Origin of the sequence: Ohessyouella blattaphilus (assembly GCF_024721265.1) — a bacterium.
GTDB lineage: Bacteria > Bacillota > Clostridia > Lachnospirales > Lachnospiraceae > Aequitasia > Aequitasia blattaphilus_A.
This window is the reverse complement of the sequence record NZ_JAMXOC010000011.1, coordinates 1-96511: the sequence shown is the minus strand read 5'-3', so window position 1 is coordinate 96511 and position 96511 is coordinate 1. Positions and strand designations below refer to the sequence as shown.

83 protein-coding genes and 1 pseudogene are annotated in these 96511 nt (G+C 43.0%); 68 read left to right on the top strand and 16 right to left on the bottom strand.

The genetic code is table 11. The features are described 5' to 3' along the window. Positions 1–94: 94 nt before the first annotated feature. Positions 95–718 carry a helix-turn-helix domain-containing protein gene (locus NHH16_RS08725; RefSeq protein WP_262069212.1) on the bottom strand — a complete coding sequence of 208 codons (624 nt, stop codon included), beginning with the start codon at positions 716–718 and terminating at the stop codon, positions 95–97. 157 nt (positions 719–875) lie between these two features. On the opposite strand from NHH16_RS08725, the gene NHH16_RS08720 reads away from it, so the two are divergent. The 8 genes from NHH16_RS08720 to NHH16_RS08685 all read left to right on the top strand — a co-directional run bounded on the left by NHH16_RS08720 (position 876) and on the right by NHH16_RS08685 (position 6562). After that, entirely contained in the window at positions 876–1082 is a 207-nt protein-coding gene (locus NHH16_RS08720) for a DUF6462 family protein (RefSeq protein WP_262069211.1), read from the top strand. A gap of 1 nt (position 1083) precedes the next feature. Then, the gene (locus tag NHH16_RS08715; protein WP_262069210.1) at positions 1084–1458 is read left to right on the top strand and encodes a hypothetical protein; all 375 of its coding nucleotides are present in this window, start codon (positions 1084–1086) and stop codon (positions 1456–1458) included. Further along, positions 1448–2284: a hypothetical protein gene (locus tag NHH16_RS08710; RefSeq protein WP_262069209.1), complete on the top strand. Its 837-nt coding sequence runs from the start codon at positions 1448–1450 to the stop codon at positions 2282–2284. Before NHH16_RS08715 ends, NHH16_RS08710 begins: the two co-directional genes overlap by 11 nt. A gap of 108 nt (positions 2285–2392) precedes the next feature. Then, positions 2393–2770, top strand: a complete 378-nt coding sequence (locus NHH16_RS08705) for a sigma factor (RefSeq protein ID WP_262069208.1) — start codon at positions 2393–2395, stop codon at positions 2768–2770. 827 nt (positions 2771–3597) lie between these two features. Next, a complete protein-coding gene (locus NHH16_RS08700) occupies positions 3598–3897 on the top strand; it encodes a hypothetical protein (RefSeq protein ID WP_262069207.1) in 300 nt (99 codons plus the stop codon). 177 nt (positions 3898–4074) lie between these two features. After that, a complete protein-coding gene (locus NHH16_RS08695) occupies positions 4075–4938 on the top strand; it encodes a sigma-70 family RNA polymerase sigma factor (RefSeq protein WP_262069206.1) in 864 nt (287 codons plus the stop codon). Positions 4939–5687: 749 nt separating this feature from the next. Further along, entirely contained in the window at positions 5688–6203 is a 516-nt protein-coding gene (locus NHH16_RS08690) for a hypothetical protein (protein ID WP_262069205.1), read from the top strand. Continuing rightward, entirely contained in the window at positions 6203–6562 is a 360-nt protein-coding gene (locus NHH16_RS08685; RefSeq protein WP_262069204.1) for a hypothetical protein, read from the top strand. Before NHH16_RS08690 ends, NHH16_RS08685 begins: the two co-directional genes overlap by 1 nt. A 1158-nt stretch (positions 6563–7720) precedes the next feature. On the opposite strand, the gene NHH16_RS08680 is transcribed toward NHH16_RS08685, so the two are convergent. Then, positions 7721–7930, bottom strand: a complete 210-nt coding sequence (locus NHH16_RS08680) for a type II toxin -antitoxin system TacA 1-like antitoxin (protein ID WP_262069203.1) — start codon at positions 7928–7930, stop codon at positions 7721–7723. 361 nt (positions 7931–8291) lie between these two features. Between NHH16_RS08680 and NHH16_RS08675 the strand changes: the two genes are divergently transcribed. The 5 genes from NHH16_RS08675 to NHH16_RS08655 all read left to right on the top strand — a co-directional run bounded on the left by NHH16_RS08675 (position 8292) and on the right by NHH16_RS08655 (position 11143). Continuing rightward, positions 8292–8567 (top strand): hypothetical protein, encoded by a 276-nt coding sequence (locus tag NHH16_RS08675; protein ID WP_262069202.1) that lies wholly within the window; start codon positions 8292–8294, stop codon positions 8565–8567. Further along, positions 8564–8830 (top strand): hypothetical protein, encoded by a 267-nt coding sequence (locus NHH16_RS08670; RefSeq protein WP_262069201.1) that lies wholly within the window; start codon positions 8564–8566, stop codon positions 8828–8830. Before NHH16_RS08675 ends, NHH16_RS08670 begins: the two co-directional genes overlap by 4 nt. Beyond that, entirely contained in the window at positions 8817–9119 is a 303-nt protein-coding gene (locus tag NHH16_RS08665; RefSeq protein WP_262069200.1) for a hypothetical protein, read from the top strand. Before NHH16_RS08670 ends, NHH16_RS08665 begins: the two co-directional genes overlap by 14 nt. Before the next feature lie 168 nt (positions 9120–9287). Further along, entirely contained in the window at positions 9288–10412 is a 1125-nt protein-coding gene (locus NHH16_RS08660; RefSeq protein WP_262069199.1) for a tyrosine-type recombinase/integrase, read from the top strand. A gap of 170 nt (positions 10413–10582) precedes the next feature. Continuing rightward, positions 10583–11143, top strand: coding sequence for an ECF-type riboflavin transporter substrate-binding protein (locus NHH16_RS08655; protein WP_262069198.1), 561 nt, complete (start codon positions 10583–10585; stop codon positions 11141–11143). Between the two features lie 55 nt (positions 11144–11198). On the opposite strand, the gene NHH16_RS08650 is transcribed toward NHH16_RS08655, so the two are convergent. From NHH16_RS08650 to NHH16_RS08620, 7 genes are all read right to left on the bottom strand, one after another. Continuing rightward, complete coding sequence (locus NHH16_RS08650; RefSeq protein WP_262069197.1) at positions 11199–11945, bottom strand: SDR family NAD(P)-dependent oxidoreductase; 747 nt, start codon at positions 11943–11945, stop codon at positions 11199–11201. Positions 11946–11960: 15 nt separating this feature from the next. Then, positions 11961–13025 (bottom strand): 3-dehydroquinate synthase, encoded by a 1065-nt coding sequence (aroB, locus tag NHH16_RS08645; protein WP_262069196.1) that lies wholly within the window; start codon positions 13023–13025, stop codon positions 11961–11963. Positions 13026–13049: 24 nt separating this feature from the next. After that, entirely contained in the window at positions 13050–14063 is a 1014-nt protein-coding gene (gene aroF, locus NHH16_RS08640) for a 3-deoxy-7-phosphoheptulonate synthase (RefSeq protein WP_262069195.1), read from the bottom strand. Between the two features lie 79 nt (positions 14064–14142). Then, a complete protein-coding gene (locus NHH16_RS08635; RefSeq protein WP_262069194.1) occupies positions 14143–15537 on the bottom strand; it encodes a UDP-N-acetylmuramoyl-tripeptide--D-alanyl-D-alanine ligase in 1395 nt (464 codons plus the stop codon). A gap of 19 nt (positions 15538–15556) precedes the next feature. After that, a complete protein-coding gene (locus NHH16_RS08630) occupies positions 15557–16624 on the bottom strand; it encodes a D-alanine--D-alanine ligase family protein (protein ID WP_262069193.1) in 1068 nt (355 codons plus the stop codon). A gap of 13 nt (positions 16625–16637) precedes the next feature. Continuing rightward, complete coding sequence (locus NHH16_RS08625; RefSeq protein WP_262069192.1) at positions 16638–18080, bottom strand: nicotinate phosphoribosyltransferase; 1443 nt, start codon at positions 18078–18080, stop codon at positions 16638–16640. 21 nt (positions 18081–18101) lie between these two features. Beyond that, positions 18102–18836, bottom strand: coding sequence for a lysophospholipid acyltransferase family protein (locus tag NHH16_RS08620; protein ID WP_262069191.1), 735 nt, complete (start codon positions 18834–18836; stop codon positions 18102–18104). A gap of 137 nt (positions 18837–18973) precedes the next feature. Here NHH16_RS08620 and ispE point away from each other — a divergent pair, with 137 nt between their 5' ends. The 9 genes from ispE to NHH16_RS08575 all read left to right on the top strand — a co-directional run bounded on the left by ispE (position 18974) and on the right by NHH16_RS08575 (position 28595). Further along, positions 18974–19852 (top strand): 4-(cytidine 5'-diphospho)-2-C-methyl-D-erythritol kinase, encoded by an 879-nt coding sequence (gene ispE / locus NHH16_RS08615; protein ID WP_262069190.1) that lies wholly within the window; start codon positions 18974–18976, stop codon positions 19850–19852. Next, positions 19849–20526 (top strand): GntR family transcriptional regulator, encoded by a 678-nt coding sequence (locus tag NHH16_RS08610; protein WP_262069189.1) that lies wholly within the window; start codon positions 19849–19851, stop codon positions 20524–20526. Before ispE ends, NHH16_RS08610 begins: the two co-directional genes overlap by 4 nt. 8 nt (positions 20527–20534) lie before the next feature. Further along, entirely contained in the window at positions 20535–21704 is a 1170-nt protein-coding gene (locus NHH16_RS08605) for a cation diffusion facilitator family transporter (RefSeq protein WP_262069188.1), read from the top strand. A 12-nt stretch (positions 21705–21716) separates the two neighbouring features. Next, positions 21717–22430, top strand: a complete 714-nt coding sequence (locus NHH16_RS08600; RefSeq protein ID WP_262069187.1) for an acyl-[acyl-carrier-protein] thioesterase — start codon at positions 21717–21719, stop codon at positions 22428–22430. Further along, the gene (locus tag NHH16_RS08595; protein WP_262069186.1) at positions 22424–23251 is read left to right on the top strand and encodes a CvfB family protein; all 828 of its coding nucleotides are present in this window, start codon (positions 22424–22426) and stop codon (positions 23249–23251) included. The genes NHH16_RS08600 and NHH16_RS08595 overlap by 7 nt, the downstream gene beginning before the upstream one ends. A 51-nt stretch (positions 23252–23302) precedes the next feature. Continuing rightward, complete coding sequence (locus NHH16_RS08590; RefSeq protein WP_262069185.1) at positions 23303–23539, top strand: polya polymerase; 237 nt, start codon at positions 23303–23305, stop codon at positions 23537–23539. 116 nt (positions 23540–23655) lie between these two features. Continuing rightward, complete coding sequence (locus NHH16_RS08585) at positions 23656–27138, top strand: DNA polymerase III subunit alpha (RefSeq protein ID WP_262069184.1); 3483 nt, start codon at positions 23656–23658, stop codon at positions 27136–27138. Between the two features lie 54 nt (positions 27139–27192). Beyond that, positions 27193–28170: a 6-phosphofructokinase gene (gene pfkA / locus NHH16_RS08580; RefSeq protein WP_262069183.1), complete on the top strand. Its 978-nt coding sequence runs from the start codon at positions 27193–27195 to the stop codon at positions 28168–28170. Further along, positions 28170–28595, top strand: coding sequence for a YwiB family protein (locus NHH16_RS08575; RefSeq protein ID WP_262069182.1), 426 nt, complete (start codon positions 28170–28172; stop codon positions 28593–28595). Before pfkA ends, NHH16_RS08575 begins: the two co-directional genes overlap by 1 nt. A gap of 62 nt (positions 28596–28657) precedes the next feature. Here NHH16_RS08575 and NHH16_RS08570 read toward each other — a convergent pair whose 3' ends face one another. Beyond that, on the bottom strand, positions 28658–29341 hold the full coding sequence (locus NHH16_RS08570; RefSeq protein ID WP_262069181.1) for a D-lyxose/D-mannose family sugar isomerase: 684 nt from the start codon (positions 29339–29341) through the stop codon (positions 28658–28660). 114 nt (positions 29342–29455) lie between these two features. Between NHH16_RS08570 and NHH16_RS08565 the strand changes: the two genes are divergently transcribed. The 6 genes from NHH16_RS08565 to yicI all read left to right on the top strand — a co-directional run bounded on the left by NHH16_RS08565 (position 29456) and on the right by yicI (position 37156). Then, positions 29456–30424 (top strand): PfkB family carbohydrate kinase, encoded by a 969-nt coding sequence (locus NHH16_RS08565; protein WP_262069180.1) that lies wholly within the window; start codon positions 29456–29458, stop codon positions 30422–30424. A gap of 29 nt (positions 30425–30453) precedes the next feature. Continuing rightward, on the top strand, positions 30454–31479 hold the full coding sequence (locus NHH16_RS08560; protein ID WP_262069179.1) for a LacI family DNA-binding transcriptional regulator: 1026 nt from the start codon (positions 30454–30456) through the stop codon (positions 31477–31479). A gap of 221 nt (positions 31480–31700) precedes the next feature. After that, entirely contained in the window at positions 31701–32579 is an 879-nt protein-coding gene (locus NHH16_RS08555; protein ID WP_262069178.1) for a carbohydrate ABC transporter permease, read from the top strand. Next, on the top strand, positions 32579–33418 hold the full coding sequence (locus NHH16_RS08550; RefSeq protein ID WP_262069177.1) for a carbohydrate ABC transporter permease: 840 nt from the start codon (positions 32579–32581) through the stop codon (positions 33416–33418). The genes NHH16_RS08555 and NHH16_RS08550 overlap by 1 nt, the downstream gene beginning before the upstream one ends. Before the next feature lie 43 nt (positions 33419–33461). After that, positions 33462–34736, top strand: a complete 1275-nt coding sequence (locus NHH16_RS08545; RefSeq protein ID WP_262069176.1) for an ABC transporter substrate-binding protein — start codon at positions 33462–33464, stop codon at positions 34734–34736. 56 nt (positions 34737–34792) lie between these two features. Continuing rightward, a complete protein-coding gene (yicI, locus tag NHH16_RS08540; RefSeq protein ID WP_262069175.1) occupies positions 34793–37156 on the top strand; it encodes an alpha-xylosidase in 2364 nt (787 codons plus the stop codon). Here yicI and NHH16_RS08535 read toward each other — a convergent pair. Beyond that, positions 37134–37766, bottom strand: a complete 633-nt coding sequence (locus NHH16_RS08535) for a YesL family protein (RefSeq protein ID WP_262069174.1) — start codon at positions 37764–37766, stop codon at positions 37134–37136. The genes yicI and NHH16_RS08535 overlap by 23 nt on opposite strands. A 61-nt stretch (positions 37767–37827) precedes the next feature. Here NHH16_RS08535 and NHH16_RS08530 point away from each other — a divergent pair, with 61 nt between their 5' ends. The 4 genes from NHH16_RS08530 to NHH16_RS08515 all read left to right on the top strand — a co-directional run bounded on the left by NHH16_RS08530 (position 37828) and on the right by NHH16_RS08515 (position 48860). After that, positions 37828–39789, top strand: a complete 1962-nt coding sequence (locus NHH16_RS08530; protein ID WP_262069173.1) for a glycoside hydrolase family 127 protein — start codon at positions 37828–37830, stop codon at positions 39787–39789. After that, the gene (locus tag NHH16_RS08525; RefSeq protein ID WP_262069172.1) at positions 39790–41898 is read left to right on the top strand and encodes a glycoside hydrolase family 36 protein; all 2109 of its coding nucleotides are present in this window, start codon (positions 39790–39792) and stop codon (positions 41896–41898) included. Position 41899: 1 nt separating this feature from the next. Beyond that, positions 41900–42853 carry an aldo/keto reductase gene (locus NHH16_RS08520; protein ID WP_262069171.1) on the top strand — a complete coding sequence of 318 codons (954 nt, stop codon included), beginning with the start codon at positions 41900–41902 and terminating at the stop codon, positions 42851–42853. 163 nt (positions 42854–43016) lie between these two features. After that, complete coding sequence (locus NHH16_RS08515) at positions 43017–48860, top strand: InlB B-repeat-containing protein (protein ID WP_262069170.1); 5844 nt, start codon at positions 43017–43019, stop codon at positions 48858–48860. A 61-nt stretch (positions 48861–48921) separates the two neighbouring features. Here the strand turns inward: NHH16_RS08515 and NHH16_RS08510 are convergent, their stop codons facing one another. Next, complete coding sequence (locus tag NHH16_RS08510) at positions 48922–49359, bottom strand: hypothetical protein (protein ID WP_262069169.1); 438 nt, start codon at positions 49357–49359, stop codon at positions 48922–48924. Positions 49360–49530: 171 nt separating this feature from the next. On the opposite strand from NHH16_RS08510, the gene tig reads away from it, so the two are divergent. From tig to dnaB, 6 genes are all read left to right on the top strand, one after another. Beyond that, entirely contained in the window at positions 49531–50589 is a 1059-nt protein-coding gene (gene tig / locus NHH16_RS08505; protein ID WP_262069168.1) for a trigger factor, read from the top strand. Then, positions 50590–51507, top strand: coding sequence for a sugar phosphate nucleotidyltransferase (locus NHH16_RS08500; RefSeq protein WP_262069167.1), 918 nt, complete (start codon positions 50590–50592; stop codon positions 51505–51507). A 102-nt stretch (positions 51508–51609) separates the two neighbouring features. Then, on the top strand, positions 51610–52629 hold the full coding sequence (galE, locus tag NHH16_RS08495; RefSeq protein ID WP_262069166.1) for a UDP-glucose 4-epimerase GalE: 1020 nt from the start codon (positions 51610–51612) through the stop codon (positions 52627–52629). Between the two features lie 4 nt (positions 52630–52633). Next, positions 52634–54688 carry a DHH family phosphoesterase gene (locus tag NHH16_RS08490; RefSeq protein WP_262069165.1) on the top strand — a complete coding sequence of 685 codons (2055 nt, stop codon included), beginning with the start codon at positions 52634–52636 and terminating at the stop codon, positions 54686–54688. A gap of 20 nt (positions 54689–54708) precedes the next feature. Next, the gene (gene rplI, locus NHH16_RS08485; RefSeq protein ID WP_262069164.1) at positions 54709–55158 is read left to right on the top strand and encodes a 50S ribosomal protein L9; all 450 of its coding nucleotides are present in this window, start codon (positions 54709–54711) and stop codon (positions 55156–55158) included. A 10-nt stretch (positions 55159–55168) separates the two neighbouring features. Then, a complete protein-coding gene (gene dnaB / locus NHH16_RS08480; RefSeq protein WP_262069163.1) occupies positions 55169–56515 on the top strand; it encodes a replicative DNA helicase in 1347 nt (448 codons plus the stop codon). A 60-nt stretch (positions 56516–56575) separates the two neighbouring features. On the opposite strand, the gene NHH16_RS08475 is transcribed toward dnaB, so the two are convergent. Continuing rightward, positions 56576–56746, bottom strand: coding sequence for a DUF362 domain-containing protein (locus NHH16_RS08475; RefSeq protein WP_262069162.1), 171 nt, complete (start codon positions 56744–56746; stop codon positions 56576–56578). A 130-nt stretch (positions 56747–56876) separates the two neighbouring features. Here NHH16_RS08475 and NHH16_RS08470 point away from each other — a divergent pair, with 130 nt between their 5' ends. Further along, entirely contained in the window at positions 56877–58064 is a 1188-nt protein-coding gene (locus NHH16_RS08470; RefSeq protein ID WP_262069161.1) for a substrate-binding domain-containing protein, read from the top strand. 28 nt (positions 58065–58092) lie between these two features. On the opposite strand, the gene NHH16_RS08465 is transcribed toward NHH16_RS08470, so the two are convergent. Genes NHH16_RS08465 through NHH16_RS08455 form a run of 3 tightly spaced genes read right to left on the bottom strand, consistent with a single transcriptional unit; the run spans position 58093 to position 62643 of the window. Further along, complete coding sequence (locus NHH16_RS08465) at positions 58093–59517, bottom strand: HAMP domain-containing sensor histidine kinase (protein ID WP_262069160.1); 1425 nt, start codon at positions 59515–59517, stop codon at positions 58093–58095. A 15-nt stretch (positions 59518–59532) separates the two neighbouring features. Then, on the bottom strand, positions 59533–60240 hold the full coding sequence (locus NHH16_RS08460; protein ID WP_262069213.1) for a response regulator: 708 nt from the start codon (positions 60238–60240) through the stop codon (positions 59533–59535). 27 nt (positions 60241–60267) lie between these two features. Beyond that, the gene (locus NHH16_RS08455) at positions 60268–62643 is read right to left on the bottom strand and encodes an endonuclease MutS2 (protein WP_262069159.1); all 2376 of its coding nucleotides are present in this window, start codon (positions 62641–62643) and stop codon (positions 60268–60270) included. A gap of 119 nt (positions 62644–62762) precedes the next feature. Between NHH16_RS08455 and NHH16_RS08450 the strand changes: the two genes are divergently transcribed. The 29 genes and pseudogenes from NHH16_RS08450 to NHH16_RS08310 form a co-directional block, all read left to right on the top strand. After that, entirely contained in the window at positions 62763–64001 is a 1239-nt protein-coding gene (locus NHH16_RS08450; RefSeq protein ID WP_262069158.1) for a S1C family serine protease, read from the top strand. A 16-nt stretch (positions 64002–64017) separates the two neighbouring features. Beyond that, positions 64018–64962 (top strand): 3'-5' exoribonuclease YhaM family protein, encoded by a 945-nt coding sequence (locus NHH16_RS08445; protein ID WP_262069157.1) that lies wholly within the window; start codon positions 64018–64020, stop codon positions 64960–64962. A gap of 33 nt (positions 64963–64995) precedes the next feature. Next, positions 64996–66363: a 23S rRNA (uracil(1939)-C(5))-methyltransferase RlmD gene (gene rlmD, locus NHH16_RS08440; protein ID WP_262069156.1), complete on the top strand. Its 1368-nt coding sequence runs from the start codon at positions 64996–64998 to the stop codon at positions 66361–66363. A 234-nt stretch (positions 66364–66597) separates the two neighbouring features. Beyond that, positions 66598–66774, top strand: coding sequence for a hypothetical protein (locus NHH16_RS08435; RefSeq protein ID WP_262069155.1), 177 nt, complete (start codon positions 66598–66600; stop codon positions 66772–66774). Between the two features lie 12 nt (positions 66775–66786). Continuing rightward, positions 66787–67230 (top strand): DUF6075 family protein, encoded by a 444-nt coding sequence (locus tag NHH16_RS08430; RefSeq protein ID WP_262069154.1) that lies wholly within the window; start codon positions 66787–66789, stop codon positions 67228–67230. Then, on the top strand, positions 67231–68028 hold the full coding sequence (locus tag NHH16_RS08425; RefSeq protein ID WP_262069153.1) for a ParA family protein: 798 nt from the start codon (positions 67231–67233) through the stop codon (positions 68026–68028). It begins immediately after the preceding gene. Then, complete coding sequence (locus NHH16_RS08420) at positions 68006–68902, top strand: ParB/RepB/Spo0J family partition protein (protein ID WP_262069152.1); 897 nt, start codon at positions 68006–68008, stop codon at positions 68900–68902. The genes NHH16_RS08425 and NHH16_RS08420 overlap by 23 nt, the downstream gene beginning before the upstream one ends. Further along, on the top strand, positions 68886–69944 hold the full coding sequence (locus tag NHH16_RS15630) for a replication initiator protein A (protein WP_262069151.1): 1059 nt from the start codon (positions 68886–68888) through the stop codon (positions 69942–69944). The genes NHH16_RS08420 and NHH16_RS15630 overlap by 17 nt, the downstream gene beginning before the upstream one ends. A 118-nt stretch (positions 69945–70062) precedes the next feature. Next, a complete protein-coding gene (locus tag NHH16_RS08410) occupies positions 70063–70335 on the top strand; it encodes a hypothetical protein (RefSeq protein ID WP_262069150.1) in 273 nt (90 codons plus the stop codon). 1 nt (position 70336) lies between these two features. Further along, complete coding sequence (locus NHH16_RS08405) at positions 70337–70849, top strand: hypothetical protein (protein ID WP_262069149.1); 513 nt, start codon at positions 70337–70339, stop codon at positions 70847–70849. Further along, positions 70846–71592, top strand: a complete 747-nt coding sequence (srtB, locus tag NHH16_RS08400) for a class B sortase (protein WP_262069148.1) — start codon at positions 70846–70848, stop codon at positions 71590–71592. Before NHH16_RS08405 ends, srtB begins: the two co-directional genes overlap by 4 nt. A 154-nt stretch (positions 71593–71746) precedes the next feature. After that, a complete protein-coding gene (locus NHH16_RS08395; RefSeq protein WP_262069147.1) occupies positions 71747–74371 on the top strand; it encodes a SpaA isopeptide-forming pilin-related protein in 2625 nt (874 codons plus the stop codon). 23 nt (positions 74372–74394) lie between these two features. Further along, entirely contained in the window at positions 74395–74604 is a 210-nt protein-coding gene (locus tag NHH16_RS08390) for a hypothetical protein (RefSeq protein ID WP_262069146.1), read from the top strand. A 7-nt stretch (positions 74605–74611) separates the two neighbouring features. Beyond that, positions 74612–74947, top strand: a complete 336-nt coding sequence (locus tag NHH16_RS08385; RefSeq protein ID WP_262069145.1) for a hypothetical protein — start codon at positions 74612–74614, stop codon at positions 74945–74947. 12 nt (positions 74948–74959) lie between these two features. Continuing rightward, positions 74960–75778, top strand: coding sequence for a hypothetical protein (locus tag NHH16_RS08380; protein ID WP_262069144.1), 819 nt, complete (start codon positions 74960–74962; stop codon positions 75776–75778). A gap of 11 nt (positions 75779–75789) precedes the next feature. After that, a complete protein-coding gene (locus tag NHH16_RS08375) occupies positions 75790–76182 on the top strand; it encodes a PrgI family protein (protein WP_262069143.1) in 393 nt (130 codons plus the stop codon). Then, positions 76182–78599: a VirB4-like conjugal transfer ATPase, CD1110 family gene (locus NHH16_RS08370; RefSeq protein ID WP_262069142.1), complete on the top strand. Its 2418-nt coding sequence runs from the start codon at positions 76182–76184 to the stop codon at positions 78597–78599. Before NHH16_RS08375 ends, NHH16_RS08370 begins: the two co-directional genes overlap by 1 nt. Before the next feature lie 33 nt (positions 78600–78632). Beyond that, positions 78633–80249, top strand: coding sequence for a CHAP domain-containing protein (locus NHH16_RS08365; protein WP_262069141.1), 1617 nt, complete (start codon positions 78633–78635; stop codon positions 80247–80249). 621 nt (positions 80250–80870) lie between these two features. After that, positions 80871–83084, top strand: a complete 2214-nt coding sequence (locus NHH16_RS08360; RefSeq protein ID WP_262069140.1) for an AAA family ATPase — start codon at positions 80871–80873, stop codon at positions 83082–83084. Continuing rightward, positions 83077–84939, top strand: coding sequence for a UvrD-helicase domain-containing protein (locus NHH16_RS08355; protein ID WP_262069139.1), 1863 nt, complete (start codon positions 83077–83079; stop codon positions 84937–84939). The genes NHH16_RS08360 and NHH16_RS08355 overlap by 8 nt, the downstream gene beginning before the upstream one ends. A gap of 60 nt (positions 84940–84999) precedes the next feature. Further along, the gene (locus NHH16_RS08350; RefSeq protein ID WP_262069138.1) at positions 85000–85590 is read left to right on the top strand and encodes a hypothetical protein; all 591 of its coding nucleotides are present in this window, start codon (positions 85000–85002) and stop codon (positions 85588–85590) included. A gap of 663 nt (positions 85591–86253) precedes the next feature. Beyond that, positions 86254–87084, top strand: a pseudogene (locus NHH16_RS08345) (IS30 family transposase); the annotation flags it as partial. Between the two features lie 415 nt (positions 87085–87499). Next, positions 87500–87742, top strand: coding sequence for a helix-turn-helix domain-containing protein (locus NHH16_RS08340; protein ID WP_262069137.1), 243 nt, complete (start codon positions 87500–87502; stop codon positions 87740–87742). Next, on the top strand, positions 87729–90632 hold the full coding sequence (locus NHH16_RS08335; RefSeq protein WP_262069136.1) for a DNA methyltransferase: 2904 nt from the start codon (positions 87729–87731) through the stop codon (positions 90630–90632). The genes NHH16_RS08340 and NHH16_RS08335 overlap by 14 nt, the downstream gene beginning before the upstream one ends. Further along, complete coding sequence (locus tag NHH16_RS08330; protein ID WP_262069135.1) at positions 90632–92980, top strand: restriction endonuclease; 2349 nt, start codon at positions 90632–90634, stop codon at positions 92978–92980. The genes NHH16_RS08335 and NHH16_RS08330 overlap by 1 nt, the downstream gene beginning before the upstream one ends. 855 nt (positions 92981–93835) lie before the next feature. Beyond that, a complete protein-coding gene (locus NHH16_RS08325; protein ID WP_262069134.1) occupies positions 93836–94198 on the top strand; it encodes a hypothetical protein in 363 nt (120 codons plus the stop codon). Positions 94199–94247: 49 nt separating this feature from the next. Continuing rightward, positions 94248–94625 (top strand): hypothetical protein, encoded by a 378-nt coding sequence (locus NHH16_RS08320; RefSeq protein ID WP_262069133.1) that lies wholly within the window; start codon positions 94248–94250, stop codon positions 94623–94625. Continuing rightward, positions 94597–95958 carry a relaxase/mobilization nuclease domain-containing protein gene (locus NHH16_RS08315; RefSeq protein ID WP_262069132.1) on the top strand — a complete coding sequence of 454 codons (1362 nt, stop codon included), beginning with the start codon at positions 94597–94599 and terminating at the stop codon, positions 95956–95958. Before NHH16_RS08320 ends, NHH16_RS08315 begins: the two co-directional genes overlap by 29 nt. A 2-nt stretch (positions 95959–95960) precedes the next feature. Beyond that, positions 95961–96511, top strand: a 551-nt coding sequence (locus NHH16_RS08310; RefSeq protein WP_262069131.1) for a hypothetical protein, incomplete at its 3' end; no start/stop codon positions are given.

The window sequence follows — 96511 nt, the reverse complement described above, 5'->3', positions numbered from 1 at the left end:
GTACGTACGGTGCTGTGAGAGGACGGCGGTTAGTCACCGCCTCCTACTCGATATAGGTGTAGGTGTAAAAACCTCTAGAGAGAAGCAGAGAACTTCATCCCCTATAATTGTCTATATCTTCTAGTTCATTTATTTCTTGCCTCATTTGGCGTAATTCCTCATTGAGCTGAAATAAAAACACATTAGAAATAAAGTCATAATCTTCACTAAAAGTCATATCTAATTTATCGTCATATAAAAGAAGGTCTGAAATAGGGGAATTAGTTTCACCACTACTCCAGCTACCAAAATGAGAAAAGTGAAAAAACAAGTAGCTTGTCAAGTACTCTATAATCCAATTTTTGCCGCCGATAATAACATTAATTGTTTTTTTATATAGTTTATTATAATTGGCAACGGATATGTGGTCATCTTTTGATTTTCCATTGAGATGTTCTAAAAATTCTATTGAATAACTGTTCAAGCCGAGTTTATCCGAAATAGCTTTGTCTTCAATATCAGTGCTCTTTACGTCTGAGCGCCCTAACAAGTAATCAGTTGAAACGCCGTATACATCAGCAATAGAATTTAAAATATTTATATCCGGTCTTCTTTCTCCCGACTCATAATAACTCAACGAACCTCTTGATATTCCTATCTTTGAGGCTATTTCCTCTTGTTTTCTTTCGCCTCTTAATTCCCTTATTCTTGTACTAAAAATATCTGTTACATCTTTCATATTTTCCACGCCTCCGATTATTATTGTTACATTAGATAAAAAATGTAACAAATGGATTGAAATCACACTTTTGTTGCACTATGATTATATTGTAACAAACGAATACGCAACTTACAACAACCATTTAAACAAAGACAAACAAAAGGAGAAAAACAAAATGAATGAAAGAACAAAGGCGAGCGCAATTACAACAAATGCGAGATTAATGGACACGGACGAATTAAGAGCCTATACGAACTTAGGGCGTAATAACGCTATGAAGTTGGGCGAGGAAATCGGTGCAAAAATCAAGATTGGTAAGCGCGTACTGTGGGACAGAGAAAAGCTAGACCAATATTTTAATTCTTTGACGGGGGTGAAATAGCATGAGGGGTAAAAACAAATCTAACCGAGTACATATAAATGAGGGCGGCAACCTTACATTTGTTATTGAACCATTATTACCGTTGGGAAAAGAGAACGCTATTTCAACCAAGGCGTTAATGCAGGCGTTACAGTGTAGCGAAAGAGAGCTCCGGGCGATAGTATCAAGAGAACGTCAAAACGGTGCTATTATATGTTCTGCTGCCACTGGGGGCTATTTTAAGCCAAGTACAAGGAAAGAGCTAAAAGATTTTTGCGAAAACTTAGAAAGTCAAGCCATAACCATATTAAGAACTTTAAGAAGTGCAAGAAAAATCTTAAAGGAAACAGAAGGGCAATTATCAATATCTCGGGAGAGTGGTATTAATGGCGAATAAAAGAATGTTCAGTCGAGGTGTAGTTGATACTGATAATTTTATTGATATGCCACTAAGTGCGCAGGCTTTATATTTTCATCTTGGTCTAAGGGCTGATGATGATGGCCTTGTAGGAAGTCCTAAGAAGATACAAAGAATGATAGGCGCAAGTCGTGAAGATATTGAAGAGTTGGTAAGCAGGAACTTCATAATTGCCCTTGAGTCCGGGGTTGTTGTGATAACCCATTGGAGGATAAATAATAATAAAATCAAGGGGGATAGATATAAAGAAACCTTGTATCCGGAGGAAAAAGAAAGCCTTATTGAATGCGGTGGGAAATACGCTTTAAAAGATACTTTGGGAGATTGTAAGTCGAGTTATTCCAATTCGGAACCAAAATGTAACCAAGATGGAACCAATTCGGAACCTCAGAGTAGATTAGATAAGAATAGATTAGATAAGAGTAGAGAAAAAGAGAAAGTTGACTATCAGCAAATAGCTGATTTGTATAATGATACTTGCGTATCATTCCCACGTCTAACTAAATTATCTGATAATCGCAAGAGAGCGATAAAGGCAAGAATGAAATCATATACACTTGAAGATTTTAAAAGACTATTTGAAACCGCTGAGGCTAGTAGTTTCCTAAAAGGTCAAAACGACCGTAATTGGTCTGCAACTTTTGATTGGCTCATTACCGATAAAAACATGGTGAAAGTGCTTGATGGAAATTATCATGATAATATACCAAAGAAGTTAGGCAGAGGAGTGGCAAACACTCCGGCTAAAATGTTCCGGGAACGTGAATATAATATAGACGAATTAGAATCTCAATTAATCGAATAGAGAGGAGAATAAACAATAAAATGAGCCTGCTGCCATTGTAGACAAACAAGCCCATTTATTAACCCCTGCCAAAGGTTTATAAACCAAGTATATAAAGGAGTGGGGATATTGTCAAACGAAGAATTAGTTAGAGATATTCAAACAGGGCAGCAGTCGAGCGAGAAAATGCTTTTACTATGGCAGCAGTGCGAGAAATTCATAATCATGATAGCGAATAAGTACAAGAGAATAGCAGAGGTAGAGGACCTTACACAAGAGGGATATTTTGCATTATGCCAAGCGGTAGAAAAGTATGATGGAACTAAAGAGGCTACCTTCATTCACTATCTAGCTATTTGGTTAAAGCAGACTTATAGCCGTTATATCATGAACAACAGTCACAATATTCGAGTACCAGTACACGCTTATAGGCATATTGGAGTTGCGGCTTTTCAGCGTAACGGTATTAGCTCAACAGAGTATGCAGCGTTCAAGTCAATCGAATAACGAAAGCGGTCTTGATTGATGTTAATAAATGCTGACATTATTTATATATAAGGCAATCGTTGAAGTGGTCTATTACAAGAATAAATGATATTAATGGCGTAATGCTGAGGGAAATGAAACGGTGACAAATTGTCACCAACTGAAAAGCGCTCTAATGTTAGGAACTACTAAGGGTTTTCATGCCTTTTAACATCTCGATTAGAATATTAAAGTTAGAACTGATAAGGAGCAAGAAACGTATAGCAAATACGAATATGAATAGGCTAATGGCAGCAGTGTAGAAAGATAATGCCATGATGGTAAATTATCGGGAATAAAGTCCCCAAAAAACAAAAATGTATATATGATTTTGTTGACCTCAACAAAACGAACAGTTCTGCCGGCGGAACTAGAAAACGTTGAAAATTCTAAATGTAAAGACGATTTAATGAATGAGCTGGCAGCAGTCGAGTGAGAGAATGCGACGTCGCATAACTATAACAGGAATAAGTTGCTCAATGGTAAAGAAGTAATGAGCTGTTATTCCTCTAGGTGTTGTCAAAATAGAAACGGCTAGAGCTTCCCCAAAATGGCGGACACTCTAGCTAGTGAACTAGGTTAGTGCGTTAGGCTTATGCACACTAAAGCCAAAAATGGCAGCAGGCTACCTATACTCTTGACGTTCAACGCAAAATTGCGCTTAGTCCTTAAAAGTCGCCTTTCACTACCTTAGACACTCAGCCAAAGATTAGGCTTAGTCCCTTAACGGCATACCTTCCAAAACGGATGATATAAACCGTATAAAAGAATACCACGGCATTAATAAGCTGCTGGAAACAGGGGGGGGAGTGCCCCAGGTACCGGGCGCAATAGCGATTGCTTGCAATAACCTGCCTAGCTTTACAGACGATAAGGGCGGTCATATCTTTGAACGGCTTATAATCATGCCTTGTGAACACGTTATCCCAACAGATAAGCGAGATAGCTTCATACTTGATAAAATGCTCAAAGAGAAAAGCGCAATCCTTAATTGGTTTTTAGAGGGGCTAGAGCGGTTAAGGGGTAATGAGTACAAGCTGACTAAAGCTAGGGCTTGTGAAGAGGCAGGGAAAGCGTACATGGATACGCAAGTAAGAGCATTCTCTTGAACTGATAGAGCAAGAAGGGTTTACCCGGGAAGAGGCGATAGAGCTAATGAAGATTAATCAGCTAGAGCGCATAGCTAGTAGGCAATAAAATGAGCCTGCCGTCATTACTGACAAACAAGCCCATTTATTAACCCCTGCCAAAGGTTTATAAACCAAGTATATAAAGGAGTGGGGATATTGTCAAACGAAGAGTTAGTTAGAGATATTCAAGCCGGGGCGAGCGATAAAATGCTTTTGCTTTGGAAGCAATGCGAGAAGTTTATAATCATGATGGCAAATAAGTATAAGGGGTTAGCAGAAGTAGAAGATCTTACACAAGAGGGATATTTTGCATTATGCCAAGCGGTAGAAAAGTATGATGAAACTAAAGAGGCTACCTTTATTCACTATCTAGCTATTTGGTTAAAGCAGACTTATAGCCGTTATATCATGAATAACGGTCACAATATTAGAGTACCAGTACACGCTTATACATTAGCGCTTAAATATCAGAGTGAGGAAAAAGCCTTTAAAAGAGAATATGGGCGAGAGCCTAGCAATCATGAAATGGCTAAAGCCCTAGCGATTAGCGTTAAGCAGGTAATGCAACTAAAGAAAGATATGGTCGCACTTAGGCAGCAAAGCCTTGATGAAGTGATACCGGGGCTTGACGGTGGCATAACACTAGGGGACTCAATAGCAGATACTGGAGATGACATTGAACTAGCAACCCAAGAAAGAGATAGGCAACAATTAAGGGAAGAGGTTAGCGAGCTATTAGAGGTTCTACCTATTCAGCAACAGGACGTTATAAAGGCTAGATACATGAAAGGTAAAACACTAGCAGAAACAGGCGAACAGATAGGTGTAACGATTGAGCGTGTAAGAGTAGTGCAACAAAAGGCGCTTAATAGGCTGAGGCTAAAGAAGCATAGCGACAAGCTACGGCCGTACTATGATGACTACCTAGCGGCACACGCTTATAGACATATTGGAGTTGCAGCTTTTCAGCGTAACGGTATTAGCTCAACAGAGTATGCAGCGTTTAGGTTAATGGACTAGCGGCATTGATGTTGATAAATGTTGACATATATTACATATAGGGCAAAGGTTGAAAGAATAAGGCTTATTGGCGAATAAAGTGGCGTATCAATGTTAGGAATTGTTAAGGTGCAGGGAGCTTATAGCAAGTGCTAGTATAGACTTTTGGACAAAAACGTCTGAAAGTACTGGCGGACACTCTTCCACCATAGAACCTACGAAAACATACGGTTAAAAGACATATAGCCAAGTGTAGGGAATAAACCACAGGTTTCAAAAGCAATTAACCATTGGATATATCCACAGGTTTCACGGTCGAAAGTTCGACAGTAGGGGAGTGAACGAAACGGACGCCCCTAGCTAATGCACTAGGTTAGTGCGTTAGGCTTGTGCGGTTAAGTGAGTACAAGTAGGTTATGTAACTCGCTTTTCAGATTTGGAAAGCAAGAACCTAGAGCCTGCATACTCAAGCCAAAAACGGCAGCAGTCTATATATACCCTTGACGCTCAACGCAAATTGCGCTTAGCCCTCTAAGGTCGCATTTCACTACCTTAGACACTCAGCCAAAGATTAGGCTTAGTCCCTTAACGGCATACCTTCCAAAACGGATGATATAAACCGTATAAAAGAATACCGTCGCATATTACGACGTTAATGAGCTACTGGCAAGCACAGAAAGGAAAGACATGACACTAAGGATAAGAGATGAACCAACGGGGAATAAACCCGGTCGATATTACAAAATAAAATCAAAAAGGAGATACAAAAGATGAAATCATTTAAAGAAGTTACAACCGCTATTGCAGAAAGCCGCACCCAAAGGGCGCAAGAAATCAAGGAATGGCGTATCAAGTTGGAAGAGGCTAGGCAGGACATAGAAAAAGCTAATAGCCTACTAGAAGCAGGGGCAAATGGAAGCGTGGAAGATTACCAAAGGGCAAAGGATAAGCTAGGCGAAGCGAATACTTTAGAAGAGTTCTGTACAAAGCGCATAGCACATCTTGAAAGTGAGCCACTCATGGCAGAGGAGAAAGCCCAGGAAGCAAGCATTATTATTAAGGCATACCTAGAAGAGGAAAACCGCAAGCAGTACCAAGAGGCAGCTAAGTTAATGGAGAAACTTGAAGAAATTGCAAATGGTTCAAATGCTTTAGATACTGAGTGTAGCGAATTGATGAAAACTATCGGTTACGCTATGCCTAGGCTAGATTATGTTAGGGGCTTTTTCGCACAGGTAGCTGACACGCCAATGTATGACATCATCACGAAAAGAGGAGAAAGATAATGCAGGAAATGAAAAAGAACGAGTTTACGGAAATTGTAACAGATACTAAAGCGGTAAAAGAGCGCATAGCAGAGAAAGACGCTAAGGCCTCTGAGGAGTTTAAGGCAAGCATGGAAGCCGTATTGAATGGGGAGATTGAAAGCCAAGAGGAGATTAACGACCTATTCGCTAAGGCTATTCTTTCAGAGCGTGAAGAAAGAGAAGCTCAAAAAAATAAGGAACTTGATGAAGAATTGAAAAGACATGAAGCTGAGATTATAGCTAGGTACGAAGCGGAAGGATTAAAGAGCCAAGCCACTGAGCGTAAAGACGAGCGTTTAAAAAAATGGCTTGATAACATTCCCGGAATGAATGATTAATAATAAATATTTTTTAATGATTGCTGCATAGTGCAAGGGCTAATGAGAGGGGGGGGGTACCACCCTCCCCTCGCCTATATGCGAGCTTCACACCGTCACTATACATTTTTTCTCGCGCGAACTTTTTATACTGCCGCCGTGAGCGAGGAACACTTGAAATATAAAGCCGGTAGACGTTTGAAGTAGTGCGGCGATTAGCATTCTTAAACAACGTCTTTTCTTTTACTTAATTATGAGCATAAAGTGAACGATTGGAAACAAGCCGAGCGATTGTTTGAAACGCACGAAAGGTAAGTGATACCGCATAACGTGGTTGCGTGTTCGTTATTTAAAATTCTATGCATTACAGAACGGATATAGAAGAACTGTTAAGGTAAAAGAATTAAATCGCTTAAATCGCAAATAACGAGCTTGCAGAAGTATTCTTCATTATCTGAGCCCCTAAAAGGTGCTTTTCAACTATCCACAAATTGTAGACAGTTGAAAAGGAACTTCCCGACATTCATGACGGGAACATACTGATATATCTGACACCCTAAAGAGAATGTGCGGATAGGCTAAGGCGACACCGTGAAATCAATTCCAAGGTCTAAAGCTATACACAATAGGGAAAAGAGAAGTTAAAAAGCGCTTAGGGTTAAATGTTAGGGCAAGGGCTTTAAAGTAGTTTCTAGAGCGAATTAGAGGATTGATAATGAATTGTTATCCCTTTACCTAAAGGGTGCTCCCCCCCTCTGCCGAGAGAGCTTACAGGGTCGTTCTACTGGAGAGGGTGAGGTGTTTCCAACTCTACATTTTTTTTATAAAAGGGGGGGGGATAGAACGCCACACCTTATTACTGACAGGGAGCTAACAGGGTGCAAAACCTTGTAATTAGAGGGCTTGTAGTTTAACGTGATTACAAGTTGACACGCAACGGACACACAAAAACTGTGCAAAAAGCAACGTGATACGGGGAATGAACTGCCTTAGTAAGGCGGTAAAGTGACAGGGTAAATTAAGTGTAATTACAAAAAAATACCATCTACCCCAAGACGTTGATAGTCAATGGCAGCAGTTAGCAAGCAAACCGCAATTTGATTATTGTTAGATTATTGAGAACCTGCTCTCAGAGGGCATAGAAAAACCACCAACCGTAATATTGATTGGTGGTAATGCCTAACTATCTCTTTTCATGGTTTCGTCAATGGCACGGTTGATAAAAGCGGTAGTGCTTTCGCCTTGTGCTTGTGCGTGACTTTTAATTAATTCACGCTTTTCGGGGGTCATTCGCACTTTAACCTCAACAAATCGTTTCATGTATTTCTCATTTGCCATTTTTTGAGCTTCAGTAAAGCCTCTATACGTATTCTTTTCTTTGTTATCCATGTTTTAAGCTCCTTTTGTTGGTTTTACCCCTTTCTTTCTGAATGGGGGCGTAATGTATAAAGTGCCCACTTCACCTTACAATAAAAGTATATCACTAATCAATACATACGACCATATACAAAGTAGACAAATATACTCCCATATACAAAAGCAAATCTGTGGCTATTGTCAATAGATATATGCGACCATATACAGTATAATGTACTTAGATACAAAAGAACAAGGCAAAGCGAAGTGGCCGCAAGGCGTACCGAAGACTACTAAACATAATACCGGGATAGGATAAGGGAGATTGGGAAGGGCAAAGCCCTAGATATTTAAAGCCTACCGGAGCTAAAGCCACCAACGAAAGGGGTACATTATGGGCGAAAGAGCAATTCTTAACAGAGTAAAGAAGCTAAAGGAACTGGAAGCGCAGGCAAAGGCTATTGAGGCTGAAATGGAAGAGCTGAAAGCAGAGATTAAGCGAGATATGGAAGCCAAAGGCATAGAAGAGCAGCAAGCAGGCGATTTTGTTGTTAGGTTTAAAACTATTATTGGTAATCGGTTTGATAGCAAGACATTTAAAGCAGAGCATGAGAACTTGTATAGAGCGTACACTAAAGCCACAGAGAATAGGAGATTTTCAATCGCATGAGAAAAACAATAGAGTTAGATAGCTTATTGACTGATATTAAATCAAGCGTAAATAAGGCGAAGGCTGCACAGAATTATTTAATAGAGGACTATTTTGAAATTATAGACGAAAAATTACTTGCGTATTATCAAGACAAGGCAGGCAACCACAACGATATAGTAGCGGACTACTTAAGCAAAATATCAAAGGACATAGAGGAAGCGCAAAAGGTGCTAGAAACTGTTTTGAATAATGAAAGGAGTGCAGAGCATGGACGCTATTAGTCAAAAGCAAGCAGAAGCCGTACAAAAGGTATTGGAGCTTGTAATGAAAGTAAAGGCGAAAAAGATAGGAGGCTGCAACTTTATATTTAATAATTTAGACAATGTGATAGAGTTTCATTATTATCCATACCATTCTAAACCGCCAGTATATAGTAAAGGCGTTTCCCTAAATGATGTGTTATGGCTAACAAATATTCAAGTCCTCATAAAAGATGTTGAAGCAATTATTCGAAATTCCAAGTATAACAAGGAGCCAAGCCAGTGGAAAATATTAAACCCCATAAACTAGAGATAGAAAACGCTAAGTATTTAGACGGTACTTTCAGAAACACAAAACCCCTAAAGAGCGGCAACTCTAAAGGGGTAAAACAAATCTAACCCAATACACACAATGCAAGGGCTACAATGATTATACACTGTCTTGTAGCCCCTTTGCAAATGAAAGGAGTATATAAAAATGGCAGTTGATAAGAGAAATAGGAAACTCCCAAAAGGGATAAGGCAGCGATACGACGGCTTTGAAGGGCGGTTCATGTACAAGGGTGCAAGTTACTTAGTACACGGCGATACAATTACCGCCACCCAAAAGGAAATGACAGAACTTAAGTACAAGCTAGAGCATGGCATATTTGTAGAACAAAGAAAGGTTACTTTGGAAGCGTGGTTTGATACATGGATAAGGGAATACAAGGAAAATAGAGTGAAAGCGGGGACGATTAGAACTTATAAGGATTGCTTTTACATAATTAAAGACAGGATAGGCAAGCAATACCTAACCGACATTAGAGGGGAGCATATACAGAAAGTATATAATGACCTGCTTAAAGAGGGGTATTCCATCAGCACTATAAAGCTCGTATCAGCTCTTTTAAGCGGTCTTATAAAGCAGGCGTTAAGGAATGGTTTAATAGAGCGTAACCCGGTATTACTGGCAGAATTGCCAAGGGAAGTCGAGAAGAAAGAAAGGCGAGTAATGACAAAAGCAGAGCAAGAGCTTTTCATGAAGTATGCTAAAGACAGTTATTTGTATAACTTGTTTGCCTTGATGTTACGAACAGGGATAAGAGGCGGCGAAGCTAGAGGACTTAAATATTCGGATATTGATAAAAAGAAAAGAGTGCTGAAAATTCAAAGGACGTTAAAAGTTGCTGAAAAAGGAAGCAAGGAAAAGTATTGTGAGGACACACCAAAAACAAAGACATCACAAAGAGATATACCGCTAACTGGTGAAATATTGGAGATACTGGAAGCGCAAAGAAAGTTTTGGAACTTTAGGGTAGAGAAGATAGACCGCTATTTGTTTTGTACAGAAAAAGGAGAGGCTTTAAACGTTAGAAGAATGCAATCAGAAATAGACGTGATTATAAAACGAATGAGAGCGGATAAAATAGAGTTTGAAAGAATAACGCCCCACGTATTCCGCCATACATTCGCCACTAGAGCGATAGAAGCAGGAATGCAACCCCAGGTATTAAAGACGATACTAGGGCATAGTACGCTTGCTATGACAATGGACTTATATAGTCACGTACTCCCGGACACTAAAGCGAACGAGATGGAGAAAATAGCAGGGGCATTTTAGGAAAAGTCCAAAAAAAGTCCAAAACAGAACGAATAAAGACAAACTACAATAAATAGCTAAAGCCTTACAACCCTTGTAAAAAGGGGGTTGTAGGGCTTTGATAAACTTCTTTAAATTATGCCAAAGATAAGATATAATTAAGGAATAAGATTGAAGAGGAGGTATTGCTTATGAAGAAATTATTTGAGTTTAAGACAAGAACGATTGTGGCAACCGGATTAGGGGCAGCTTTATTTATGCTTTTATTTATGTATATTAAGATTCCTACCGGAATTCAGGAAACGGATATTAAGACAGCCTATGGAATTGGCGCTTTCTTTGCCGCCTTGTTTGGACCGATTGCCGGAGGACTAATTGGTTTTATCGGACACGCACTATCGGACGCGATTCTTTACGGTTCGCCGTGGTGGAGCTGGGTTATCGCTAGTGGAATTACTTGCTTTGGTGTTGGTTTTGTTTATCCCAAACTACGGATTGAAGAAGGCATCTTTGGAATGAGTGATATTATTCGCTTTAATGTGGTACAGATTATTTCTAATCTTGTGGCCTGGGTAGTTGTAGCGCCAGTATTAGATATTGTGATTTACGCAGAGCCGGCGAATCTAGTATTCTTACAGGGAGTGGTAGCTTTTATCTCTAACTCCATTTCGGCCGGTGTAATCGGTACGATTCTGCTGGTGATTTACAGTAAGACCAAATCACAAAAGGGTAGTTTATCAAAAGAGGACTAAATAAAATAAAAAAAGCTGTTACCAAGAAAACCATTGGTAGCAGCTTTTTTTGTCTTTATAAAGTGGTAAATAAGTCAAGGACTTGACCGGTCATTACCGGCGGGGCGTCGCAGAGGAGATAGACGCAGGCTCTGGCGACAGAATCGGCGCTTCCCATAGCTACACCGTCTTGACCGACGGAGTGGTTGTAGGCTCGCTGTCCTGGGGTATCGAGGATGCCTGGTGCCACCGCATTTACCCGAATGCCGTACTCCTGGGTCTGAATGGCAGCGGTTTTGGTCATGGTGACAATACCGCCCTTAGCCACAGCGTAACCGCCCATCTGGGAGGCAATGCGTCCCATCCGGGAGGAGATATTGACAATCTCGCCAGCCCTAGCTTTTATCATTTCCGGAATGACATGCTTCATGCACAGGAAGGGAATGTTTAGATTGGTTTTAAGAATTTGTTGCCACTGTTCCATCGGCCACTCCCACAATTTGATGGCTTGGGTATCTCTATCCTTGTAGATTTCCTGAGGATAACCTCCCGCGTTGTTGATGAGAATGTGGATGGCTTGTCGCTTTGCGAGCACGCAGGCTACCATTTCTGTCACTTCTTTTTCCTTCGTTAAGTCTGCACAGTAGTAGGCTCCTTGTCCGCCGGCAGCCTCAATTTGGGAGAGGGTTTCCTTTAGATCGGCTTCGGTTCGGGCGATGCTGTAGACGTAAGCACCCTCAGCGGCTAAGGCAAGGGCGATTTCCCGTCCGATACCTTTTCCAGCGCCGGTGACAATAGCGGTTTTATTTTCTAAACGTTTCATAGATTATTCCCTTCGTTAGATCGTTTTAATGGTATCAGAAATAAAAAAGTTTACATCAGTTGGATAAATATACGCTTCTCCGATGTCCTTTAACAGAATCAGGTTTAGGGCGTTATTTAGATTCTTCTTATCCAAACCGATGGTGGCAATTAGCTCTTCTAGGGGAAGACCACATTCATAAGGGAGGCCATAACGGAGGAGCACCTCTTTAATAGCTGCTGCGCTGCCTTTCGGGCTGAGGCCTTTCTCTTCAGCGAGACGGGTAATCTGGTACATCCCGATAGCGACAGCTTCGCCGTGGCTCTCTCTTTTGTAGTCGTAATATTGCTCGATTGCGTGGGCAAGGGTGTGCCCGAAGTTAAGGAGCATCCGTTCGCCCTTATCAAAGGGATCTTTTTCCACGATTTTTCGTTTGCAGTCCACACAGTTACCGATAATTTCTGTTTGCAGTCCCTTAAGGTCGTGAAAACCTTGATGGTTCCGAAGGGTCTCAAAGAGCTGAGGCTCGCGAATAAGCCCGTATTTAATCACCTCGCCCATGCCGTCACCCAAATACTTTTCTGGCAGGGTAAGGAGGGTGTCTGGATCAATTAAAACCAGCTTTGGCTGGTAGAAAGCACCTACTAAGTTCTTGCCCTCAGGGATGTCGATGGCTACTTTACCGCCTACAGAAGAATCCACTTGGGCTAGTAAGGAGGTGGGAATTTGGACAAAGGGTACTCCGCGTAAGTAACTAGAGGCCGCAAAGCCCACGAGATCGCCGATGACCCCACCGCCTAGGGCGATAATGAGATCGCTACGGGTCATTTTGGCCTTAGCGAGCTGGGCGTAAATACCGGGAAGGCTTTCAAAGCTTTTGGTGGGTTCGCCGCTTTTTAAAACCAGGTGATGACAGCGATAGCGCTCTTCTAAGCTGGCTAAAAGAGCGGGTCCGTAAAGAGGAAAGACGTTGTCATCGCTAATTAAGAAGATACGTTTGCCTGAAAAAATCTCTTCTATGTAAGGGGTTACCTTAGATAGAAGAGTGTTTTGAATTTGAATCGGATAGCTATCTTTTCCTAGTGCTACGTGTAGTTCCATAAAGACTCCTTTTCCTTCGCCGATTTACAGAGACTTGCCAGTGGCGCTAGCAATGGCGCGAATCTGGTCCACAAGCTCGGTAAATTTAGCGGGTTTAAGTGACTGAGCACCGTCGCAGAGGGCGTTCTCAGGGTCGTTATGGACCTCGATCATTAGACCGTCGCAGTCAGCGGCTACGGCCGCTTTCGCCATAGATTCTACTAACCACCAGCGACCGCCGGCATGGCTTGGATCGACGACTACTGGTAAGTGGGTCATCTTGCGTAGGACGGGAATCGCTTGTAAGTCTAGGGTATTGCGGGTGTACGTCTCGAAGGTACGGATACCCCGTTCACAGAGGATCACATTTTCATTGCCTGAGGCCATAATGTATTCAGCGCTCATTACCCATTCGTCATAGGTGGCGTTTAGTCCTCTTTTTAGGAGAATCGGCTTATCGATGTCTCCTAAGTGCTTTAATAAGTCGAAGTTCTGCATGTTTCTAGCACCGATTTGAATCAAATCCACGTGCTCGTTAAAGTCGTCTAAGTATTCAGCGGACATAAGCTCGCTGACAATAGGAAGTCCCACTTCTTTTTTTACTTCGGTCAAAATCTTTAAGCCGTCAAGTCCCATACCTTGGAAGGCGTACGGCGAGGTTCGCGGTTTGAAAGCGCCGCCGCGGAGCATGTTGGCGCCAGAAGCTTTGATTTCCTTGGCGATTGCTAGCACCTGCTCGGTGGATTCCACGGAGCAAGGACCAGCGATTAGCGCCAGATGGCCGGCTCCGACTTTCACTCCGTCCACATCGATAACGGTGGCCTCCGGATGGAAGGCTTTATTGGCCAGTTTATAAGGCTCTTGAACGTGCATAACCTTATCTACGGCTTCATCTACTTCAAAAAGCTTAGGGTCCAGTCTCGTGGTGTCGCCGATACAGCCGATAATCGACATTTCCGCACCTTCTACTAGATGGGTGGCTAAGCCTCTTTTTTCTACTTTACTGATGACCCGAGAAATATCTTCCTTGGTCGCTCTTGGTTTCATTACAATAATCATGATTGTTCCTCTTTATTCTTGTGTGCAATATCAAAATGTTTAACGACAATATTACTCTAATTGAGAATAGATGTCAACATTAGTATAAGTTTTTTAAAGCCTCGATAATCTGGGGTAAATCCATGCCGTGAGAGGCTTTAACGAGGACGTTGTCACCGATTTCGATATATTTTCTCATTTCGTTGATAAAGGTATCCTTATCGGGGAACCAGTGAACTTCCGTATGCTTATGCTTGCCTCTAGCAGCTTCCACTAAATGCTTCGATAAGGGACCGATGCCGTAGATCCGGTTGATGCCAAGAGAAGCCGCGTAAGCACCTACTTCGGCATGAAGTGCCGCTTCTTCCGGACCGAGCTCGCCCATGTCCCCTAAGACGGCGACTTTGCGACCGATGCCAAGGGCTAGCACATCGAGGGAGGCCTTCATGGACACCGGATTGGCGTTGTAGCAGTCATCTAAGATAATCAGATTACCGGTATCGATTAGATGGTTGCGACCGGCAAGGGCCACGAAGCTATTTACGCCTTCTGTTAGTTCTTTGGTACTAAGTCCTAGGGCTTGGCCGATGCCGCAAGCGACGATGGCGTTTTTTACCATATGGATACCGGGAGCCGGAACATGGACGTAAAAGGCGTTGCCATTTGGTAGGTGCATCAGGCACTTGCTACCTCTAAGGCCCAGGGATTCCACGTGGGTAGCGTAGAGGTCGTTGCCTTTTTCCAAGCCGTAGTAGCAAGGAGTGGTGCCGTGAACGGTAGCGATTTGTCTAAGGAGATCATCATCGCCGTTTAAGAAGATGCGTCCGGCTTCCTTGATATCTTCTAGCATAGAAGATTTTTCTTTAAGGATACCCTCTCTCGTTTTAAAGAACTCTAGATGAGCGATACCGATATTGGTAATTACACCGATATCAGGCCCTGCCACCTTTGAGAGTCGGCGCATTTCGCCAAAATGATTGACCCCTAGCTCCAGAACGGAGATCTGATCGCCTTCCTTTAAGGTAAAAATCGATAAGGGCAGGCCCCATTCATTATTAAAGTTCCCTAGGGTTTTGTGGACCTGGTACTTGGTGCTAAGGACAGCAGCCACCATCTCCTTGGTGCTGGTCTTGCCCACGCTGCCGGTAATGCCGATTACCTTTAAGTCGGTAAAAGAGTCCCGATAAGCGCTGGCGATATCTAGAAGGGCTTGTCCCGTATTTTTTACCAGGAGATAAGGAAAGTCGGTAGTTCCTAAGTCCTGGTGGGAGATCACTAGGAGTGCCCCGGCGCTGATGGCCTCGGGGATGAATTGGTGAGCATCCACGTTTTCGCCGTCAATGGCCACAAAGACCACGCCTGGCTTTACTTTACGGCTGTCGATTACAATATCGTCCACTTCCGTATTTAGAAAGTTGTCATTGATACGTTCGGTATTTCCCGAAAAAGTTCCCTCACAAGCCTTCATTATGGCATTTAAGGTAAAGTGTCTCATGTGTTTTTCCTCACTCTTTTTATTGATAGCGGAGCTTTAAAGATTCTTCGATAATCGCTTCGCAGAAGTCACCGTAGGCCATGCCAGCAGCAGAAGCGGCTAGCGGAATTAGACTGGCTGGGGTCATGCCTGGTAGAGCATTCATCTCGAAGCAGTAGATCTCGCCGTCACTTTCATCTACGATAAAATCGGCTCTTGCATAGACTTCCATGTGAAGTACTTCATAGGCAAGCTCGCAGGCCCGTTGTATTTTCTCACAAGTTGCCTGGTCAATAGAGACTGGTGGGCAGATTTCCTGAGCTCCGCCGGTTTGGTATTTATTGGCATAGTCGAAGCTTTCGTCCTTAGGAATGATTTCCACTAGGGGCAGGGCCTTGCCACCGAAGACCGCACTGGCGAACTCTCGGCCTTTAATATAGGGTTCAACAATGATTTCATCCTCTGGGTAATCGGTAAAGGACTGCTTAACCGCTGCCTCATACTCTTCCTTAGTGTGGCAGATATAGACGCCGATACTAGAACCGTTGTTGCAAGGCTTGACGACCAGCGGTAGGTAATAGCCCAGTTCTTCTAGAGGGGTATCCTTGGTTTCGTATTTTAAAGAGGTGCCTCTAGGGGTGGGGACACCGGACATCTTAAAGATCTGCTTGGCCACTAGCTTATCCATAGAAAGGGCGCAGCCAAGGGAGCCGGTGCCGGTGTAGCGTACGCCTAATAAATCAAAGGCGGCCTGAATCTTTCCATTTTCGCCCACAGAGCCGTGAAGGGCCATAAAGGTAATGTCCGCTAGAGAACACAAGTCGATGACATTTGGTCCAAAGTAAACTCGGCCGTCATCCACTCTTCTAGAAGCCACTTCCTTAAGATCGGGGATGGTAGTCTTGATGCCATCGCTGATTCCCAGTCCGCCGTCTGGCAGAGTGAATACCTCTGTTAACTTATCCTTGTCATACTCCAGACCGAGATACACATCTAAGAGAAAGGCATCGTGCCCTTTCTCGCGAAGGGCTTTACAGATAGAGGCTCCGGAGGTTAAGGAGACATCTCGTTCCAAACTTAATCCACCTGCTAATACAATAATTTTCATAACTTTCACGCTCCTAACCGAGTTTGTTTAATAACTCCTGCTTTACATCGTATAGTTTCTGAGAGAGATCCACAAATACCGGGTGGGGATAGAACAGACGCTTCGTTTCATCCCAAAGGGTATCCTTCTCCTGCTGACAGTAGGCGGCAATTTCTTTGACGGAAGGGGAGTGGTAGATGCAAGCGCCGTCTTTGAAAATCGGCGTCAAAAGCTCCCGGACTTCGTAGGTGCCACCTTTCATCAAGGTTTTTTTCCAAGTGTCAATGGGGTCGAAGAGGAGCAAGTCATCTTCGCTATTAAAGGTCTCATCGGCAAAGCTGATTAAGTCAGCCTTGATTTTACCGCTTTCTTTTTCGTAGATGCGATGGACGGTTTTGTCCCCAGGGTTCGTAATCTTCGCGCTGTTCTCCGAAATCTTTATCTTAGGGATAAAGTTTCCGCCCCCGTCGCTTACGGCTGCTAACTTATAGACGCCCCCGAAAGCGGGGCAGTCTTCGGAAGTGATTAAGTTGGTGCCCACTCCCCAGCTGTCTATTTTCGCTTGCTGCATTTTAAGGTCGTGAATTAAGTATTCATCTAAGTCATTAGAAGCGGTAATATAGGCTTCCTGAAGACCGGCACTGTCTAGCATCTTGCGGGCTTCCTTAGAAAGGTAAGCCAAGTCCCCGCTATCCAGGCGGATACCGAAGCGCTTAAGAGGCGTATCCGAAGCCTTAAACTCCTGGAAGACGCGAATGGCGTTAGGAACGCCAGACTTTAAGGTGTCATAGGTGTCCACAAGCAAGGTGCAGTTATCGGGATAAAGGCTAGCGTAGTGCTTAAAAGCCGTATACTCGTCTTCAAAAGTCATAATCCAGCTATGGGCGTGGGTGCCCATGACCGGAACGTCAAAGGCCTGGCCAGCCAGAACGTTAGAAGTACCCACACAGCCAGCAATCATCGCGGCTCTAGCACCAAAGATACCGGCATCGGGTCCTTGGGCCCGGCGCAGACCAAATTCCATCACCCCGCTACCGGCGGCGTAGACAATGCGAGAAGCTTTGGTGGCGATTAAGCTTTGGTGGTTAATAATATTAAGGATGGCCGTTTCCACTAGCTGGGCTTCTAGTATCGGGGCAATCACCTTTACTAGAGGCTCTTGAGGAAAGACCACCGTGCCCTCAGGGATGGCGTAAATGCTCCCGGAGAATTTAAAATCTCTTAGGTAAGCTAGGAAGGGCTCTTTAAAGATTCCTAAGCTACGCAGATATTCCACATCGGCCTCGTCGAAGTGAAGATTTTTCACATAGTCGATGACCTGTTCAAGGCCAGCACAGATGGCGTAGCCGCCTTTGCTGGGGTTAGAGCGGTAGAACATATCGAAGATAACCGTCTCGGTCTGCTGCTTCTCAAAATATCCTTGCATCATGGTTAATTCATATAGATCGGTTAATAAGGTAAGATTCCGTGTATTCATGTGTTGTGCCCTCCTGGGGGGTTAGACTAAGGCGTGGTTGCGATTGATGGTTTCCTGAATAACATTGCGGCAGTGCTCCGCGAGGCCCCGCTTTTCTTCTTTACTTAAGTCCTTAGGATAAATCGGCTCGCCGTATTCGATAATCACGTGGGTCTTCTTGATTCTCGGTAAGTGTTCTTCAAAGATGAAAGCGCTGTTATTAATCGCTACCGGAACGATGGGACAGCCGCTTTTCTCGGCAATTTTAAAAGAACCGGCGTGAAACTCCAGCATGGATAGTTCACTGCCACTATTTCTAGTACCCTCAGGAAAAATAAAAATAGAGATTCCCGATTTGATATATTCGATGGCTTGAAGAATCATTTTTAAGCCTTCTTTGGGATTGTCCCGGTCGAGAAAGAGACAATTTACCCGCTTCATCCAGTTCACTAAGAGAGGATACCGAAGCATTTCCTTCTTGGCTACGTAGCCAGTTAAGCTCTTCATCCGCTCATAGGTTAGAATAATGTCGAAATAACTGCGGTGATTACCAATATAAAGAACGGGTTCATCAGGAATCCGCTCTTCGCCGATGACCGTTAGCTCCACGCCAGAGAGGCGACGAATAACGCCAAAAGCCCACTGTACAAGGGAGAGGGAGCTGTGATCGGCAGTTTTCTTGGAAACTTTCGCTAGCAACCATTCGGCGATAAGAACCGGAATGGAAAGAACTAGAAAAAGAACGAGAAATATAACAACGATAATAAAACGTAACATTTTGTATCCTCCGTAGCTGAATTGTTGCTAAAACATTTCTTTACAGTATACAAGAGATTGATTTCTAACGCAATCTCACGTATAATAAGAGAACTGTATACAAAAAACAAAAGTCTGTACAATCGAGGAGACTACTGATGGAGAAGATAACCGTCCGCGTACCGGGAAAAATTAACTTAACCCTTGATATTCTGGGGCGTTTCGCTAATGGCTATCACGATTTGCAAATGGTGATGAGCTCGGTCTCTCTTTATGACGAGATTACCCTTGTTAAAAAAGAAGAAAAAAATATTTCTGTTACGGTGGATAAGAGGGACCTTCCTGTGGATGAACGGAATCTAGCGTACCGAGCAGCGGCCCTTTTAATGGAAGAATTTGCCCTTACCGGTGGGGTGGAGATCGCTATTAAAAAGCAGATTCCCATCGCCGCCGGCATGGCTGGTGGTAGCGCCGACGCCGCTGGCGTTCTAAAAGGGATGAACAGCCTCTTTGAGCTGGGTTTAGAACTTCCCGAATTGCAGAAGCGGGGATTAACCCTGGGTGCCGACGTTCCCTTTTGCCTACTGGGAGGGTGTGCCCTAGCAGAAGGTGTAGGTGAGCGACTAACGCCTCTAGAGCCCCTTCCTAGGGCCTATCTAGTTCTGGCAAAGCCAGACTTTGCGGTTTCCACCCCCTGGGCGTTTGCTCAGTGGGACAAAGAACCGACCAAAGAGCGCCCCGATTTGGCAGGCATGTTAGCGGGGATCAAAGAAGGCGATATCCGCCAGATTGCCGCCAAGCTTGGCAATGTCTTAGAAGGGGTTACTGGGAGAGAATACCCGGTTGTCTGGGCGATTAAAGAAAAAATGAAAGAATACGGTGCCCTAAATGCCCTGATGACGGGCAGTGGTCCGACGGTCTTCGGGATCTATACGGAATTAGAGCAGGCGAAGCGCGCGCATACGGTTATTAAAGAAAGCCGTATGGCAGGAGAAGTACATGTGGTGAAATTAGGAGAATGGGAGGAAGGAAGATGAGCACATCATTTGAAGCAAATATGAATGACTATTTACCTCTTAGGGATGTCGTTTTTAATACTCTTCGGCAAGCGATTTTAAAAGGCGAACTAAAGCCAGGTGAGCGCCTGATGGAGGTGAAGCTTGCCAATAAGTTAGGCGTTAGCCGGACACCGATTAGAGAGGCGATTCGGAAGCTCGAGCTAGAAGGCTTGGTGCGGATGATTCCCAGAAGAGGCGCTGAGGTAGCAGAGATTACGGAAAAATCCCTATTAGACGTGATGGAGGTGCGCAAGGCCTTAGAAGAGCTGTGTGTGGAGCTGGCCTGCGAACGAATGACGCCAGAGGAGATCGAAGAACTAAGGCAAGCGGCTAAGGATTTTAAACAGATTGTGATCAGCAAAGATATTACGAAGATTGCCGAAAAGGATGTTCAGTTTCACGATATCATCTACCAGTCAACGGAGAATAACAAGCTGATTAACCTGCTGAATAACCTCCGGGAGCAGATGTACCGGTACCGAGTAGAGTACTTAAAGAGCGATACCGTCTATCCCCAGTTAATAGCGGAGCATCAAGAGATTATCGATAACATTGAAAGTCGCAACGAAGAAGCGGCAAAGCGAATTATGGGTAGCCATATCGCCAACCAAATCGAAGCCGTTAGGCTAGCGATTCGTAAAAAACAGAAATAGGTGAAATTGTGACAGACTTTTTAGTGAAACATTTTGTAAAGGATTATCAGGCGACGGAGAAAGCCGGGGTTCGCCGCGATTATGGGATTTTGGCTAGTATAGTGGGGATTTTCTTAAACTTCCTGCTCTTTGGCGGCAAGCTCCTGATTGGGCTTTTAATCCACAGCGTTTCGATTATGGCGGATGCTTTTAATAATTTATCGGATGCGGCCTCAGCATTAATCGGTTTTGTGGGCATCAAGATTGCCAATAAGCCGGCAGATAAAGAGCATCCCTTTGGACACGGGCGAGCCGAGTACATTACCGCCCTGGTGGTGGCCTTTGTGATTATGCAGGTAGGCTTTGATTTCCTTAAGGATTCCTTGGCGGGGATTAAGGAGCCCGGGGAACTTAAATTTTCTCTAGTGGCGGTGATTTTCCTCGGTATCTCCATTTTGACGAAAATCTGGATCTTCTACTTTAACCGGAGTATCGGTAAGCGGATTCACTCTCAGGTGATGATGGCCACAGCCACCGACGCTCTCGGCGACGTCTTTGCCACCAGCGCTACGGCGCTAGCGGTGCTAGTGTACCGCTTCTGGGGCGTTAACATCGACGGCTACGTGGGGCTTCTGGTCTCCCTCTTTGTTCTCTGGGCCGGTCTTGGCATCGCCAGGGATTCGGTAGCGCCTCTTATTGGCGAGGGCAGCAGTGAGAAAGAGCAGCAGATGATGCAGGACTTTGTGGAAAGCTATGAGGGCGTCCTTGGTAGCCATGACCTGATTATTCATAACTACGGACCAGGCCGGAGTATGGGTTCTGTTCACGCAGAAGTTAGCCGGGCCATGACTATGGAAGCAGCCCACGAATTAGTAGACCGGATAGAAAAGGATGCGTATCTGCAGCTAGGTATTTATCTGGTGATTCATACCGATCCGGTGGCGGTAGGCGACGAGCAAAGTACTAGCCTAAAGGAAAAAGTAGGTGGGATTTTAAGGGAGCTAGATCCAGACGTAGAGATTCACGATTTTCGTCTGGTAAAGGATGAAAAAGGAGATAAGTTAATCTTTGAGCTGGATTTCCCTGTAGGCTATCCTGCCGATAAGGCTCAGGAGATTAAAGAAAACGTGAAAGCGCGGCTATTAGATAGCGGCGAGCGTTGTCGCATTAGTATCGATCGCAATTTTAGTAGAAGTTAGTTAGGAGAGAGTATGAAGTATTCATTTAAGGGAAGGGTTCGCTACTCGGAAGTAGCGGCGGATAATCGGTTATCCCTTCCAGGCATCGTCAATTACTTTCAGGATTGTAGTATTTTTCAGTCAGAGACCATTGGCCACGGGATCGAATTTTTGCAGAAGGAGAAGCGGGGCTGGGTGCTGTCCGCTTGGCAGATTGTGATTAACCAGCGCCCGACCTTAGCGGAAGCGGTAGAAGTATCCACCTGGGCGACGGGCTTTGATAAGCTTTATGGAACGAGAAATTTTGTCCTGGCAGGTGAGGAGAGGACCTTTGCTTATGCCAATTCCATCTGGGTGTATATGGATTTGGAAAAAGGTCGGCCGATAAAGGTAGAGCCAGAAGAGATGGCGGTCTATCAGGCGGAAGCACCTCTTACGATGGCGCTAGAGCCGCGAAAGATTAAGGTGCCGGAAGACGTAACATTTGTCAAAAGCTTCCCTGTTCGCCGGGACCAGATCGATACCAACAATCACGTGAATAATAGCCAGTATATTAGCATGGCCGCAGAGTGTCTAAGGGACCCGGACGATACCTGGCAGATTCGCGCAGAGTATAAGAAATCGGCAACCCTTAGCACCGAAATTCACTTGTATCAGGCAGAAGATCAGGAAAATGTCACTGTCGACTTAAGAGATGCCACCGGTAATAGCTTGGCTGTTGTGGAGTTTAGGAGAAGAGGATGTTAGCACAGAAAATAGGAACGTACGTAGAATTACCAGTAGTAAAAATTGTGGATTTTGGGTTTTATCTTGGAAGTGAAGAGGATAAGGTGCTGTTACCAAAGAAAGAAGGCAGTAACCTAAGTGAAGGAGAGGTAGTCAGCGTCTTCCTCTATAAAGACTCAGAGGACCGCTTGATTGCCACTACCCAGAAGCCCAAGCTACAAGTGGGCGAGTTAGCCCTCTTAGAAGTTAAGGAAGCTACGAAAATCGGCGCCTTTTTGGACTGGGGCTTACCAAAAGACTTGCTCCTTCCCTATAAGGAACAAACGGGTAAAGTGCAGGCCGGCGATCAAGCCTTAGTGGTGCTCTATGTGGATAAAACAGGGCGACTAGCGGCAACGATGAAGGTGTATGAATACCTAGAAAAAGACGCGCCTTACCAGAAGGACGACGAAGTCCAGGGAATCGTCTATGAAAAGAGCGATAACTTTGGGGCTTTCGTGGCGGTGGATTACCGGTATTCGGCCCGGATTGCTAGCGATAGCGGCGCAGGGGGTGTGGATGTAGGCGATGAGATAACGGCTCGGGTAGCCAGTGTCCAGCCAGACGGGAAACTTAATTTAAGCCTGCGGAAGAAGGCGTATTTGCAGATGGACGATGATTCCCAGATGATTATGGCGAGAATCGAGCTTCTTGGGGGAAGTTTACCGTTTACCGATAAGGCGCCAGCAGGGCGAATTAAGGAAGAGTTTGGTCTCAGTAAGAACGCCTTTAAGCGAGGGGTCGGTCGTCTTTTAAAAGAAGGAAAAATCAGGATTACAGAAACATCTATTGAAAAAATCTGAAAATTTATATATAATCATGAGTATAAGACAAAAAACAAGGAGGAATTACCAATGAAAGTTGAAAATATTACCAATATCGAAAAGTTTTTTGAAGTGGTTGATAGTTGTAAAGGAAAAGTAGAGCTGGTAACCGGAGAAGGGGACCGCTTAAACCTTAAGTCAAAATTATCTCAATACGTATCTATGGCCAATATCTTTTCTAACGGCGAGATCCCTGAACTTGAGATCATCGCTTACGAGAAAGAAGATATCGACAAATTAGTTAACTTTATGATGAATGGTGACTAATGAATAAGGAAAACCTATAAGGAAAAGACATTCTATGAGGGTGTCTTTTTTTTGTGGAAAAAAAATGGTATAATTAGAGGGTCGACCGTTTGGTTCATGAGAAAGTTGAGTGAGGTATGAGTTTTGCACATTTGCACGTCCATACAGAGTATAGTTTGTTGGACGGTTCTAATAAAATAAAAGAATGTATCAGCCGGGTTAAGGAGCTGGGAATGGATAGCGTCGCCATCACCGATCATGGGGTGATGTACGGCGTCATCGATTTTTATAAGGAAGCGCTAGCCCAAGGGATTCGCCCTATTCTCGGGTGTGAAATCTACGTTTCCCCAGGGTCTCGCTTTGAAAAAGAAGCCCTAGGAAATGGCGATGATCGGTATTATCACCTGGTGTTACTTGCGGAAAACCTGGTAGGCTATCATAACCTGATGAAGATTGTTTCCAAAGGCTTTACGGAAGGGTATTACTATAAGCCCCGAGTAGACCTAGAGGTGCTGGAGCGCTATAGCGAGGGGATTATCGCCCTTTCCGCCTGCTTAGCTGGCGAGGTTCAGCGCAATATCCTGCGGGGCATGTACGAGGAAGGCAAAGAGGCCGCTTATCGGTATCAGCGGATCTTCGGAGAAAACAATTTCTTTCTCGAGCTTCAGAATCACGGGATGCAGGAGCAGGAGTTAGTGGCCCAAGGCCTCGTTAAGATGTCAAAGGAAACGGGGATTCCCCTAGTTGCCACCAACGATGTTCACTATACGTATGCCGAGGATGTAAAGCCTCATGACATCTTGCTTTGTATTCAGACGGGAAAAAAACTGGCCGATGAAGATCGGATGCGCTACGAAGGGGGTCAGTATTATATTAAGTCGGAAGAAGAGATGAGAGCTCTCTTCCCTTACGCCCAGGAAGCCATCGATAATACGGCCAAAATTGCCGCTCGCTGTAACGTGGAGATTAAATTCGGTGAGACGAAGTTGCCGGAATACGATGTGCCGGAAGGCTATACCGCCACCACTTACCTACGAAAGCTCTGCGAAGAGGGCCTTATCCGCCGCTATCAGGAGCCGACGAAGGAGCAAAGAGAGCGCCTAGACACCGAACTTACTACCATCGAGCGGATGGGCTACGTAGACTACTTTTTAATTGTCTGGGACTTTATCAAATACGCCAAGGACCACGATATTATCGTGGGTCCCGGAAGAGGCTCGGCAGCAGGAAGTATCGTCTCCTACTGCTTAGATATTACCACGGTAGACCCTCTTAAATTCCAACTGCTCTTTGAGCGGTTCCTTAACCCCGAGCGAATCTCTATGCCGGATATTGATATTGACTTCTGCTTCGAGAGACGGCCAGAGGTGATTGAGTACGTGGTGGAAAAGTACGGCCACGACCGGGTGGTGCAGATTGCCACTTTTGGAACCATGGGGGCTAGAAGTGTTGTTAGAGACGTGGGCCGGGTGATGGATCTTCCTTACGCTATGGTGGATAAGATTGCCAAATTGATTCCTACAGAGCTGGGGATTACGCTAACGAAGGCGCTAAAGATGAACCCCGAGCTAGCGAAGCTAGAACGGGAAGACGAGCAGGCAAAAGAGCTAATTGAGATGTCTCTTCGCCTAGAAGGTCTGCCCAGGCACTCTTCGACCCACGCCGCTGGGGTGGTGATCTCTAAGCTGGCCGTCGATGAGTACGTGCCCTTATCTCTGGGAACAGACGGCGGGGTAACGACTCAGTTTACCATGACTACCTTAGAGGAGCTGGGTCTACTGAAAATGGACTTTTTAGGTCTGCGGACGCTGACGGTTATTCAAAACGCCGAAGCCCTAGCCAGCATCAGTGCCGGAAGGCAGATCGATATTAACGAAATCAGCTATGACGATAAAGAGGTGCTTGATTCCATCGGCACCGGGAAGACAGACGGTATCTTCCAGCTAGAAAGTGCCGGCATGAAAGGCTTTATGAAAGAGCTTAAGCCTCAGAGTCTAGAAGATATTATCGCCGGCATCTCTCTCTACCGTCCCGGACCCATGGATTTTATCCCTCAGTATATTAAGGGGAAGAATCATCCTGATGAGATATCCTACGACTGCCCAGAACTAGAGCCGATTCTAGAGCCTACCTATGGCTGTATCGTCTATCAGGAACAGGTTATGCAGATCGTGCGGGATTTAGCGGGATTTTCCATGGGACGTAGTGACTCCCTAAGAAGAGCTATGTCTAAGAAGAAGGCCGACGTGATGAATAAGGAGCGCCAAGCCTTTGTCTACGGCGATGAAGCCGAGAATGTACCTGGCTGCATTGCTAACGGGATTCCAGAAGCGGTGGCCAATAAGATTTATGATGATATGATTGACTTTGCCAAGTACGCCTTTAATAAGTCCCATGCGGCAGCGTACGCGGTGGTGGCTTATCAGACGGCCTGGTTAAAGTACTACTATCCTGTCGAATTTATGGCAGCGCTGATGACCTCGGTGATGGATAACGCCACCAAGGTCTCGGAGTATATCTACGCTTGTCGTCAGATGGGAATTGAGATTCTGCCGCCTGATATTAACAAAGGGTACGGTAAGTTCTCGGTGGATAACGGTAAGATTCGCTACGGTCTCGCTGCCATTCGCAGTATTGGCCGAAACGTTATCGAGAGCATCATCACCGAGCGAGAAGCCCGGGGAGAATTTAAGACGCTAAAGGACTTTATGGAGCGTCTCTCTGGCAAAGAGGTGAATAAACGGACGATTGAAAGCTTTATTAAATCCGGGGCCTTTGATAGCCTAGGGGGCAACCGGAAGCAGTTTATGATTATTTACGTCCAGATTCTCGAGCAGGTCAACCAGCAGCGCAAATACGCTATGACGGGGCAGATGTCTCTATTTGATATGGCAAGCGACGAGGATAAGCAGGAGTTTGACGTTAAGTTGCCAGAAGTGGCGGAGTACGAGGAAGATACGAAGCTCTCCTTTGAAAAAGAAATGCTCGGCGTCTACCTAAGTGGTCATCCTTTAGAAAAGGATATGAAGCGCTGGCAAAAAGGCGTCTCCAAGACGACCCTTGATTTTAAATACGACGAAGAGACAGAAAAGACTCGGGTAGTCGATGGCGCTAAGGAGATTGTCGGCGGCATCATTGCGGCGAAGACGATTAAATACACCCGGAACGACCAGATTATGGCATTTCTAACCTTAGAGGATCTCGCCGGCACCGTGGAAGTGGTGGTCTTCCCCAGAGACTATGAGAAGTATAAAGAGTATCTAGAGGAAGAGATGAAGGTCTTTATTAAGGGCCGAGTCTCCGAAGAGGATGAAAAGGATAGTAAGCTTATCTGTGAACAGATCATTCCTTTTGATGCCAAAGTAAAAGAACTGTGGTTACAATTTGCCGACAAGACCGAGTACTTATCCTTAAATCCTGAAGTGAGCAGTCTCCTGGCCTCGGCTAGAGGCCGAGTGGGTGTGGGTATTTTTCTGAAAAAAGAACGGGCCATGAAGAAGCTAAACGGAATGAGTGTGAATTTAACTCAGGACCTAGTAACCGACCTACAGAATCTCTTAGGAGAAGAGAATGTCAGAATACAAGAAAAAGCGATTGAAAACATGAGCCACATAGAGTAAGATAGATGAGAAAAAGAAGAGATTAAAGAAGAGAAGATGATGGAGGATGACAAAATGCCTAAGAAACCAATCAGAACAATCGGGGTTTTAACCAGTGGTGGAGATGCCCCGGGAATGAATGCAGCGATTCGTGCAGTTGTAAGAACAGCACTTGGAAAAGGCCTAAGGGTAAGAGGAATTAGAAGAGGATACCAAGGTCTTTTAGATGAAGAAATTATAGATTACTCAGCCCGGGACGTATCCGACATCGTCCAAAGAGGTGGGACGATTCTCCAGACAGCTCGTTGTGAAGAGATGCGCACCGAGGCCGGTCAGCAAAAAGCTGCGGCTATTTGTAAGAAATACGGGATTGATGGCTTAGTAGTCATCGGTGGTGATGGGTCCTTTATGGGTGCGCAGAAGCTATCTCACTTAGGCGTTAATACGGTAGGTATTCCGGGAACCATTGACCTTGATATCGCCTGTACCGATTATACCATCGGTTTTGATACGGCGGTTAATACAGCGATGGAAGCCATTGATAAGATTCGAGATACTTCCACTTCTCATCAGCGTTGCTCCGTTATCGAGGTAATGGGTCGGGATGCTGGCTATATTGCGCTCTGGTGCGGAGTTGCCAATGGTGCCGAGAGAATACTGATGCCAGAAGAGAAAGATTTTGACGAAAAAGCGATTATCGCTGATATCCACGCTTGTAAAGAGCGGGGCAAGAAGAACTATATCATCATCAATGCCGAAGGTATCGGTGATTCCATCAATATGGCTGAAAGAATTGAAAAAGCTACGGGCATGGAGACGAGAGCCACTATCCTCGGTCACATGCAACGGGGCGGAAGTCCTACCTGTAAAGACAGAATGTATGCCTCAATGATGGGTTCCATTGCGGTGGACTTATTAGTACAAGGCAAGACGAATCGGGTAGTCGGTTATCTAGAAGGCAAATACCAAGATTTTGATATCGATGAAGCGTTGGCGATGAAGAAGACGATTCCTGAATATCAATATGAAATTGCGAAGGAGCTAGCGCTATAGTGAAAAAACAAGTAATCCTTTCTATCTCCGGTCTCCATTTTGGCGAACTAGCCGGTGACGGTGAAGCGATTGAAGTCATTACTCCAGCGGAGTACTATTTTCGCCGGGATAAGCACTACATTCTCTTTGAGGAGTTCGCTCCCGGAACGAAAGAGGCCATTCACAGTAAACTAAAGCTATCACCAGATAAAATCGAGATTATCAAAGGCGGCCATTATAATACGCGCATCGTCTTCGAGCGGGAACGCATGAATATGAGCCATTATAATACTCCTTACGGTGACTTGATGATTGGGACGATGACGAAACAACTGAGTTTACAGGTCGAAGAGGAGGAGATTGAGGCAAAAGTCCTTTATTCCCTCGAGATTAACGATGAGTGGGCAGCAGATTGCAATGTAAATATTCACGTAAAAAATGCATAATAAGTAAAAAGATGGACTCCAGCCATATTTCGGCTAGAGTCCTTTTTTGACGCTTATTCACTTTATTTCGCCTTGGGATACTCGTTGCAGAGTAAGCGATAAGGCGCCTCGTCTTCTTCGATACTAGGGAAGCGCCCGACGGGTGGGTTGAAGCGGTTGTCGGTATTGTCATCGTTACACATAGAAACTTCGCCGATTAAGACATCACCAGTGCCTGGCTTTACATCAAAGTCGTGATACTGCCCCGGCCAAAGGGTAATGCTCTCACCTGGCTTTAGTTCGACAGCAGTGCCAGCAGGCACGTAGTAGGAACGGCCATCGGTATTTAAAAGAAAGTCATTCGTTTCGTCTAATTCTTCGTTCTCTAGAGAATTATAGACGTGAATAATCATCGTACCGCCGCCACGGTTGATAATGTCTTCAGACTTATTCCAGTGGAAGTGCATCGGTGAATGTTGTCCCTCTTTTAGCATCAATAGCTTCTCCGCGTACGTCTTCTTGTACTTAGGGTTCGTCTGGTTGCCGTTACGTAGCGTAATCAGCGCGAAGCCAACCTTGTCAAAGTCGCCAAGACCGTAATCGGTAATGTCCCAGCCTAGCATATTGTCTCTAATTTCGTCGTATTCAGACCCTTTTTCTTCCCATTCTTCGGGAGTCCAGTGGCAAAAAGGTGGCAAGTTAAAGCCGTTATCCTTCGTTAGTTTTTCTAGTTGGCGAATCGCCGCATTGATTTCTGATCGTTTCATAATTGTAAGCCCTCCAATATGTTTGTGCTGAATTATAACACTAAAATCTAGTCACGTAAATGAAATAGTGATATACTAACGTTGATTATGTAGATTTTGGAAGGAGAGTTAGTTATGAGTAAACAATTTGATGTAATTGCTTTAGGAGAATTATTGATAGATTTTGCCCCATACGGGGAGAGCGAGCAAGGAAACCCGGTCTTTGAATGTTGCCCAGGAGGTGCTCCTTGTAATGTTCTTTCCATGCTTACTAAGCTAGGAGAAAAGACAGCTTTTTACGGCAAGGTTGGCGAAGACCAATTTGGCCATATCCTTAGAAATACCGTAGACGGAATTGGGATTGATGTATCTCACTTATTAGTAGATAAACAGGTGAATACGACCTTAGCCTTTGTTCACCAGTTTCCTGATGGGGATCGTGACTTTTCTTTCTATCGTAACCCAGGAGCAGATATGATGCTAACGGCAGACGAAATCGACGAAGAATTTATCAAAAGTAGTAAAATCTTCCACTTCGGTACCTTGTCAATGACCCATGAAGGGGTCCGGGAAGCGACGAAGAAAGCCACCCTCTGCGCGAAAGAAGCTGGGTTACTAGTTTCTTTTGACCCTAATCTACGTGAGCCTTTATGGAATTCTCTAGAGGACGCGAAAGAACAGATTGCTTACGGGCTTAGCCAGTGCGATATTTTGAAAATTGCTGATAACGAACTGGTCTTTATGACCGGTATCGAGGATTATGATGAAGCGATGAAGGCTTTTAGAGCCCAGTATGATATCCCGCTAATCGTCCTTACTTTAGGTAAGAACGGGAGCCGGGCGTACTATCAAGATGAAGTGGTGACGGTGCCTGGCTTCTTACAGGAAAAGACGGTCGATACCACCGGTGCTGGCGATACCTTCTGCGGATGTATCCTTCACCATGTGCTAAAGTACGGCTTTGCTGGTCTAAATGCCGAGACGATGAAGGAAATGCTGACTTTTGCCAATGCTGCCGCTTCTTTAATTACGACCAAAAGAGGAGCTATTCGCTCGATGCCAGAAAGAGAAGAAGTTATGGCTCTTCGGGCTGAGAGACAATAAAGTAACAAATAAGATGGGGAGGCCTTTGGATGATTACGATAAAGGAGATTGCCGAACAAGCAGGGGTGACCGCAACCACCGTATCGAACGTGATTCACGGAAAGGTTCATAAGGTTTCACCGGCAAATGTGGAAAAAATTAAAGCGCTATTAGCGGAAAATAATTATATCCCGAGATTTGGTTTGAACGCGCTAGCGGGAAAGAGCTCAAAGCTAATCGGTGTCCTTGTGAGTACTCCAGAATTTTTAAAGGATACGGCATACGATAAACCCTTCTACGGTAAGATTATCGGTGGTTTAGAAAAGGTATTTCACGAGATGGGCTATTACATCATGGTCCTTTCTTCTAAGGATATTGAAGAGATTATTCGCATGGCTCTTGGCTGGAATGTGGATGGGATTATCGCGGTGACCGTTACCAAGAAGAACTGCCTGAAGATTGAAAAGGCCATTAATAAGCCGGTTGTTTGCATCGATATGGATATTAACGACATGCAGGAGATCGAAGGTAGTTACAATGTTACCTCTACCGATATAGCCTCCGGTGCTCAGGGAATTCAGCACTTTATTCAAAACGGTATCGAAGACCTTACCTATGTCCTTAATGTCAAAAGAGGAGCTGACTATCGGCGCTACCTAGGTGCTAACGAAGAGTTTAAGCGCCACTTCCCTGATAGAGGTGAGCTCCCAATCTTGCTTTTGGAGCGAGAGGATGCCCAAAGGGAGAAACAATACGACGAAATTATCGAAAAGAACGGGGGGCAGACAGGTCTCTTCTTTTCCACCGACTTAAATGCGGTGGAGGCGATGAGCTACTTTCTTCGCCGAGGAGTAAAGATTCCCGAGGAAATTTCTCTAATCGGCGTAGACGATGAGGTGTATGATCGATTCGTGATTCCTAATTTAACCAGCTTCCGAGTGGACGTAAATCAAAAAGTGCAGTTGGCAGCAGAAATGCTGATGGCACTATTAGACGGAAAAGAAGTACCAGAGCGCTTGCGCTACGTAGAGAGCGTTCTGATAGAGCGAGAGAGCGTTTCTAGGCGCAGGAAATAAGTTGTATATGCTAAGAATAAAGAATAGTATCTGCCTTAAAAAGGTAAGATGCTATTTTTTTGTCTCTTTAAAGGAGAGAATCGCCCCTCTTTTTGTAGGATATGAAGAAAACGGACAAATAAATTTGTTAAAAGCTTACAAAATTATAGGTTTTGTACAAAACCTTATTGACTTTCAGATAGCCTAGGGCTAGAATGAGGGTAATCTTAGGAGGAAGTGAAATGGGAAGAAAAAGGAAATACATGCTAGAAAACGTGCTTTACACTTTGCCAGCCCTCATTTTAGTGACGATGGTTATCTATATTCCCTTCGTCATGAGTGGCTACTATTCGCTAACAGAATGGAACGGCATTGCTAAAGAACCGGTCTTTATCGGACTTAAGAACTTTAAGACCCTCTTCGCGGGCAACACGGAATACATTAAGAGCCTTACCTTTACCGCGAAGTACACAGTGCTATTTATGGTTTTATCCAATGTACTAGCACTTGCCTTGGCAGTAGCCCTAGTGCAGAAAATCAGATTTGCGAACTTGATGCGGGGTATGTTCTTTATCCCTTACATCATGAGTATGACGATTGTCGGTTTCATTTGGAAATTCATCTTCTCTCAGGGATTTGAATCTCTCTTTGCGAAGACGGGATGGAAGTTCCTTGAATGGAGTTGGTTGGGCGAATCGAACTTAGCCTTCTTTGCAGTCGTCTTCGTCGGGGTATGGCAGTCTTTAGGATTTTATATCGTTCTTTATATTGCTGGCCTTCAGGCGGTGCCAAAGGATGTCTTAGAAGCAGCGACCGTTGACGGCGCCGGCTCGGTAACTAGATTCTTTAAGGTAGTGTTACCGCTACTAGGCCCTTCTATTACTACTTGTATTTTTATGTCGCTAACAAACGCCGTTAAGGTCTTTGATATTATCCTAGCGATGACCAAAGGCGGACCAGGCGGCTCTACCTATTCGGCTACCCTCGATATTTACCGGGAGGCTTTTCAGAACAATAACTACGGACTAGGATCCGCCAAGGCATTAGTTTTCTTTGTGATTGTCCTAGTGATTACCCAAGTGGTTCTGAAGATTATGCATAGTAGGGAGGTCGAGCTGTAATGACACTACAAAGAAAGAGACAAATCAAATTAGTATTATTAACCGTGTTGATTATGATTGTGGCGGTGATTTATTTCTATCCGGTGCTGCTGATGTTTATCAACTCGGTAAAACCCTTTGGAGAAGTGGTGCTAGATGTTATCAAGCTCCCTTCGAAGATTGAGTGGTCTAACTATAGTTACGTAATCGACAAGATGGAATACGGCCGCTTGTTCTTAAACAACCTGATGATTACCGCCATTGGTATTGTAGGGATTATCGTCTTCGCTTCCCTGGCCGCGTATATTTTGAATCGCCGGGAGAATCGCTACACGAAGATTGCCCACCTATTAATCACCACACCGATGCTGATTCCTTTCCAGACGATAATGATTACCCTATTAAAGGTTATGGGGGTTCTAAACCTTTCAGGAAGCCGGGTGGGTCTCGGTATTCAGTACTGGGGCTTCGGTATTCCGATGGCCGCTTTTATCTACAGCAACTTTATGTCTACCATTCCGAAGGAAATCGACGAAAGCGCCTTAATCGACGGGGCGAGTACCTTAAGAACGTTTCGCTCGATTATCTTTCCTTTACTTAAGTCCGTGACCTTTACGGTTATCGTCTTAGATGTTATGTGGATTTGGAATGACTTTTTATTACCACTTTTGATGGTAAACAGCTCGAACGAAACGAAAACCTTAGTTCTTTCAGCTTATACCTTCGTCGGTCAATTTAATACTCAGTGGCACTATGCGATGACCGCGATGGTGCTGGCGGTGCTACCGTCGATTGTTATCTTTATCTTCTTACAGAAGTATATTGTTGATGGTGTGGTAGCCGGAGCCGTAAAAGGATAGTAGTGTCATAAGACATTATTTAATACATGAGGAGGATTATATTATGAAAAAGAGAGTTTTAGCAGTCGTACTTTGTGTAGCAATGCTAGGCACCCTGGTTATGGGTTGTGGCAAAAAGGATGATGGTGGCGGGGACGCCAAAGGGGATAAAGAAATCTACATGTTTATCTCTCAACCAGAGTATGCCGATGCCATTGGTGAGTTACTAGAAGAGTACAAGAAAGTAGCACCAGATGTAACGATTAACTACGAGACCACCCAGAATGATTACCCGACTTTGTTAAGAGCAAAGTTAAATTCTGGAGACGTACCGGATATCTTCTCTTCCACAACGGGAAAAGAAATCGAAGTGTTTAAAGAGTATTCTCGGGATTTAAGTGATCAACCACTGATGGAAGCGATGGAACCATCGGTAGCAGACACCATGAAAGATGCAAACGGTGAGGGTACCTACGGTTTTGCCATTAAAGGCAACTACTTCGGCATGGTGTATAGTAAAGCCGCTTTTGAGAAAGCCGGTATTGAGAAGGCACCAGAGACAACTAGCGAATTAGAAGATGCTATTACGAAGTTAGAAGCAGTAGGAATTGCTCCTTTTGCCAGCGGTTTTGCTGAGTGGTGGGTGTTCAAACAAACCTTCTTAAGCTTTGTGGACGCTGCTGTTCCTGATTACGCAACCTTCGTTTCCGATATGGAAAAAGGAGAGGATTCTTTAGCTAATTACCCAGAGATTTACGACAACTGGTTTAACTTCGTTGACTTAGTAAAAGAGCACGGCGATGACAAACCACTAGAGTCTGATCTTAGTACGGAAATCGCTAGCTTGGCTTCTGGAAAAGCCGCGATGATTCTTGGACAAGGTCCATGGGTAGAGGTTGACTTATTAAAGATCGATCCCGATATGGAAATCGGCTTCACTGGTTATCCCGTATCTGATGACGCTGCTGATGCGAAGATTGTAGCGGGTTCTGACCAAGCCTTAAGAGTGAGCAATGAGTCAGATAATGAGGAAGCAGTTCTTGATTTTATCAACTGGTGGTACACCTCTGATTACGGCAAGAGTTGGTTCACCGATGTGGCTGGTGTAATTCCCCCAGTTGTAACGGACACACCATCAGAGCAACAGATTGTAAAACAAGGCGTAGAGCTTGTAGAAGCAAAAGGCGCAGGCGAGATGGGTACGATTTACTCTACCGATAGCTTCCACACAGCTTTTGGAGAAGCGATGCAAGCGTACGTAGGCGGTACTTCTAAAGACGATACAATTAAGGCCATTGAGCAAAAATGGATCGAAATCGACGGAAGTTCTTCTAATTAATTAAGACTAAGGGACTGCCTAGCAGTCCCTTTTATAAAATATAAGGAGCTAAAAACATGAAATTTACAGAAGGATATTGGGAGCAAAATGAGCGAGCCAATGCTATCTACGCAGTAGAAGCCTTGGTTGTTGAAGAAATACCCGGGGGCATGAAAGTGGTAGCACCCACGAAGAAATTAGCCAGTCGGTGGGCGGCTCTTGATACCCCCACCATCACTACCGAATTTACCTCCCAGAGAAAAGACGTGATTTCTGTGCGCAGCTATCACTACGAAGCCTATAAGCGCGGAGATATGCGCTTTGACTTAAACTGTGATCCCCAGGATGTAGAAGTGGAGATTACCGATAAATTCGCTGTGATGAAAGCTGGTCGCATGGTGGTCCGGGTCGACCGGGAAGAATTTACGATTACCTATGAAGCAGATGGCAAGAAGCTTACTAGCATTGGCTTTCGCAATCAAGGGTATATGCAGTATGACCGGCAGGTGGCTTCAAAGTTCCCAGGGGATGCGTATTTGCGAGCCGATTATAAGCCTTATATGGTGACCGAACTATCTCTGGCAGCAGGGGAGTGTGTCTACGGTATGGGCGAGCGCTTTACGGCCTTTGTGAAAAACGGCCAGGCGGTAGACATTTGGAACGAAGACGGGGGCACATCCTCTCAGATGGCCTATAAGAATATCCCGTTTTATATGACCAATAAGCACTACGGCGTGTATATCGACCATAGCGATAACGTCTCTTTAGAAGTGGCTAGCGAAAAGGTGGAAAACGTAGGGATCTCTGTTCCTGGAGAAGAGCTGCGCTATCATCTTATCTATAGCGATGACTTAAAAGGCGTCTTAGAGAACTACACAGACCTTACCGGTAAGCCAGCGCTGGTACCTTCTTGGTCCTTTGGCCTTTGGCTTTCCACGTCCTTTACTACCAATTACGATGAAGAGACCACTAGCTCCTTTATTCAAGGGATGAAAGACCGAGACATTCCTTTAGACGTATTCCACTTTGACTGTAACTGGTTAAAGACTTTCCACTGGTGTGATTTCGAATGGAACGAAGAGACCTTTCCTGATGTAAAGGGCATGCTCGCTCGCTATAAAGAGCGGGGTCTTAAGATTAGTGTCTGGATCAATCCATACGTGGCCCAGGGAACCAAGACCTTTAGAGAGGCGGTAGAAAATGGTTATCTGCTTATGCGCGCTGACGGAAAAGGGGTGTGGCAGACGGATACCTGGCAGCCGGGAATGGGTGTTGTAGATTTTACGAACCCAGGGGCAGTCACCTGGTTCCAAGGAAAGATTCAGTCTTTACTAGATGTAGGCGTGGATACGATTAAGACGGACTTTGGTGAGCGCATTCCTACAGAAGTGACATATTATAACGGGGCGAATCCAGAATCTATGCATAATTTCTATACCTTGCTATATAATAAAACCGTCTTTACCTACCTTGAAAAGCAATTAGGTAAGAATGAAGTGGTGTTGTTTGCCAGAAGTGCTACCGTGGGATCTCAGCAGTATCCAATCCACTGGGGCGGGGATAACTCAGCTTCTTACGCTTCCATGGCGGAGAGTTTACGAGGTGGCTTATCCCTAACGATGTCTGGCTTTGGTTACTGGAGTCACGATATCGGCGGCTTTGAGCTAACAGCCACACCGGATCTCTTTAAACGCTGGTTGCAGTTTGGTCTCCTTTCTACTCATAGCCGTTTGCACGGCTCAAAGAGCTACCGGGTACCTTGGCTATTTGACGAGGAAGCGGTGGATGTGTGCCGGGAGTTTACGAAACTTAAGCTTAGGCTAATGCCCTACGTCTTTAGTAAGGCAAAAGAAGCTCATATGACTGGGGTTCCGGTGATGCGTTCGATGATTTTGGAGTTTGAAAAGGATCCGGCGGTTACCTACCTAGATATGCAGTATATGCTAGGTGATAAGCTATTAGTAGCGCCGATTTTTAACGATGAAAGCCTGGGTAAGTATTACCTGCCAAAGGGTCGTTGGACTCACTTTTTAAGTGGTGAGGTAAGAGAGGGCGAGAAATGGTACGAAGAGACTTATGATTACTTCTCCCTACCGCTTTTTGCTAGAGAGAATTCACTGATTCCTTTTGGTGCCAGTGCCCAGTCGGCTCAGTACGACTATATGAAAGACGTGCAGATTCAGGTGTTTGCCCTTACCGAAGGGGAAGAGACGAACTGTCTAATAACCGATCAAAAGGGTCAGCAAAGCCTAGAAGTAAAGGCGTTAAAAGAATCAGGAAAGATTACCCTATCTCATGATGAAGAGTTAGAAGGCATTACGTATCTACTTAAAAATATCCATGAGGTAGAGTCTGTGGAAAATGGTGAAATAGAAAAAACTGCCTCCGGTCTAATCATTAAACCAAAGGCAGCAAGTATTACGATTCTTCTTCCGCGATAAACGGTTTGAAGATCTTAAATTCAAAAAGATATGAAGATATTAGTGCTGTTAAAGAACTTCCCAGGAGTAGCCAAATTAGGTGAAGATAGCTTACGTTCTTTGGCAGCATTAATAACGCAAAGGGGAGTCCGTAGGTGATGATTAGCACCAATAGGGCAAAAGGTAGCTTTGCCGCACTGATTAACAAGGCGTTTTTAATCGTGGCTTTTACTGTATTCTCAAACCTAGCGATGTAAGGAAAAACAAAGGTTAGCATATAGATTAAGAGAAAGATCAAAATATAGGCGCCTACTAGCAAGGGTGAGAGGTTCGTTAAGGACACGTTGATAATGCGGATGTCTAGCAGCAATAGTAAAAAGATTAAAAGGGACGGAACCCAGATAATGGTGGAGATCTTAAAGTTATCCTTAAAGGCTTTAAAGTAACTCCGTACTAAATATCCGTCAGCCTTTCTTGCCATTCTTAGGGTCACGGTGTATAAAGCCGTGGTCGCTGCACCAAAAGTAATGATTGGCAGGCAGGTAATTAAGTAAATAATGTTTAAAAGACATAAATCGGCCAATCGGCCTAAGAAATTAAAGATGGGGCTATCATAGTTGAAAATACTCAATTGTTCGGTACCTCGCTTTCAATTAGAGTACAGTATACATGAAATTTGTGGAGGTGTAAATATGGAAAAATACCGACTGATTGATAAGACAGAATGTACAATTAACGATTCGTTTTGGAACCGCTACACGGCTCTCGTAAGGGAAAGTGTGATTCCCTACCAATGGGAAATATTAAATGACAGAATTCCTGACTCAGAGCCTAGTCACAGTATTCGCAACTTTAAGATTGCCGCCGGCACCTTGACGGGAGAATTCTACGGCGAGGTCTTCCAAGATAGCGACGTCTATAAGTGGTTAGAGGCGGTCGGCAATGTCCTCTTGCTAGAGCGAAACCAGGATTTAGAGGCAAAGGCTGACGAGGTAATTTGCATTATCGAAGAAGCCCAAGAAGCAGATGGATATCTTAATACCTATTATTCGATTATGGAGCCGGATAAGAAATGGACCAATGTCCTGGAGTGTCATGAGCTCTACTGCGCCGGTCACTTTATCGAAGGGGCGATCAGCTATTTTCGCGCAACCGGTAAAGACCGCGTCCTTAAAATCGCTTTTCGCTTAGCGAATCACATCGAGACCGTCTTCGGTCCTGAGGAAGGAAAGCTGCACGGTTATCCGGGGCACCAAGAAATTGAGATTGCTCTTCTTCGCCTTTACGAGGTAACAGGTACGAAGCGCTATCTGGATTTGGCGAAATACTTTATCGACACCCGAGGCACCAATGACTTCTTTGAACAGGAGTTTGAAAAAAGAGACCGGATATGCTTCTGGAATAAAGCCAAAGAGCAATATCCGAACCGCCGCTACAACCAGTTCTCCTATAAGAACTACAACCAGTTTCACCTTCCCGTGCGCCAGCAAAAGGAAGCTACTGGTCATGCGGTACGGGCGGTCTACATGTACACAGCCATGGCAGATTTAGCAGCGAAGACAGAAGACAAGGAGCTTTTTGCGGCCTGCAAAGAGCTTTGGGAAAACATCGTCAGCAAACAGCTCTACATTACTGGTGGAATTGGCTCGACGCCCTCTGGAGAGGCCTTTACTCTAGGCTACGACTTGCCAAACGATACCAATTACTCAGAGACCTGCGCTTCCATTGGCCTAATGTTTTTTGCCCAAAAGATGCTGCTATCAGAAGCCAATCGCACGTACGCTGACGTGATTGAGCAGGCCCTATATAATACCGTCTTAGGTGGCATGAACGATCAAGGAAACCGCTTTTTCTACGTCAACCCTTTGGCGGTAGTACCGGAAAACTGTAAAGCCAGCACCGAGCGTAACCACGTCAAGCCTGTACGGCAAAAATGGTTCGCCTGCGCTTGTTGTCCGCCGAATATCGCCAGAACCCTTCCTAGCCTCTGGCAGTACGCTTATACCGCTGATAAGGATACAGTTTATAGCCATCTCTTTATGGGAAGTGAAGCGGAGATTAAGCTGGGCGAGGGCAGTCTGGAGATTAAGCAGGAGACCAATTACCCATGGTCTGGGAAAATTAAGTACCAAGTAAAGAGTAAAGGGAGAGACCGGGCTACTTTGGCAATCCGTATTCCCAGCTGGGCACCTGCCTATACAGTGAAGGTGGCAGGTCAAGAGGTATCAGCAGAAGTAGCTGATAACGGCTATGTGTATCTAAGTGAAGATTTTGCAAATGGTCTAGAAATCGAAGTAGAGCTTAAAATGACAGCCAGGATTTTAAAGAGCAACAAAAACGTACATTATAACTTAGGGAGGGTAGCCGTAACGAGAGGCCCAATTGTCTATTGTCTAGAAGAAGCAGATAATGGCAAATACTTGGATTTAATCGAATTTGACCCATCTGAACCCATCGAAGAAGTGCCTTCAAAGCACTGGTCAGGGGTTACCGAGCTTAAAGCCGCAGGCGTGCGGGAAGCAGCAGCCGAGGAAAGTGAACTATATCAGGACTATCAGGGACAAAAGGAAACTACGGAGATTCAGATGGTTCCTTACTTTCTGTGGAATAATCGAACGCCAGGGGAAATGCTTACTTGGATGCGGGTGAAATAAATGGAACGAATACAAATACAAGAGAATAATATCCAGATGGTGTTAGAGAAAACCCGGGAAAATAAGGTGAAGCTTCTTCATTTTTCGGTGCTCCCTTTTACCGAAGATACTATTCGTGATGATTATGAAAAAGCAGGATTTCGCTTGGTTGAACTAGCTCTCTCCGGTGTGGATCGCCCAGAGGAGCGCCACGGCTCTAAGTATACGGTTACCGGACCGGGCTACCGGATGACCTACGTCAGTCACACCGATACTCGCAACGAAAAGGGACGCTTGCTAGAAGTGGTTACAAGAGACGAAGAGACAGAAGTGTACGTGACTAGCTGTTTCCAGTTCTTCGACGGTATCCCCGTCGTTCGCGCCCACAGTATTGTTGAAAATAAGGGCCAGGAAACCCAAGGGTTAGAGTACGTTAGCTCCTTTAATCTGAACGGTCTTGGTAAAGAGGGGATTCTTCCCCGGGACGAAAAGCTTCGGGTAAGTGTGATGCACAATTCCTGGCACCGTGAGCTTCAGTGGAAGGAATACACCTTGCCAGAGCTCGGTCTAGAACAGTGCCAAATCCATCAGCCTACCAGGTCTTCAAAGGCGCTACAGGTAACGAATACCGGCAATTGGTCCACGAAGGAATATCTGCCGATGGGATGTGTAACCAACCGGGAGACGGGCACAAATTTATTCTGGCAGATTGAGCATAACGGCTCTTGGCACTGGGAAATCAGCGACCAAACCAATCATCTCTATCTTCAGCTTAGCGGACCGACCCAGAATCAGTCCCATTGGTACAAGGAGCTTAAGCCAGGGGAACGCTTTGAAAGTGTCCCGGTAGCCGTGGGCAGTGTGGCTGGGGAACTAGATGAAGTAGCCGCCGAACTGACAAAGTATCGCCGGCGAATCCGGCGGCAAAATGCGGACAATGAGCAACTGGCCGTTATCTTTAATGACTATATGAACTGTCTCTTCGCGGAGCCCACAACGGCCAAAGAATTGCCCCTAATCGATCAGGCGGCAGCGTGTGGGTGCGAGTATTACTGTATCGACGCCGGCTGGTATTCGGCGGGCTATTGGTGGGACGGCGTTGGCGAGTGGCTTCCCAGTAAGGAGCGCTTCCCAGGAGGCATCGAAGAGGTCATTGACTACATCCGCCAAAAAGGAATGGTTCCCGGCCTGTGGTTAGAGCTAGAGGTCATGGGGATTAAATGCAAGCTAGCCGGGGAACTACCAGATGAGTGCTTCTTTATCCGACACGGACGCCGGGTAAGCGACCGGAGTCGGTACCAATTAGATTTTCGTCACCCCCTTGCGATTAAGCACGCAACGGAAGTGGTTAAGCGCTTGATTAACACCTACGGTATCGGTTATATTAAGATGGATTACAATATTGAACCGGGTATCGGAACGGAAGTGGCAGCGGATAGTTACGGCGAAGGACTTTTGGAGCACGAAAGGGCGTATCTTCGCTGGCTAGACGAGATGTTTGCTATGTTCCCGGAACTGATTATCGAGAACTGCTCCAGTGGGGGCTTGCGTATGGATTACGCCATGCTTAGTCGCCACAGTATTCAGTCCACCAGCGACCAAGAAGACTTTCGCTTATACGCGACCATTGCCGCTAATTCTCCCTTAGGAGTGACCATGGAACAGGCAGCCGTGTGGTCCTATCCTCAAGTGGATAGTACGGAAGAAGAGACTGCCTTTAATATGGTCAATGCTATGCTTATGCGTATCCACCAAAGCGGACACCTAGCGAAGCTCTCAGAAGCTAACTATTCTTTAGTAAAAGAGGGCATCGCTTATTATAAAAGCATCCGTCAGGAGATTAAGGAAGCTCTTCCTTTCTGGCCGCTAGGGGTCTCAAGCTTTGCAGACGATCACGTCAGCGTAGGCCTTAAGTCTCAGGGGAAAACCTACGTGGCCCTGTGGCGCCGAGGTGGCCCAGAGGAAATCAAGCTACCTCTTAAGCATCTAAAAGGCCAAGAGGTGGAAGTGTGCTGTGCATACCCGAGTAACTTGCCTTGCACCTACCAGTGGAATGCTTTAACCGGCCTTCTTAGTGTAAAAATCCCGGCCGCTCCCGGGGCAAGGTTATTTGAGCTTAAGGAGAAATAACGTGAAGAAACAACCCTTTGGTACCACCAAGCTACAACTCAGTAATATCTGCTACGGCACTGGCAACTTCGGCGAAAAGCTAACGAAAGAACAGGCCTTTTATAACTTAGATATGTACCTAGATGCCGGGGGCAACTTTATCGATTCAGCCAATGTATATTGCCGCTGGGTCCCAGGCCTTACCAACTCGAGTGAACAGTATCTTGGAGAGTGGCTAAAGAGCAGAAACGCCTATGACAAAGTAGTCATCGCTACCAAGGGCGGTCACTACGACTTCGAAAGCCCAGAGATATCCCGAGTAAATCCCCGAGACGTTCGCAAAGACCTAGAGGAAAGCTTACAGACTCTCGGGCTTGAAAGAATCGCTCTCTACTGGCTTCACCGGGACGACCTAGAGACGCCTATAGAAGACATTATCGAGATGATGGAAGACTTCGTAAAAGAAGGGAAAATCCGCTACTACGGGGCTTCCAATTATACCAAGGCGCGGATGAATCAGGCTGTTAACTACGCGGAAGAAAAGGGCTTACAAGGCTTTTCGGCGGTATCGAATCAGTGGAGCGCGGTTAAAGTAAACCCTGGTGGCAACCTAAATAGCGACCCTACGTTAGTGATGATGGATGAGGACTATTACCAGTGGCACAAGGCTCACCAGATGCCTTTAGTACCCTACTCCGCCGGTGGACACGGGTACTTCCAAAAGCGTTTTCTAAAGGAAGCAATCTCCCCAGCGATGAAGAAGGCCTATGATAACGAGAGCAATGAGGAATTGTTAAGGAAGTTCTCTCTTCTAAGTCAGGAAACAGGAGTCAATGTCCACGCCGTATCACTGGCATGGCTCTTACAACAGCCCTTTCCCGTATTTCCTATAGCGGCTATCACCAAACCGACTCAGTTAGAGGATTTTTTGGTTGCTAGTGAATTCTCTTTCCCAGCAGACTTTAATAATATGTAAATATTTATAACTATTCAGGACAACGGTTGGTCCTGAATGGTTATATTTTTTTTATAAAAGGTTTATATTTGAGCTATTGTTAGTGAAGAACTTCTTATTGTATAATTTATGCAGAAAATGTGTAATGAGGGATAAGTGTCAAGAGAGAATGAGGAGGACATACATGCAACTTAATAAAGGAAAGAAAAATATATTAGGGAGGATTGTCGCCAGTTTGTTCCTGTTGCTGTTTGCGACGTTCTTTTTTTGCGTTGACGATACAAAGGCAGCCGAGGGGGATACGATAAAGATTAACTTAAGTAATGTCGCGAATTTGTCGTCTACAGCGGACTATTCGGTTACAACGACAAATAACGTAATCGAGTTACTGACAAAAGACGCTACCTACGAATTAACCGGTACGATGACCGGTCACGTTATCGTGAGAAAAGACTGTACGGTGATTCTTAATGGGGTGACGATTACAGCTGGGGATTATACCCAAGCTTCACCCTACAAAGCGAGTTTTCCAGTAGGGACGGCAGCGCTCTCCATTCAGGGAAATGCGACTTGTACGGTGCAGCTTAAGGGAAGCAACAACTTAACCGGTAAAAGTGGCTATTCAGGAACAAGCGTTTTAAAAAACTCTGCCGGTATTTACGTAGAGAATACGATTAATACGGTGGCAGTAGGCGGAGATGCTGTCGGTACCAGACGATTAGCTTCAATTATTATCGAAGATGGTGGAAGCGGTACGGGGAAGCTTACAGTAAAAGGAGGGACTCAGTCAGCAGCTATCGGCGGTAATGTTAACCGTGCGACCGGCAATATTACGGTAAACAGTGGTGTGATTGAGGCGATTGCCGGTTCTTGGTCTACGGGGTTAGGAGACGGAGATTCTGAGAAAAACACAGCCAATACGGATCTTGTGGCCTGGTCGTGTGCAGACATTGGTAAAGAAGACGGGAAACCAGATACTTGTCAAGCGGCTAAAATCGTTATTAACGATGGTAATCTTTGGCTTGAGGGGCAAAACGCGGCACCAGCTATTGGTACATCTGATGAATTAAGCGGCCAAAATGGAACTGGCGATGGTAGTGGGGTAAAGGATCGTATCTGGTACGGACAGTCGATTACGATTAACGGTGGAACCACCATATGTGTTGGTGGGAGCACCAGTTACACCTCTATTGGGGCTGGGTTATATACAATTCTTACACCAGGAAATATCACTATTAATCAAAATGAAGCGGGAACCACGAGACTAATTGCCATTTCAAGAGAGCAAGGCTATACCGTTAATAATTCGGGTATGACAGCTGATCAGGAACATCCAAATATTTCTGCAGAATCTACGGCAAATGTATTTTCTTTTAAATATACAGCGACAGGATTCACACCAGATAAATTTACCCTTACCAATATGCTAAAGGTTGGTGATAAAGGATATGAGTTATCTCAGTCAGCGGTTGATTTTGTCAATAATGAGTTCGACTTATTCGAGGTGTCTCATTCAGGTATGTATATTAAGGGGCTAGCTTTAGTATTGCCAGATGGTCATTACTCTATAAAGGTTGATGCAGATGATATTGCTGATGTGGAGCTTGAAGGCGGTGGAATGGTATACGGAGATGCCAGCGACCCTTCAAAAAAGATTTGTACGATTAACCTAAAGGTCGAAAAGGATGATGAACCTTGGAATAATTGTGATAAGACTTTTGTCCTTAGAACTAGCGAGAGTACTAGCACAAGCGGCACTGATATAACGACCTTTGCGGTTAAGAATGGAACGTATTATGTTCACGAAAAGGTAGACGGTAAGTATATATATACAGGAAAGAAGATTATCATTAGTGGTGCGTCGGCTTCAGTTACTCTTGACTATTACACCGTAACTTTCTGGGAAGAAAAGGAGCACTCGGTAGAAGCGGAGCCTTATGACAGCCAAATCGTCTTCGGCGGAAACAAAGCGACAATTCCTAGCTCTCCAACCAAGACAGGTTATACCTTTGCTGGTTGGAGTGAGGATTTAAGTGAGAAGTCGATAAGTGAGAAAACTGAGGTAAATGCTACTTGGACGGCAAATACATATTCGGTGCATTTTAATAAGAATACGCCCTCGGGAGGGACGGTAACGGGAACCACGGGAGATTCTAATAGCAAGCAAAGCTTCACTTATGATGAGGAACAAGAGGCGCTAGCAGAGAATGGTTTCACCTGTGAGGGGTACCTCTTTAAAGGTTGGTCGACAAAGAGTACTACAGGAGTTTATCCAGGATCGGGAGCGATCACCTGGGACTATACAGATAAAGAACAGGTTAAGAATTTGACGACAACGGCAAACGGCGTGGTTGAACTTTATGCGGTTTGGGAAAAGAACGCAGCTATCAACGGAAACGTAACGATTGAATACTCCTATATAGAAGAAGGGGGTGCTTCGGAGACAGTAAAAGATATTCCGGTAAGCTCTCGGGCTCAGACTACGGTTGTAGAATTGTGGCGAAATGTTGCTGGTGAAAATGGAACGACAAAAGTCGACGAGACAGAGATTACGTTTGCTATAGATACGACAGTAAAAGAGACGGTTGAAGGTAAAGAGTATCTGGTATCGGCGAAGGACTTTACGTTTACTGGTTACCCAGCCTCGGATGAGAATGGCAATGCCTATGAATACTTTGCTAAAACGGCTCTGGCGACCTACAATACGAAATATCCAGATGCGGAAAAGAAGCTAGAGTTACGCCTGACCTATAATCCGGCTTGCATCACGGTACCGCTGGAAATAAGTCTTGATGGTACTTTTGAAGGTGTGGAGAAACCTTGGCCACAAGAAGTCTATGTAAAGGTTGTATACCGAAATCATACAGAGACGGACTGGAAAGCAAAGCCAACAGCAGAAAAGGGCGATGTTATTATCCAACACGGCGGGGCGAAAGACGCACTTGACGGCTCTTACGTTGCTTGTACTTGGGATGCGACTGCCGAGGTATATAAAGGGGCTTATCCGGTCTGGTTATATAGCCTTGACGAGAAGCAAAATAAAATATTATATGATTACCATATGGTGGTGGTAGGCTATAAGCTAAGTGAGGCAGAGACAAAAGCAGTAGGAGACGCTGGTTTTGCTGTGGTTTACGATGATGCTACCGATGTTGCTACTGATACAACAAACTGGGTTTACTGTAGTGACTTAGGTGACAAAACGGTAAGTGGTATAATTCGCGCCACCCTTGGAATTAAAATCTACGATATTACCTATAATTTGAATGGTGATGAGACAAATCCTGTTACGAATGGGACGACGGAAAAGCCAGCACCGGGGGAATATACTTATGGAGTAGGTGTTGACGCTAACGATATGCCAGTGCCTAGTCGGCCTAATTATGATTTTGATGGTTGGTACGGTGTAGATGGCAATGGGGATATCGATCTTAACAATAAGATTGAGTCGATTGCGGCGGATCAGATTGATGAGGTAATCTTGAGTGCAAATTGGACGCCGAAAACGTATGCTATCGCTTATGAATTAAGAGAGGGTGCTTTTGCGGAAGGTGCCGATGAGCCTAAAACCTATGTTTACGGGGAAAGTACGCAGGATATACCAGAGCCGGCAAAGGCAAACTATACATTCATTGGCTGGTATCTGGCCGAAGACGTGGACGGCGTCTATGACGATACCCAAAAAGTAAGTAAAATCAGTGCGACACAGTCAGGAGACGTAACCTTATATGCTCGCTGGGAAGCAAATGCTTATGACATTATTTATAATCTTAATGGTAGTGCAGATAAGCCAGCGGCGTTTACTGATGATCCGGTGGATACCTATATCTATGGAGAAGGCTTAGCAGAGTTGCCGACACCAGAGCGAGAGGACTATATTTTTGAAGGCTGGTATAATGATTTAGGTGAAGGGGTTGATCCTTTTACCGAAGAGAATAAGGCGACCAGCATTGCTGGAGACCAAGCTGGTGAGATCAAGCTGATTGCTAATTGGAAACTGCAGGAATCAGATGTGGAGATTACTTTTAAGAAGGACGGAGAGACGTGGACAGAAGGCACGCCGGTGATTCAATTAAAGGATAAAGACGGCAATATTTATGATGGCTCGGGCAAGATGCCTAACGGTGAATACACCATTATTGTCGATGGCCGAGAGACGGAAGAGACGATTATCGTAGATTATAAAAAGCCGGAAGACAATAAGAAGGATTTGGCTTTCTACACACTCACCTTACATGCCGATACGGGGTGTGAAAATGTAACTGGCGGCGGTGTATACCTTGCAAATGAAAGAGTAGGAATTAAAGTAAATGATGTGGATGGCTATTGCTTTACCAAATGGACGGCCAACCCAGAGACATATACGATTGCCGCATTCAAACAGCTAGAGATAAGTATGCCAAATTATCCGCTAACGCTAACGGCTCATGCGGATAGATATGCTTCTCAGGTGCGTATTAACGTTAATCTAGATGGCAATCCTTGGAACGAAAAGCTTCAAGGGGTTACCTTGCTAAGAAATGAAGAAAACGGTAAAGAGTTTGTTAACTTAGATAATATTCCTAATGGCGAATATAAAATCTTAGTTGATGGCGAAGATACAAGACAGACGATTGTAGTCGATAATACGCAGGGTGTACTTCAGGAAGCGACTCTTGATTACTTTACTCTGACAATTCTAGGAAGTGACGGTATTGAATCAGCAGACGGAAGCGGCATTTATTTATCAGGTGAAGTGGCTTCAGTCATTACGAAGATTGAAGAGGATTATTGCTTTGACGGATGGGAGTCTGAGGGCGAAGCAGCCCCTCTGACTACCAAAAACGGTAAAATTGTTATGAATAGGTCCTTGACCTTGAAGCCAAAAGCCCATGCGCCAGCAGAGGACGAAGAGGGAAGCGGTAGTGCTACATTCTGCTGCTATACGGTTAACCACTATGTAATGGGTGAGGATGGAGCATACGCCAATGAGGCCAACTATTCAGAGATGCTTCACTGCGAGCCAAATAAGGAAATTCTCTGCACTACCTTAGTAGACGGAACTCTTGAGGACGAGGTAATCACTTACAGCCACGCTAGCGCGACCGGACCAGAGGGTTCAGCAGATAAGCTGGTTGCTGTCGATGGTGCCGCTATTAACCTATATTATGCTCGCTCAACTGAAAAGTATGCATTAACTCTTGTAACTGGTGATGGTGTTACAGCGGTGTCTGAAGAAGCAATGGGCAATTACGCCGCTGGCGAGACCATTAATATTAGCGCAGTTGTTCCCGAAGACTATATCTTTACCAAGTGGGCCCCTAACGTGACCGGCTATCAGGAGTATAATACTCGTGAAGCTACCATTACGATGCCGGCTAGCGACTTAACCTTAGAGGCACGGGGCATGCTTAGACGTACTTCCGTAGTTATCGGTGCGGATAAGGATGATACCCCTTGGGGAGATGCAGTTATCACCTTAGTGGACAACGACGGTAATATAATCGCTGAAGATCAATTTGATTCTGTACCAGACGGTGAGTATCATGTCTATGTGGATGGCAAAGATACGGGTGCTGTTATTGAGGTGGAATACGATAGTGGACTTTCTTTAGCAGAGCAGCTAGAATTCTATACCTTAAGCTTAGAACGGGGAACGGGAATTGGGAAAGTCGCAGGTGATGGTGTCTATATTGCGGGAATGGCCGTGTCGATTAGCGCGGAAGTAGAGACGGGCTACAGCTTTACAATGTGGAACGGATATAAGGATACAGCAATATCAACACATACAACTACTTTCCAAATGCCGGCCGAAAGCGTGACCTTAAAGGCGAACGCCGAAGCGGTAAAAGCAGATGGTGGGGCGACTGGCAGTGAGACACCAGGAAGCGGCACTCAGGCAGCACCAACAGGTGGAGCCGAAACGAGACAAACAGAAACCAAGACTGGTGATTCAAGTACACCGATTTTTTGGATCCTAATTCTTGTAGGTAGCCTCCTAGCGTGTGGCGCAGTAGTCATCTTTAAGAAGAAACAAAACAAAAAATAGCAGTAAAAAAAGGTACCTCAGCTGGAAATTCAGCTGAGGTACAAATTTTTTTACTTATTTACTATTTTTTAAAACGAGCGAAGAAGCCTTTCTTAGCAGGAGCTACTTCGGCAGCGCCTCTAAGGCCTTTCACGGCGGTGATGTAGATACCGCTTACGGTTGCCTTTACTTCTTTCTTAACCGGTAGGGTTTTAAAGACATCAGCGTCGCACATCAGGGTCATAATCTTTGGTCCCACTTTAGCTTTGACCACTGGCACCTTGGTTCGGCGTAGATACTTCGGTGAATTCTCTACCACGACGGCTGGGAAACCAGCATCTTTTAGGCGCATTTTGCCTTTGTCGATAATCAGCATGGAGACGGTCTGGGCGACAGCGTCCATCTGTTCTTTTTGTTCCGCTTGCTTCTTCTCAGCTCTTTTCCCTAAGAAATATAAGACAACTACTGCTATAACTAAAACAGCTAAGATAATTAACAATACTAAGGTAAATGTACTCACGATAATCCTCCCATTTCGTTTTTTCGCAACTCTCATTTTAGCATTCTTTCGGCGAACTATCAAGGAAAATGGCAGTTTGTTTTCATGAATTAACTGTGAAAACCCTTTAAATTAATCGGTGAATATGGTATAAGTAATGGATGTGAAAAACTAGAAGAGGTGGAAATTTAAATGATGAAGAAAAAAATTATAGCAACAATTTGTGCCAGTGCCCTCCTAATGGCGAGCATAACAGGCTGTGCTGGTAGTACCGGAATCGATACGGATGAGTTAAAGGTGACGAAATATAAAGGGGTTGAAGTAGACAAAATCGACGATGCCGCAGAAGTGACCGATGAGCAAGTCGAAGCCTATATTGATAATAAGCTAGAAGAAAAGAAGACCACGAAAGAGATTACCGACCGGGCAGTAGAAGACGGGGATACCGTAAAGATTGACTACGAAGGTAAGAAAGATGGAGTAGCTTTTGACGGTGGTACGGCAACTGACGCTGATCTAACGATTGGTTCAGGAACCTTTATCGATGGCTTTGAAGACAGTGTGATTGGCCACAAGATTGGCGAGACCTTTGACTGGAACGGAAAGTTCCCAGATGACTATGGCAATACCGAGCTAGCAGGGCAAGATGTGGTCTTTACTATCACTGTTAAGGGAATTACGGAAAGCGAAGTGCCTGAGCTCACCGATAAGTTAGCCAAAGAACTTTCTACGAAGAAAAGCAAAACCATTAAAGAATACAAAGAAGAAGTGAAGGAAATCCTTACTCAGCAAGCTCAGTGGACTTATGAGAACTCGCTAGCAAGCGCTGTTTGGGAAAAAATCTTAGAAAACTCTGAGGTGAAGAAATACGACCAGGAAGCGGTAGATAAATCTGTCGATGAGCAGATTGCGAGCCTCAAGTCCATGGCCGAGCAACAAGGAATGTCTATGGAAGACGTGGTGACTCAGTACGGCTTTGAGACGGAAGACGAACTGCGCAAGACGGTAGAAACCAACGTGAAAGACTCAGAGAAAAGCAACATGGTCCTAAAGGCCATTGCCGAGAAGGAAAAGCTTGAGCCTACAGGCGATAAGCTAGAGGAGTACTACCAGAAGATCGCCGATATGAATAACATCGGTACGATTGATGAGTTAAAAGAGTTAGCAGATGAGGATACTCTCAAAGAGATGTCTCTTCAATTAGCCGTTAACGATTGGTTAGCAAAAAATTGTGTACAGGTGGAAAAATAGATGAAGAAGCCAGTATTAGTAATTATGGCAGCCGGTATGGGGAGCCGTTTCGGCGGGTTAAAACAAATCGCTCCAGTGGACGCAGACGGCCATATCATTATGGACTTTTCCATTTACGACGCTTCTTGCGCGGGCTTTGAAGAAGTGATTTTTATCATTAAGGAAGAAAACGAGGCCCTCTTTAAAGAGGCTATCGGTAACCGGATAGCAAAAAAGATGAAGGTTCATTACTGCTACCAGCAGCTAGATCTTTTGCCGGCAGGATTTCAAGTGCCAGAAGGCAGAGAAAAGCCTTGGGGCACCGCCCACGCAGTTCTTTGTGCCAAGGAATATTTAAACGGTCCTTTTGTGGTCATTAACGCCGATGATTATTACGGACGGGAAGCTTTTGCGCTTACGTATGACTTCCTTATGAACCACGAAGATGACGAGAAATTCCAGTATGCCATGGTAGGTTATCGCTTAGAAAATACGGTAACCGAGCACGGCTACGTTAGCCGCGGCGTTTGTAGTACGGATAAGGATGGTAAGTTAGTAGATATCGTCGAGCGGACTCGCATCGAAAAGCAGGACTCACAGATAGCCTACACAGAGGACGAGGGCAAAACCTATACCCAGCTTCCGGGGGAAACCCCAGTATCTATGAATATGTGGGCCTTTACGAAAAGCTTCGTGGAAGCGATTGCCGCAGGCTTTCCTGGCTTTTTAGAAAAAGGACTGAAAGAAAATCCACTAAAATGCGAATACTATTTGCCAGGCGTAGTGGATGGTTTATTAAAGCAAGATAAAGCCGTTGTCAGTGTCTTGCCGACCAGGGATAAATGGTACGGCATCACCTATCAGGAGGATAAGGTCCAGGTAATGGCCGCTATCCAGAAGATGGAAGATGACGGATTATACAAGAAGGAGCTCTTTTAGAGCTTCTTTTTCGTCTTGAATATATTTGTCCATGGCTTAATATGATGGTATAATAGATAAGATGCGTAATCACAATGAAGATGAAAAGTAGGAGGTAATAGTATGGCAACAATTCTATTGGCTGGAGGAGCTGGTTACATCGGCAGTCACACGGCGCTTGAGCTACTAAATAAGGGATACGACGTAGTCGTTTATGATAATCTTTATAATTCTTCTGAAGAATCGTTAAAGAGAGTAGAAGAGTTAACGGGAAAAACCATTCGTTTTTACGAGGGCGATGTTCTGGATAAAGAGACGCTTAGCCAAGTGTTTGCGAAAGAAAAAATCGATTCGGTTATCCATTTCGCTGGACTTAAATCCGTAGGGGAATCCGTACAAAAGCCCCTTGCTTATTATCAGAATAACATTACGGGAACGATTATCTTACTAGAGGTTATGAAAGAATACGGTGTTAAGAGTATTGTCTTTAGCTCTTCGGCCACGGTTTACGGCAATCCTGATTCGGTGCCCATTACCGAAAGCTTTCCAAAGAAAGAGTGCACCAATCCTTACGGTTGGTCTAAGTCTATGATTGAGCAGATTCTGATGGATTTAAAGACCTCTGATGAGGAATGGGATATTATTATTCTTCGCTACTTTAATCCAGTGGGTGCTCACGAGAGCGGTCGTATCGGCGAGGATCCGAAAGGAATACCGAATAACCTAATGCCTTACGTAGCTCAAGTGGCGGTAGGCAAGCTAGAAAGAGTTGGGGTCTTTGGTGATGACTACGATACCCCAGACGGCACCGGCGTGCGGGATTATATTCACGTGGTCGACTTAGCAAAAGGCCATGTAAACGCCATTGAGAAAATAATCGGTCATCCCGGACTTAAGGTATACAACCTAGGAACCGGTATCGGCTACTCGGTGTTAGATATGATTCACGCCTTCTCAAAAGCTTGTGGCAAAGAGCTGCCATACCAGATTCTTCCTCGCAGAGCCGGCGATATCGCTATGTGCTATGCCGATCCAGCGCTAGCAAAAGCAGAGCTTGGCTGGGAAGCGACGAAGAATTTAGAGGACATGTGCGCCGATACGTGGCGCTGGCAATCACAGAATCCGAACGGATACGAGGGATAAAAAAATGAACAAGAGTAAGAAAAAACAAAACTTGCGGGTAAAAGGAAACTTGCGGCTGTTTTTAATACTGCCGGCTTTAATGAGTCTACTTTTAATCGCGGTTAACGTTTGGATCTACATCACGAATAAACGTGCAGGTCGGTTCCTACTCATCTTTGTAGTAATTTATATTTTAATGGTAACCTTTCTCTTTGCTTACAGTCGCGCCCAGATTATGCGGGACTTGGTAGACTTTGCCACCCAGTACGGGTTGGTGCAGAATACCTTAATCAAGGAGCTAGGGATTCCTTATGGCCTATTTATGGCCGATGGTCAAGCCTTATGGATGAATGACCTATTTAAAAAAGTGGTGGGCAGTAAGCTAAAAAGCCAGATGCCTATTAGCCGGTATATGCCTGAGTTAAACGCCAATATTTTTCCTCAAGAAGAGAACGTAATCGAAAAGATTGAGGTTCACTTTGGGGACCGGATTTATAATGCGGAGATTCGCCGCATTTCGGTGAAAGGCTTTGGGGAGAATGAGCGCCTGATTCATTTTTCCGAAAATGCGGAGCATTTAATCGCTATTCACCTTTACGATGTGACCGAATTATCTAGCTATATCAGGGCCAATGAAGATCAGCAGCTTGTGGCAGGACTTATCTATATCGATAATTACGACGAGCTTTTAGGAAGCGTAGAAGAAGTGCGCCAGTCTCTTTTAATGGCTCTCGTCGACCGGAAGATTAACCAGTATATGGCTAGTGCCGACGGTATCGTTAAGAAGATTGAATCTGATAAATACTTTGTAGTTATGAAGAAGAAGAAGAACTTTAAAGCCTTAGAGGAAGATAAGTTCTCCATTCTTGAAGAAGTCAAAGGGGTAAATGTAGGCAACAAGATTCCGGCTACCTTAAGCTTAGGCCTAGGATTATCCGGTAGCAACTACACCCAGAGCTATGATTACTCCCGAGTGGCCATTGACCTAGCCCTTGCTAGAGGCGGTGACCAAGCGGTTATTAAAGACAATAAGGGCATTACGTATTTTGGTGGAAAGCGGGAGCAGACTGCGAAAAACACCCGGGTAAAAGCCAGAGTTAAGGCCGAAGCCCTCAGAGAGTTTATTACGGTTAAGGACGATATCTTTATCATGGGTCACAAGATGACCGATGTGGATTCCTTTGGCGCAGCCATCGGTCTTTACCGAGCGGTAGCGGCGCTTGAGAAGACGGCTTACGTGGTGGTGGACGAAATTAGTGCCTCCTTGCGGCCGTTATTTGAGATTTTTGATAACAATCCGGACTATCCGAAGGATATGTTTATCACCCCTGAAGAAGCCATCGATATGGCAGATAGTAAGTCTTTAGTTATCGTAGTGGATACCAACCGGCCCCAGATGACCGAGTGTCCCGAGCTCTTACAGATATCAAAGACCATTGTGGTCCTCGATCATCACCGCCAGAGCAGCGATAATATCGACAATGCTCTGCTATCATATATCGAGCCTTACGCCTCTTCGGCGTGTGAGATGGTCTCGGAGATTCTTCAATATATTGTGGATAACATCAAGATTCCTAACGTAGAAGCCAGTGCGATGTACGCTGGAATTATGATCGATACCAACAACTTTACCAACCGTACCGGAGTACGTACCTTTGAGGCAGCGGCTTTCCTTCGCCGTAACGGCGCCGATATCACTCTGATTCGCAAGATGTTCCGAGATGATATGGGCTCTTACCGGGCAAAAGCGGAGATCGTCCGTAACGCCGAAGTATACCGGGATAAATTTGCCATTGCCACCGGTAGCAATCTCCAGGTGGAGAGCCCCACGATTATCGGGGCCCAGGCAGCCAATGAGCTTCTAGACATTAGCCAGATTAAGGCGTCTTTTGTCCTAACAGAGTACGCTGGTAAAATCTATGTTAGTGCCAGAGCCATTGATGAAGTGAATGTACAAGTGATTATGGAGCACCTAGACGGTGGCGGGCATATGAATGCTGCCGGCGCTCAGCTAACGGATATGACGTTAGCCCAAGGGGTGGCCAAAATCAAAGAATTAATCGATAAATTAATTAGTTAATAGTAACGGAGGAGTGCGAAATGAAGGTTATACTCACTGAAGACGTAAAATCCCTTGGTAAAAAAGGGGAGACCGTAGAAGTAAACGACGGTTACGCAAGAAATTTTTTATTAAAGACGAAAAAGGGGATCGAGGCCACTAGCAAGAATTTGAACGACTTAAAGCTTAAGAATGCCCATAACGAAAAGGTAGCTCAGGAGAACTTAGAGGCGGCCAAAGAACTGGCGAACGAGATTGAAGCCGGCCAGATTACGGTAGCCATAAAGACCGGTGAGGGTGGCAAGAGCTTTGGCTCCGTAGCTACGAAAACCATCGCCGATGAGACGAAAAGTCAGTTAGGCATTGAGATTGATAAGAAAAAGGTCCTCTTAAAAGAACCCTTAAAGACACTAGGAACCCACGAAGTCGGGGTGAAGGTACATAAAGACGTGACAGCAACCCTTAAAGTTGTGGTAGTAGAAGAAGTCTAGGAGCAAAATTATGGAAGAAAGTGTTATCAAACGTATAGCACCTCACAGCGTCGAAGCCGAACAAGCAGTCATCGGCTCGATGATTATGGATAAAGACGCCATCAGTGCGGCCATGGATATTATCGAAGGCGGCGAAGCTTTTTACCACCGGCCTTACGGCATTATCTATGATGCCATGGTAGAGCTTTATAACGAAGGCAAGCCGGTGGATCTGGTGACCTTAAAGGATCGTCTATTAGAAAAAGAACTACCAGAGGAGATTACGAGCCTTGAGTACATGAAGGACTTAGTCCTCAATGTGCCCACCTCGGCGAACGTGAAATACTACGCAAAAATCGTCTATGAAAAAGCTATGCTGAGAAAGCTGATTCGGACCAATGAAGAGATTATCGACAGCTGCTATGCCAATAAAGAGCCGTTAGAGGTTATCTTAGAGGATACCGAAAAGAGCGTCTTTAACCTTGTGCAGAAGCGCTCGGTGGCCGATTATCGCAGCATCGATACCATTACCATCGACGTCCTTAATAAAATCGAGGAAGCCTCTAAGAATACCGGCAGCATTACGGGAATTCCGACCGGCTTTACCGATCTTGATTACAAGCTAGCCGGCTTACAGCCCTCGGATTTGATTCTGATTGCGGCCCGTCCATCGATGGGAAAGACGGCTTTCGTTCTGAATATCGCCCAGCACGTGGCGCTTAGGAAGAAGGAAACGGTAGTCTTCTTTAGCTTGGAGATGGCGGATACCCAGCTGGTATCTCGTCTCTTATCCCTTGAGTCCCACGTGGATGCAGGAAAAATCAGAACTGGTAACCTTAGGGACAACGAATGGGCTCAGGTCATTGAAGGCGCTTCCAATATTGGAAAGTCAAGAATCATCGTCGATGAGACCCCTGGTATTTCCATTACCGAAATGCGCTCTAAGTGCCGTAAGTATAAGCTAGATAGCGACATTAAGCTGATTATCATTGACTACCTACAGCTCATGAGCGGTAGCAGTAAAGGCGGCGGTGAGAACCGTCAGCAGGAAATATCCGAAATCTCTCGGTCCCTAAAGAGTTTAGGCCGTGAGCTAGGAGTTCCGGTTATTGCCCTTTCCCAGCTTTCTAGGAAGGTAGAAGAACGACCGGATAAAAGACCGATGCTCTCGGATTTGCGTGAGTCGGGAGCCATTGAGCAGGATGCCGACGTGGTTATGTTTATTTACCGTGACGATTACTATAATAAAGAGAGTGAAAAGAAGAATCAGGCAGAAATTATTATCGCTAAGCAGCGTAACGGCCCCACCGGGACGGTTGATCTGGCTTGGCTACCAGAATACACGAAGTTTGCTAACTTAAGTAAAGTGGATAATTAGACAAATGAAAACCGCCTGTACTCAGTGTACAAGCGGTTTAACAATTACTATAAGTTTTAATTAGCCTTGAGAGATAGCTCCCACTGGACATTGTGCTGCGCAAGCGCCGCAATCGATACAAGTATCCGCATCAATGTTATATTGAGCATCTCCTTGAGAAATCGCGCTTACTGGACATTCGCTTTCGCAAGCGCCACAGCTTACACATTCTTCACTAATTACATATGCCATTTCAAACTTCCTCCTTTAATAAAATCCTCTTCAGGTTATTCCTATCATAATACAAAGAAATGCTGATAGCAAGAGGAATTATGTTCTAATTTACATGCAAAAAAGACTAGCAAACTAGTAGGAGTTATATATGAAAAACAGATTGATAAGTGGACTCTTAGTCCTAACGATGATAGCCGCCCTGCTAATGGGCTGTTCGAAAGAGCCCAAGAAGAGTCCCAGCAGTGAGGCTCCCGAGACGCCAGCTTACCAGGAGTTCTTAAATGCCATTAATCCCTTTGCCTACGGCAATGTAGACGACCTAAAGCTAGAAGCCGGTAGCTACATCTCCGTTATCGGTAGGGGCAGTGGTGGTGCCTTCTGGGATACTGTCAAAAAAGGAGCAGAGCAGGCCATTGCCGACATCAATGAGAAGAACGGCTTTACAGGAAAAGATAAGGTTAGAGTGGTCTATAGCGGGCCTTCGGTTACAGGAGATGTGGATCAGCAGATCAATATCTTCGATGAGGAGCTGGCTCGCTATCCCATCGCCATCGCCATTTCCGTTGCCGATGTCCATTCCTTTGAAGTGCAATTTGACTTAGCAGGGGAGAATAACGTGCCGCTAGTCACCTTTGACGCCGGTAGTGAATACCACAATATTCGCGCCAATGTGGGTATCGATAACGGCGCTGCCGCCAGTCAGGCAGCAGAAGCGATGGCTCCCGAGCTACCAGAAGCGCCTGTAAAGGAAGAAGCAGACCCGCCAGAGATAGAGCCAGAGGGTGAGGCAGAAGCAGAGACAGAGGACGAGACGACAGCCCCAGATGAGTCAGATAGCGATGCTGTGAAGGTTCTGATTATCTCCGGTAATACGGGAGCGAAGACGGATCTTGAAAGAGAAAAGGCTTTTAAAGCGAAGTTACAAGAGCTGCGCCCAGATGTAGAGTTTATCGATACTTTCCAAATGGCAGAAGGCAATCAAGAGCACCAAGATAAGCTTCAAGAACTATTAGAGAAAGAACAGCCAGCAGGCATCTTTATTACCGCCAATTACCTAAAGAGCCCAGTACTTAAAATCTATGAAGACCAGACCAAGTTCTCAGAATATCCGCTGATTATTGGTTTTGATGGGACGACGACCGAATTAAAGAACCTAGAAGAAGAGAAGCTCTTTGGCCTCATTTTGCAGAATCCCTTTGGCATGGGCTATGCCAGTGTGGTAGCAGCAGCGAGAGCTGGGCTTGATTTTCCGAATGAAGCCTTTGTGGATACGGGCTTTGCGCTAGTAACGGCAGCAGATGCAAAGAGTGCGAGTGGTTATATTTATGCAGATTAAAAAACCTGAGGGTAAATAATCCAAGTGATTATCTACCCTCAGGCTTTCTTTTTGATAGGGAGAAAGTGAACTCTGTCCCCACGCCCTCTGTACTTAAGACGGTGATATTTTCATTATGTGACTTTAAAGCGTCTCTGACGATAGAGAGCCCCAGTCCAGTACCTTTTTTATCTTTTCCTCTAGAGGTGTCCGACTTATAAAAGCGGTCCCAAATCTTACTCAGTTCTTTGGCTGGAATCCCCACGCCGTAATCCTTTACAGATACTCCTACCTTATCGCCTCTATCGGTGGTTTCAATGGTGATAAGGGAATCGACGTCGCTGAATTTAATGGCGTTGTCGATGAGATTATAGAGCACCTGCTCAATCATCTTCTTGTCAGCCCAGACCGACAAGGTCTTAGTGGCGAAGACTAAGTCGATGGAGATTTTCTTCTCCTTACAAAGCCCTTCAAATGACAGAGCAATCTGGCGAATGACTTCGTGAATGTCGAAGTCCTCGTAATTTAAAATCAGCCCTTTGTTGTCATACGTATTTAAGGTTAAGAGATCCTTTGCTAGATCCGTTAAGCGCTGGGTCTCATAGGAGATAACTTTAAAGTACTTATCGTACATTTCCTCGGGAATGGTGCCATCCATCATGGCATCTAAGTAGCCCTTAATCGAAGTAAGGGGCGAGCGAAAGTCATGAGAGACGTTGCCGATAAACTTCTTCTGGGCCTCTTCCATGTGCTTAAGCTCATTGGACATAGAGTTAAGAGAGGCGGAAAGGTAACCCATCTCATCCTCGGTGGTAACTGGGATAGTGTACTCCAGGTTCCCAGAAGCATATTGCTGTGCGGCTTCGGTGATCTTCCGCAGGGGTCTGTAGACAAAAAGGTTAAAAGTGATCAAGATGGCAAAGGATAGCAGGTAGATAATCAGCGCCACCAGATAGAAGATCAGCATCAGGTTATCTCGCAGAACATCGATATCCGCCAGGTGCTTATGAACCATTAGATACCCGTGGGTTATGTAAGAATCGCCCGCTACGGGAGCGATTACCGTAATTACTTCATTATCAAAAAACCCGTGGTAGTTACCGGTGAGATACCGTTTATTACCGATTTCCGCCGGATTAAAATTCGGTAGCGTACTAGGGGGAGAGGCATAGTCGCTTGGAGTTGAAGAAGCCACCATTGTGCCGGTGGTATCCACTAGCCAAACTGCGGCGTCTAGTTGCTTTTCCATGCCCCGCACAAGAATCATCTCCTCTCGGTCATTTTCCTCGGTTAGGAAAAATTCGGGAAAGACCTCAGAGGCCATTACGTTCGTCTCTTTATAGATAGTATCCGTATAATACCCGCGAATGCGCGCATCTAAAAGACCGTTACCCACGAGGGAAACGATAAAGATGCCAAAAAAGCCCACCACGATATAGGTAATTAGGAATTTTAGATAAAGAGTACTGCGCATGAATACCTCGCCTGCTTAAAGATTTGCTTCAAATTTGTAACCGATACCCCAGACAGTGCCTAGCTTCCAAGTATCGTGATCCTTAATTTTCTCCCGGAGACGCTTAATATGAACGTCAACCGTCCGGGTATCTCCGGCGTAATCGTATCCCCAGATCTGATTCAACAGCTGTTCTCTAGTAAATACCTGATTAGGACTAGAGGCCAGGAAGAAAAGAAGCTCTAGCTCTTTCGGCGGCATGTCTACAATCTGGCCGTCAGCCTCTACCGAATAGTTACTTAGGTTGATGACAAGGTCAGGATAGCGAACCACCTTTTGTCCGTCAGGATTCGTGTTTTCCGTAGTACCGGAATCTTTAAAGCGGCGGAGCACGGCTTTCACCCGCGCCACTAGCTCCTTCGTATCAAAGGGCTTAATCATATAGTCATCGGCGCCTAGTTCCAGACCTAAGACCTTATCAAAGACCTCCCCTTTAGCTGAGAGCATAATAATCGGGGTCTTAGAGTCCCGGCGAATCTCCCGACAGACCTCGTAACCGTCTTTACCTGGTAGCATTAAGTCTAGTAAAACTAGGTTAGGGTTATAGCTAGCAAAGACCTCTAGGGCCTCCTCGCCGGTTAGGGCAATCTTCGTTTCGTAAAATTCCTTATTTAGATAGAGCGCAATCAATTCCGCAATGTTTTCGTCATCATCGACGATTAAAATCTTTTCTTTATTCATCAGTCAATACTCCCCTTTCTAATCTAATGATTATTCCTTAAACTCGGCAACGGTAACGCCAGCGTCCCCTTCGCCGAACTCCCCGGCTCTAAAGGACTTAACGTATTTCTGTTTCTTTAGGTGATCGGCTACAGCCTTTCTTAGCGCTCCCGTGCCCTTACCATGGATAATGCGGACACTACTTAAGTGAGCCAGATAAGCATCATCTAGGTATTTATCGAGAGCCGCGATGGCTTCGTCCACCGTCTTCCCGATTAAGTTAATCTCTGGGCGAATCGATAAAGACTTGCCCATACCAGAGCCGATATTTCTACGCTGCTCCTTCTGCTTCTTCACATAAAGGGGCTCTTCATCGATAATCTCTAAGTCGCTAAGGGGTAGCCTGGACTTAATAATCCCCATCTGGACGGTAACGTTACCTTTCTTATCCGGTAGTTCGATCACATTGCCGGTTACATTGAGGCTTAACACCCGTACCTTTTCCCCGAGCTTTAAGTCGGTTGGCTTCAGCTCGCCGGCAGTCCTTGGGATGGGAGTGATGGCTGGGGCCCCGGTTTTTGCTAAGCGCTTCCGTACCTTTTCCCGGTCTCGTTCTAAGTCAGCAAGGGAGATATTTTCCCCGTACTTGCGTAGCTTCTTAATCAAGTCATCCGCTTCGGCCTTCGCATCGGAGAGCACCTTAGCCGCTTCTTCATTGGCCGCTTGCATGATTTTATCCCGTCTGGCATCTAGCTTGCTCTCTTTTTCCGCCAAGCGCTCTTTTTGCTTCTTTAGATCTAGGTTATGACGGTCAATCTCCATCTTCTTGGCTTCAATGTCCTTGCGGCGGCGGTCTAAGTCGCCGATTAAGTCTTCAAAGGATTCATCTTCCTCATCGATCTGCTCTTTGGCCGCGTCGATAATGTAATCCGGAAGCCCTAGCCTTTTGGCGATAGCAAAGGCGTTACTTTTGCCTGGCACCCCGATTAAGAGCCGGTAAGTGGGCCGCAAGGTATTTACGTCGAACTCGCAGCTAGCGTTCTCCACCCCTTTGGTGCTAAGAGCGTAGACCTTTAGCTCGCTATAGTGAGTAGTGGCAGCGGTGCGAATGCCTCTGGCGTGAAGATAATCCAGAATGGCAATGGCTAGAGCCGCGCCCTCAGTCGGGTCGGTGCCGGCGCCTAACTCGTCAAAAAGGACCAAAGAACGGTCATCAATCGTCTTCAGGAAAGAAACGATATTCGTCAAATGGGAAGAAAAGGTACTAAGGCTCTGCTCAATACTCTGTTCATCCCCGATGTCCGCTAAGACATCGCTAAAAAGGCTTAGCCTCGACCGGTCAAGGGCCGGTATATGTAAGCCGGCTTGGCCGATTAAGGAAAATAGGCCAATGGTCTTAAGAGTAACCGTCTTACCACCGGTATTGGGTCCGGTAATCACCAGGAGAGAAAAGGCGTCGCCTAAAGAGACCGTAATCGGAACCACGGTCTTCGGATCTAGGAGGGGATGGCGACCTTCCCGAATCTCGATAATCCCTTCGTCGTTATAAAGAGGCTTAGCAGCCTTCCAAAGATAGGCTAAGTTTCCCTTGGCAAAAATAAAATCAAGAGTCGCCAGCGTCTCATTATTTACCTTCATCTCTGGTAAAAACTCGCTACACTGGTTGCTTAAATCGGCGAGAATCACCTGAATCTCGTCCTTTTCTTTCGCTAGGAGCTCCCGCATATCGTTATTTAAATTCACCACTGCTAACGGTTCGATAAAAAGAGTCGAACCGGTGGCGCTTTGGTCGTGAATCATTCCCGGTACCTGGGCTTTATACTCAGCCTTTACCGGGAGACAGTACCGGTCCCCCCGCATAGTGACGATGGGGTCTTGGAGATAGGTCCGCAGACTCTTATTCACCATTTGGTTTAAAGTGGAGTGAATTCGGTCGTTAATCCGCTTCATCTGGGAGCGGATGTTCTTTAGATTAGGCGATGCTTCATCGCTGATTTCATCTTCTGCTAGAATACAGCGCTCAATCTCCGTCGCTAAGGGCGTTAGGGGCGAGAGGAGATCAAAATACGTGTCTAGTAGGTCCCCTGGTTCATCGCTTCGCTCCCTCCGGCCGTAAGACTTAGCCTGAGCCGCCGATTTTAGCATGTTTTTCAAATGGAGCAGCTCACCGCTGCCTAAGATGGCGCCCACTTCTAAGCGCTTTAAGAGGCCATTAATGGGCACAAGGCCGTAGAAAGAAAGGCGTCCCTTCTTTACAATGCGACTAAAGGCGCAAGCTGTCTCGTCCTGGGCCTTCTCCACTTCCTCTAAAGAAGGCAGAGGCATTAAGTTCTCACATAAGTCTCGCCCACCCTTAAAAGAGGCCTGTTCACTTAACAGACCGATAATTTTATCATATTCTAATTTGTTTAAACTTTTTTTATTCATCATTTTTCACCTATGAACATTCTACCGTATTTGCCTTCCAAAGAAAAGGCTTATTGAACATTGAAAAGCAATAAGTTATACTTTAAGGTGAGGGATTTGGAGAAGGGTGTCTTACTACCATGGAAGAAAAAAAGCACGAAGATTATCCATTCTTACAAGAAACAATTAAAGACGAAGTAAAAGATGCTAGGAAGACTGGCAGATTTGTACTAAGCTGGGTGCTTAGAGGCTTGATTCTAGGCAGCATCGCCAGCTTAGTTTTTGCTGTGTCAAAACCCTTAATCGATAAATACTATGGCGGCGACGCGAGGGAAATCAAGCTAGCGGAAGAGATTGAAGCCGAGCCAGGAGAAGATCCCGGGGCAGATACTAGCGAAGAAGCACCAGTGACCTCCGAAGAAGACATAACCCAGAAGAAGAATAAAATCGCCAACCAGACCTTCCAGTCCCTAGTGACCATCTATGGCATTAAGCCTGGTGAGAGCTGGTCCGTTGAGGCGGAGCAAAGGAATACGGTAAGCGGCGTGATTTTAGGCGAAAATAGCGAAGACATCTTAATCTTCGCTAGTGTTAGCGTCATGCGAAAGACCACCGATCTACGAGTCACTTTTGTGGACGGCAGTACTTATAAAGGCTTCTTAAAGATGCGAGACGGGGTTACCGAAATGGGTATCTTTACCGTCCGCAAAGACGATATGGAAGAGTCTACGAAAAGCGCCATTGCCATTGCCAAGCTCGGCAGCTCCAAGCAAACGAAGCGGGGCGAAGAGGTAATCTTAGCCGGCAATCCCTTTGGTTATTCGGAAGGGGTAGGCTTTGGGATTATCTCAGCGATCGGGGAGAGCACTGACCTTTATGATGGCACCTATAGCCTTTTACATACGGATATCCTGACGACGAAAGAAGGCACCGGGGTCATGGTAAATATGTCAGGCGAGATTATCGGCCTACTAGCCCCCCGCTTTTACCCAGAGAATACGAAGACCGAGGTAACTGGCTTTGGCATCACCGACATCAAAGGCCGAGCCGAAAAGCTCCTAAATATGCAAAACGTCCCTTATATTGGGATCGTCGGTGCCGTCACTACCGAAGAAATGGTAGCTGCAAAAGTACCGGAAGGCGTCTACGTAGGCCACGTAGGCATCGATTCACCGGCTATGCACGCCGGTATCCAAAAAGGGGATGTGCTGCAAAAAATCGGCAAGACCGAGATCAAAGAATTTGCCGATTATACAAACGCCCTACTAAAAGTAAAGCCCGGGAAAAACGTGGTGATTGAAGGGGCCCGCCTAGGCCAAGGGGGAGAATACGTCAGTATTGAATACACCGTTACCGTAGGTACGAAGGAAACTAAATAATAGAAATGAGGACTATATGAAATTTATTGGAACTATCAAAGAAGGGGATACCATCCGCGACATCTATTTTTGTAAAGGCAAGAGAAGTGCCGAGACCCGCAATGGGAAACCCTATGACAATCTAATCTTACAAGACAAAACCGGCACCATCGACGCCAAAATCTGGGATCCTAATTCAGCAGGGATCGCTGATTATGAAGAAAAGGATTACATCGACATCTTCGGCGAGGTGGTAAGCTTTAATAATAACCTTCAGCTAAATATTAAGCAGCTAAGAAAAGCTCACGAATCAGAATACGACCCAGCGGAGTACATGCCAACCACCGAGAAAAGCACCGAGGAAATGTACACTCAGCTAGTTGGCTATATTAATCAAGTAGAGAATAAATACTTTCGCGGCCTCTTAGACTACTACTTTGTAAACGACCAAGACTTTATCAAAACCTTTTGCAATCACTCCGCCGCCAAAATGGTCCATCACGGCTTTGCCGGCGGTCTCTTAGAGCATACCTTAAGCGTAACCAAGTTCTGCGAATACCTAGCCGATAATTATCCCTTATTACACCGGGATCTATTGCTAACAGCAGCGATCTTTCACGATATCGGCAAGACCAAAGAACTCTCAGCCTTTCCTGAAAATGACTACACCGATGCAGGCCAGCTCCTCGGGCACATCGTCATCGGCGTAGAGATGGTAGACGCCGGCATGCGAGCAATCCCCGGCTTCCCAGAAGTCCTGGGCTTAGAGCTCAAACACTGTATCGTCGCCCATCACGGGGAACTAGAATACGGCTCACCGAAAAAGCCTGCCCTTCCAGAAGCGGTGGCGCTTAACTACGCTGACGCCGCAGATGCCAAGATGCAGACCCTAACAGAAATCTTTAAAGACAAAACCGATACGAAGTGGCTAGGCTATAACCGCCTCTTTGAATCCAATCTTCGTCAAGCGACCGACGCTTAAAAAACTATAGTGATCAGACAGAACGGAAAAACCATGAAGAAGAATGATATTGTAGAAGTAGAAATAACAGATTGTGGAATAAACGGCGAAGGGATAGGGAAGCTTTTGGGCTTCCCCCTCTTTATTAAAGACGCCCTAATCGGCGATACGATTCAGGCGCGAATAACCAAAGTAAAGAAAAACTACGCCTTCGCCCGTCTCGAAAAAATCATCACTCCCGCGAAAGAGCGCATCACGCCTCCTTGTCCAGTGGCAGCTCCTTGCGGTGGGTGTCAAATCCAGGCCCTTTCCTATCCGGCTCAGCTCACCTTTAAAGAAAAGAAAGTAAAAGACGTCCTTATGCGCCTAGGGAAGGTCCCAGAAGGCCTCCTAGAGCAAGTAATGGAGCCTATAATCGGAATGAACGAGCCTTACCGCTATCGCAACAAAGCCCAGTACCCCTTCGGTACCGATAAAGAAGGCAATTTAATCGCCGGCTTCTACGCTGGTCGCACCCATCACCTAGTTACTACCGATGACTGCCTAATCGGCGCCAAAGAAAACAAAGACGTCCTAGACGTCATTCTTCGCCACGCCAGGAAACATCATATCGCCGCCTACGACGAAGAAACCAGAACCGGCCTTCTGCGCCACGTCCTGATAAGAAAAGGCACCCATACTGGCGAAATCATGGTCTGCCCCGTCATTAACGGCAAGACATACCCCAAGGTAGATAGCCTGATAGAAGAACTAACAAAACTCCCCGGAATGACCTGTATTGCTCTAAGCATCAACACCCAGAACACCAACGTCATCATGGGAGAAGAAATACAAACCCTGTGGGGAACCCCCTATATAACCGACAAAATAGGCGATCTAGAATTCCGCCTATCCCCCCTATCCTTCTTCCAGGTAAACAGCCAGCAGACCGAAAAACTATACCAGAAAGCTCTAGACTACGCCGGTCTCACCGGAAACGAAACCATCTGGGACATCTACTGCGGCATCGGAACTATCACCTGCTTCCTAGCCAGGAAAGCAAAACAAGTCTACGGCATCGAAGTTATCCCCGAAGCCATCGAAGACGCTAAAGAAAACGCCAAACTAAACAACATCGACAACATTCAGTTCTACGCCCAAAAAGCCGAAGACGAACTGCCAAAACATAAAGAAGACAAAAAGACAGACATCATCGTCGTAGACCCACCAAGAAAAGGCCTAGACGAAAAAGTCCTAGAAACCATTATCTACATGGAACCAAAAAAGATCGTGTACGTCAGCTGCGACCCCGCTACCCTCGCTAGAGACATCAAATACCTACGCGAACACGGGTATGAGTTAGAACACCTAACCCCCGTCGATATGTTCCCCCATACCGTACATGTGGAGACTATAGTGTCACTACAACGAACAGATACATAGAAATCCTTGATTTTACGCTGTTTTTCGACCTATGGAGCTTTGGAATTGACAAGGAAAAAAACATGAGAAAAGAACTAATTAAAGAATTTCGAGTTTCTGTTCTCATTGAGGTCGACTCCGTAGATACGTCAGAATAATGTATATAAACATAATATTTACAGTCGCATGACTGGCTTAGGGATACTCTTTTAGGAGTGTCCCTTTTTGTTATCTTGGAAGGAGAAGTGAATTTTTATGATTAAAGTAAGACTACAAGGAACAAGAGAAGAAATTATTTGGTTTCGCGAACAAATACTAGCTCGCAATGTAAATGTGGAGATTAAGGAGGTGTCAGACTTTTTTAACAACAAAGGAACGAGAAATTTTGTTAGAAACTACATGGAAATTAATAGAGCAAAAAGGAAAAGGTAGGAGGGCAGAGAAATGAACACAGCGTTAAGTGCAGAAGGTAATGAAAAGATGTTCGTGAATGATGAACATATCGAGTTTTATCAGGAGAATATAGAAAAATGTAGATATCAGGATGTATATCATAAGGCGCTTATATATTGTCTTGGGATTAGCAGTGAGGTAAGGAGAAAAGTAGAACGGATTTACGATTTTGAGAACGAAGAAATAAAGCCAGAGTGTTTGAAGGAGGGATGGGTTACAGGTGGCTTCGCCAAAGTTATCCGGTTGGCTTTTAATCTTTTTTGTAATGACACACCAAGCATATATGAATATGAGGATGACCTAGAAGAGGCGATAAGGGAGTGTAAATATTATGCAGTGGAAGATATTTTCTGCTGTGAGTATGGATCATATTTTTTTCAAGCTATCATGATTCGTTATCCTGAGTACTTCCGTAATGAAAAGGGGGGATTCTAGATGGGTAAAGTAATTGCGATAGCGAACCAAAAGGGCGGATGTGCAAAAAGCACCACCGCAGTAAATTTAAGTGTAGGGCTTGCAAGAGCAGGTAAAAAGGTACTAGCGATTGACAACGATCCTCAGGCTTCTCTTACGGCAAGTCTAGGGTATAAGCAACCAGATCAATTGGAGGTTACCTTAGCAACCAAGATGGGCGATATTATTCTAGATAAGGAAAGCAATCTCTTTCAGGGAATCTTGCATCATGAGGAAGGGATAGATTTACTTCCTGCCAATATCGAACTTTCCGGCATGGACGTATCATTGGTGAACGTTATGAGTCGTGAGACCATCTTAAAACAATATGTAGATCAAGTGAAAGGGTCTTACGATTACGTTATTATTGATTGCCTACCATCTTTAGGGATGCTAACAATTAATGCTCTCGTATGCGCCGATAGCGTGTTGATACCAGTACAAGCAGCCTATCTGCCCGTAAAGGGCTTACAACAGCTTATTCGAACCATTGGGAAGGTGTATCGTGGTTTGAATCCAAAGCTTCAGATTAACGGCATACTCCTTACCATGGTGGATTATCGCACGAATTACGCAAAAGGGATTGTACAAAAGCTAAGAGAGTCCTACGGAGAACAGATTCGTATTTATGAGTCTAGCATTCCTTTTTCAGTAAGAGCCGCAGAAGCTAGTGCAGAAGGGAAAAGCATCTTCTTGCATGATCCTAGGGGCAAGGTGGCAGAAAGCTATTACCAGTTCGCGAAGGAGGTTCTTGATTATGAAGATGACAAGTGCAGATAAAGTAGAGCTTAGCTCTTTTGAGAACCTGTTTGGAACAGAAAAAAAGGAAGACGCGGAGATTATGGAGATTGCTTTAGAAGATCTTTATACTTTCAAGAACCATCCCTTTCGAGTAATTGAAGACAGCAGTATGGAAGAGCTAATAGAAAGCATAAAGGAAGAGGGCGTGATTTCTCCAGGAATAGCTCGCCCTAGAGAAACGGGTGGTTATGAGATTATTGCAGGTCACAGAAGGTGCTTTGCGTCAAAAGTGGCAGGACTTAAAACCATGCCCTTTCGGTGTAAGAATTTAACAGATGAAGAGGCCATTCGCTTCATGCTTGATAGTAACATCCAAAGAGAGAACCTATTGCCGAGTGAAAAAGCCTTTGCGTATAGGATGAGAGTAGAACTTATAAAGCATCAAGGAAAAGCTGGCCTTAAGTCGGCTAAAAGAGTGGGGAATGAGGCAGGCGATAATGAGCGAAAAGTCTATCGTCTTATTCGCTTAACCTATCTTTTGCCAGAACTGCTTGAACTTGTAGATAAAAAGAAAATTCCTGTGATTGCAGGGGCAGAGATTTCATATCTTAGAGAAAAGGAACAAGAGGATTTTCTGGAGCTGGTAAATGATTCAAAAAGATATCCAAATACGAAGAGCGCTCAGGAATTAAAGGAAGTAAGTAGTAAGGGTGAATGGACACAGGAGAGACTACAGGAGATTTTACTAGGAAAAGCAACTAGGGAATCAGGTAGCCTTACGATAAAGCGTAAAAACATACAAAAGTACTTTCCAAATACATTTAGCAATGAGGAAATGGAGGCGGTCATTTATAACCTATTAGCCGATTGGCAGAAAAGAAAGGAAGGGGATAAGGGTGAAGGAGAAAATTAAGTTTGAATATTTTCATGACTACGAAGCAGAAAGCTTTTCCTTTTACCGAATCCCTAAAGTGCTATTTACTGACTCTTACTTTGATAAAGTATCTTGTGAGGCGAAAGTTTTATATGGCGTAATGCTTGATCGTATGGGGTTGTCACTTAAAAATGACTGGATAGATGGAAATGGAAAAGTTTACATAATCTTTACGATTGCAGAATTAATGGATTATATGAATTGTAAACGAGATAAAGCAATTAAGTTGATGGGCGAATTAGACACCAATAAAGGGATAGGTTTAATAAAAAAAGTGAAAAAAGGATTAGGAAGGGCAGATCATATTTATGTATTAAACTTTAATAATCCAGAGGTAAAAGAAGCTAGTAAACAAAGGGAAAAGTTGGTAGATACAGGGGAAATAAATGAGGGGAGTATAGAACGATTAGAAGTGGAGAATAACCGACCTCAAGAAGTCGGAAAACGCCGACCTCAAGAAGTCGGAAAACACCGACCCCAAGAAGTCGGAAAACACCGACCTCAAGAAGTCGGAAAACGCCGACCTCAAGAAGTCGGGAAACACCGACCTCAAGAAGTCGGGAAACGCCGACCTCAAGAAGTCGATATTTCCGACCCTAATAATACTAATATAAATAATACTGAGAAAGACCTATCTATCCATCTATCTAGTGAGATAGAAAGAAGGATGGATGTAATAAGTGCCGTTGCCATGACTGTAAAAGAGCAGATAGAGTATGACCTTCTTGTTTGCGACTATGATAAAAGGTCGGTAGATGAGCTGATGGAGATTATGGTCGAGGTGCTTGCCTGTAACAAGGAAATGCTGAAAATCTCTGGGGAAGAAATACCAACTAGGTTAGTGAAAGCTAGATATCGCAAGATAGGTTTTTCTCATATGCAGTATGTGTTTGAATCCCTAAAGAAAAACACAACCAAGGTTCGCAACATCAAGCAGTACTTAATGAGCGTTTTGTATAACGCACCAGTAACGATGAATCATTTTTATCAGGCAGAAGTGAATCATGATTTTTATAGTTAATAATAATTGAATACCTTGTGACAAATTGGCACGAAGTGAATGTTGGCTTTGTGACAAAGTGTCACGAAGTTACACCTTTTGCCAAAGAGAAGCAGGGGGAAGGGAAAAGGTGTAACAGATGTACAAGGATTATGTAATAGAACTGTTTTCAAAAGGGTATTTTAGAAGTGATGGTAGCATTGACGTAGAGAAAGTTAAGGATGTAGGGTTTAACGATGGTGTGGATTTAGCAAATTTCATCTGGGAAGAAGGGGAGGACCTTCTTCATGAGGATTATAAAACTATCTTAAAAGAGTTTCAGGTTCGCCCAATGTACTTGACTGGAATTGCAGAGGGTTTAACAAAGCGTATGGCTTATCTTGTAAACACCGTATCTAAAATAGGTGAGTAGTATGAAACGGGAAATGAGTATGAAAGAGGTTATTTACTGCTTACAAACTTGTGAGTCGTTTCGTGAAAATGAATCGATTCGTTACAGAGAGCTAAAAGGCAAGTGGGAACAGGCTAACAAAGAGTATCATAGCAATGTGTATGCGAGAGTAAATCTTGAAGGAGTAAGAAAGAGTACTCCAGAACGAAGAGATATTTTATATACCTTAGAGCTCCATGAAGAGCTCTTTGCTGGAGTCGTAGAAGATATTAACTATGAGCTTCAGAGGCTTTATAGAAAGCGGCAGATATATAAACGCATAAGGTGTTGCTATTCAACTTTAGAAGGGCTTGAAAGAGAGATTATTCTAAAACGTTATATACAGAACAAGCCCTATAAAGAGGTACTAGGTGATTTTAAAGGGAGCCAAAGGACCTTCGAGCGGTTACGGTTGTCGGCACTAGAGAATATAAGAGATAAATATAATAGTAGATACAGTGATGAAGAGATTGTGAGAAGAGAGGAAGTAAAATGATGCGATGGAAAGAATTAAAATTTTTGGTAATCCTATTTTTGGTAATGGCCTTTGTGTTCTTCTATTTTGCAGCAAAGGAGCAAGAGCCTTATAGTGAGGCTAAGAAACATACAGATTCTTTGAAGAGCTTGTACGTGGTAGAAGATAAGGAGGAAGAGAATCCAGAAGTAATGAGCCCACCGAGATGGATTGATTTTGCTAGCCTACAAGCAATCAATCCAGAAATTGTTGCTTGGATTCATATTCAAGGAACAACGATTGATTATCCCGTACTAAGAAGTGAGGATTCAGAGTTTTATTTGTATCATGATTATCAGAAGGAAGTGAGTACCATTGGCAGTATTTTCATGGATTCAGGAAATCAAGCAGACTTTTCTAGTCGTCATACGATTCTATACGGTCATAACATGACGACGACCCAGATGTTTAGTGAGCTGGCTAATTATGAAGATGAAGGGTATCTGTTGGGGCGAAATATTATTGAACTTTATCTGCCACATTATTACTGTAAGTATGAAATCATCAGTGCCTATGAAACCAGCACCGATAGCGAAGATTTTCAGATTCAGTTTGAAAGTGGCGAAGAGTATATTGATTGGATAAAAGATAGGGTTCTATCAGATAGAGCTGGGGAAAAAGTTTTAACGCTATCAACTTGTACCAATGCCGGCGGTGTAAAAGAACGTTTTGTGGTACACAGTCGCTTAATTGAAGAGATGGGAATAGGTAACCGAGGGTTTTAGTGAAAGCTAGAATCTTCGGTTTTTTTAATTTAGAAAGGTTGTGATTTTATTGAGGGTGTAAAGAAGGATTTTGGAACAGAGAGGGAAGCAAAGCATGAGGGAGACCTGATGCTTTGTTTTTATAACAAACAAATATAAAGGAGAAAAACGAGATATGAAAAAGATGAAAAATAGACCATTAGCCTCAATAGGTATATTCGTGATGGCGTTTTCCTTGATAGCGCCAGCCTACGTAAAGGCAGAGGATAACGAAGTGCCCAAGGTGACGATAGAAGAGCCAACAAATGGCCTGATAGAAGTTAGAGGTCCTACAGAAGCAGATTCTTGGAGCTACATCTCAGTTCAGGCAAATGAAGACTATGTGATTAAGAAAATCCTAGTAAGTGAGGAAAAGGCAGTGCTTTATGGGATGGGAGCAAAACCAGATGGAACAGAATATAAGTTTAAATTTATGCCTAAGGAAGATTCAAAGGTATCGGCAGAATTCACAGCAGATTTAGAGGAGCTTAAAGATGAGATTATCCCACAAGCCTACCGTCCGACGAAAAACGTTAAGGACATTAGAACAAGATCAAGTAGGGTTGCAGCTAGAATTGAAGCAGGCAGCCTAGTGAATTATTATCTGGGCAATCAAGTGAACTATGATAACTGGTTTACCAATGAGATGTTTATCAATGATCGGTTTGCTTTTTGTGCAAGACCAAATCAGTACGCTCCGCCTACAGGAGCCTATCAAGTGGATTTTGTATGGTCAAATAAAGATACTGCCTCAAAAGCTATGTACAATCTATACGGCGGTGAAGGCTATGAGGCGAATGGCTATAAAGCATGGATGGAGTCTTTTGGGTGGGGTGTTGGTGAGCAGATTGGATTCTCTCACGTAATTATGTGTGCAGTAGGCAATAACCAAGGAATTATGGGTGATCCAAACTTTGATGCAAGTCAGCTTTCAGCGTCTGTGTTTACGGGAGTAACTGCCGCTAATAAGAATAGATGTTTAGAGGTGCTAAGACATATCATCAGTAGCGGGGATGCCCCAGAAGGCTTTCAAGCATTTATGATTACTAGAGATACAAGTTACCAAGCGGTGTTTGGAAGTGCTTATATGCCGAGAGGGAAGATTAAGTTAAAGAAAGTATCTGCTAATAGAGAAATGACAGACAACAATTCTTGTTATAGCTTGGCAGGTGCTCAGTACGTGGTTAGAAAAGAAGGAGAAACAGAAGTAGTAGCTACGCTAGTAATTGATGAGAATGGTTATAGTGAAGTAGAAGTTACGCCAGGAATCTATGAGGTTAAGGAAACGCAGGCACCAATAGGATATGGGGTAGATCCAAATACCTATAAAGTAAGTGTTCCCTCTGGAGGCGAAGCAATAGTAAATGTAACTCAAGTAGAAGAAGTGCCACAAAATAATCCTATCCAGATATGGGCACTAAAGAAAGATAAGGAAACAGAGCTAAATAGAGCCCAAGGAGCGGCCGTTTTAGAAGATACACACTTCCAAGTGAAGTACTATAAAGGACACTTTGATTCGGATCCCAGTAAGGAAGGAAAAACATGTGAACGTAGCTGGATTATTCGAACAGACAGCAAAGGACAGGCAAAACTAGGAGCAGAGTATCTAGTAAGTGGCAGTGATTTTTATCTTGACTCAAAAGGAAACCCAACCCTTCCTCTAGGAACGGTAACAGTGGAGGAAATTAAAGCATCAAAAGGCTATTTATTAACGGATAAAGAAGTTCATATAAGAAAAGTGACTGCTCAAGGCACGATTGAAAAGGTATCGACTTATGATTATCCAATACTTAAGAATTATCCTATTCGTGGAGATTTAAAGTTTGTAAAAATCGAAGACGGTACAGGAAAGCGGATGGCGAATATTCCCTTTTCTATCACTTCAAAAACTACTGGAGAGAGCCATGTCATAGTAACCGATAAGAACGGCAATGCATCTACAGAGAGTGGTTGGAATAAACACTCGGAAAACACGAACCGAGGGGAAAGCGAGAAGGACGGCATCTGGTTTGGGAATCTTGAAGCTATAAATGAAGAAGTGGGAGCTTTGCTTTTCGATACTTATGTAATAGATGAATTACCTTGTGAGAACAACAAAGGGAAGGTCCTTTTAACAGGCATTGAAGTTGTGATTGAGAGAAACTTAGTAGCGGTGGAAATGGGTACTTTGACAAATGATGAGGAGCAGAAACCGGAGATCGGAACTACTCTAACAACAGAAGACGGCGGTAAGGTTGTTGTTGCTGATGGCGTGATTAAGTTAAAAGACGTTGTTCGCTATTCAGGTATGGAGAAGAATATCGGTGAAGAACTAAGGGCTGAGGGGATTTTAACTGCAAACGGTAAGCCTGTTTTAGTTGAGGAAAAAGAGCTAACAGGAAGCACGAAGTTTAAGCCAGAACAGGACAAAGGGAGTGTGGAAGTATGGTTTGAATTTGATGCTTCTAAGCTTAACTCAGAAGAACTGAAAAAACTAACAGCCTTTGAAACTGTGTTGGATAAAGAGGACAAAATCATCGCTGAGCACAAGGACCCTGAGGATGAAGGGCAAACGGTTGAACTAGTAAAGCAAGAGGAACCAGAAGAGCCAGAAGAAATAGAGAGTCCAAAGACTCCCGAAGTTCCGAAGGAAGAACAAGTTATTCCTAAGACTGGCCTTACAAGTAAACGAAATCTATTTATCGGTTTAGGGATTCTAATGCTTATCTTAGCAGGGGTAACTGGGGTTTATCAAAAAAGAAAAAAAGTAAATAGGAAATAAGATTCCTATTCGAGAGGAGAATTATGAGAAGAAAAGGATTTGGATTTAAAAATGTGATTTTTGTGATTTTATCGTTAGCCTTAGCAATCTTCATTACCTACATGTTGATGACGTATGTGTTGCCGGTGGCAGCTCTTGGGAAATGGAAGGGTACGGTGATGTATGGTTTGGTATTACTGTTTTCAGGCGTCTTTACATTTATATTCACATGGTTATTCAATAAAAGGAGATGAAAGCACAATGAAGAAAAATAAAGTAAGAAGAAAAGAAGAAATCAGTATGAAAGTATTAGCAACACTAGGAACCGTCAAACTAGGGGTGTTAACCTACGCTCCCTATGCCAATGCCACAGGAGCAGGAGCAGGAATCGTATCTAGTGGATTTAATAATCTGATCGACGTGGTAAAAGCGATTGTAACTTCTATTGGTATTCTCTTAACCCTTTGGGGAATTGGTGAATTTGGTATTAGTATGAGTTCTCAAGACGGAGCGAGTCAGGCTCATGCAATGAAAAGAATTGGTGGCGGAATCCTAGCGGCATTAGCCCCTCAGATTCTTTTAACCTTAGTTCAATGATAGGAGCCGCGTATGCAAGCGATAAGAGATATCATAATGGGCCCAGCCTATCTACTGGGAAAAATGATATGGAACGCATTAATGAGTATGGTAACCGGGGTCATGACAAGTACCCCGGAGACCTTTTCTAGCCCAACCTGGGAGTTTGTAGAGGGAACGCTTTATCCTTGGACAAAAGGCATAGGGATTGTGTTATTAAATCTATTCTTTATGATCGGATATATTACCCAGGCTTCGGATTTAAAGGAAAGTTTTACTATCGAGATTTTTGTAAAGCAGGTCATAAAACTAGTGCTGGCGAATGGGCTTATTCAAGCCTTGATTCCAATCACAAGGATCTTCTTTAGGATGTCCTCTCAGTTAACAGGATTAGTTATGACTTATGAGCCGATTACTTTTACAACAGAAGACGTGGATGGTGGCATGTGGCTATTTTTCTTTATCTTTGGCAGTCTTTATGTCCTAGTGGCTATTGTTTGTGGAGGGCTTATTTTTCTCTCAGTCTATGGACGCTTTTTGAAGATTTATTTATCGGTAGCAGTAGGACCAATAGCCTTAGCCAGCTTAGCAGGAGGAAGAACCCTTAACAATACGGCCTTTGCATGGATGAAGACATTTTTATCTTATGTTTTTGAAATTTTTGTCATTGCTCTTGTTATCACGATTGCTGGAAAGATGATACAGTCTATTGACTTTGGTACTTTTGAAAGAGGGTTTGCATCCATTGCAGACGGATTTGGTGGTGCATTACAAAGTATGTTTACGATGATCTTAATGGCGGCCAGTGTAAAAGGAGCAGATACTTTTATGCGTAGAAATTTTGGATTGTAGGAAAGGAAAATATGAATATAAAAATCAATAAAGACTTTGAAAGAGAATACCAAGACACAGGTTTTAAGGGACTTACCACACGCCAAAGCATAACCTTAGTTGCAGGGATTGTATTTTATGGAGGATCTGCTTTTCTTTTATGGTATTTTACCAACCTAAGCCCTTCTATCTGTGTTTACATTGTGCTACCAATAGGCGCTTTGGTAGTAGCCTTTGGTTGCTATTCCTATCAAGGGCATAACCTATTACAGCTTATAAAACATTATCGACATCAGTTAAAAACAAGCATTTTGATAACGGATTTTGGCGAACGAGAAAGAGACTATTATAGAATTCATACTGTAAAGCGATTGCCGATTAAAAGGAAAGAAAATAAACGAAGAAAGAGAAGGAGGAAGCATTAATGGGAATCTTTATGGGCAGTAGCCGGTTCGCAAAACGGAAGCGGCTAACAGAACCAATTGTTAAGTGTCCAAAAAATATGAGAGAAAGCCTTAATATTATCGATTACCGGGAGAATGGGATATTTCGGTTAGAACCAGGGGAGGGGGTGATACTTTACGATAGCTGCTACGTCTTTGAGGATATGAATTATACTAATAAAAATGAGGATGAGAAGGAGTATATCTTAAAGTCTATGATGAGGTGGCTAAACACAATGAACGTGGATTTTAAGATCACAAAAGTCAATAAATATCAGGATATGACAGCTTACTTGGATCGTATTTTTCATTACCCAAATGGAGATCAGTATCCAGTAATAAAAGAGGGAATAGAGAGCTGGAAGAAACAAAAGCTTGATACGGATCAGGGAAATGTCAATCAGGTGAGTTATCTAACAGTTACTTGTAGAGCGTTATCTTTTGAAGAAGCAAAAAGTTTTTTTAACACTTTGGATCGTGAAATAGTAAAGAATTTCGTGATATGGGGAAGTAAGATTCACCGGTTAAGTGCTAAGGAGCGTTTTATGTCTCTAAGGTCTTTCTTCTTCCGAGAAGAGAAGGACCTAGATACCTTTCAGAGATATTTTGACCACGGGGATATGAGAAATACGGTATTGCCAGCTAGTCTAGAGCAAGAGCGAAATTTTATGCGAGTTGGGGAACAATACGTATCGGTTCTTTTTGGTCACGACTTTGCATCTTCTCTAGGGGATGAAATCATACATAATATTTCGAAGCTAAGTTATCCTAGTCTTATTACTCTTGATTATGCTCCTGTAGACCGAACAACACTAAAAGATAAATTGGCGGCAGCCCATACCAACAATGAACGTGCAATTGAAGAGGAGATGGATGGAAAAGCGAAAGCTGGAAGGAGAAGTCTTGCCCCTTCCTACCGTAAAGAAAAGGCAAAGGACGAATTAGAAAGTTACCGAGATCAAGTAGATACAAACAGTGAGAATGGCTTCTTTCTGGGACTAATTGTGGTTCTAACAGCTAGAAGTGAAGGAAAGCTTGCAACCAGAGTGGAAGGTGTTAAGAATCTTGGAAGAAAACAAGGGGTTCTGTTTGATACCTATGATTTTCTTCAACTAAAAGCGCTTCATACAGCCTTGCCTTATGGAGGGCGACAAGTGAATCATATGCGGAACTTTTTAACCAGTTCAGTTGTTGCCTTCCAGCCTTTTTATGCCCAAGATATTCAGGAGGAAAACGGTTATCTATATGGTCTTAATAAGACTACAAAGCGAGCGGTTATTGCCAATCGAAAAAAGCTAAAAGGACCTCACGGAATTATTGTAGGACATACAGGAAGCGGTAAATCCATGACGAGTATAAAGATGACAGAGATAGCTCAAACACTTCTAGCGACAGATGACGATGTAATGATGATTGATCCTCAAGATGAAATGGCCTATGTGTGTCCTAAGTTTGGGGGACAGTACCTAGACTTTTCACCAAAAGGGAATCTATACATGAATGGCTTTGAAGTACCAGCAGATGTTTTCTTTGGAGATGAGAATACGAAAAGTGCTTTTGTAACAGATATGACGACCTATGCAACGATGTTTTGTGAAGCGATTATGAATAATATTACAGTTACTCAGGAACATCTATCGATTATTGGACGCTGCGTTAGGCTGATGTATAATGACGTCTTTAGTCGCACAAGATTAAAGACACAACCCACTCTTTGCACACTAAGAAAAAAGCTAAAACAGGAACAGGAGAAGGCGATTACTACAGGAGATCAGGAGCTTATTAGAGTAATCTATAATTCCTTGGAAGAGTATACGGAAGGGAAGTACAATATGTTCTCAAAACCTACAAACTTTCAGATTGATAATCGGTTTACTTGCTTTGGGATTAAGAATGTACCAGAACACATGTGGGAGCCGGTGATGGGAACGATTATGAATTTCTTAGCTACACGGATGGAATATAATCAGTCGATTCAGCGAGCTACCCACTTTATAGTGGACGAAGCCCAAGTAGTGTGTCAAAGACCAACCAGTGCAAAAATGCTCTTATCAAGTGTGGTCACCTTTCGTAAATACGGAGGTATCTGTACCCTCGCCATGCAAAACTTAAAACGAGCAATTGAGAATCCGGATCTACGGGAAATGTTCTCAAACTGTGAGTATAAGTGCTTCTTTGATCAGGGAGGCGTGGATGCCCTTGCGCTAGCAGAGATACAGGAACTTACGAGAACTGAGTTTCTAAGCTTAAGCGAAGAAAAGCCGGGTCACGGAGTTATGGTCTGGGGGAAAAAGGTTATTTTATTAGATGGGGAAATCAATCGTGAGAATCCTCTCTTTGACCTTTTTGATACAAACTTCCTTGAGAAAGCTGAGAAAAGGACAAAAGAAAGCCGCTAGATTTGGCGGCTTTTTTTAATGGGAGGAAAGGATATGCAAGTAAATGTAGATAGAGATACAAAGTTGCAAGTGGAAAAAGAGAAAGTGGCTTCCGATTTTTTAAAAGTATCAAAGAGTGCCAGTGGTGCTCTTAATAGAAACCTTAATAGTTTGAACGAAACGGATAAAGAAAGGGAAGAATATCAGGAAGGTGGAATAAGAAGTCGACTAAGTCCTAGAGAGCTTAGGAAATGGGATCGACAAAGTAAACGAAAAAAGGAACAATACCTAAAGTTAGATTCTCGCTCTCAGTATTTAGAAAGGGAATCAGTAACGATAGGTGTAAGTAATACAACAAAACAGGTAGATTCTGGGATTGCAAGAGAAGCAGAGATAGGAGCCCAGGTTGGAATTAAGCAGACGGTAAGTGAGGCATCAAAAACTACGCTAAAAGAGGCGAGTAAAGGAACAGGGGTAGGCATAGTGGTGACTAGTGCGGATTTAGCGAAAAAGGGGGCGATTAAGTTTAAGGAACATCTTGCAGGTAGTGAGGCAGAGATGAAAAAGCCAATAAGTTCGGTGGCGGTTACAAAACCAGAGAGAATGGGAAGCACAGAAAACAAGGATTCAAGATCTGCAGGCGTCACAACAGTGGCAGCCACCTTGGCTACTGGATTTGCAACCATCTCGTCGATGATACTGGTTCCAATACTTATCGGTATAATTGTTTTTGTGGCGGTGATTACGGCATTTATTGGCACTCAGGTGAGTGGAAGAAGTGGGGCGGAGGAGTTTGTTCTTGTAGCAAGGCAGGAATATGCAAACGCATCTAAGAATGTCGGCGGGAAGAAGTATAAAGACTGGTACAAGGTACAAGCAGACTGGTGTGCAATCTTCATTTCTTGGTGTGCTAATGAATGTGACTACATTGAACAGGAGATTTTTCCTAAGACAGCGGCGGTGCGTAGTAGTAGGAATTGGTATGAAGAAAAAGAACTGTATTACTCTAAGGGAAGTGGCTATAAACCAAAGGCAGGAGATCTAGTGTACTTTGAAAATGGTATGAGCCATATCGGTATTGTAGTTGCTTATGATGAGGACACCGACCGAATAGAAACGATTGAAGGAAACAGTGGCCCGTCAACGGGAAGACCTTATCATACAGCTAGTCAGGTAACCAATAACTTTTATCCTAGTACCACTTCAAGCATTAGTGGGTATGCCAGCCCTGAGTATCCGGAGAGTGCTAGCAGTATAGAAGTTCCAGAGCCTTATGGAACTGTATATAGCTATATGGGATGGCAGACCATTACATCACCAAGCTCTAGTCAATATAAGCTACGAGAAGCAGCAGGCATGAGATTTGATCAAGATGGGTTTGGAATTATTGACGGCCGTTACGTAATTGCTTGCACTACAAAGTTTGGCCAAGTGGGTGATTATATTGATTGGACATTAGCAAATGGAGAAGTAATAAAAACAGTAATTGGTGATATAAAAAACCAAAGAGACCTTGGATGTAATGAATACGGCCATAAGGATGGTGCATGTGTGGTGGAGTTTGTGGTAGATAAGAATTCATGGTACGGCACAAGTAAGCATCCGACTAAATTCCATCCAGAGTGGAGGTCAAGAGTGGGTAGGAGTGATAAGGTGGGGAGTTATTGGTAGAGGAGAAAAAGAATGTAGTTGATTTTAGAGCCGAGAAAGTTTATCCATTTCCTTTGCTTTGGTTCACTGAATATTTAAGCATAAAAAATAGGTAACTACGGTTTTTATTGTTAGTGGTACTGAATAGCTGTATAATATTCCTGTAAACTGAAACAGAAAGATTTTGCAAACGTTGTTTCTTGAGCGATAGTTAATGAAGACGTATCTGATAGAAAATTTGAATTTTATTAAAAAATATATTTTGATCTGATACATTTCATTTTATTGCAACGGGTGAGGTGAACAGTATTAAAGATATAGCGAATAGGATATTATTCCGAGAAGAGATTCGTATATAGAATTGTCTATAAAGACATATTCTGTAGAACACTTAGAGCTCATAGAAAAATACAAAAGAGAAAATTGCATGAAGATAGAATTGGGGAAAAATTCAATATTACCTCACCCATGGAATGGAGAATAGCTTAAGCGAGTATTATGTAAAATAGGGACAGGTAAACCCGAGGGGAAGGGAGTCAAGATTCTAATCATAAGGTTAAGGTATGGCTTCTGTTTGGTATTACATGGATGACGTTGGAGAAGCAGTTACGAATAATCTTATACATCAATGGAGGAGCTCAAATGAAAATTGCATCTGTACATATTCAAAATTTCCGCAAATTACTGAAATGTAACATAGATTTCAGTAAAGAAACAACGCTATTTGTTGGTGCTAATAATAGCGGTAAAACGTCAGCAATGGATTCGCTTGGTAAATTTTTAGCAGGGCGTGGATTTGTATTTAATGACATTACAGTCTCCAATCGTACAGCAATCAATGCTATCGGAAGCGGGTGGGAAGAACCGGAATGCGAAATGCCTGAAGACGTGATACAATTTGAGCCTGTTATGCCCCAGATGGATATTTGGTTAGAAGTATTGCCAAATGAAATACATTATGTTGCTAATATCATTCCAACATTAAAGTGGCCTGGTGGAAAACTGGGGATTCGTTTGGCACTTTTACCGAGAGATATCACACAGCTTTTTGTAGATTATAGAGAAGCGTATTCGGCAGCGCGAATGACCGAAATGGCTAAACCAAGTGGTAGTACAACTATTAATCTATTTCCGAAAGATTTATGTGAGTTTGTAGAAAGAAAATTGACCACATATTTTGCTATAAAGTCATATATTCTGGATCCGGCTAAGTATGAGATTGAATTACCACAACCGACATCATTTGAAATGGAATGTTTTACAGATAATCCTTTAAAAGGAATAATTCGAGTAGATATAATTAGTGCGCAGCGTGGATTTACAGATCCAGATGTTTCAGGTGGAGAGGACAAGGGTGGAAGACAATTATCTGCACAGATGCGCAGTTATTATGATAAACATTTGGATCCTGAAAAGGCCCCTTTACCAGAGGATTTAGAAATATTGGAGGTTACAGAAGCAGCCCGAAAAGCCTTTGATAAAAATTTGGAGGATAAATTTGCTCCGGCGATTCAAGAGCTGGAAAGGTTAGGATACCCAGGAGTTGCCGATCCGAAAATTACACTTGCTACTAAAGTAAATACAAGTGAAACACTTAGGCATGATTCGGCTATACAATATGCACTCAGTAAAAATGATGAAACTCTGAAATTGCCGGAAAAGTATAATGGCCTTGGCTATCAAAATCTGATTTCGATGGTTTTTGATCTTATGCGATTTAGAGATGATTGGATGCGAGAGGGGAAAGCAAAACAAGCACATGAAGATACCAATGTAGTAATTGAGCCTTTACATTTGGTTTTAGTTGAAGAACCAGAAGCTCATTTGCATATGCAGGTACAGCAAGTATTTATCCGTAAAGCATACTCTGTACTAAAGAACCATGTGTTTCTTAAGAAGAATCCAAACTTTAGTACGCAGCTTGTAATTAGTACACACTCTAGCCATATTGCCCGTGAAGTCGATTTTGCAGATTTGCGTTACTTTAAGCGATTATCAGAATCAGTCGAATATAATGTGGCAACAGCTAAAGTTATTAATCTTTCAGAGGTTTTTGGGAAAGAAAGTGAGACGAGCAAATTTGTTACTCGCTATTTACAAACGACTCATTGTGATCTGTTTTTTGCGGATGCAGCTATATTAGTTGAAGGTTCGGCCGAAAGTATGCTGCTACCCCATTTTATCCGTAATGAATATCCTGAACTATATCAAAGATATATCTCTATTCTTAATATTAATGGCAAACATTCACATCGTCTAAGCCCACTTATTGAGAAATTGTGTTTGCCCACATTAGTAATTGCTGATTTAGATGCAGCCGAAAAGGATGGTCATCATAAAGCGGCCCGTCCTCAGCGCAATAAAGAACTGATAAGTGGAAATTATTCTATCACCAAGTGGTTGATTAAAGAGATAAAACTGGATGAATTGCTTGATATACCGATAGAAAGCAAGGTGTTTGCATATGCAACACCTTATGCACATGCAATTCGCATTGCTTATCAAACGCCAGTAATGATAGATTTTAACGGTAGTCTAGTAGAAGCATTATCAAGCACCTTTGAAGATTGCTTGGTTTATACTAACTATGAACTTTTTAAAAATATTAAAACTACTGACAAAGGAAGTCTTGTGAAAAATGTGCATGACTCGATTGCGGAATCAGATTCGTTTGACGATGTTCATGAAAAGATATATAAACTATTACGTGAGGGAAAATCAGATCAAAAAGCGGAATTTGCACTAGATGTTATTTATGATATTGACCCTAAAGAGATTACAATTCCTTCTTATATTGCTGAAGGATTAGAATGGTTACAGAGTTTGTTGCGTCCGGAGGGAGAGGTTAATGTCTAAAAGCATATGTGACGAGGAACAGTTGTTGGATGATCATGTAGATGATCATGTGGATGAGGAGATAAAGAAGTGTTTTTCCGAAGAAAATCCCAGAAGCTTTTTTATGTTTGCTGGAGCCGGATCGGGAAAAACAAGGAGTCTAATTAATGCGCTTTCATTTTTGGACAAGGAAAAGGGAGCAGTATTATCAGCCAATGCTAAACAGATTGCAGTTATAACTTATACTAATGTTGCTTGCGAAGAAATATCTAGACGCTTGCGATATAAGCCTATTTTCGCAGTGTCTACAATACATAGTTTTTTGTGGGAACTTGTCAAAAGTTATCAGAAGGACATTAAAGAATGGGTTATTTATTCGTTAACTGAAGAAATTGCAAAAATTGAAGATAAGCAAAGTAAAGGACGTGGTGGCATAGCTGCTGAAAAAAGACTTGCAGATATTAAGCGCAAAAAAGATCGTCTATTCAAATTGAAAAATGTGAAACGGTTCTCATATAATCCTAATGGAGAAAATGTAGGTTATGATTCTCTAAACCACAGCGAAGTCATAAAAATGGGAGCAGAATTTATTGCAACGGAAGATACTATGCAGAAAATTCTGACGGGAAAATATCCAATACTATTGATTGATGAAAGTCAAGATACAAAAAAAGAATTGATAGATGCATTGTTCATAGTATATGAAAAACATAAAAGCACATTTCAAGTAGGAATGTTTGGTGATACAATGCAGAGAATTTATACAGATGGCAAAGATGATTTATCAAATTGTATTCCAGAAGAATGGGAGAAACCAGAAAAAATCATGAATCATCGTAGTGCTATTCGTATTGTGGAATTAGCAAACACGGTGCGAGGAACGATTGATGGACAGCGGCAAAAAGCTCGTTCTGATGCAAGCAAGGGTACAGTTCGTTTGTTTATCGCCTTACCGTCTTCGGATAAAGAAGAGGTCGAACGACGCGTTGCCAAGATTATGGCAGAAGAAACTGGTGATGCAAGTTGGCATAATGAATCGGAGTATAAAAGCCTGATTTTAGAACATCATATGGCAGCAAGTAGGTTTGGCTTTAATAGTTTGTATGAACCGTTAAACAGTTCAGGGTACTTTGATACATCTTTACGTGATGGATCAATTTCTGAATTGTCTTTTTTAGCAAAGGTGATATCACCTCTAGTTATTGCCTATCAAAGTAGTAATGATTTTGAAGTTTCTAGAATTGTGAGACGACATTCACCGTTATTGAACAAAAAAACATTTGCAGCCGAACGAGAAGATCAGACGATATTATTACAGAAAGCTGAAAATGCAGTTCAAGAACTAATGACCCTATGGGAAAATGAGAGCATACCATCTTGTTTGAATATATTAAAATCAATAAAAGAAACAGGTTTATTTGAGCTAGATAAACGAGTAGATGATATTTTGGCAGAGTTTATAGAGGGAGAAAGTGCAAAGATTACCGCTTTACGTAAAGCGTTAGAAGTACCTTTTGACGAATTAGAAAGGTATTATTCCTACGCAACTGATAATACCCAATTTGCCACACATCAAGGAGTAAAGGGACTTGAATTTCCTCGAGTTATGGTTATCTTAGACGATACCGAAGCACGTGGGTTTCTTTTTAGTTATGAAAAAGTTTTTGGTGCAAAAGAAAAAACAGATACAGATAAAAAAAATGAACGTGAAGGAAAAGACACGAGCATTATGAGAACTACACGATTATTATATGTTGCATGTACTCGGGCCCAGGAAAGTCTAGCAGTAGTCGCCTATACTAATGATATTGAAGCGGTTAGTAGTACCGCAATTTCAAATAATTGGTTTGTAGAGGGTGAGATTATGAGCATATGATATGAACAAATAGAGCAGAATTTTTGTATAATATTAATTCTGGAACAAATGGAGGATAGTATGTCTGATGTGAAAAAAGCGTATGAGCATATCGTGGATTTTTTAAACAATGAAACAGAAAAGAATTTGTTGCTGTGTGGTATTGCAGATGAAGAAAAACACTTATCATTACTCAAAGCATTGAATGCACAGGGGAATTTAAAAGGTTTAATATTGTTAATCCATACGACAAAAAATGGGATGGAAGATTTCTTTCACTGGGCAGGCATCTATAAATTAAAAGTCCCAAAAAAATATGGAGAAGGGATGAAATTGTCGAATCTCACTATCTTTTTCGATAATTTATCTACCAAAGACTGTGCTAATAAATATAATAATTACGAATTTGATTTTATAATTGTATGGCCAATACAAAGTGTTACTGAAAGTGAAGAAGAGATTCGAGAGCTTGAGGAGATGGCAAAACGTCAAAAAACAAAAAAAATTGTATATCTTACTATAAAGGAGCCGTGGTACAATCCAGAGCGGTTAAAGCATAGCGTTGATCGAATAATCAAATTGGATTGCGAGAATGATGATCCATCGGAGTATCAGCGGATTTTGTTGGCGTATGAGGAAGATATGAGAAGACGTAAACAAAGGGGCTTTTAAGTTTAAAGCCTAAAGTAGCGGGTTATTGTGTAAGTGGCAAGTACTTTTCAGTAACTAGTGTTTTCTGAAAGTTGTTAATAACAAATCAATAAAAATAATGTTTCATGAAAAAAATGTGGAAACTCAATGTGATGTGAATTTGTTCTATCCTCTACTTTAGTCCCTAATCGTTGAATTGACCAATTATGCTATACGGGGAAAATTTGATTGCATTAAAATCATTGTCGCCATATTATGCATGGAATATTAAAGGCATATTGAGATTCTTCACATAATACAGAAAATGAGAGTTGGGTATATAATGATGGTGTGGATAGTGCAGAAATAAATGAGTGGTTAGAAAAAGTGGTTAGAAAAGAAGCGGCGAACTTGTTAAAAGGATTGTGCGATTATAAAATTTTTCCAAAGTGCAATTAAAGATCCAATCTCCGAGTTACAGTTCACACCCCCCCCAAAAAAAACACCCTTGCCTCCAGCATAAAATGACGGAGGTGGAATGTAGATTACTCTAGGAAAAAGCTTCTTGTGCCGTAGCGTAGAGGTTTGCATCCTGTTGCCTTTTGGTTTCGATGATGAGCAAGGAGTTGCAGAGGAATTTGACACTTTCATTGCATCTAAAGGTTACAGCTTGTTTAAATTTACGCTTGAATTTACGAAGACCACGTTAATCGTCTCAACAAAATCATCTCACCTCTTATTCAAAAAGGGCAGTCTGTAAATCAGATTTATATTAATCGTGCAGATGAGCTTATGTGTTGCGAAAAAACTATATATAACTATATAGATGCATGCATGTTGGATGTGAGAAATATCGACCTTCCAAGAAAAGTCTCATTTCGCGCAAGGTATAAAAAACCGGAATTCAAAGTAGATAAAGGCTCCCGGATTGGCCGAAATTAAGAAGCTTTTACTTCCTATATGAAAAAGAATCCGGATACTCCAGTCGTGCAGATGGACTCTGTTATTAGCCGCAAAGGTGGCAAGTGCTTATTAACAATACACTTTGTAGAGTGCAGTCTTATGTTGGTATTTCTTAGAGATGCAAATACTTCTAAATCGGTAACAAATATCATAAATTATCTAAATACTGATCTTGAACCTAAAGTGTTTAAAAATCTTTTCCAAGTAGTGCTTACAGATAACGAAAGTGAATTCTCGAATCCGAAAGGGATTGAATATCGTAATACGCTTCCGCCACTACGAACAAGAGTCTATTATTGTGATGCCGGAAGCTCATATCAAAAAGGAGCTTGCGAAGTCAATCATGAGTTAATCAGAAGAGTATTTCCCAAAGGTACAAGTTTTGACCAATTGACGCAGGAAGATGTGACTCTGATGATGAGTCATATCAATTCTTATAAAAGAAAAAAGCTGAATAATCGTAGTCCCTACGAAACATTCAGCTTTTATCATGGAGAAGAGGTTCTTCAAAAAATCGGATGTTCGCCAGTCGCACCTGGAGACATCATGTTAAGATCTACACTTCTCAAAAAAATAATTATGAACATGCCGCCAACCAATCATCTATTAAGGAATGAAGGGGTGGATTCTCCGATTACAAAAAAATCGAGAGGGAGTCGACCTCCCTTTGACATGCTTACAATTATTATAATACAGTTCAAAAAGCTGAAAATCAAACTGCATTTGGGCTACAAAGGTGGCATTTGGGCTACAAGACTCTACGTTTCAGTTACAAAAGTGGCTTTTCGTTTACAAAACTTTACATCTTGATTACAAAGATTGCTTTTCGTATTACAAAATAGCATCTCAACTTACAATTAACCTCTCGACTTACAATTAACCACCAAAAACGAAAACTAAAGGATGAAAACGGTAGATTTACACACGATAGCGTGATATAATTAACCGAAATAAATATAGTTCATATCCGAGGTGAAGGAGGTAGCTCATGGCTATTAGTTATAATAAATTATGGAAGTTATTGATAGATAAAAAATTAAAAAGAATTGAATTGCAAAGGGGTTCTGGGATAAGCGGCAATGTCCTCTCACGATTGAGCAAGGATGAGTGTGTATCGATGGAAAGTTTGGAAAAGATATGTCTCTTTTTAGATTGTGACTTCGGCGACATTGTTGAGATTATTAAAAATAGAGATATGCAAACGATGGAGAATGATAATGCTAGAATTTAATCAGATACAAACTTTACAGTATATGGGGAGTAAAAGTCGCTTGCTTGATAGTATTTGCACACCTATTGTCAGTGATAAAGAAGTAGGAACGGTAGTTGATTTATTTGCAGGAACCGGTTCGGTTGGTTATGCTTTGAAAAAATACAAGAATATAATTAGTAACGATTTAGAACCATATTCTCATATTATAAATAGTAGTATTTTAAATGGTTGCATGTTTACCTATACTCAACAACAGTCTTTTTTGAGTGACGTCTCTTATTATTATAAAAAATCTTCGGAGATGTTAGCCGAGATATTATCAATGGAAAGTATGTATTTGCAGGATAGTTATGATAATTATGCTTCTTATGCAGATTTCGTTGAAGCAACACCGTCAGTTTTTGACAATGAAACAAAAAAGGAATTCTATGGTGAATTAAAAAAGTTAGTTGATATGGTAATTCCAGGACAGGAGAAACAATCAGTTCCTTTCCCTTGTCTTTTTCTAACATACTATGCGAATGCTTATTTTGGTATAAATCAGTGTTGCCAAATTGATGCTATAAGAGCAGCGATTATGAATTTGGAGGATAATGAACAAATAAAATTTCTTCTAACGGCTTTGATGTCAGCTATGAGTTCAGTAGCTTCGACCACAACACATTTTGCTCAGTTTCTAAAAGTTAAGAGTGCTACAACATACAAGAACTTGGCTCAAAAACGAAGTCGCAATATAATTAATGAATTTGTTCGGGTTATAGATTCTTACAGAGCAGAAGGGCTTGCAAACAATAATAAAAAAGATTTTAAATGCTATAATTTGGATTTTCTCGAGTGTTTAGAATCTATCTCCTTGAATAAAAGTGTTCTAGTATATGCAGACCCACCATATTTTAAAGAGCATTATTCAAGATATTATCATGTTCTTAACACGTTATGCTTGTATGATTACCCACAATTAGCAATTAACTCACAGCGAAATGCATATTCCGTGGGAAGATATCGTCAAGATAGAAATGTATCAGACTTTGGAAAGAAAGCTGCAGCACTTGGTGCTTTTGAAAGATTGATATCAAAGTGTGCTGTTAATAAAACCAAGTTAATAATAAGTTATTCAGATAACTCGATAGTCCCTATAGACGCATTAGCAGAGTTGGTGGGCAATTACTATCAATATAGGATTGTGAAAGTAGGATTGAATCATTCTAAACAAGGAAGAGTATCTGAATCAAACATGAAAGTAGAAGAATATCTATTTATTTGTATGAATACAGCTAATAAAGATGAAATAATTGATAATGCTATAAATCGGCTAAAGGGGATGAAGCCAATTGTGGATAATCCAGGTGGGTTTATCCACAATTATATGGCACGGAAACCTTACAATGTAGTAGCCTCGTTGATTGAGTGTTTTACTAATCCAGGAGAGACAGTTTATGATCCCATGTTTGGATCTGGAACTACTATTATTGAAGCGAGTAAATTATCAAGATTGGCAATTGGTACAGATATAAATCCTGTCGCTTATCGGTTGTGTAGGGTTTCACTTAAATCATGGGATTTAAAAAGGTTAAAAGAAACTCTATCTGAATTTGAATTGCAAGTTCAAGAAGCATGCGGTTCACTTTACAAGTATCAAGCAGATAATATAGAGCAAATAATCGAGAGGTGTCATTTTGATAGTATAAACGGAAAAATGATCCCTACTAAATATTGGTATAAGACATTTGACGGTAAAAAGTTTTCTGGGAGAAAGAGTGAAATGGCTTCAAATGATTTTATTTCACATTATTTTGAATATGAAAAGAAAAAACTTAAGGTACTTGAAAATCATCCTTTGATTCCTAACTCAAGAATTGCTATAAAGGAAGGGGCAACGATATTTGACTATTTTTGTTTGAGAAATTTATATGCATTAGATAAAATTATGTTGTTGCTTTATGAATTTAAGAATAAAAAAATGTATGGATACGATGTTATTGAGTTGGTTGTATCATCGGCAATCAATTTGATTAAATTATCAGATAAGAAAGCATCAAGCCAGATGCCTTACTGGTTACCCAAAAAGGATGCAACATCCAGAAATGCAGTTTTTATTATTCAGAAGAAAATATCGGCAGTATACAATGGTCTTGTATTTCTACGTGATAATTGTAAAGTTAGCCTATCTGAAGATGTGAATAGTTCTACTGAAAGCATAAGGATTTATAACCGACCGGCACAAGTGTTATTAGATGATGAGTTACCTACAAATTGTATTGATCTAGTTTTAACTGATCCGCCATATACAGATCAAGTACCATACCTTGAGTATAGTCAACTATGGAATGATATATTACAAAATAGTGATTACCTTAAGTTAGATGATGAATTAGTTGTTTCTGATGCACCAAGTCGAAATAAAGATGATAATGATTTTTATAATGTTTATCAGTTAGTGGTGGAGCGAACGGCAAAAGCACTAAAAAATGGAGCTTATTATATTATGTTTTATCATTCATTTGATTTGAAATCTTGGAGGAAGATTATTTCTTTGATGAGAAAGGCTAGTTTGCAATATTGTGATCAAATACCAGTAGCAGCACCAAGGAAATCATTTAAGACGATTATGTCTCCCAAAAGTACATTGGATGGTAACTATATTTTGATATTTAAAAAAGCAACTAATAATATTGATAAACAATATACAGGAACAATAGATGACGCAGTTTCTTTAGCTACAGAATGTGCATCTAGTATTATTAGAACACGTGAAAATGTCACATCTCAGGATTTATACGATTATGGAATGCTAAAGAATGCAATCGAGGAAGGATATTTGGAGTGTCTATCTAAGAAGTATTCTACATTTATTGACGTAATTAAGGGGAAGTTTGAATTTGAAAATGGATATTGGAGGGAGAGCTAATGTATTGGTTACTGGATTATACACATCAGGAAGATTTGCGTCAAAAAATTATTAAACTTCAAACAGAAATAATGCAACCACGGAAACGTGAACAGAGTGAACAAATATTTCCTTTTATTGGTCGCAAAAGCAGGGCTATAGCAGCTGCAATAATTGAGAATTTGACTGAAACTGGCGCAACAGTTTGTGATCCGTTTTGTGGCTCGGGTACTTTTGTATACGCTGCTCAAGACTGTAATAGAAACATAGAGGCAAATGAATGGGAACCTTATGCATATAGGATGGCGACTGCTCCATTTAAGGGTGCGCTAACTGAGGCAGAATATCATAATGGTTTACAACAGTTATTATCTGATATTAATCCTATTATGAATAAAATATATATGACTAAATGTCCCAAATGCGAAAAGGAGTTATTGTTTGATGCATTGTTTTTTGATCGAGATCCAGAAGAATATTATCATCCTATGAAGCATGAACGTATGGGAAAGGTTAACGGTGAGAATGTGATTTTTCGTCAGAAATATCGTTGTTCATGTGGTTGTACAGAAAAGCATTATGACGATTTTGATGAAAAGATAAGACAATCATTGCATTCAATACAGGTTGAGTTTCCTGATGCGACATTAATAGAAAACTCTCGGTTAAATTTTACAGCACCAACCTATACAAAATATAAGAATTTGTTTTCAACTAGACAGAAAATAGCTTTGGTATGTTTGCATAATGGGATACAAAGACTCCCAGAAAATATTAGAGATTTTTTTGAGGATGCATTCATATCAATTATTCACTTGGGGAAATATACAGATTATAGGAGTAAGAGTCAAGATAATCATTGCCCGGAAAATCGTTTAAAAGAGACAAACCTACTACATCGTTATCTAGAAAAGATAAAAGCGCGTCGTACTTATATATTAGCTCAACAATTCAAACTGAAAAATACAAGTATTAACTGTAAGGATTTCCGAGAATTTTTTTCGAAGATAGCAGATGGTACTGTTGATCTAGTTTTAACAGATCCGCCATATGGAGATAACGCACAGTATTTTGAGCATGCGCAACGAGTGCATCCTTTTCTATCATACGATTTATCAAAGGATGTAGTTCGTTTGAATAAAGAGGTTGTCATTAGCAATGCAAGGAAAAGAAGTAATAAACACAATAAGGTACAGTTCTTAGATGATATAGAAACATTGATTATAGAGTCGGCACGAGTAGTTAAAAAACATGGTTTTGTTGTTTTATATTTTAGGCCAGAGCAAAGTGATTGGATAAGTGATTTAAATAAACTAAAGCATTTTGGCAGGAAACATGGTATGGAACCTATAATATCTATTCCAGTTGATACATCGGATCCATCAATGAGAGTAATAGCATCTGCAGCATGGACATTTAAAAATGATGTTTGTTTTGTTTTTTTGAAATTGGATGATAATGAGAGGCGTTGGTATGAAGGGGATTTGGATGTAGATGAACTTATTTATCTTGCAGCATCCAAGGCTGCTACTGATTTGGGGAATCCATTTACAATTGTGAGATTTAATCAAGAAATGCAATCACAATTACGAAGCGTTGGTTTAATAAAATTAATGGGTTCTCAATATACAAATAAGATTAAAAGTACTCTTGCTCGCTATACATATCATGATGGTGCTCAATACAGGCTTACGGGCATTTCTCCATACGATTATATGAATAAAGATATGAATGCTGAAATCAGGCTACGAGAATTTGTTCCCGTAGTTATAGAAGAGCTTACGGAAGGGGGACGAGGATTTAGATTTGAAGAATATGTGATTCATTTAGCTACATTTATGGAAAATGGTAGTAGAGAGATAATAGAGAAATTACATACATCAAATAGATTGATCCCCGAATTGTTGACAACATATACATATGAGGATAGAGAGCAAGGAAAGTTTTATGTAAAAGAGCCGGTTCCTAGTTATTCGGTTTCAGGACGAATAAATCTACGAACAATGGATCCAAGTGATTTTGAAAAGCTTATTGCGGATTACTTCTTAAAACGTGGGTTCGTAGAAGCTAAAGTTATCGGACAAGCATGTGATAGGGGAGTTGATATTTTGGCTACAAATGCGGATGGAGAGCTAGAGTTGATCCAGTGTAAAAGATATCGTGAAGGTAATAATATTGGTTCCACCCCCATTCAACGCGTAGATAGTTATATGCGAAGCCGTAATGCAAAAAAAGCTTGGGTAGTTACAACTTCTAATTTTACAAAGGAAGGCAGGGATGAAGCCAGAATTACGCAAGTTATCCTTGTCAATGGTAAGGATTTAATTAAATCGTTAGAACTATATTACCCAGGGGTATATACATTATAGAATTTATTATAATTATTATATGAAAAACAAAATTAATTCAGATTATTTTTCAAGGGATTAGTATAAAATATATAAAAGATGTTATAGTCAATAGTAATTGTGGAGTAAAAGGAGAAATGCTTATAAGTTAAAATGGATATTACTTATAAGCGTTTTAGTTAGTTGGATGACTTAGCATTGTTTTTAGTTATATATATTACTATATCTTAGGGTTTATTTATAAAGTATTGAAATCATGATAGAGAGTTGATTGTTCACTATGAGGGGCAGACAAATAATTTCGCCTTAGCAATGCCAAAATCAGTTGCTTTTACCGCATGTTGAGAATAAAGTTGTAGAAAAAGCGCTTCACCTAATATTCAGGTCTCATTTCTATGAAACGGCTTTATTTTATTATAATGCTGTGGTGGATATTTCGTGGGCTCTATGTTATGTTGCCGTAGAATTTGCTTGTGGTAAAATAAGGGTCTTAGGTGGCGGAGCCCCTAACAAGAGGTATTTGTATAAACAAAATACGTATCTTGCATATAGGAATTTACCGTAAAGGAGTAACTGTGGCAACGTCAAAGGAGTAACTGCGGCAACACTAAAGGAGTAACTGCGGCAACGAAAAGGAGTAATTGTGGCAACGCTAAAGGAGTAACTGCGGCAACAGAAGCAGTTGGCAATTATGAAACTAGATCAGCGTCATCTTTCTGGAAAAGGCTTCGAAGGGGTGACTGAAAGTAAATGACTGTAGACGGCAAAAAAAGAGTATGATATTTTAGAATTAGCAAAGTGAACAAAATATTAGCGGAGAACTGGCGATGACTGCCGGTTCTCTTTTTTAATCCGTTTTTGAAAGGAGCAAGGACGATGGAAACGTTAAGAAGGCAGTATCGGTTAGAGGATGAAGTGATTGAACTATTGGAGTCTCGAGATAAGGTAGCTTTTCCAAGGGAAAGTGATTATATAAGTCATGCCTTAAGAGAACTGGTTTACATCCAGCAGTTAAAGCAAGAAGTCTCTGAGTTTAAAGGAAGTCTAAGAGAGGAGTTAGTAGATTTAAAATCCATGATAGCCGGTCTTACTGAAGACATTGGACGGATGGATATTTCTAGTTCAGCGCCAGAGAGCGAAGGCGATCTTAAAACAGAGCCGGCCGAAGAACGCCGGCAACTAACACGAGACGAAATCGACGAACTATTGCTTTTTGGAGATATAGAATCGGAGACGTAGGTAGAGAGCTGAAAAGGTTCTCTTTTTTTATACAGAAAGGAAGATTTAGATGGCAAGAAAGGAAACCCTTATTATTCGTCTAACAAGTAAAGAAAAAAAGCGTCTTCAAGAATTAGCTGGTCTTGATAATAAGAGCAAGACCCAGTCGGGATCCGCTAATCTAAGCGCTTATGTTAGAGCCAAAGTCCTTTCGATGTCTCAGGAGTATGAAGCAGAGGAAACAGGGGAACTTATCTATCAGATCCGAAAGCTTAGTACAGCTCTTTGGTTTCTCGTTAACAGAATTAACAGAGGATCCGATAGGGGGCATGATTGGGAAGCTCTTATAACGGAGTTATCCTATTTTTGCACGAAGCTTGAGGAATACCAGAATCAGATAGAAGAAAAGGAGAACGTATATGGCAGTAACAAAGATGATGCATCTTAAGCAGTCATCACATCTTTATAATAGCCTCGTTTACATCTTAGAGCCAAGCAAAACCGGTGGTGGTTTGTGGGTAGGCGGCAATTCAGGAAATGAGCCTGAGGAAGTTTACAATCATTTTATGAGAACCAAAAAGATATACGAAAAACTAGACGGGCGCAAAGCCTATCATTATGTTATATCTTTTGCACCAGGAGAAGTAGATGAAGAAAAGGCTTATGAGGTTATTCGGGATTTTTGCGAAGCGTTTTTAGGTGATCATTACGATTATGTCTTTGCCATTCATAATGATCACGCCCATATTCATGGTCACATAAGCTTTAATTCGGTCTCCCGGACCAGTGGTTATAAGTATCAGTACCGAAAGGGAGACTGGGAAAAACACATTCAGCCAATTACAGATATGGTTTGTCGAAAGCATGGTCTTAAAGAACTGAGCTATGAAAAGGAACGAGTAGGTAGACACTACGCAGAGCATTTAGCAGAAAAAAGAGGACGTCCCACCTGGAAAACGATTATTAAGGACGATATCAATTACGCTGCCAGTAGAGCAAGCGACTTTTCAGAGTACCTTCAGGAGATGAAAAAGCTAGGGTATACGCTTCGCATGGGGAATTCTCGTTATGAGGGTGAGTACATTACCTACTACGCTCCCGGAAGTGAGAAAGGCCGTCGCGATTTTCGCCTAGGAGAGGAGTATAAGATTGCAGGAATTAAAAAGAAGATTGCTCAGGTGGAGTTAGCATATCGCCCCAATTACACGCCGACGCTAAACAGGGCAAGGGTTATGTCTTTTGCTAGAACACAAAGAAAACTATCAAGATATCAAGTGAGAAAAGTCGGGAATCTGTTTCGGTTGGCCAACTTTAGAACTCTTTCTAGATATGACAAAAAGAGCCATCAAGTCCGAAGGGAATTGCTTAAGGTGGATAAGCTTCAAGAAGAATGTCGGTATATTATTCGTAATCATATCCGGGCGCCAACCGCTATGAAAGAGCGCCTAGCGGTAGTCTTGGATCAGGAGCGACTCTTAAAGGAGAAGGAGCGTAATCTAAAAGCTATTCTTGGAGAACCGGAGGCTTCAAGATACAAATCTTTAGTAAGATTATTGGAAGGTGTTTCTAGGGAAGATGATCAGGCAGAAGAGGTGATTGATGCGTTAGAAGCCCTTGAAAAGAAGGTTTCTTATGATTTACTTTTAGATAACCTTGCAGAGGTTCAGAACCAGTTAAAAGATGTTAGGAAGGAGAAAGCAATTGTTCGGCGATTGAGCAAAGACGGTGAGGAAAATAAAGTTAGAGAAGTGCTTATCACACCCGTGCTCGAAAGGAGGTAGGATTGAGCAAACGAGTAGAAGATATTAAGGACGTCCAGTTAACCGTTGCCCAGGGACTAGGAGTTACGGATAAAGGACGAGAGTTATTGGAAGAAATAACCCAGTGGCAGTTAAGACACGAATGTCTTATATCACTATTAGATGCGGTACCAATTGACAGTATCAAAGAGACAGTCGAAAAAGGTGCTGGTGCAGAAGGGATCAAAGTTCTTAGACGTAATCACTTGCGGGAGCAGCTAGTCAACTTAGAACCACTAGGGGTTAAACTAAAAGAATTAGAAAAAGAAGTAGAAGGCATGAGCAAGGAAAGCGGTATAATTAGGGAGGTGATTGAATCTAAATTTGAGTCCGCGTATGCTCAGCAGCAGGCTGCGCAAAAGGAAGCCCTGAAAGCAAAGGATCAGGTCATTGACCTGTTAAGGAGTCAGCTAGAAGAAGTAAAGAGTAGGAAGACAATCCATGCATCACAACCGCTTAAGTTAAGAGAAGGTAAAAAGCCAAAGGCCCAAGGAAAGGGTCTTTTTTCATACCTTAAAAAGGCGGAAGCAGAGCA

Bases quoted from the DNA above. Each gene is read 5' to 3' on its own strand.
- NHH16_RS08725 (WP_262069212.1), bottom strand. From the start codon at position 718: ATGAAAGATGTAACAGATATTTTTAGTACAAGAATAAGGGAATTAAGA.
- NHH16_RS08720 (WP_262069211.1), top strand. From the start codon at position 876: ATGAATGAAAGAACAAAGGCGAGCGCAATTACAACAAATGCGAGATTA.
- NHH16_RS08715 (WP_262069210.1), top strand. From the start codon at position 1,084: ATGAGGGGTAAAAACAAATCTAACCGAGTACATATAAATGAGGGCGGC.
- NHH16_RS08710 (WP_262069209.1), top strand. From the start codon at position 1,448: ATGGCGAATAAAAGAATGTTCAGTCGAGGTGTAGTTGATACTGATAAT.
- NHH16_RS08690 (WP_262069205.1), top strand. From the start codon at position 5,688: ATGAAATCATTTAAAGAAGTTACAACCGCTATTGCAGAAAGCCGCACC.
- NHH16_RS08685 (WP_262069204.1), top strand. From the start codon at position 6,203: ATGCAGGAAATGAAAAAGAACGAGTTTACGGAAATTGTAACAGATACT.
- NHH16_RS08680 (WP_262069203.1), bottom strand. From the start codon at position 7,930: ATGGATAACAAAGAAAAGAATACGTATAGAGGCTTTACTGAAGCTCAA.
- NHH16_RS08675 (WP_262069202.1), top strand. From the start codon at position 8,292: ATGGGCGAAAGAGCAATTCTTAACAGAGTAAAGAAGCTAAAGGAACTG.
- NHH16_RS08670 (WP_262069201.1), top strand. From the start codon at position 8,564: ATGAGAAAAACAATAGAGTTAGATAGCTTATTGACTGATATTAAATCA.
- NHH16_RS08665 (WP_262069200.1), top strand. From the start codon at position 8,817: ATGGACGCTATTAGTCAAAAGCAAGCAGAAGCCGTACAAAAGGTATTG.
- NHH16_RS08660 (WP_262069199.1), top strand. From the start codon at position 9,288: ATGGCAGTTGATAAGAGAAATAGGAAACTCCCAAAAGGGATAAGGCAG.
- NHH16_RS08655 (WP_262069198.1), top strand. From the start codon at position 10,583: ATGAAGAAATTATTTGAGTTTAAGACAAGAACGATTGTGGCAACCGGA.
- NHH16_RS08650 (WP_262069197.1), bottom strand. From the start codon at position 11,945: ATGAAACGTTTAGAAAATAAAACCGCTATTGTCACCGGCGCTGGAAAA.
- aroB (WP_262069196.1), bottom strand. From the start codon at position 13,025: ATGGAACTACACGTAGCACTAGGAAAAGATAGCTATCCGATTCAAATT.
- aroF (WP_262069195.1), bottom strand. From the start codon at position 14,063: ATGATTATTGTAATGAAACCAAGAGCGACCAAGGAAGATATTTCTCGG.
- NHH16_RS08635 (WP_262069194.1), bottom strand. From the start codon at position 15,537: ATGAGACACTTTACCTTAAATGCCATAATGAAGGCTTGTGAGGGAACT.
- NHH16_RS08630 (WP_262069193.1), bottom strand. From the start codon at position 16,624: ATGAAAATTATTGTATTAGCAGGTGGATTAAGTTTGGAACGAGATGTC.
- NHH16_RS08625 (WP_262069192.1), bottom strand. From the start codon at position 18,080: ATGAATACACGGAATCTTACCTTATTAACCGATCTATATGAATTAACC.
- NHH16_RS08620 (WP_262069191.1), bottom strand. From the start codon at position 18,836: ATGTTACGTTTTATTATCGTTGTTATATTTCTCGTTCTTTTTCTAGTT.
- ispE (WP_262069190.1), top strand. From the start codon at position 18,974: ATGGAGAAGATAACCGTCCGCGTACCGGGAAAAATTAACTTAACCCTT.
- NHH16_RS08610 (WP_262069189.1), top strand. From the start codon at position 19,849: ATGAGCACATCATTTGAAGCAAATATGAATGACTATTTACCTCTTAGG.
- NHH16_RS08600 (WP_262069187.1), top strand. From the start codon at position 21,717: ATGAAGTATTCATTTAAGGGAAGGGTTCGCTACTCGGAAGTAGCGGCG.
- NHH16_RS08595 (WP_262069186.1), top strand. From the start codon at position 22,424: ATGTTAGCACAGAAAATAGGAACGTACGTAGAATTACCAGTAGTAAAA.
- NHH16_RS08590 (WP_262069185.1), top strand. From the start codon at position 23,303: ATGAAAGTTGAAAATATTACCAATATCGAAAAGTTTTTTGAAGTGGTT.
- NHH16_RS08585 (WP_262069184.1), top strand. From the start codon at position 23,656: ATGAGTTTTGCACATTTGCACGTCCATACAGAGTATAGTTTGTTGGAC.
- pfkA (WP_262069183.1), top strand. From the start codon at position 27,193: ATGCCTAAGAAACCAATCAGAACAATCGGGGTTTTAACCAGTGGTGGA.
- NHH16_RS08570 (WP_262069181.1), bottom strand. From the start codon at position 29,341: ATGAAACGATCAGAAATCAATGCGGCGATTCGCCAACTAGAAAAACTA.
- NHH16_RS08565 (WP_262069180.1), top strand. From the start codon at position 29,456: ATGAGTAAACAATTTGATGTAATTGCTTTAGGAGAATTATTGATAGAT.
- NHH16_RS08560 (WP_262069179.1), top strand. From the start codon at position 30,454: ATGATTACGATAAAGGAGATTGCCGAACAAGCAGGGGTGACCGCAACC.
- NHH16_RS08555 (WP_262069178.1), top strand. From the start codon at position 31,701: ATGGGAAGAAAAAGGAAATACATGCTAGAAAACGTGCTTTACACTTTG.
- NHH16_RS08550 (WP_262069177.1), top strand. From the start codon at position 32,579: ATGACACTACAAAGAAAGAGACAAATCAAATTAGTATTATTAACCGTG.
- NHH16_RS08545 (WP_262069176.1), top strand. From the start codon at position 33,462: ATGAAAAAGAGAGTTTTAGCAGTCGTACTTTGTGTAGCAATGCTAGGC.
- yicI (WP_262069175.1), top strand. From the start codon at position 34,793: ATGAAATTTACAGAAGGATATTGGGAGCAAAATGAGCGAGCCAATGCT.
- NHH16_RS08530 (WP_262069173.1), top strand. From the start codon at position 37,828: ATGGAAAAATACCGACTGATTGATAAGACAGAATGTACAATTAACGAT.
- NHH16_RS08525 (WP_262069172.1), top strand. From the start codon at position 39,790: ATGGAACGAATACAAATACAAGAGAATAATATCCAGATGGTGTTAGAG.
- NHH16_RS08515 (WP_262069170.1), top strand. From the start codon at position 43,017: ATGCAACTTAATAAAGGAAAGAAAAATATATTAGGGAGGATTGTCGCC.
- tig (WP_262069168.1), top strand. From the start codon at position 49,531: ATGATGAAGAAAAAAATTATAGCAACAATTTGTGCCAGTGCCCTCCTA.
- NHH16_RS08500 (WP_262069167.1), top strand. From the start codon at position 50,590: ATGAAGAAGCCAGTATTAGTAATTATGGCAGCCGGTATGGGGAGCCGT.
- galE (WP_262069166.1), top strand. From the start codon at position 51,610: ATGGCAACAATTCTATTGGCTGGAGGAGCTGGTTACATCGGCAGTCAC.
- NHH16_RS08490 (WP_262069165.1), top strand. From the start codon at position 52,634: ATGAACAAGAGTAAGAAAAAACAAAACTTGCGGGTAAAAGGAAACTTG.
- rplI (WP_262069164.1), top strand. From the start codon at position 54,709: ATGAAGGTTATACTCACTGAAGACGTAAAATCCCTTGGTAAAAAAGGG.
- dnaB (WP_262069163.1), top strand. From the start codon at position 55,169: ATGGAAGAAAGTGTTATCAAACGTATAGCACCTCACAGCGTCGAAGCC.
- NHH16_RS08475 (WP_262069162.1), bottom strand. From the start codon at position 56,746: ATGGCATATGTAATTAGTGAAGAATGTGTAAGCTGTGGCGCTTGCGAA.
- NHH16_RS08470 (WP_262069161.1), top strand. From the start codon at position 56,877: ATGAAAAACAGATTGATAAGTGGACTCTTAGTCCTAACGATGATAGCC.
- NHH16_RS08465 (WP_262069160.1), bottom strand. From the start codon at position 59,517: ATGCGCAGTACTCTTTATCTAAAATTCCTAATTACCTATATCGTGGTG.
- NHH16_RS08455 (WP_262069159.1), bottom strand. From the start codon at position 62,643: ATGAATAAAAAAAGTTTAAACAAATTAGAATATGATAAAATTATCGGT.
- NHH16_RS08450 (WP_262069158.1), top strand. From the start codon at position 62,763: ATGGAAGAAAAAAAGCACGAAGATTATCCATTCTTACAAGAAACAATT.
- NHH16_RS08445 (WP_262069157.1), top strand. From the start codon at position 64,018: ATGAAATTTATTGGAACTATCAAAGAAGGGGATACCATCCGCGACATC.
- rlmD (WP_262069156.1), top strand. From the start codon at position 64,996: ATGAAGAAGAATGATATTGTAGAAGTAGAAATAACAGATTGTGGAATA.
- NHH16_RS08435 (WP_262069155.1), top strand. From the start codon at position 66,598: ATGATTAAAGTAAGACTACAAGGAACAAGAGAAGAAATTATTTGGTTT.
- NHH16_RS08430 (WP_262069154.1), top strand. From the start codon at position 66,787: ATGAACACAGCGTTAAGTGCAGAAGGTAATGAAAAGATGTTCGTGAAT.
- NHH16_RS08425 (WP_262069153.1), top strand. From the start codon at position 67,231: ATGGGTAAAGTAATTGCGATAGCGAACCAAAAGGGCGGATGTGCAAAA.
- NHH16_RS08420 (WP_262069152.1), top strand. From the start codon at position 68,006: ATGAAGATGACAAGTGCAGATAAAGTAGAGCTTAGCTCTTTTGAGAAC.
- NHH16_RS08410 (WP_262069150.1), top strand. From the start codon at position 70,063: ATGTACAAGGATTATGTAATAGAACTGTTTTCAAAAGGGTATTTTAGA.
- NHH16_RS08405 (WP_262069149.1), top strand. From the start codon at position 70,337: ATGAAACGGGAAATGAGTATGAAAGAGGTTATTTACTGCTTACAAACT.
- srtB (WP_262069148.1), top strand. From the start codon at position 70,846: ATGATGCGATGGAAAGAATTAAAATTTTTGGTAATCCTATTTTTGGTA.
- NHH16_RS08395 (WP_262069147.1), top strand. From the start codon at position 71,747: ATGAAAAAGATGAAAAATAGACCATTAGCCTCAATAGGTATATTCGTG.
- NHH16_RS08390 (WP_262069146.1), top strand. From the start codon at position 74,395: ATGAGAAGAAAAGGATTTGGATTTAAAAATGTGATTTTTGTGATTTTA.
- NHH16_RS08385 (WP_262069145.1), top strand. From the start codon at position 74,612: ATGAAGAAAAATAAAGTAAGAAGAAAAGAAGAAATCAGTATGAAAGTA.
- NHH16_RS08380 (WP_262069144.1), top strand. From the start codon at position 74,960: ATGCAAGCGATAAGAGATATCATAATGGGCCCAGCCTATCTACTGGGA.
- NHH16_RS08375 (WP_262069143.1), top strand. From the start codon at position 75,790: ATGAATATAAAAATCAATAAAGACTTTGAAAGAGAATACCAAGACACA.
- NHH16_RS08370 (WP_262069142.1), top strand. From the start codon at position 76,182: ATGGGAATCTTTATGGGCAGTAGCCGGTTCGCAAAACGGAAGCGGCTA.
- NHH16_RS08365 (WP_262069141.1), top strand. From the start codon at position 78,633: ATGCAAGTAAATGTAGATAGAGATACAAAGTTGCAAGTGGAAAAAGAG.
- NHH16_RS08360 (WP_262069140.1), top strand. From the start codon at position 80,871: ATGAAAATTGCATCTGTACATATTCAAAATTTCCGCAAATTACTGAAA.
- NHH16_RS08355 (WP_262069139.1), top strand. From the start codon at position 83,077: ATGTCTAAAAGCATATGTGACGAGGAACAGTTGTTGGATGATCATGTA.
- NHH16_RS08350 (WP_262069138.1), top strand. From the start codon at position 85,000: ATGTCTGATGTGAAAAAAGCGTATGAGCATATCGTGGATTTTTTAAAC.
- NHH16_RS08340 (WP_262069137.1), top strand. From the start codon at position 87,500: ATGGCTATTAGTTATAATAAATTATGGAAGTTATTGATAGATAAAAAA.
- NHH16_RS08335 (WP_262069136.1), top strand. From the start codon at position 87,729: ATGCTAGAATTTAATCAGATACAAACTTTACAGTATATGGGGAGTAAA.
- NHH16_RS08330 (WP_262069135.1), top strand. From the start codon at position 90,632: ATGTATTGGTTACTGGATTATACACATCAGGAAGATTTGCGTCAAAAA.
- NHH16_RS08325 (WP_262069134.1), top strand. From the start codon at position 93,836: ATGGAAACGTTAAGAAGGCAGTATCGGTTAGAGGATGAAGTGATTGAA.
- NHH16_RS08320 (WP_262069133.1), top strand. From the start codon at position 94,248: ATGGCAAGAAAGGAAACCCTTATTATTCGTCTAACAAGTAAAGAAAAA.
- NHH16_RS08315 (WP_262069132.1), top strand. From the start codon at position 94,597: ATGGCAGTAACAAAGATGATGCATCTTAAGCAGTCATCACATCTTTAT.